The sequence below is a fragment of the Paenibacillus nanchangensis genome, assembly GCF_046543445.1.
GTDB lineage: Bacteria > Bacillota > Bacilli > Paenibacillales > Paenibacillaceae > Paenibacillus_AQ > Paenibacillus_AQ nanchangensis.
In genome coordinates this window covers 1-115343 of sequence record NZ_JBHOFD010000017.1, presented here as the reverse complement: position 1 = coordinate 115343, position 115343 = coordinate 1, and the positions used below count along the sequence as shown (strand labels likewise).

Here is a 115343-nt window from a genome sequence, read left to right as displayed (position 1 = left end):
GCCGCTCTGCACGATATTTTGCACGCCGCCGCCGGACTGCATCACAAACAATTCTCCGCCGAAGCCTTGTTCAAGCAGCCGCCGTTCAAGCCGCTCCAGATAATGCTTCATGGCAGGAGCCGTATAAGCATTAACTACCGTCGTGCTGACCCGTTCAAATTCGCGGATTTGCGGCAGCACTTCAACCGACAGCGTGACAAAAATGTCTGGTGCGGCGTCCTGGAAAATCTCCTTGACCCGCTGCTCATGCGCCGGATGCAGGAAGCTGAACAAGAAGCAGACCGCAACCGCCTCTACTCCCTCCGCTTGGAAAAACGCGGCGGCCTCCCGTACGGCTTGTTCATCCAGCTCCTGAATGACTTCCCCTTGCGCACTGACCCGCTCCGGCACGCCGACCCGCAGACGCCGCGGTACAATCGGATGGGGCGCAGGAAGACGCGGGGAAAATACGCTCTCTTTATACGACCGGCGGAATTCGATCTCATCGCGGAATCCGTCCGTCGTGATCAAGCCGACTTTTGCCCCCGAATATTCCAAAATCGTGTTGGTCGCCACGGTCGTCCCATGCACAAGCAGCGTGCAGCTGTTCAGCAGCTCTTGCGCAGTTAAGCCCAGCAGGCCGGCAATCTTGGCAATTCCTTCGATGACGCCGTCCGACGGATCGGGAGTGGATGGTGTTTTGGTGGCGGTGATGCGCCCCTCGTTATCAAGCGCGGTCACATCGGTAAACGTTCCGCCAACGTCAATGCCCAGTTTCCAGGTTGGTGCATCTATGTTGTTCATTATTTGCTACCTCCTACAGTCTGCAGTTTCGTTCACAACGGGGCTACCGGATCAGTAGCCGGTCGCATCCTCGGTGTTTTTGCCCAATTCGTAAGGGACCTTGAGTGTGCGAAGCGTCAAAGTGATAACAGGGTAAAGGACAAGGCCAAGAATCGTCGAGTTAATCGGACTGATCCCCCATGTGATATGGGAGGCGATCAGTCCTGCCGCAATTACGGACAACAGAGCTGCTATGTTAATCGCTGCGTATTCCGTTCCGGGTCCGAAGGCATATTTGCCGCGGCGGACAAACCAGTGGTCGGCGATCATTACCCCGGCGATTGGCGGTACATAAACACCCAGGAAGTTAAGAAACGGCACAAAATGATCCTGATAACCCGTCAAGGCGATAACGATCCCAAGGATCCCCATGATAATAACAAGAATATATTTCGGCAAACGCACGACATTGCGCAGACCCAGAGCGCCGGTGTACAGGTTATTGTCGTTATTGGACCACTGGGCAAACACAAGAATCAGGAAGGCGATAAAGCCCATGCCGAGCTTCGCCATTACGGCCGGAATGTTTGGCGTGGAGCCAAGCTCCGGCAGCTGTGCCGCAAACGTCATGGCCGCTCCGGCAATGACCGAAAAGATTCCGCCGATAAAATAACCCGCCGCCGCGCCAAATCCGCCGGAGAACGGGGTTTTGCCGTAACGGGTAACATCCGGAAATACGACCGCGCCGAGCGCTGCATTCCCCACTACAAGCGTAATGCCAGCAAACAAACTCATCACATCACCTGTTGGCTGTGCGGCAAACAAATTTGCAAGCCCGCCGGTCTGGTCGGCTGCGACCCAGATTCCCCACACCGACAGCAGAATAACCATAGGTACTGCGATAAAACTGAGATATGTAATGCCTTTGTATCCGATCAGGGCTGTCAGCATCATCAAGGCGCCGCCCCAGATAATCGCCACGTTCGGCTCTGCAAACCAGCGTCCGGGGAACATCTGCTCAATGGTGGAACCAAAAAACGCGACCTGCCAGCCAAACCAGCCGATGCCCATCGTCAGCGACAGCAGGATGCCGAACAGGCTTGAACCCAGGCGGCCAAACGCCTGTCTGGCCAGGACGGTCGTTGAGACGCCGTATTTTGCCCCCATCCATCCTTGAAAAAAGCCGTAGATAGCCAGAATCAGCATGCCGAGCAGCCCGGCGGTGATGGCTCTGCCAAAAGTCATGCCGGCCGCCAAGGAGCCGCCGACAAAAATGGTCGACAGCGAGATAATCCAGCCGCAGCTGGTAAACGCGACGTTCAGCAATCCCTTGCGTTCATTTGCAGGGACCGCTTGGATCGCGTAATCGTCCAGCGGTTTGGCCGGTTTGGCCTGATTGGATACAGTGGATGACATGTAATTTCCCCCATTCGATGATTGTCTGATGATGTCTTAAGATTTGTATTCGTATACGATCTCCGCACCGCGTTTAATTGTGTTTCCGATCGTACAGATTCGGGAAGCCTCCGTTAGCAGCTTTTCTTTATACGGCTCCTCCAGATAATACGGGAGGTCTGCCAGAACCCGGAATTTCTCCACCCGGGGCGCACCTGCCCGCGCCTTATAAGGTTCGACTTCCACCCGCAGCGCTTCCCCGCGGATATCGTCCTTCTCCAGCAGCCGCACCAGCGAAACGGCGATGCACATCCCGAGTGCTTCACAGAGCACATCCATCGGTGACAGCACCCCGCCTTCGGGAGGCGGGTAGGTATAATCGCTGGCTGACGTATATGAACTGCCGTCCCATGTTACCGTGATCAAATTCATCCCTTCTTTCACTTCCGGCTTGCCGGTGATGATCGTAGTTTCTGCCACTTACATGCGGCAAGCTTAGATGCCTAATAATCCGAAGAATTCGAACCGCGCCGTTTGCGCCGATATCTCGTCCAGCGTGATGGTGGACATTGGCGATTCGGGGTCCTGCGGCCCAAACAGCCACCGGGCGATCATTCCTTCAATCAGGCTCATCAGCATCGCCGCCCGCAGCTTCGGATCAATCGTATTGGGGAGCATCCCGAGCTCCATCGCCCGTTCGATGTTCCGCCGAAATGCTAGCTCCATCTCAAGCCGCGTTTCGCTTGCCGCCTGGCGAATCGCTTCATCCGACGTGCCGCTGCCCAGCAGAAGCTCCATCAGGTAGCGGTTTTCACTTGCATACTGGAACAGGTTCTTCAGCAGCAGTTCGGACGCCTGAACCATGTCGACCACGGTGCCGGAATGTACGCGGTAGCCCTGCGAGATCACCTTGGTGATTTCCTCCCGGCCGTTCGCGATAATTTCCAGCACAATCGCTTCTTTACTTTTGAAATACCAATAAAATGTGCCCTGCGCTACTCCGGCCTGACGCACGATGTCCGAAATTTTTGTTTTATGGTAGCCATTCTTAGCAAACAGCTCCACAGCTATCCCGAGCAGCTCCTGCCGTCTTTCCCATCCACTGCCTGAATTCGGTTCCTCCTGCAATAACCTCACTCCTGATTGACTCGTCAGTCGATTTTTTTATTAATCCTATCTGATAAGTGGTATATTAGTCAATAATGAAAATTGAGCTTTTTTGTTTGGCACTTTTGGACGAGGAAATCCGGTTCCAGTTTGTTCCTGAATATGGATGTTAACGCGCAAAAAAACCGCGCTTTGGCGCGGTTAAGACCTTGATCTGTTATGTAATTTCACACTTCACTTTGCTGAGCAGAAATATTCCATCTCTGCGAAACCGTCTCTTCCAGTAACCGGACCGTGTGATCTACAAATTCATCCGTTTCGTCTGAAGTAAGGTAAATAAACGTATGGTTATCTAAATTATGTTCTTGATGATAGAAATTCGTAATATTCCGGATCTGCGTCAGAGTTTGGCCAGGAGGAAAATGACTCATGTATTCCGGAAAGTCCTGAATATGTTGAAAATCCATCCAAAAGATACTGTCCTTATGTTTCTGGAGATACAGAAAATCCAAACCATACCAGTCCCGTTTAACAAGCCGCACAAATTCCGGTTTATTGATGATTTCCTGGTAAACGCTCTCCTTTTTCTTTTCTTTGAGCAGCTTGCTCCACTCCTGATCGGTAACCAGGTGGAAGTAATAGCCTAAGTAGTAGGACGTTTGGGGAGCAGAGAGTTCAAGGGAATCCTGCAGATACTCCCGATAAAAAGTCTCGGCGCCAATCTCCTTCCCTTTCATCCAATGTGTGATTTCCTTAGGGGGTGACGGGACTCCATCCTCACCGATGAGCCCGCAGTCCGGGCCAATATTGCCGACCAAAAAATCAATCCTTGAAACTGGCAGCTGCCGCTTAAGCAGCGCTTCCGCAATCCGAAAATGGGTAACCCAAGTAGCCATGGTTAACACTCCTCAACTAAAGCCATATTTGGGATGAACTTTTGGCTGATGACGGTTTCTTGGGTGACATCCATTCCTGCCAAATTGGACAGGAACGAATTTTAACAAAAGCCATATTTTTTACTATTACACAAAGCACATCCAAAAACCTTTTTTCCTGGCCAATAAAAGCGTGGTATGATCTCTCAAGTATGTTGCTTCTGGTATAATAAATAGTCGTGCAGTTTTTCATTCATATAGGGAAAAATACTAGCATGGATTTCAAGATAAGGAGACTCGCCCATGAACCCGAATAAAAATCCAGCGCCATCTAACCTTGTCATCAGAAGTGCAGCCGAGGAAGACGCCGATACGCTGCGCGATCTCTTTCGCCGCGCCTCGCTGGCCGCTGAGGGCGGCCGGGAGCTGCTCGCCCTTCATCCTGAATGGCTTGTGTGGGACGAAACAATGCTGCCGTTCGCCCGTGTCGCTGTTGTTGACGGGCAAATTGTTGGTTTTGCTTCAGCCCTCCCCGCCCGCGGCTTCCTCGAACTCGAGGATCTGTTCACGGATCCCGGCTGGATGCGCCAAGGCGTTGCAAGCGCCTTGATCGAAGACATTAGGCGGCGCGGTGTGCCTGTAGAGGTGACCGCCAACCCGCATGCGTTAGGGTTTTATGAATCCGTTGGATTCGTCCATATCGGCATCGCCGATACTCAGGGGGGAGCGGCCCCGAGGATGCGGCTCGATGTAAAATGACAGCTATCCGCCATCCAATGTTTCTTTTTTATCAAAACATCAACAACAACGCAAAAAAGCTCTCCTGAGCAGCAGAAGGTCTCCGTTCCCACCTCCTGCTGACCGGGGAGCTCCCGAGTCATTGCATCAACAAGAATAAGGAATTATGATTTGTATCAGGTTGGTTTGCTTCAGGGAGGTAGTAAAATGTCAAAAACGATATTAGTTGTAGACGATGATGAAGAAATCGTAAAACTTATCACCAAGAGTTTAAGGTACGAGCAATTTACAGTAATCTCGGCATGTTCCGGGAAAGAAGCCTTATCTGCTGTGGAAGATAACCCCATTGATTTCGTAGTTCTGGATATCGTGATGCCTGATATGAATGGGCTTGATGTCTGCAGAAGTATCCGGACCTCTTATAATGTTCCCATTCTGTTTTTAAGTGCGCGTGATCAGGACATCGATAAAATCGTCGGTCTCGAAATAGGGGCTGACGATTATATGACCAAACCTTTCAGTATTCAGGAGCTGTCCTCCAGGATCAAGGCCCATTTCCGAAAATTGGACAGGCTGCATAAAGAGTGGGACGAACTTAGCCCCAATAACGAAAAGACGGATGCTCCGCTCATTTTGAATGATAAAACGTTTGAGGCCTTCCTGCACAGCCGGAAACTCGACTTATCCACAAAAGAATTTCAAATTTTGTCTATTCTAATGCGTCATCCCAATCAGGTATTGAGTCGTGAGCAGATCTATGAAAAGGTCTGGGGAGACGAATACGGAGAGATCAATACGGTAACAGTCCATATCAAAAATATCCGCAAGAAGCTGGGTCCTGAACATCACTTTATTAAAACCATTTGGGGCATAGGCTATAAATACACAGAAAGAGAGCAATAGGATGAAACTGAAAATAAAGCTTCCCCTGTTATTCCTGCTGATGCTTCTAATTCTTATGTTCTCTATTGGTTTCTATTTAAAGTTTGTCTTTGCAGTATATTCCCCAATACGCACCACTTTACTGGACTCCCGATATATAGCATTGCTGCTGCCCATCTTTGCCATCGCTGGCTGTATATTTTTTATTCTGATTATTTATATTCATTTTTACATAGAGAGGCCCATCCGGCGTCTGAATACCCGGCTGGGGGAAGTTAATGTGGTTCATCCCCTGCCCCCGTTGGCTTTGAAGCGTAAGGACGAGATCGGAGAGCTATATAAGCACTTCAATAAAATGGAGCATAGGCTTCAGCTCGCCCACAGAGAACAAACCGATATGATTGCAGCCATCGCCCACGATTTGAAGACACCCCTGACCTCGATTAACGGCTTCACTGAACTGCTGGCTACACACAAGGACTTACCCGAAACTGAAAAGCAGGAATATTATGAATTGATTCAGAGGAAGTCGGCGTATATGGTTGAACTCCTCAATGATTTCTCCAGCTTCACCAAAGAAAAACTGGAGCTGGAATCCATGATAGCTAAGCCTGTAAAGGCGACAAAATTATTTGAAGAAATTGCTTTGGAATATGAGTACGAGCTGGCGGGACTTGATATTGAACTGACCTGCCGCCATTCTTTCACGGACAGTATATGGCTGACGGTCAATGAACCGATGCTCCGCCGGGTGTTCGGCAACCTCTTCAGCAATGCGCTAAGATATGGAGGGAAGCCTAAGCTTAAGGTGTATATGACCGGTTACCTGCGGGAGCATTATGCCTATTTCCAGATTGAGGACAATGGGATTGGCGTGCCGGATCAGGATATTTCTTCGCTGTTCCTCAAATTTTTTACGGTGGATCAATCGCGGCAGATCCAAAAGGGCGGACTGGGACTAGGGCTGGCAAGCTGCAAATCTATTATTGAACATCACGGGGGAGAAATTGCTGCCTACCCTTCCGAATATGGCGGTTTGGGAATTAGATTCAGCCTTCCCCTGGCGGTACACCGCTGATTATATATTTGCACTTCTTCTACAACAACAAAGCTCCAGGCTGCGTCCGGATATGAACCCGGATTACAGCCTTTTTTTGTTTTTTAGCAGTTTATAGTTTTTTATATTCTCTTTATATATATTTATTTTTCTTTTAAAGAAGCTTCATCTTTGGATGTGAAAATAAGTTGCAGCAGAAAACTACAATCACTGGAACTTAACAAGGAGGAAGCCGAAATGACAATTGAGTTCAGCCGGTGGCCTGATAACTACATGATGTCCTACCAGGTTACCAAAGCTTTGGGTATGGCAAGCCTTGGTGCTACGGACGCCACGGAAATCTATGAGGCCTGCAAAAAAATCGACCCCGATGACAAGGCTACGTGGCACAGGGAATGGCTTATCACCGCTCAGGCATTGGAAAAACACGGCAAGGAGGCAGAAACGGCCGGAAACTGGTATACCGCACGGAACTGCTACATTCGTGCCTGCAATTACTACAGAATCGCAGAGTATGCAGTGATGGATGACGACGAGGAGAAAATCCGTATCTTTAAAAAGGTGAATGAACTTTTCGAAGCTGCCGGAACATACTTCGAGGTCCGTCCGGAGAAGATTGAGGTCGATTACGAGGATGTCAAGCTGAATGGATACTTCTTCTCCCCTTCCTGGATAGAAGGCCCAAAGCCGACCGTATTTGCACTTAACGGTGGTGACGAGTGGTCCATTGAGAACTATTTCTGGCTGGGCCCTGCCTTCATTTCGTGCGGATATAATTTTTTGGTCTATGACCAGCCCGGCACCGGCCTCTCGATGTACGAAAAAGGAAAAGGGAGACGGGCGGACAGCGAGGCCTTTCATTCCCGGGCCATCGACTTCCTTCTAACCCGTCCGGAAGTCGATCCGGATAAGATTATCGTGCACGGGGAGAGCTTTGCGGCTTACGACTCCCTGCGGTTCGCTTCGTTCGATCACCGGATTGCTGCCGTCATCTCCGACGGCGGTACGCATGCCTTCGACTGGAAAGCCATGCTTTCATGGATGCCGCCAAGTCTGGCCGCACACGGCATGAGAATTCTCGGAGCAGAAAGCCTGGAGGATTTTGCGGAAAATCCGCGTTTTGCCTATGACCTTGAGGGTGTGCTTCACCAGATCGAATGTCCGCTGCTTGTCATGCATGGAGCGGAAGAGATATTGGTTCAGCCCAATCCGCTTACACAAGCTTTGAAGAATTACGAGCAGGCCGGTTCGCCTAACAAGACATTTTATGCAATAGAGGATAGACGTCTTGGCGGGTTAGAACACTGTCAGGTAGATAACATCAACGTGCTGCATGAGGTAGCACTGAATTGGCTCTGCTCCATTGGGCTTGGACCGGCCGCGCCCCGCCAATTTTAGATTGTCATAACATCATCAAGCAGCATTTATTGAAACATTTCCGATGGAGCTTATTCAGGAATGTTGTCCTTAGAATCCTGTATAGGCTCTCTCTTTATGAAGGAGTTAAAGGTTATGCGAATTTCATCAAAGCAACAAATCGGCAGCACGCCTGCTATACAAATTGACGGAGTGCATAAACGGTTTGGCGACTATACCGTATTAAATAATCTGTCGCTGGAGGTGAACAGAGGGGAGATTTTTGGATTCCTGGGACTGAATGGCGCCGGGAAAACAACGACCATCAAAATGCTCCTGGCGATGATGAGGCCAACCTCCGGTAAGCTCTATATGTTAGGTGAAAAGGTGGATGCCGGAAATTATAAACTATGGAGCAAGGTTGGATATTTGGAGGAAGCTACTTTTTATCCAGATCTGACGGTTACGGAGAATCTTGACATCGCAAGACGCATGCAAGGGGTACCGGACAAAGACGCCGTACATCAGGTGATCTATAAGCTGGGACTGGAGCCGCACAAAAAGAAAAAAGCAAAACATCTCTCATTAGGGAACAAACAGCGCCTGGGACTTGCGAAAGCGATGATTCACAATCCGGAAATTCTAATATTGGATGAGCCGATCAATGGCCTTGATCCCGCAGGCGTGGCGGAGATACGGAATATGTTATATAATCTGGCGCACAATTTCGGCATAACTGTCTTTATATCCAGCCATCTGTTAGAGGAGCTCTCGAAGGTGTCCACACGAATTGGGATTATTCACAGCGGCCAGCTGGTTCAAGAAGTCGCAATGGACAAGCTGGAACAATCCTTACAGAAAAGCTTAGTGGTGAATGGGCGGAACAAGCCTGCCTTGAAGAAGGTGCTTGAAGAGCATGGTTATGCCTTTGAGGATATCCCGGACGGCTCTATTAAACTAACCAATGAACATGCGGCAGATCATCCTGAACGGCTGGCCGAACTGCTCGTTCAAAGCAATCAGCCGCCAACGTCGCTTCGAGTGGTTACAGAGGATCTGGAAGGATATTTTCTCCGCACCATCGGGGTCAACAGGGGGATTAAATAATGAATATTTTATCTGTTTTACATTGTGAGATCCGCAAGATTATCCGCTCCAATGTGTTCTGGATCATGTTTCTTGTTTTAGGCTTCGGGCCCGTCATGATGGGCGTCGGAAATGTATTATCCAGTGACGCCGGCGGTGTCCACTGGGAACAGTATTTAACCGGATTGCTGGATACCCTTGCCCCGCTGGGACTTATCGGGTACACCTTTGTTGCGGCATGGGTATTCGGACGGGAGTTTTCGGATAGAACCATCAAAGATTTACTGGCCAAGCCTATTTCCAGAGCGAAAATTGTGTTGTCCAAATTCCTTGTCATTTTAGCATGGTGCCTGTTACTTTCCACCTATATGTTTGCCGTAGGTTTTGCCGCAGGAGCCATCCTGGGCGTAGAAGGCGGGTCTGCTGCTTTCATTTGGAGCTTGTTCTTTAAGTTCCTAATCACCTCGCTACTGTACATTTTTGTGACAGCACCAAGCATTCTTTTGGCTAATGTGACCAAGGGCTACCTGGCACCATTGGGGCTCATCCTGATCATCGTCATTCTTTCCAATGTGTTAGCCTCTTTTGGATTTGCACCCTATTTCCCATGGACGATCCCGTCGGTATTTCAAAGCACCGGGTCGCTACAGTTAAGCAGTATAATCATTCTTGCCTATACGGGGATCATCGGAATAGCCGGAACCTTTGCCTGGTGGAGATATGCGGAACAGCCGTAAACAGGGAAAGCAGGATGGGGGATTGGCTGCTCTTTTGACCTTTTGCAGTTTTGAAAATGAAATGATAAAAAACCGCCCCGTAAAGGGTCGGTTTTCTTATGCTTGCATGAATGCTTCTAATGGCTCCAAAGTCGAGAACGTCTTCTTTCCATCCTTCTTCCGTTGCTCATCATAGAGTTGGGTCAATTCTTCGAATGAATCAGCTTGAATCTTCGTATAACCTGATTTGGTGTATCGGATGATGTATGTCTTTTGCCCTTCCTCTTCGGACCACGCATAAACGACGTCATATTGGTCCCTCAGATTCTTCAAATGAAGTGACTGGCGCAACACTGCATAATGTTCTTTAATGGCTTCATCGCATTCCTCCATAATCTTCTCGTATGCGCAGCCAACTCGCATTTGAATCTCCAATGCCCGTTCCTCGCCGTATCTCGCGAGAAATTCCTTCAACGAAATCAGCGCATATAGCGTTATTTGTTCCTTGTCATCCGGATCCCTGTATTCATAACAGCCTACAACCAAATTACGGTCGGTCATTTCCTCCTTACTGAATTGCATCTTGAACAAATCCTCGAGTGACTTCTGTTTCATAACGGTTTCCAACATCTGTTCTTTATCAATCCTGATGCCCGTTGTCACCCACGGAAACGGTAGTTCGCCGTTACTTTCACGCGATATGCTGCCTCTAATATTCAAAATCGGCAAACCCGTAGCAATGGCGTACGGCCTGTTATATCCTTTTCCCGCGAATACTTCCTGTTCTTCTCGCATGGGTCCTGCCTCTCCTTTTTGTACCAAAGATCTATTCGCGCCAAGTGCCACCCGTTGTCTGCGAAGTGAAAGAATTTCTGGGACAGATTGTATCATATGACAACCATAAGTTCATCAGTAGGAGAAGAGAACCGGGCAAAAAAAGCCCGCTTTCTCCTTAACTTAGGAAGCAAACGGGCCTGTTAAGACTATTCAGATATCAATTATTGTTCTTTGGCATCCGTTACAAAAATTTCGCCTTCATCAAAAAACACCTGCATATTCAGCGACTCGCTGACAAACCGGACGGGCACCAGTGTGACATTGTTCCGGACGATGGCGGGGGAATCCAGCAGAACGGGTTTGCCGTTCAGCTTCCCCTCCTTTTTGTCGATCACCAGCTCGATTTTACCGCCGTCTTTTGTAATCGTCACGCGCTGCGCCTTTTGGTTCCACTCCACCTTTGCACCAAAGGCTTCGCTGATGAACCGGAGCGGAACCATCGTCCGGCTGTTCAGTGAAAACGGAGCAGCTTCCAGCTTAAACTGCTTATCATCCACCGCGGCGTCTTTCGAGTTCAGTTTGAGTGAAATCGTCCGGAATGGAAAAATCGTATCATCTGTGTAAATGGAGTTTTTGTTGCCAAATTCAATCGGTTTAGATTTCACCGTACCGAACTGCGTTTCCACTTCAATGACGTAATGCTGCCCGTTTTTGATGGAACCGTTGTTGCTTGCGTACAGATCCAGTCCAACCGTTCCCCGAAAAGAGCCTACTGGCGCCGTTTCGTCCTTGTTAAATTCCGGGTTGATCACTTTGCCGCCTTGAACCAAACCCAGCAGCCAGCCTACCCCAGCGCGGTTCGTGCGCCAAATTCCGGCCGACACTTCTTTACCGTCCTTATCGGTCGGGCGGAGAATAACGGCCAGCACACGGGTCTTTTGTGCAAATGCGAGCTTCAGCTTAAAATGTCCGTCTTGGCTTCCGTCTTCACCAAATGCGGCGCTCCCGATTTGGTCCTCATCCAGACCGGCCGACTTGAATTCGCGGATCAGCACCGGCGCATACGAAGTATCGGCATCTTTAAAGGGCGAGATTTCGGTCTTGATCGTCCCTGTGCCCGTTACAATCTCCAGATAATAATATTCGCCGTCTTTCATACTATTATTGTCGGAAGCATACAGGTCGAACTGATTTACGCCTTTAAATGTTCCAAGCGATTCCTTAAACGTCGTGTTTAACGTCTTGCCGTCATGTTCCACAGCGAGCAGGTATTTGCCGATGTCGTTTGGCTCTTTCCATGATGTCCAGATTCCGTGGCCCGTATCGGCACCTTGCGCATCCGCCGTTTTCATCACAATATGCTTAATTTCCGTTCCGGCTCCCGCGTCAATCAGCAGGCTTAGATGGCCGTCACGTGTACCGTCGGGTTCTCCCGTCTTTTCTAGCGAGATCCGGTCCATTTCTTTGTTTACATATTTAAATTCTTTTACTTGAAGCGAATCTGCGGGGTTTCCGGCGGCCGAAACGGCTCCGCCAATCAGCATACTGCCCGATACGAGGGCGCCAATTAAAGTCTTGTGAATGATATTGCGGTGCGTGTTCACTTTAATTCCTCCATTATTGTTTGACTGCATTTTGTCAGCCGATTAAATTGTTATTGTTGTAAGCTACAGAAATATCCCAGTTTTAACGTCTGTCTACAACCACACGGATCCCGTTTTTCGGCCGCAGTGTCATTAAAGGTTCCATTTCAATGGGCGGATGGCCGTCCGTTAAACGGAGCCGGTAGCGCTGACCGATCATGCACAAAGCAATCACCATCTCCAGCATGGCAAAATGGTTGCCGATGCAGCCTCGTGGTCCCCCGCCAAACGGAATATAGGCGAACTGGGGGATGCGTTTTAGCAAATCATTTTCAAACCGTTCGGGAATAAACGCTTCCGGTCGGGGAAAATACTCCGGGTTGTGGTGGATCGCGTAGGGGCTGAAGAGGACGGATTGTCCTTTTTTGACATGAATGGGTCCAAGTTCGACATCGCAGAGCGCTGATCGTCCGGTGAAAAAACTGGGAGACCTGAGCCGCATCGCTTCCCACAGCACATTTTGGGTGTAGGACAACTCCATGTAGTTTGAAGCGGAGGGTCTGGCGCCCTGCAGTACCCTGTCCCATTCCTCGTACAATTTATACTGCACTTCCGGCTGCTGGAGGATAAAAGAAAACGCCCAGGCCAGCGCGTTCGCTGACGTCTCGTGTCCGGCGATAAACATAATCATCAGCTCGTCACGCAGCTCCTGATCTGTCATGCCTTTGCCTTCGTCATCTTTAGCGGCAAGCAGCACGGACAAAAGATCACCTTCACCTTGTTCGGGAAACATCTTTCGTTGTTTGATGATGTCGTAGACTCCGCTGTCAAGCTCGCGAAGCGCAGTCTTGTAAGCCCGGTTTTTGGGAGTAGCGACGAACAATGGCATCGATACGAGCTGGCGCATACGTTCGGCACACATTCTGTTGATCAGCTCATAAGGTCTGCGTATAACCTGGGCGTGTTCCCTGCCATCCAAACTAAACAAGGTTTTTGCAATAATCGCAAAGGTAATGTCCGATAGGTCATTGGTCAGATCGCGTTCTTCGCCCGGCTTCCAGCTATCCAGCTCGGCGGAGACGATATCCGCCATCTGTTCGGCATACTGCTGTATATGGGCTCTTGTAAAATGAGGCTGAAGCAGCCGCCTTACCCGCTTATGCTTTTCACCTGTGCTGGTCGCCACGCCGTCGCCGACAAATAATCTAGCTTCTTGAAAAGCCTTTAATTTAATGAAATGCTCCTGTTTGGTAATAAGCAGCTCCTTTAACAGCGCGGGGTCATACAGGACATACATCTGCTGAGGCCCCAACCGGATTTTGGCTACCGCGCCGTAGGTCTTGTGCAGCTCCTTCAAAAATGTAAGCGGGTCCTCCCTGTACGCCTTCAAATTCCCGCCGAGCAAGGAGCCTTTAGGACCTTTCCGGTCCTGCAGCCCGATTTTTGTGCTCATGAACACTCTCCTCTGTTGTATGCAATCTTATCGCCTTATGCAGGCTTGGTATCTTGGCTCAAAAAAATAAATGCGGATCAAACTCCCCCTTCAGCCATTCGCTGCCTTCAGTATACAAACACTTCTGCACTTGAATGATTCCGCTCCGTTTGGCCAGGCGGTTCATTTGGTTCTGCATGAGCTTCGAATTGCACAGCACGATGACTTGTGCGCAGTGGGGCAAAAACCAGCGTTGAAGGTCCTCCCATTTTTCCGTAATCTCCGGCTGGAATACAATCGGCTGATCCCGGATCATCATTTTGCGGTTATCGATCAGCAGCTTCACTTTCCCGAGAACCAGCTGCCGGCAGGCAGTCTTCAGATCCGCGGTTATCTGTTTGACTTCATCCAGGCTGAGCGCCCCGGTGACCTGCCATGCAATCAGATTGTCTTTCACATCCAGCGAATAATGGAACCGGTCTTGAAGCGGCCGCCGCAGTTCGCTTTTCAAATACGCGGTATGCAAAGAAAAACGTTCATGGTCAAAAAAGTAGCTGATATCGATGTCCAGGGTATTGCACAAAATCTCGATGTTTTTCAGCGAAATATTGCGAGTCCCCCGTTCCACTCCGCCGATATAGGTGCGGTCCAGTCCGGAACGGGCAGCCAGCATATCCTGCGACATGTTGGACCGCAGCCTCAGTTCCTTCAGCCGCAAACCGAAGTCCTCTAAAATGTTCATTGGGCAACATCCTTCAACGCTTGATCTCCTTATTCATATGTTAATCTTTGAGGCAGGCTGGAGTCGACGGACTATAAGTATCATTTTTACGCTTTGCCGTCAAGCGGATAAAAAAACCGCACGATCTGGGGAGATCCTGCGGTCCGGTTTATTGCGGCGATTCGATTATTGATTTGTCTCGTTAGATCGATTCGTTCGTTTACTGCTGCGGGATTGCTTTGTAGGACTGTATTTCATCCAGCATTTCAAACAAACGGTGATATTGGGACAGCATCGCGGGTTCCTCAACCTTTTGGCCTGACCGGTAAAAGAGGATGCTTCCGCTTCCGCTGCCCCCGCCCGATTGGCTGTTAGACTCCAGCAGGCGCTTTAAATGTCTGGCCGTCCCCCTGCTGCCCGAGATCATGTCCACCCCTTCAGGGAACAACTGGCGCAGTGTCCGCTCAAAATAAGGAAAATGCGTGCAGCCTAACACTACCGTCCCGTACTGCCGGAGGTCCAAATGGGACAAGGCCTGCTTCAAATAAGGAACCACCTGGTCCCCGCCAAATTCAAACCGTTCCGCCAGCTGCACCAGCCCCGGAAGGGCCAAGCTGTCTACCCGGTCGTCGCGGTCGAGGCGGGTCACCAGATCATGGTATTTCTTTTCGCTCAGGGTGAGCTTGGTGGCAAGCACCAAAATCTTTTTTTGCAGCCCGCCGGGGTTTTCAACAGCTGGTTTGACCGCAGGCTCAATGCCGAGAATCGGAAAAGAGTACTGCTCGCGCAGCTCTTCAATGACGATGCTGGTGGCGGTGTTGCAGGCAACCACAAGCGCTTTTACCTGTTGTTCGGCGATAAACCGGACGGCATCGAGTATATATTTACGTACCTCTTCCTTGCTCTTGTCTCCATAGGGAACATGGGAAGTATCGGCATAAAACAAATAATCTTCATTAGGCAGCACCTTCAACGCTTGATGCAGCACAGTCAGCCCGCCTATTCCCGAATCGAAAAAACCTATTCTCATGACTTCCACTCTTCTCGTTAAATATGTAGGTCTCCATTATAACACGGGAAAAACCAAGTTGAAGAGCGGCACCCGCCCATTCCAGTGAGGCTGCAGGAAGGATTGCTCCGTTTGACAAATTGATTTGATTTATTCCGTAGGACGCAAGTTTAACTATCCTCCACCGGATAGGCTTCAGCTTTGGACAGATTGACCATACCGGCCGGAAAATGCTGTTTAAAGTATTTTTCTACTTTCATGTGGATGTTTTTATCATACCATTTGGATAAATCCTGGTCGGCAAATAACCGCGGCATGCCCAGCCGCTCCGATCTTCTCCCCTTTGCTCCGTCGCCGATTTGAAGAGTATCGATCCAGATCCGGTCGGTAATCCCTTTCAGCACATTGGCGAAGTCAGGCGAAAACGGCAACACCGGGGAAATGGCGGCTTGGGTAAAGATCCCGGCAGTGTGAAGCTCACGCATTGCCTTCAGCCGCAGCGAAATGCCCGGGGCAAGGGGGGCAAAAACCCGGCGGACTTCATCACGGTCGGTTTCAACCGTCATAGAGACAAGTAATTTACATTTTTTATTGAGTTCCAGCAAAAGATCAAGGTCCCTGGTAACCAACGGACTTCGCGTCTGAATCTGCAGCAAATCGGGCGGGTGCCCGATCATCGTCTCAAGAAGCTGGCGGGTGATCTCCGCTTTACGTTCAATAGGCTGGTAAGGGTCGGTTGCCGAAGACATGAACAGATGCACCGGCTTGTTTTTTTTGCGCAGCTTGACGATTTCGTTCCGGTAGTTCCCGGCGGCGTTTGTTTTGACGTCCACCCATTCCCCCCATGGAATCTCTTTAAATTTCTGAATCGGCATTTCCCGCACATAACAGTACCTGCAGGCAAATGCGCACCCGCTGTACGGATTAAGCGAATGAGTGAAGCCGATATCCAGATAACCTTTGGCTTCGCTTAAAATGGTTTTCGAGACGATGTCCCGGATTTCGGCCTGCATTCGGACAACCTCCTTCCGTAAAAAATTTGGATTGCTATGAGTTGGAGTATTATTGTATTCCACACGTCTTGCAGAGTCAACATGTTAGAGCGGCGCGTTTTCGAGCATTATTGTGCCGGATCATGAAAAAGCCCGTACCGGGATACCTCCGATACGGGCTTTCTAACAATATTTTGATGGACCCTTACTCCTTACTTGGAGTATTTGTCGACGTACTGGTCAACCATACGATTTGCTGTTTCGATATACTGTTGCCCTTCCATAATCTTTTTGTTGCCGGCGCTGAATTTAGCATCATTGATCTTTTTGGTGCTTACCGCGTCCTTGATCAGCTTAATGCCCTCCAGCTGCATTTGAGAACCGTATTTAATTTTCGCGTGGATCTGCTTCAATTCATCGTTAGGCGGCGTGATTTTGTTCATCCCGTTTACTAATTTGGTGTAATTGGGGATCACGTAGTTTTGGAAGGTCAGAAAAGCTTTTTTTCGGTTGGAAGAATTGACATAACGGTTTTGGTTAAACAGTTCGGACGCATTTTCTTCGTACGTTACAAGCAGTTCAACCTTTTTCATATAGGCTTCGAGGTCTTCCATCTTACGCAGGCTTTCCGGCGACAGGACATTCTCTTTGTAAGTATCTTCATTGTCCATTCCGCTTTCGTCCTCAGACGCAACAACCTCTACTTCAACCTTATACGGCTCATACCCGCCGCCGATGTTAACGGTCAGCACGGCTGTGCCCGGCTTTTCGCCGTGAATAATTGCAAAGGTAGGGCTCAGGGATTCCACGCGGGCCACACTGGGATTAGACGAAACCGGAGTAAAATTCATGCTGCCGACTCCCTCGACAGACCAGTCGTCAATGACAACCGAAAACTCCTCCGAATCCCCCACTCCAATCACAGACGGCTCCTCGATCGTTACGATGTCAAGGATAGACTTTCCTGCTGCGCTGACCTGTCCTACGCCAGTAAGAAGCGATACAAACAATGCCGATAAAAACAGGTACAGCAAACTTTTCTTTTTCATACACCAGACCCTCCAGAGTTCATTTATGTATTAATCCATTACCTAATTAAAGGCAGGTTACATTATCTTACCATCCGGATTCCGGCTCAACCAGTATCTTTCCTCCTACATAACCTGCATCTGCTATGCGACTACATTTTCAGAATACATGAATCAGCTACTCCATAACTGACCTTCTTTGGCAAGCTGTCTTAGGTACTCCGTAGTTCGCAGGAATGCAGTTAACCTCTGTTATTACCCTTTCTGGCAGCAACAGGACGGATGTTCCAGTTTTTGTCTCCCTGCTGCAAGGGGCCAATGACTCTCTTTGACAGCGTATAAATGCCGGAATCCGCGGCGTGCAAGAATCCGGGCTGCTTTTTTGCGCTGCAGTCCGCTTCTTCCGAGCAGGATGACCTCATCTTCGGGCTTCAAATCCTTGCGCCACACGACAGGCAGCCTGCCTATGGAGATGTTAATCGACCCGGGTACAGGGGCTTGCCAATATTCGCTGGCATCCCTGACGTCGACTACTTTCTTTCCCTTCCAACGCGATTCATTGGGATCCCAATCCTTGGCATCAATATAAGTAAGTGCGGAAACCGGCCACAGCTGGATCAGCGTCCAGACGGCCAGACAGCCGAATACGAGATACATAATCATCATGATGGTTTTCCTTTCTGTGTGAATTTTTTACAAGCACTGCCGCAGCGGTAATAACGCTGACAGTGCTCCCTGCCGCCAAAAAAATAGTCAGCAGAGGCCTTAAACCCGCTGCTGACTATAAAAGTTATCCAGAGGAAATTAATACATCCAAACACGGAACCTTATCCGCTTTTACCCGGTGGCTTATTGCTGGGCCAGTTGTTCGATCTTGCCGCTCAATACCGACTTCTGATTAACTCCAACCATCGTGTCGGCCAGCTGTCCGTCTTTGAACAGCAGCAGGGTCGGAATACTGCGGATACCGAACTGGGCGGCAAGCTCCGGCTCCTCATCCACGTTTACTTTGGCAATGGTCGCCCGGCCTTTCAGCTCATCCGCCAGTTCTTCCACGATCGGCAGCTGGATTTTGCAAGGACCGCACCATGGCGCCCAAAAGTCAACCAGGGTTACCCCGGATTCTACGTTATTTTGAAAATTTTGCTTCGTCAGTGCTACTGCTCCCATTGTAATCCCTCCATTGATTGAACTATTCAATTGATTAATTGAATTATACACAATCCTTTTCTTAGCGTCAAGTCCGCACACAGCATGGCAGCAAAAAAGCGCAACAGTTCACGTTGCGCTTGAACCGATATAACCTGCTCCCGCTTCACGCTTTATTGCTTGTTTTCCACCGCTGTGCGTCTTCTTCAATCCGGTAAGCTTTAAATCCGTGATCCAATAACATCTGAACCGCCTGGGACGTAGAAGAACAAAAAGGTCCGCGGCAGTATACGGCAACCTCCGTCCCGGCCGGCAGCTGATCCAGAAAACGCTCCATCTCCTCCAGCGGTACAGATTCGGCCCCTTCGATATGCCCGTAGTCGTACTCTTTTTGCGAGCGTACATCAATGACCACAATAGAACCCTCCTGCATCCGTTTCAGAACCTCTGCTTTGCCGATCGTTTCCGCTTCTTTATAACATTCGGTCAGGTCCTGCTGAATACGGGCGATGTCCGACAGCTGCCGTTCGCAGACACTCCATAGGGACATTAAAAAGTCGGCGACAGCGGAATTGGCGAGCGAATAGATGGCATACGTGCCTTCTTTCGTAAATTTTACCAGGTTGGCATCCAGCAGGACCTGCAAATGCCTGGATACGTTCGCGACAGTCATGCCAGTAGAGTTGGCTATATTCTCAACGGAGCTCGGCGAATTGGAGAGCAGAAACAAAATCTCCAGCCTTCTTTCGCTGGATAAGCATTTTCCTACGCGGGCGTATTGGAGAAACAGCTTGTCTTTCACATCAATCAGCTTGGTATCGCCCATGGTTGTTGGCCCCCGCTTTCCTATTCAATAACTTAATTGAATTATAAAACGTTGAAGCCTTAAACTTCAAGTGTTCACCGCTCAGTTCTTTCCTCCTCCAATGTATAATGGAATCTATTTCAAGTCAGCCCATTAAACGGTATACTACCTTGAAAACGTTATCAAAAAAATGGAGGTGAGTTTTGTCGTGAACACCCGGATGATTGCCTGGATGAACAATTTACGGCTGAAAACAAAGTTTTTTGTATCGTTTGGCTGCGTCGCTCTAATACCCGTGCTTATTGTCGGTGTATTCCTCACAAGCGAGCTGCGCAGAATGGCGATGGACAATGCGCTGAAACAAGTTTCGGCCAATGTCGACCGGGTCAAAAAACGGACCGGCGAAATGCTGAACGTCCCGCTGGACATCTCCTACAGGCTGTCGAACGACAGCCGTTTGGAGGAAGCGGCCAACCGGCGTTATGAATCCGTCTCCGATGTAGTAAATGCGTATAGGGAATATCCCGACTTCCGGGATTTTGTCCTGCTCTACAAGGAAATTTCGAGTATCCGCCTATATGTCGACAACCCGACAATCCTGGATAACTGGGAGTTTCTGCGGCCGGATGAATCCGTCACAAAAGAAGCTTGGTACAAGACCGCGATGGCCCAGAAACGCCTGGTCTCTTGGAATTACATCCGGGACAACCGCAGCGGTCTGTATAATTTAAGCTTGATCCGCAAAGTGGAGTTCGAGAAGCAGCGGACCTCCGGCATTCTTGTTGTCAATGTGAACACGAAACAACTAAATGACATTTTGGACCAGGAATCCTTCGAAACCCTCATTGTTGACGAAAGCGGCCACATCGTCGCTTCCAACCGAAACGAAACGCTGGGCAAAACGCTGGGGGACATCAATCTCCAATCCGCCGATGCCGCCGCGGGCCACGGGCCCTATAATATCACCGTTGACGGGAAGCCTTTTAAAATGCTGGTGGACGATTGGCATCCCGGAGGGAGCCTGAACCGGCTGCGCATTATTTCCCTTTTTTCCGTAGCAAGCATTGTGGAAGAACCAAACCGGATTATTGCGCTGGCTTCCTCCGTTATCGCCGCCGCTTTAATTATGGCTTTTTTGCTGATCTATTTTTTCCTGAAGCTGCTGACCGGCCGGATTCTGCGGCTGAGCAAACATATTTCCAAAGTCGCAACCGGTAACCTGGGGGCAACCATCGAAATGGACGGGAGCGATGAAATCGGCCAGCTTGCCAGACAATTTAACCATATGGTCCGGAATATCAATAACCTGATGAACGAGGTGCAGGAATCCAACCGCCTGAGGACCTCGATTGAGCTGAAACAAAATGAAATCAAATTCAAAATGATGGCCAGCCAAATTAACCCGCATTTCCTGTTTAACGCCCTTGAGTCGATCCGGATGAAAGCCCACACCAGAGGCCAAAGCGATATCGCCCAGGTGGTTCGTCTGCTTGGAAAAATGATGCGTAAAAATCTCGAGGCCGGCAGCGGCAGGATCAGCCTGCAAAGTGAAATGGAGACGGTAAACAGTTATTTATCGATCCAAAAGTTCCGTTATGACGACAGGCTTGCTTATGAGCTTCAGGTGGATCCTGAGGCCCATCCCATCCTCATCCCGCCGCTGATCATCCAGCCGTTGGTGGAAAACGGAGTTATTCACGGATTGGAAAATCAGATCGAAGGCGGCATGGTCCGGGTAGAGGTCCGCCTGGAGGAAACCCGGCTTAAGGTCATCGTATCCGATAATGGAGCCGGGATTACAGAGTCACGCATGCAGGAAATCCGGCGGCTGCTGGAGCAAAAGGAAGACGGTGAGTCCACCAATATCGGACTCCGCAACATTCATGTGCGCCTCCAGCTTACGTATGGGCCGGAATACGGGCTCAGCCTGGCAAGCCGCCCCGGATTTGGAACCCAAATCAGTTTTTCAATCCCCTTAAGGAGTGATAGACATGTATCGTGTGCTGATTGTGGACGATGAGCTTGCCATCCGCGAAGGTCTCGCTTCGCTGCTGGATTGGGAAAGTTTAGGTTATGAAGTGGTAGACACCGCGGCTAACGCGATAGAAGCCGAACATAAATTCCGGCTGTATGCTCCCGACTTAATGATCGTTGATATCCGAATGCCTGGCAAAAGCGGCCTGGAGCTGATCCAGACGCTGAGGGAACTTGATCCGGAGCTGCAGATCATCATCCTCAGCGGTTACGCCGACTTTGGTTATGCCCGGCAGGCGCTTACCTTTGGCGTCGGGAGTTACCTGCTTAAGCCGGTAGATGAGGATGAGCTGCAGCTCTATTTAACCAACTTGACAGAAGAACTGAACGCGCGCAGCAGTCAACGCAAAAACCAGGCAGCCGTCAAAGGCTGGAGCCGTGAAATGCTGATTCAATCGCTGCTGATGGAGAGCTCTTCGCAGGCAGCGCCCCATTCGGAGATCTCCATCGCTGAGGCGGAGCTGTCCTGGGACGCTTATCAGATTGTGCTCATCCGGCTGCTGAATCAAGACCAGGCAGAAAGCGGGCCGTCAACGGCTGTGAAGACGAAACTTTCAGCCCAATTCGATGAACAGGGCTGGGGCATTGTTTTTTCGCTGGATTCTTATTTGGGTGTCCTGCTGCGGCCGTCTTATCAAAAGGAATGGGTCCGGAAAGTCATGGCGGAAACAATCAAGACCGCCGCTTCCGGCCATGGAATGGACTGCCTCATCACTGCGGGCGACATGGTCGACACGCTGGAGGACATTGCCGCTTCCTATCAGTCGGCGCTTACCCGGATGAAAGAGCATTTTTTCTATGACGAGCAGGGGATGATTAGTCCCGACTCCCTGAAGCTGAAACGAGGAAACCCGGTAAATTCGGAAGAAGTGGAACGACGGCTGGAAGCCGCAGCAGAACGGCTATATTTTGTGATGGATACCGGAGGAAGCGGGCTTATAGCCTCTCTAGTTCAGGAATGCGGGGAGCTGATGACCGCCGCCGGTTATTCCGAACTGGCCGTGAAATCGCGTTACGCCAGAATGGTTACTTTTTTGCTCAATAAGCTTTCGTTGCAGCACAAGGAATTAGACTGGCAGCCAAGCCAAATGGAAGCTGAAATTCAGCTCATTTACAGCCACTCTTCCCTGTCCCATCTTCAGCGCTATCTTACCAGTCTCTTGGAGCAATACGCCAAAGCTATGGCGCACGATGAGATGGAGATTCTGATCAAACGGATGACCGATCTGATTCACCGGCAGTACAAAGAAAATTTGAAGCTCGAAACGCTGGCCGAGGTGTTTACTTACAGCAGCGCTTACCTGGGCAAGCTGTTCAAGAACAGCACAGGGTATTCCTTTAACAGCTATCTGGACAAGGTCCGGATGGAGAAAGCTAAAGCCCTGCTGGACCAAGGCAAAAAAATTCATCAGGCCGCGGCGGAAGCGGGCTTTAGCGATGTCGATTATTTTCGCGAAAAGTTTAAAAAGGCGGAAGGCCTCTCTCCGTCCGAATATCGCAGACAAAAAACCTCCAGGCGGTGAGATTTTCAGAAAGCGCTTGCGAAAATGACGGATTTTCCCCGGTTTTTTATAGCAAATGTTCCGGTGTTTCGCTGAATTCCCGTCGCTTATGATAGTTCCATAGCAAAGGAGGGACATTGATGAAAACGGTTACTCCCAAAGCCCAGCCGGAAATCAGGAAAAAGGCCTCCCGTTTCTGGCCTACCTTCCTGCAGCAGAAATACCTCTACTTCATGGCCATTCCTTTTGTACTTTGGGCATTCGTGTTTAACTATTTGCCATTATGGGGATGGACCATGGCCTTTCAGAAATACAAGCCGGGCAAATCGTTTTTTGAGCAGGAATGGGTGGGTTTACGGTATTTTAGGGAGCTGTTTCAGGATGAGCAGTTTTTTAACGCCTTGCGGAACACGCTTGCCATGAGCTTTATGGGGCTGCTGGCCGGATTTGTGATCCCGATTACCTTCGCCATTCTCTTAAACGAGCTGAGGATGCAGGCGTTAAAGCGGTTTGTGCAGACCGTCTCTTACCTGCCCCATTTTGTGTCCTGGGTCGTTGCCGCCGGGATTATTACCAAAATGCTCTCCACCGATAATGGTGCGGTCAATGATCTGCTCTTGAGTCTGCATGTAATCGACGAGCCGATTCAATTTATGGCCAAAGGTAATTTATTCTGGGGAATTGTTACGGCATCGGATGTCTGGAAAGAGACCGGCTGGAACACCATTATCTACCTTGCAGCCATAGCGGGGATTGGCCCGGAGCTGTATGAAGCGGCCCGGGTCGACGGAGCCAGCAGGCTGCAGCAGGCTTGGAATATCACACTTCCGGGTATCCGTTCCACCATTGTAATTTTGCTTATTATGTCGATTGGGCATTTGATCAGCATCGGGTTCGAAAAGCAGTTTCTCCTTGGCAACAACCTGGTGCGCGACTACTCGCAAACCTTGGATCTATATGCTCTGAATTATGGACTGGGCATGGGACGGTTTTCGTTTGGCACAGCGATTAATATTTTTAACTCCGTGGTAAGTGTGATCCTGCTGTTCGCCGCAAATGGACTCTTCAAAAAAATCACAAAGGAAAGCATCATTTAGGAGGCCTCATATGCCAAATAAAAAATTGGCCGCCGTGTCCTGGCCGGACCGCCTCTTTGATCTCGTCGTCTATACCGCGGTTACGGTCGTTACGATCGCAACGCTGTATCCTTTTCTGAATGTGCTGGCGATTTCATTTAACGACTCCACGGACAGCATCAAAGGCGGGATTACCATCTATCCCCGCGCCTTCACCCTGAAAAATTACGAAACGATTTTTGCTTACCCCGGGCTGATGACGGGACTAAAAATTTCGGTCCTGCGCACGGTTGTCGGTACGCTTCTCGGTTTAGTCAGCGCCTCCATGCTTGCTTTTACGCTGAGCCGGGTAGATTTTCAGGCCCGCAGGTTCGTCTCTACGTTCCTTGCGCTCACCATGTACGTTTCCGGAGGACTAATTCCCGGCTACATTTTGATTAAAAACCTGGATATGATCGGCACCTTCGGCGTATACGTCCTCCCTACCCTTGTCAGTGCATTTAATGTTTTTGTTATTCGTTCCTTTATTGACGGCCTGCCCTACGCTTTGCAGGAATCCGCTAAATTGGACGGAGCAAACGACTTTACGATTTACTGGCGTGTGATTCTTCCGCTAACCAAACCTGCGCTTGCAACGATTGCACTGTTCCTGGCCGTCGGACAATGGAATTCCTGGATTGACACCTACTTATACAACGGCTCCAAAGAACATCTGACCACCCTGCAGTTTGAACTCATGAAAGTGATTCAGAGCACCACCACTAATGCGGATAATTTCCGCGGCCGCAATATGACCGAGGTAATGGCGCAGATTTCCCCCGAATCGGTGAAAATGGCGATTACTATTGTTGTTACCGTTCCGATTCTGGTTGTGTATCCGTTTCTGCAGCGCTACTTCGTCAAGGGCATGACCTTAGGTTCGGTCAAAAGCTGATCCGTTTCCGGTATCAAGCAGGCTTAGCCTGTCTGGACACTAATATTTTGCTTCTATAAAAAGGGAGGGTATTTCATGATTCGGAAGTCACGAAACATGCGGGTGGCGCTGATGGTCTTCACTTTACTCCTCAGCATGCTTGCGGGCTGCAGCGGCTCAAACAACACCAAAAATTCGGCTGAAGGCGAAGGCAGCGCCAAAGCGACAAACAGCGGCAGCAAAACAGAGGCCACCGCCGAAGCAACCGCCGGAGCCGAAGATTTAAGCCCGCTGACATTAACCTTTTTTGCGGAAGACCCCAATCCCAACTGGAATAACATGCAGGACGACGTCAGCAAGGTGATTACGGAAAAAACGGGCGTCACACTGGATGCGGAATTTGCCGTCGGCGACCCGCAGCAAAAAATCGCCTTGATTGCGGCGGGCGGTGAATACCCGGATATCATCTCCGCCAAAGCGGATCTCGGAAAACTGGTCGACGCCGGAGCGGTGATCGATCTGACAGAGCTAATCGACAAACATGCGCCAAACATCAAACGGGTGCTTGGCGACAATCTGGCAAGAGCAAAATACACCAATGAAGACCAATCCATTTATGCGATTCCGACGTGGGCAGCGGTGAATGAAAAGAAATTTGTTGCCGGCGGCGGGTTTGAGCTGCAGCACCGTGTCGTGAAGGAAGCCGGGTATCCGGAGATCCGGACAGTAAAAGACTACGAAAACGTGATTAAAGCCTACCTGGAGAAGCACCCCACCGATGAAAATGGCAACAAAAATATCGGGGTCAGCTTGAACGCGGATGACTGGCATATGTATATTTCCGTCACAAACCCGGCCGTTGCCACTACTGGCGGTTCGGATGACGGAGAATATTATATCGACCAGGAGACACATGAGGCGATTTATCACTTCCGCCGTCCGGAGGAAAAGGAATATTTCCGCTGGCTGAACCATATGAACGACATTGGGCTGCTTGATAAAGAGAGTTTTGTGCAGAAATACGATCAATACAAAGCCAAAGTTGCCACAGGACGGGTTCTGGGCCTGATCGACCAGGACTGGGACTATAATGATGCCCAGCAGGCGCTGAAAAAAGCCGGGAAGTTCGACCAAACGTACGGCCACTATCCGGTAACACTCACGGAGGAGTACAAGGAAACCAGCTTCTGGCCAACCGGCTTTATGGGCGGTTACGGCATCTCGATCTCCAGCACCAACCCGGATCCGGTCCGTACCATCAAATTTTTGGATTTCCTCGCTTCCGACGAAGGCCAGATTCTCAACAACTGGGGCATCGAAGGCAAACATTATGTCGTGGAGAACGGCAAACGTGTTGTCCCCGAGGAAGTGCAGGAACGGATCAAAAACGACAATACCGCATTTACCAAAGAGTCGGGCATCGGTTTTTACTGGAATATGATGGTCCACTATGGCGATGGAGCGAAAGACCCGACCGGCAACTACTACACAAAAAACTTCCCGGAACAGCTGGTGCTGGGGTACAGTGATGTTGAAAAAGAAACTTTAGCCGCCTATAAAGCCACAACCTGGAAAGACCTGTTCCCGAAAGAGGAGGAATTCCCCGAAAAAGCGTATGGAGCCGCCTGGAATATTTCGATTCCCGGCGAAGATGAGGTTACGATTTTGAGCAATAAAATGCGGGATATTACATGGAAACGGATCCCGGAAGCCATCCTGGCCAAGCCGGAGGATTTCGATAAGATCTGGGACGATTACATGGCCGAGTTGGAAAAAGCCGGCGTGGAGAAAATGGAAAAAGGCTTCACCAAATATGTCCAGGATCGGGTTGCCCTCTGGAGCAGCAAATAAGTACCGCTGCTTCGCCATCGCCTTCGACTTATCCGCGTAACAATGGCCGGAAAAGCCGTAACTAAATTCAGACAGCCGTGCGGGTTTCCGCGCGGCTGTCTAGGTTTGGATATAAAATAAGGCTGCCTGTCCCCAGGCAGCCGTTGTTTATTTTTTGAGTGTAACGATGAACTTCTCCAGCGCGCTTGTGTCGGTAATGCTCTGGTTGCACTCCAGGCCATCCATGCACACATATTGGCCAATGGAGCCGAAATGATCTCCCGACCCGCCGGCTGCCTTGGTCTTCACCGTCAGAAAAGCAAGCTCATGCTGCCGGTTGCAGAAGAGGCAATAGCCTTTCTTGTGAGTTGGCGTGTATTTGCCTTCAATCCCGATTAACTGGCCTTCCACCGGATACACGATGAACAGCCGGTTCATGGCGATGTCCACCCAGCTCAGATAGGTTACGAACCGGAAATCTATTGAGCCCAGATCAGGCACTTTGAGCTTCTTGTTCTTCGGGAACAGCTTCTGAATCTGCTTCAGCGTTATTGGCGGATAAGGCTCCAGATAAGCCTCCAGCTCGCTGAGATAGTTCTGAAATTCAAAGGCGTTCTCAAGCGACGAAATGCGCTCCAGCAGCAGCTGCTGGTCAGGCGTCAAAAATGCAAAAGCTTCAATAATAGTGGCGGCCGCACGGTATCTTACCGTCTTCAGCACGCTCCGGTCAGCCACGGTCCGCAGTGTGTTCTGCAGGAAATCCGCTTGTTTCTTAATGATATTATACTGGTGGTTTCTAATAAATGGTGTCTTCATGGAACTTCAGCCCCTTATATTTAATGGATAAAAATAAGGTGCAAAGCCCGTTATTAGAAACGATGAAGTTAAGCTTGGGCGAACGGATTCTTCCTATCGCACCTCACGCAAAGTATCGCCCCAATCAGGCTTTGCATGAGGACTTCCTAGCGAATGAGCAATATTGCATTGCCATCGGTATAACCCCCAATCCATTGTACATATAGGCAGTATATCAATAAAATAAGTGACTGACAATTTATACCGGGGCTGCTTCAGGTTATAGATTCATAGTTTACCGCTCTCCTCCAAAGCTTCTCTTGCATGTTTGGGGAGCTTCTTCACTACCATTTCGTAGGAATGGTCTATCATATCGGTCAAATCATCTTCCGGAACGGAACCGTCCAGCTGGACGGTATTCCAGTGTTGTTTGTTCATGTGATAACCCGGCCGGATGTTTTTGTTCTGCTCACGCAGGTTGGCGGCGATCAGCGGATCGCATTTGAGATTGACGAAAGAATGTTCTTTATTCTGGATAAAGATAAGCGCAAAGATCTTCCCTGCTACTTTGACTACAGGGATATCACGGTCAAACGGATAGTCCAATGCCGCCCCTTTTTTGCCGAGACAGTAATGGATCACCTTATCCACTAGCAACTGCATCACGCTCCGACCTCTCCTTCTCTCAGGAATTAAAAAACGGTTATGTATTCGTAATATACTCTTTCGTAAAACGAAATACTCTTATGGTAAGGAAACCGAAAGAATACAAACTGGCGTTCCTGTTTATTATAGCAGAAAGCGGCAGACAAAAAGCAGCTCGGATGATTATCCGTAGCTGCTTTGATTCATATACAGCTCTAAGATGTCATCAAGATGGCTGCAAAAAGCCTGAATGAATTCCTGCGGCGCCACAATCCGGACATTTACGCCGAAGCTGGCAATATGCTGAACAGCTTGTTCTTTTGTATAATAAAATGCCCTAACCTGCAGCTTGCCGTCTGCTTGTGCTGTAATTTGGCTGTTGGTAAACTCTTCCCAAACTCTAGTCTGAACGGCAGGTTGAAAACACAGCAGAACTTCGATACCCGCAGGCTTAGGCTTGTTCTTGTCGATGTCTTCGACAGTTAGATTACGGCGCTCGAATGTCTGCCGCAGTACGTTGATGCCTTGCATTCGGTTAACCCGAAACACACGCAAGGCCGACCGGTACCGGCAATAGCCCCACAGATACCACACGCCCCGTTTAAGGAATAATCCCATCGGCTCCACCGTTCGTTCCGTCTCAGCGCCCCGTTCATTTTTATAATGAAACGTAACCAAAGCCAGGGAGCGGACCGCTTGGTCCAAGACGCATACTTCTTCCTTAACATCCAAGTTCGAGGCAAACTGCAGATTGAGACTATTATCGGCAGATGGCGAAGCATGATTGGGAATCAGCGCCCCAATCCGCTCAAGCAGCTCGGCCAGCTGGACGCTGCCGGTTGCAGACGAGATGCTTTTTACCGCGGAATAGAGCGACAGTAACTGGTCAATTGTCAGCGCCTGCTTCTCGATACTGTACCCGGGCATGATTTCATACCCGCCTTCGGGCCCGGAATAAGAAGCTACAGGGATACCGGCCAGATTTAGGGTTTCAACATCCCGGTATACGGTCCGGAGTGAAACTTCAAACCGCTCTGCAAGCTCGTTGGCGCTTAACCTCCGGTTGCTTCCAAGCAGGGCCATCGTCATCGACAGCAAACGGTCCAGCTTCATTGGTTATTCCTCCCGCTATAGATCCTACATTATGGATTGCTTAACGTACTTGCCGGTTAATGATCTACGATCCACCATAAGCTGAAGCGGTAATCCCGTAAATATCACCTCGCCTCCACGTCTGCCGCCCTCCGGCCCCAGGTCGATGATCCAATCAGCCTGCCGAATGACCTCGATATTATGTTCAATGACGATGACTGTGCTACCGTTATCCACCAGCCGATTTAAAATGGCCAGCAGATGATCGACATCCGCCATGTGCAGGCCCGTTGTAGGCTCGTCCATTACATAAACCCTTCCTTTTTTGTGCAGCTCGCCTGCGAGCTTCACCCGTTGGCATTCCCCGCCCGACAATGTGCTTAATGGTTGACCAAGCGTCAAGTAATGAAGACCAACTTCATTTAAAGCCTGCAGCTGCTTGCTAAAGGGCTCATGCTCAAAAAAAGGCAGCGCCTCACGAATCGTCATATCGAGAACTTCGCAGATCGATTTCCCCTGCCACGTATAGGACAATACCTCCTCTTGGAAACGTCTGCCGCCGCAGGTAGGACAGGTCGTCTTGACTCCATCCATAAACGCCAGATCCGTATATAGGAAACCGATACCCTGGCAATCCTGGCATGCTCCACGAGAGTTGGAGCTAAACAGGGAGGCGCTCTGCCGGTTCGCTTTGGCAAACCGGTTGCGTATATCGTTCATAATTCCTGTATAGGTTGCGATCGTAGACCGGATGGACGTATGCACGGCGGATTGGTCGATTACAATAGCTTCGGGTGTCCGGCGTAAAAATTCTGCATGGATAAGCGAGCTTTTTCCCGAACCGGCGACCCCGGTGATAACCGTCAGCACCCTTTTCGGGATGTGGACGGAGATGTTTTTCAGATTATTAGCTGTGGCGTTTTCGATTACATAAAAACCGTCCGGTTTGCGGACCACTTCTTTTATCAGCCCCTGGCGGTTCAGATGCAGTCCTGTCAAGGTTTCCGCCTCCCGCAATCCATGTACCGTCCCCGCATACACAATTTCGCCTCCGGCCGTTCCCGCATGAGGTCCAACATCCACAATATGGTCGGCAATCCGGATGACATCCGGATCATGTTCAACCACAAGCACGGTATTGCCTTTATCGCATAACTTCCGCAGCAGCCGGTTTAAACGCTCGACATCACGCGGGTGCAGTCCAATACTTGGTTCGTCAAAAATATAGATCATGTCCGTCAAGCTGCTGCCCAGCTGCCTGATCATCTTGATGCGCTGCGATTCACCGCCAGACAAGGTTGAAGTCTCCCGGTTGAGATGAAGATAGTCAAGTCCCATATCCATCAAATGCCCCAACCGCTCGGACAGGCTGCTGATGACCGGAGCCGCTATCGGATTTTGGATGCTTGTAATGAATGTTTGCAGTTCGCCGATCTCCATACCGCAGCATTCCGCAATGGTTGTGCCATTGATTTTGCAGCTTAAAGCTTTTGGATTTAGGCGGGAACCCCCGCAATCAGGACAAGCGACCTGGGTGGTGAATCCCTCCACCTTTCTTTTGGTCCCCTCCGACAATTCATCTCCGTCTCTTTGAATATACAGCCGATTGAACCTATGGACAATCCCTTCGTAATCGGACTCGATCGGCCCGAACTTTGAAAGAAGCTTGGTTTTGCTTCCCTTTCCGTACAGCAGCAGTTCCCACTCCTCATTGGAATAATCCGCAAGCTTCTTATCGTTGTCAAACAAACCGGATAAGGTATAGTTCTTTAAGTACCACGAACCAACGGAAAATACGGGAAACTGAACCGCGCCTTCATTTAAGGATTTTGACTTGTCAAACATCTTGGCAAGATCAAGTGCTATTTGTTTGCCAAGCCCATGACAGCCGGGGCACATCCCTTCCGGGTCGTTAAACGAAAAAACATGAGAGTATCCGACAAACGGCGTACCGGCACGGGAGTATAACAGACGCAGCAGCGAATAGATATCCGTGATTGTCCCCACCGTTGACCGGGTATTGCCGCCAAGCTTCCGCTGATCGATTACAATGGCCGGGGACAGGTTTTCAATTCTGTCCATCTCCGGTTTCTTATATTTCGGCAGCCGGTTGCGGATAAAAGCGGTGTAGGTTTCATTAAGAAGCCGCTGTGACTCAGCTCCGATGGTATCAAATACAATAGAGGATTTTCCCGAACCCGAAACGCCTGTGAAAACCGTGATTTTCCGCTTCGGAATTCGAAGGGTAACATTTTTTAAGTTATTTTCTCTGGCCCCTGCTATGATGATTTCTTCCTGTTTCTGTATCATTATCGTTCCCCTCCCTTTAGCTGCCCCCATTATAAAACAGGGTCCTTGCCAGCTATATGGCAGGAATTATTAGCGAGTTGAAAAAATCAACGAATCCATGGCAGGCGAAGTGTAAGATTGGTGTAAGGAAAGAGTAAGCTGCCCGTAAGTACGGTCCGCTATAATAAACTCCGGGAGTAGTTGAGTATGGTTTAGGAAAGGCCAACTAAATAATGAAAGAGGTTAAGCGAATGGAACAAATGGAAATCATCCCGGTTGAACCCGTCAAAAAAAAGAGATCCCGGATCAGGCGATGGCTGCAGCGAATCCCGCCGCTTACTCAGGGCTGGAAAGGTGCCTGCCTTCTATTAAGCTTCGTAGCACTCTGTATCAGTTTCGTACAAGGGTACTACATGCTCGGGTCTCGGGGAATTTTTGACTATTCCGTCGGCACCCTCCTTTTTTTGGCAGCTATACTGGCCATTACCGGAATCGTTACCCTGCTGCTGCACTTGGCTAAAAAAATGCCGTCTCGTTACCTATGGGCGGCACTGTTTTCCTTTTGTCTGCTGTTCATAAGCTTTATCACTACCGCCCCGTTGTTATTATTAACCCTATTGTCTATCATGGCCGCTGTTTCTGCACTCGGTGCAATCCTGTACCGGTGGTTCAATGGCGCCTACAAAGGAAAGACTCGGGCAAAAAAGATCATCACTGGTTTGGGTGCAGCACTGACTTTCGCATTTCTATGCCTGACTGGTTATTGGCTCTTGAGCGACGGCGAAGCCAAACTTGTTAAGCCATATACGCTTCAAGCTGTTAAATCAGCAGAACGATATCAGAACACGATGCCAAATCCGGCTGAACCTGGCTCGTTTAAAGTAAAAACCTGGACTTATGGAAGTGAAAACAGCTACCGCAAGGAGTTTAATGCGGAAGGATCACTGGTTACGAAACAAGTAGACGGATCGGCATTTGTGGACAATTGGTCCGCGCTTCGGACTAAAACGTTTGGTTTTGGTCCGGAAGCGATGCCGCTGAACGGGTCGGTCTGGTTTCCTGAAGGGGAAGGGCCTTTTCCGCTGGTCGTAACGGTCCACGGCAATCATCTTGCAACCGATTATTCGGACACTGGGTATGGTTATTTAGGCACACTGCTGGCGAGCCGGGGTTACATATTTGTTTCGGTTGATGAAAATTTTCTAAACACGTCGCCCTTTGACGACTTGCTTTTGGTAAAAGTGCTGGAAGGAGAAAACCGGGCTAGAGGCTGGCTTTTGCTGGAGCATTTAAAGACATGGAAAGACTGGAACGCTCAAAAAAGCAGCCCCTTATACGGCAAAGTAGATATGAACCGGATTGCGTTAATCGGTCATTCCCGCGGCGGAGAAGCAGCTGCTGTCGCTTCGGCTTACAACAAGCTGCCGGCCTATCCGGATGACGGGAACATCAAATTCAACTATAACTTTAATATCCGATCCGTCATATCCATCGCCGGCACCGACGGGCAATACCAGCCTGCCGGACAGCCTGTAACAATGCAAGACATCAACTTCCTTGCTCTGCAAGGGGCGCACGACATGGATGTCAGTTCGTTTGACGGCGCAAATCAATACAGCCGGGTTACCTTTACAGAGGACACGGATCTTTTCAAAACTTCGGTTTATCTGTATGGGGCGAATCACGGCCAGTTTAATACCAAATGGGGAGATACCGACAGTATCGGGCTGGGTAGTAAGTGGTTTAACACCGCCCAGCTTATCTCACAGGACGAGCAACTGCTGGCGGCCAAGGTGCTCATCTCTGCTTTTCTGGATTCAACGCTGAAAGGCGAATCCGGATATCGGGCTGTGTTTCAAGATCTAGGCTATGCCCGGGAATGGCTCCCCAACACGATGTATATCAGCAATTATTGGGATGCGGGCACGAAGGTTATCAGCACTTTTGATGAAGACATCGATCTCGGAACAACAACATTGGCTGGTGGGCGTCTCGACGGAGTGGGATTAAAGGAATGGACAGAGGAGAAAGTGAAAATGAAGTTTAGCGCAGCTCCCTTCAGCGCCGTCCGGCTCGGATGGGATCGTTCGGAGTCCTCCTCTCTTCCCGCCTACAAGGTCATTCTTCCAGACCAGGGCTTGGAAGCAAACGCACAGAGCTCCGTTGTCTTTGCAATGGCGAATGGAAAGGAAAACAAGGGTTCCTCCAGCCAAGACGGCCTTGCCGACTTAACTGTAAAAGTCACAGATTCGCAAGGAAATACCGCATCGTTACCGCTAAGCAGCGAAGCTGGGTTACTGCCGATGTTCGAAGGGAACATCGTTAAACGTCCCTTCTCCTCCTCGGTTCCGGTGAAAGAACCGGTCTTCCAGAACTACAGCTTTAAGCTAGCCGACCTGCAAAAAACAAATCCAAAATTTAACCCGAAACAGCTCGCAGAAATCAGCTTTGTGTTTGACCGTACAGACCGCGGAACCGTGTGGATTCGGGACATTGGGATCCGTATCAGAGAAACGTCCCTTTAATTTATTAGGATGTTAACCGTGAACGAAACGTTTGTCTTATAGACTCGGCAGCAAAGTTTCACCCTACTTGCCGCCGCAAATAGAAAACGCCAGAGTGTACTGGCGTTTTCTTGCATCTTTGATTTAGAACACTCTAGTAATGCCTCAGCGCATCCGGAGTTCCTGTTAATTCGGCCCAGCGGGCGGCAAGAAACTTGGCGTAGTTTATGGGGCTGATCCCATACGTTCCCAGCGAATGGCCGTCATTAATTTCGACAAGCTTCATCTGCCCGCTAGGGTCGACGCCAAAATCCATGCTGTAGGCAGCTGGAGCATCCGTAAAATCATGAACTGCTTTTTTTACAATAGTAAGGTCCAGCTTGGAATCCCAGGCACCTTTGTACTGCCGAATGTCCAGGATTTGTCCATACCTGATAAAACAGCGCCACTCCGTTACAAAATCAACAATTTCCGAACACCAGATGGCCGGGTTCTCCTCCCCTTCAATCAAACCGATAAAATCCTTAAACTCCCGGATCACTTTCCCCGCAAACTGCTTGGTTCTGTCTTTTGGTTTGATGAATACATTCCACTGGTCTTTATCATGGAGCAGCTCCTGAACAGTAGTCGCCCATACTTTCCTGCCTAAGTAAACCTGAAGGGAGTCTGGATAATCGATTTCCCCCTGGGTCCTTTTGATGCCCAGTATCTCCAGCCGTTTTCTTACATTGCCGATTCCGCCAACCACCACATCTTCCGGATTGTGATCGCTGATGCCGCTTGCTTCTCTGTATTTCAGGGTCTCCCACCCTAATGCAGCAAACCCCTCCTTGGCGACAAAAGCATTTACATTATAGAAGTCCCCGTTTTGATCTGTCTGAATATAGGCTCGCATGCGGACTTCATCCTTCCAAATGTGAGATGGTTTTCTCAAAAATGCTGATTTCATAGGCGGGTTTCATTCCCGCTTTTTCGTATAGACGGTACGCACCCGACGGATTGGCGGCATCTACGCCCAAGGCGACAAGCATCTGGCCTGCATGATAGGAGGCATGGAACATCTGCTGCAGCAGCGCCAGGGCCAATCCCCGCCCTCGGAACTCACGGCGGACCCCTATCTGCTCAATGTAGAGCAGGTCCTCCCGCATGCGGCCCAGCGCAAGGCCGGCGACAGTCCCGTTGTCATCCGTAGCAATTAACCACCATTGTTCGTTAAAGGTAGGAAGCTCTGTTTTCTCCACCCATTTTTCAAATGCAGGGGCGGCAAAATCCCAATGATCCGCAAACGATTCCACGTACGCATCATAAACGGCACGTTCGTCCCGGCCTTTCTTGAACGGTTGGACCGTGATTCCCGCCGGAGGCTGAAGGGCCGGCGGTTCAGCATCAAGCCGCAGCTCCAGCCGCTTGAAATAACGCACCGGGGCAAATCCGCGCTGCTCAAACAGCCGGACAGCGCCTTCGCACAACGTGGGAATCATCCCCTGAAGCCGCTTGGTGACGCCCGATTGATCGCGGAGCTCAGCCGCGCGTGTTTCGATGGCTGCAAGCAGCGCTGCGCCCACTCCCCGTCCCCGTTCAGCGGGCAGCACACAGCCATAGCTGAACAGCTTTTCTTCGCTGTCTTCTTCGAGAAACGCGTAGCCAATCAGCGTTTGGTCTTCCTTTTCAACGACCCATACATTTTTCTCCAAATCAAAGGATGACCACATGTCCAGAATATCGTCCAGCACAACATCGGGTGCGCCAAGGTCTTCCGTGTCGCATGCAGCCACAAGGCTGCAAACGGCCTCCGCATCCGTCATTGAAGGACGCCTCAGATGAAAGGTTGCTTTTGTCATATGTATTTTCACTCCTGTTAATTTAATTTTCAAATCGAAAAATCCGTTTCAGCCCATCATTGCTTGTGTCCGCTGTATGTTCTGTAAATTGTCCATGGGTATAGCCGTTGATCGTCTTTCTCCAAAACCTCTGCGCCCGGGCATTCTTATCCCCCGGATTTGTTTGCAGCTCCCATACCCCCAGGTGCAAGTCGAACACTTGCAATGCTGCAGCTTCAGCCCCCCCTTTTCCCCGAAAGGAACGAAGCACAAAAAACTCATTCATGTAAAAATTACAACCAGGCGGAGCATAAGGCGGGGAAGCGACCAACGCAAACCCGGCCGGGATTTCACCGGCTCTGATCAGGTAAGGATACAAGCTGTCAGGCCGGGACCACCATATGTCAAAAACTCTGTTCTGATCCGCCAATGTTAAAGTGTCGTCGTCCTCAAATATTCCGTATTGGTTGGGTTCCCATCCCCATATTTCGGAGAGATCGTGTAAGTAAAGAGGATATAAGTTGTTGATAATGAATTTGGACTCCGAGTCCGTTACTTGTACTGTTACCTGCATCCCCGCATCCCTCTCCTACATAAACTCCCTTACATTACCTTCCGTTACCTTTTCATAACCCGGGCAGCTTTCCCTGTCTGTAACTCTCCAGCAGTTGGGCTGCAAAGGGGATCGGGGTCTGATTTGGGTTTGAGTCCGAGTTCGGGGTCGGATTGAGATTTGGATTTGGATTCGGATCCAGATTCGTATTCGGCTTCAAGTCCCCTTCCTGCAACAGAAATGCGCCTATCAACCCAAAATCATCACTGACATAAGCGGCCAATTCATGCTCCCCCGTGAAACGGAACGTCTGTTTAAACGCCTGCTCCCGGCATCCCCGCAGTGTTTCCTCCTCCATAATGGCAGGATCATGCACAGTCTCCCGGTAAGCCTGCATCCAGGCGTCTGAAAATGCCGGCTCATCCCGCGCATCCAGATACCCTTCCACATCCAGATTCTCAAACAACTGCGGTGTGAGCAAGGTGCCTGAAATCAACTCGGCCAGCAAGCTGTCCGCATCCGTTCTCTTCATCTCTATCAACTCCATCGGCCTATTTAACTGGAAGTTTCTTATACGTTAATGTTCCTATAATAAGCAGAATAGTTAGTTTTGTCTAATCTCACCTGGATGATAGACTTGCCTATCTCCGCTTGCCACACAAGCCGCTTATAACTTGCCCGGGACGAAATCAGACAGCTTTGACGCCGGCATGCCCTGTGGCGGAAACAACTCCAGTGTTGTCCGGATAAACAATTTAACCGCAGAGGAGGCTTCGTCAATCGACGGTACAGCCAAGCGAATATCACGGTAGGCTTCCGGCTCCAGCTCGCGTTTAACTAGCCGGGACGGGAGCGATTTCAGTGCCAGCTCGGACAAAATCGGAAATCCCAGCCCTTCTTCCGCCATCCGCAGTGCCATATTGACGCTCTGGACGATATATTTTGATTGCAGGCAGGCTCCCGCCCGTTCGATCAGATCGTTGATCGGCGGTTCGTATCCGGCTTTGCACGTAATAAACGGCTCCATTGCCAACCGTTTCACAGGGATAACGGATAAGCCGCTGAGCGGGTGATCCTCCCGCAGCACCGCATACATTTTCTCCCGGTAAAGCGGAATTGTATCCCACTCCCCGTCCGGCGGAATCAGGATCGCAGCGTCAATGACCCTGTTTTCCAGCCAGCTTTTCAGTTCGCTGATGTTCCCTTCGCGAAGCTCAAATTGAATTCCCGGATGTTTTTTGGCGATAGCGGCGACAATGTTGGGCAGAAAATGAGCGGCAGCCACGGGAAACGCCCCGACACGAATGGTGCCGACCTGCAGCCCTTTTTCGTCGGCGATAACTTGATCCACCTTGTCAAACGTGCCAAGAATCTCACGGAACAGCACAAGAATACGTTTGCCAGTTTCAGTCAACTGCACGCCGCTGCGGCGGTCCCGCAGAAGCAGTGACACCGCAAGCTCCGCTTCGAGCGATGAGATTGCGCGGCTGACCGCCGGCTGCGTCATATTTAGTTCCAACCCTGCTTTGGTGAAGCTGCCCGTTTCTGCGATTTTGACGAACAGCTTAATCTGTGTGTTAGTCATAACCGTTGAGTTATGCCCCCTATAATTAACATTCATTTTCATTATGTTGTGAAATAGTGTATCATTCGGAATGACCTATAAACAAGGAGAGACTTCACTATGTTGGATGCTGCTTTATCCCGCAAACAAACTTTATTTTATTTAATGTTTTTGATATTGATGTGGGGAATCAACTGGCCGTTATCCAAATACGCGCTGGAATTTACGCCTCCGCTGCTGTTCGCCGGCCTGCGGACGCTGATTGGCGGGCTGCTGCTAGTTGTTGTCGCACTACCTCGCTTGAATAAACTCCGGCTGCGGGAGACATGGCCGTATTATTTGATTTCGGCTTTTTTGAGCATCGTGTTCTACTATGGCTTCCAGACTGTCGGACTGCAGTACATGCCCGCAGGGTTATTTTCGGCGATTGTGTTTCTGCAGCCGGTACTGCTCGGATTGTTTGCCTGGATGTGGCTTGGTGAGAAGATGTACCCCAGAAAAATACTTGGCCTGCTGCTGGGGTTCTCCGGGGTGGCCGTGATGAGCATTGGAGGGTTGGAAGGGGGCATCTCCATGCTCGGCATTCTGCTCGCTTTAGCCTCGGCGCTTAGCTGGGCGCTTGGAACGGTATACATCAAACGGCAGGCTCCAAAAGTTGACTCTTTGTGGATGACCGCGATGCAGATTCTGATCGGCGGCTGTGTCATGACGGGGTATGGCTCGGCGGTCGAGAACTGGTCGGAAGTTCAATGGAACCTTACTTTTCTATTAGATACGCTGTTCATTTCCATATTTGTCATTGCGCTCGGATGGCTGGTCTACTTTAAGCTGATTAGCTCCGGCGAAGCATCGAAGGTTGGCTCCTTCACCTTCCTGATCCCGGTGGTTTCCATTGTCTGCAGCGTTTTGTTTTTAAACGAGCGGCTGACGCTAAACCTGCTTGCCGGAATGGCGCTAATTGTCGCCAGCATTTTGCTCGTTAATGCGCGGACCAGGCAGACTTCATCTTGAGTCTTATCGCCAAATTTATTGTTGTGTTAATGTGAAAAGCGGCTGTCTCATAAGTCGCAATGTGACGGGTGACAGCCCTTGCCTCGTAATTACGCCTTGGCTCATTTCATGTGATCCAGACTTATTTAGTGTAATTTGTGGTTTCACCCAAAAAAATAGCCGGACCGTAAGAGGAGCCTCCCACTCCCCATCTACGGTGCGGCTTTATTTATTAGCAATTCATGTAACTTGAAAGCTTTCTTTTTTACGTAAATTTACTTCTGGGACAGCTTCTTCTTTTTACACATTCACTTTATAGTTTAATTGCAGTTCGTCAGCGGGCAATCCTCTGATTCCCCAGTGATGCGCCGGGGTTTCAAAAATCGTAATTTCAAGGTCATTTGGCGTAATCCCCACAGATTCGTTGACTCGCTGGAATAACAAATGGATTAGTTGTTTTTTAGCCCCCAGCGACCTTCCCTCAAAGATACTGATCTCAATGATGGTATAAGCATCAGAACGGCCCTTTGCATAAATAAAATCTTCTTTCTCCATAGGGAAAAACCGGTGAAACCTTTTGTCCGGAGGGTATTTGAATGCTTCAACTACACAAGAGTGGATGACCTCCGATAGTTTTTCCTTACAGGGATTCAACTTCTCCTTAACCCCATAAATCTTAATTTGTGCCATTTGCTCAGCTCACCTTTCTATACTCAACTCTACTCCGCTCATAGATAATCATAAACTTTTTCCAGCAGCTTTGTCACCTTATTCGCGTGTGTTTAAGTTGGGGGCTGCCGTACCGGGCAATTTTATGGATGGTTTGAGGGCCTCTGCCCCTGACTGAAGCCTTGCTCGTCCAATTTTGCCTCCGGCAACTTAACTTTTGCCTATTGCTTCGCGGCCGCAATTGGTCTTCACTATGACATCACTGCTGTATACGGATCCCGCAAATTCCAAACCGTTTGGCTCCTTTTTACCCGGCAGCAGTCCCTCGGTGATGATATTGCCCGTATGATCCAGGTAGCCCTGGACGTCGAAGCTGTTATGGTACAAGCAGATTTCATCCACACTGCCATCGATCGTCAGACGCAGGGCGGACGCCTCCACGAGGGCTACCTCTGCCCCGTTCAAGCGCACAGGTATACGATCAATCTTCACTTCGGGTTTCGCGCTTCCGTATGGTATGGCAAGTGTCTCAACAACTTTTTTACCGTATGCCTCGAACGACCGCTTCACCACCGGGTTGTCATAATACACGCCTTGTTTAAAGATTAATCCCTGCTCCAAAGTAAGCCGGTCTTCCGGCAGCCCGGCCGGAGGATGAACAAGCAGCAGGTTGGCATCCTCCAGTTGTGTTGTAACTTCCCGTCTGTAGGGGTCGTAAGCTGCACAGCCTGTAGGCAGGTGGAAATACTGCTCATACCGGTGAAGACCCTGTGCCTCAAAGAGATCCACGATCAGCCAGTAGCGGTTTTTGACAAACAGCACTTTCCGGGAGTGAATAACCGGATCTTCGTAGCGGGTATACCCGAAATGGCTGGCGAAGGTATAATCATAACTCTCCTGCGCCGCAAAATCCCAGATCCGGCAGGCCGCGGTATTCGGCGTATTCCAGTGCAGGCTGCGTACATGTTGATCCTGCCCGTCGACAACCACGGTATTGTGAGCCCGGGTGGATACCGCATATTTCCGCTCCTTGTTCCACTCGAACAAACCCATGCCGGTATCCGCCAATAGCTCGCGTCCCCCGGCATAAAGTACCAAACTAAGCGCATCCGCATGGGCATGTCCGCCAACACCGGCACCGGCTCGCATCGCCATATACATGTCCCCCGCTCTCCAGCCCTGGCGGAAGGTGATATATCCGCCGGCCGGAAAGCAGGCTGCCGTCTCTGCCGGTACGGAAGCTTGGATTTGCTCATATTTCTCCGCCGCTTCCGGTCCAAGTCTCCAAAGCAGTGAAAAAGGCAGCTTGTTATGCCCCAGCGCTTTGAAATCGCTCCGCTGATACAGGTAAGCGCCAAGGCTCATGATATTTCGCAGCTCACTTGCCGTCTGTATGTCGGTATCGCCGAATCTGGCCAGCTGACCGTCCGGAGTGAGCAGATGCAGCGTAACGGTGAACATTTTTTCCAGAATCTCTGCGTATCCCCCTTCTTCGATGCCTAGTTTATGGAACAGCGCCACCAGTTCATATACATCGCGCATAACGATTAAATGGTAATTCGGGCTGCCTTCAAACTGTACGCCGTCCGGATAGACGTTCTGCCGGATGTAGGCCGGCATTTCACGCATGCCGTATTCCAGCCACACCGCCGATTCCTTCAGCTCCGGCAGCAGCAGTGCAGTCTGGATCAACCCGCGCAGCTGCATACAGACGTGATTGCCGTGACTGGCATGATATCTGCGGACATATTGTCCGTGCTGGTGGAAGGATTTGATCAATTTCAGCTTAACCTCCGGCCTAAAGGAAGCGGAGTTAAAAAACGCAATAAAGGCTTCGGGCAGCGTAAAAAGCCGGACCCCGGCGGAGAGCGGGTCCCAGGTCGAATGCTCCGCCCTGAAAGTCCCGTCCACCGGCATCGGGTTGTCGCCGATGAAATGGTCCATCATGTCATTAAAGCATTTGGCATACTTCTCATCGCCGGTCAAAATATAGGCTCTGGCCAGCCGCTTAACGTAAACAAAACGGGTCAAATGCAGCTGGTACTGTGAGCTGTCGTACAGCCAGCTGTTCCAGTCATAGTTGCCACCCGGGAAGACCACCCTCCTGCCTTTGAATACCGGAATATCGCCTGCAGCAATCCGGTCTGCTTCGGCAATGTCCTCTCCCGCCTCTTCATCCTCGCTGTAGTGGTTAATCGCATAAGATCTGAGCTCCGGAACTTCCTTCACATTGAAATAATATCTTCTCGCACTCCCGGATGCGATTACCTCCAGGTAAGCATCTCTGGCAGCGGCAATCCGGCCGGCCTTCAGTTCAGCGGCTACCCCCGCCAGTTCCGGGCGGCTAAGATCAAGCGCGGTGCCCAGAAATTCCGCATCGGACATTTGAGGCTGCGTATAGTTCGGATTGTGGCGTAAATCTTTATAACCCAGCGTCATACATCTCACCTTTTCCATGTTTGCGGTCATTTCCCGCTATTATTCTTTAATCGAACCGAGCATGGCTCCCTTGGCAAAATACTTCTGAAGGAACGGATACACAATCACAATGGGCAGCATGGCCAGCAGGATCGCCGCGTTCTGAACATTCGGCCCCAGATTGGCGGCCAGCTGCGCATCCACTGCGGCTTCAGCCGAAATGTTGGATGCGCTAATCGCAACCATCTGCCGCAGCAGCGGCTGAATCGGCCAGCGTGACGTATCGTTCAGGTAGATGACGGCGGAGAAAAACTCATTCCAGAACTGGACCATAAAAAACAGCGTGAAGGTCGCAATGATCGGCTTGGATAGCGGCAGCACAACCGAATACAGAATCCGGAATTCGCCCGCCCCGTCGATCCGCGCCGCTTCATCCAGACTTTCGGGCAGGCTCTGGAAGAAGGAGCGGATCACCAGGATGTTAAACGCACTGGAAGCCGCAGGCAGCACGACCGCCCAATAGGAGTCGATCAGGCCGAGATTTTTGACCACAAGATAACTGGGAATCATACCGCCGTGAAAGATCATCGTAAAAAAAATAAACAGCAGCATAACACGGCGTCCAGGCAGGAATTTTTTGGACAAGGCATAAGCCAGGGTAATCGATACAAACAGACTGAGGCAGGTGCCCAACGCTGTAATCAATACCGAGTTTTGGACCGATGTCATGAAGGTATCCGCCTTCAGCAGGTAAGCGTAGGCGTCAAACGTCCAATGCTTGGGCCAGATAAAGAAATTGCCTGCAAGCGAATCACCCGGCGGACTGAACGATACGGCGATAATATAAAGAAAAGGCAAAATTACAAGCAAGCTGATAAGGCAAATGACCAGCACAATGATGCTGTCAAACCATGTTATCCGAAGTTTCATCATCTCTCCACTCCTGCTTCAGGTTCTAGGTCTAGAATATGCCATCTTCCCCCAGCAGTCTGGCTGCATAATTGGCTGCGAGTACGAGGATCAGACTGGCCACGGATTTGAACATGCCTACAGTAATCGCGAAGCTGTAATTGAATTGCTCCAGACCGATATGGTAGACAAACAGGTCAAATACATTGGAAACATCCAGGTTAAGGCTGTTGGTCATCAGGAAGATCTGCATAAAGTTGGAGTCCATCGAAGAACCGAGACGGAGCAGCAGCAAAATGACAATGGTGCTTTTGATCCCGGGAAGCGTGATATGCCAGATGTTTTGCAGCCGGTTTGCGCCATCCACCTTGGCTGCTTCATACTGCTCTGGATTAATACCCGCCAGCGCTGCCAGAAAAATAATTGTCCCCCAGCCGGCATCCTTCCAGATGGACTGGAAAATAATGAGCGGACGGAACCATTCATTGCTGACGAGAAAGTTTGCGCTGCCGCCAAACCACTGCTCCAGATAGTGATTGATCACTCCCGAGGGGCCAAAAAAGGAAATGGTGATCCCGTAAATAACTACCCACGACAGAAAATGGGGCAGATAAACAATTGTCTGCGAAATCCGCTTGAACAGCTTAAGCCGAAGTTCATTGAGCATCAGGGATAAGACAATCGTGAACGGAAAATAAATGACCAGGTTCAGCAGGCTGATCAGCAGCGTATTTTTCAGCAAAATATAGAAATCGGAGGTTCCGAAAAACTGTCTGAAATTATCCAGCCCTACCCAGGGGCTGTTCATGATGCCTTTAAACGGACTGTATTCCTTAAACGCCAGTATAAGTCCCGACATCGGAATGTAATGGAAAATAACAAAATAAAGAATTCCCGGCGCTGCCAGTAAATAAAATGGCCACAGCTGCTGGAATCGTTTCGGCCGCAAGCTTCTCTGCACAGTTAGCCCTCCTTATCCATAAGGCGAAAGAAGAAAATCTTCTTCCGCCTCTGTTTGTATTGTTTAAACGGTATATTGCTCGATGGCCTACAAGATGGCTTGCCGCTTATTGATGTTCCGCATTATATTGATCCAGCAGGTCTTTGGTAATCTGCGCGCCGGTACCCTTTGTCCAGGCCTCGATTTCCTTCTGTACATCCTCCCACGTGCCTTCACCGAGGACGAACTTGGTCATTACCGCGCTCATTTTCTTATAGCTGTCCGGATTTTTGCTTGCTGTCGCCGAATTATAGCTCAGGAATGGATTTTCAACGCCGATCTTGCTGATCGTATCCAATGAAGCCCTCTGGACCTCCAGAATTTCCGGTACTTTGGAGTTAGCGTACACATACGGGTCTACCCGGTTCTCTAGCACGAATAAGCTGGGCATATCCTGATCGTACTGCTGCTTTTGTTCTTCCGTCTGCACGGCAATGCCGTCCTTAAATTCGCTGGAATGGATGCCGGTTACACCAGCCTTGGAGAAGGCCACATTTTCTTCGGAAGCGCTGAAATCAAGGAAATCAACGATTTTCTGGACTTTTTCTTCAGGGACAGAGCTTGGAATCGCCCACAAGCCGTAGTATCCGCCAAGAATCGCCACCCCTTTTTTCCCGTCCGGACCTTCCAGGCTGTCGATAATCGCAACCTCTGCATTCGGGTCGGTCTGCTTCAGCTTCTCCACACTGCTCTCCACTAGGTCGCTGACATTCCCGACAAAAGCTCCAGCCGTTCCGGCCTGGAATTTGCTCCGCGATTGGCCTTGATTCTTGAGCACCGGCGCATCCTTGTCGATCAGGCCTTTGCTCCAGGCCTCTCTGAGCCATTCCAGGAATCCTTTATATTCCGGCGTCTGGAAATCTCGAATCGCATTGCCCCCGTCCACCTTCCAGACATTTGGAACGCCAAAGGCAAACTGGATTGGCAGTACACCCGAAAACGGTCCGGGGCTGTTAACGCCGTCCACGGCGAAGATGGTGAAGGGAATGGTTTTGCCGCCGCCCGCCGGGTCGTTTTGTTTGAAGACTTCAAGGGCGTGAGTTAACTCATCCACCGTCTTCGGCACTTCCAGATTATATTTGTCCAGCCAGTCCTTACGGATCAGAATACTTGCTTCACCGCCGCCGTACAGTCCGCGCGGCCGGGGAATTCCGTAGACCTTGCCATCAACCTTGATGCCGTTCCAGACTTTCTCGTCAATCTGGCTGATATTCTGTGTTTTCTCCAGGTAGGGGGTCAAGTCATGAAAAGCCCCCATCTTAACGAGGTTGCTAAACCGGTCATCCTTCCCTCCGTCCATCAGCAGCAGATCATAGGAATTGCCCGCCGAGACAGCTACGGAAAGCTTGTCGGTATAAGCTTCGGAGGGTACAAAGGTTACATCCAGATCAACATTGCCGCGTTTCTCCAGGTCCTCCAGCGCTTTGTTGTTCTCCGTTGACGGCGGGTTGCCAAAGAGGATTGTCATCGCTTTGATACTGGTCGGCAGGCCGCCGGTTTCCGTCCCTGTCTTCCCCGCTGGCGAGGAGGCTGTGCTGCTCTCTGCCGGATTGTTGCTGCCGCCGCCACAGCCTGCCAGCAACGATACGGACAGTGCCGCCATGACCATCAGTGGTACAAGCTTTCTTCTGTGTTTCATCGTCATCCCCCGTTCACTTATGTTGGTTGCGTTTACATCGCTGTTACACTTTGGATTATAAAAGGCGGAGGTTCCGCTGAACATGTCTGATTCGCTCCAATGTGTCACCATTTTTAAGATTTGCCGGAATCGGTGTTTCTCATAAAAGGACAACGTACTATAATCAATACAGGACCCGCCAGCCTGTACGGCCTTCTGCAGTCCAAATTCCAGTTACGGAAGTGATACAGCATGAACTCACCCTTCTTCAGCTTCCTGCGGAGGAGCTTTTACTTCAAAATGATCCTGGTGATGCTCGCCGTCTCCGTCATTCCGTTGATTGTCTTGTCGTACATTTCTGTAAGCGTATCCAGCAGCACGGTGGAGAAACAGGTGAACCGGCTGAACGCCCAGCTGGTTAACCAGGTGGTAGACCGGATCGAATTAACTATGGAACGCCTGCGGGAATTAAGCGAGCAATATTCGCGTGTTTCTTCCATCCAGGAGGCGCTGGTCTCGCCGTCGGCCCAATATTTTGAAGAGGTCGTCCGCAAAAGAGATCTCATTTCGGTTCTCAGCAACGCATCAGCCATTATCGGGAACGTGGAGGGACTTCAGGTCTATTCGGCCGTTACGGGAGAAGTCCTCTCTTCTTCGGAAGCGCCTGCCATGCTGGAGGATTCCCCTTACCGGCCGCTAATCGAGCAGTACCTGAACGCCGGCGAAGCCAGTCTTTTCTTGGATAAACACTCGCTGCCGGAACTAGAAATCCTGGAGGCTTCCTCTTATTATATTTCGCGTGTACCGTTTTTCCTCTATGAAGACTTGAAGGGCGTGCTGCTGATCTCAATGAACAATGACCAATACCAGCGGCAGATTGAGAATATTCAGCTTGGCAGCAAAGGCTCCATTTCGTTATTGACCGAAGACGGGATGACCATCGCCACGACCAGCAAACTGGCAAAACCTCAGGATTCCAGGCGGGTAAAGGACATTTTGCAGCACTGGAGAGAGCTGAACCGCCCGGACCAGTTTGCGATGGGTGCTTCTATGATTTCCGTTAAACAGACCTCCACCTATGACAAGTGGATTGTCGTCTCGGAAATTCCCTCACAGGAACTGACCGCCAGCGCGGATATTATCCGCAGAACTGTCGCGTATTTCCTGGTGATTTTGCTCGTTCTCGGCGCCTTGTCCATCGTCGGCTTCGGTTACCGGCTGTACCGGCCGCTGCAGGCGGTTAAGCGGCAGGTTGATGCAATTAAAAAAGGACATTTTGATGCCCGGGTCACCCGGTTTGCGAACAATGAAATCGGTGATCTCGGCCGGATGCTCAACACGATGGCCATGCGAATCCAGGATCTGCTCTCCGATCTGCAGGATTCGGAGGATCTGAAGCGCAAGCTGGAAATCCGGGCCCTGCAATCGCAGATCAATCCGCATTTTATGTACAACACGTTAAACACCATCCGCATGTTCGCCATGATGAAGGATTATGAAAAAATCAACACGGTCATGGGACGCCTGGTCGCACTGCTGCGTTATTCCATGGAAAATTTCGAGCAGACGGTGCAGCTCCGCCAGGAGCTGGATTATCTCACGGACTATGCCGGGCTGCTGAATCTGCGGTACAAATGCCAAATTCATCTTCAGTCCGAGATTGAAGAGCCGCTGCGAAGCATGCAGATTCCCAAGCTCAGCCTCCAGCCGCTGATCGAAAATTCCGTGTTCCACGGGATCTTACCGCGTAAACTGGCGGAGGGGCATATTAGAGTTACAGTATACTCCGATCCTGTACACCCGCAAATTATAATCGAGATCAGCGACGATGGTGTCGGCCTGGAGCAGGCCGAACTGAGGGAGCTGCAGCTGCAGCTTCTGCGCGAAGAGATTGGCGAGAACATCGGACTGCAAAATGTATGGATGCGGATGAGACTGCTCTTCGGTACAGGCGCACAGATCGAGCTTCGAAGTCCGCCCGGTGAAGGTTTGACCATCCGAATGCTGCTGCCGAAGGAGACCGTTATGATGAAGGAGGAACCTCATGACTCAATATAATGTACTGCTAGTGGAAGACGAGATTCCGGCGCGAACCGTCTTCCGCCAATTCATCAATGAACGGAGTGATTTGTTCCATTTGGTCGGCGAAGCGGAAGACGGGCTGGATGGACTAAAGCTTTTTCTGGAGCATAAACCGGAGCTGGTTGTTACGGACATTACCATGCCGGGGATGAACGGGCTGGAAATGCTGCGGGAGATAGAGAAAAGCGGGGAACGTCCGCCGCAGATTGTGATCCTGACCTGTCATCAGGACTTTCATTATGCGCAGCAGGCGATACATTTGAAGGCTGCTTCCTATCTGATTAAGGATGACTGTCTCTCCGACCCTGGGCTGCTCGCCCGGACACTGGAGGAATTGGCTTCCAAAACGGATCCACGGGATGATTCCCGGGAAAAGCAGCTCCAGCTTGAGCAGCAGGTCCGGCTCAGTGAAATCGAGATTGAACAGAGCTTGTTCCTCGATATGCTGCGCAGCCCTGCAGCCGAGGCCAAGTGGCTGCACAGCTTGCAGGAGTCCCAGCTGCCGCTGCGGGACAGCCGGTTCACATCGCTGCTCCTTGAACTGGACCGCAGCTCCCTGCGCTTCCCTATCGACCAGCTGGAAGAACTGAAGCTGTGGCAGTTCGCCGGGGTCAACGTGCTGAAGGAACTGCTCAGCGGCATCGGCCCCCATAAAGTCGTCGCGCTCGACAAAGGGCGGTTTTTGGCCGTTTATACCGGGATTGCACCGGAACGGCCCGGGTTCCTGGAGCATGTGCGGGAGTCCTTTGCCGCCAATCTCAAAATAAAAGCCATTGCCCTGCAGTGCCGGTTTGAACATGGGCTGCAGGCTTGCCCGGATGCATTAAGGCAGCTAGCTTCTGCGCCGTATCCGTTTTTTTACCGAGAGGGCGAAAGCCTCGGCATAACGGAATGGGAGGCTGGCATCCGCTTCAAGCCTATTCCGGAACCACTCAGCCAGTTTTGGTACAAGGTGCTGAAGAAGGCGCTTCTGGAGCCGCATCTGAATTCGGCGGCACTCGAGCAGGAACGCAGCTCGCTGCTCCGCCAGTCTTTGGAGCAGTCCTGGGACCCGGAACGGATCAAGTCCCTTTACCTGCGGGTTTTTCTGGATATGAGCCACGCGGTCATCGGCACCGAAGGCGGATCGGAGCTGGTTGCCAGCTTGCGGAAACAGCTTGAACTGGACCAGACCTTTAATGCCGTGCACGAGACGGTCTGTTCCTCCTTCCACAAGCTCCAGCTGCTGCAGGAGGGCGGCAAGCGGATCGACGCCTCAATCTCGCGGATTATCCAGGTTATGCGCGAGGATCTCAGCTACCCGTACAAGCTGGAGGAGTTGGCCGCTTCCATCAATTACAGCGTTCCTTATTTCAGCGCCATGTTCAAAAAAACAGTGGGCGAAAGCTTTGTCCAATACCTCACCCGTCTGCGGATCGAAAAGGCCCAGCTGCTGCTGCTGACGACCGATTACAAAACCCTTGAAATTGCGGAGGCCATCGGATTCGAGAATTACCGCTCCTTCAACCGGATCTTCAAAAAGGAGACCGGTGTCTCTCCTTCCGGCTACCGCCGCAGCGCGGCGGGGGGACCGGGATGAACCAAGGCCGGATGCCGGATGTTAACCGGCTAACATTGAGCAGGGACTAAATCCGGCGCAGAAGTACTTACAGGGAGCTGAACTTCTTCTCAGCTAACTAACAGGCTGGCCTGTTTGCAGGCCGGCCTTTCAGATTGATGTGATTTCGGGGAGGCTGATCCCCCTTACCGCTGCCTTACTTCTTTTTCTCGGCTTAACCGTATTCAGGTTTTTATCAAACGGCATCCCCTGCTTGCCGATGAACACCTCCACTCCGCCTGCCGACTGCAGCGTACGTGGATATTCTTTAATTAGGATGGAGCGGTTGTCCAACGTGAATACTTTGTCCACATACTGATCAATATCTTTCCCGTTATAACCGTTATCCATGATTTGGAACAGCGCCTGGACCTTCGAGGGTAAAAAGAACTTAAATAATTCACGCGCCACGTAAGGGATTTTTTCGGATTCCGGATTCTCCGCGCTGCCTCTCCAGTGCGTGAAAAAGATGCTGGCCTGGACGGCTGGTTTGTAGCCGCTAGCAGATTATCTCAGAGCACGATACGGAGGTCTTTCCGGACCCACAGGCCGTTATTTCTGAAATTCTTGGGTTTTGGTATGCCTGACGGACTCCAGTTCCGTTATTCGTACCGAAAACACACAAACTATGGCTTCTCCGCCTAAATAGGTGCTTCTGAGTCCGCAACTTTGCCAAAATACGGAATAATCAGCAAATAAGGCCTCCTCAGTCCGGAAACTTGTACCCATACTTTCTCTGGCGGCTACAAAAGGCGGTTATCCGGTTGAACCCGGCTTTGAGCAAGAGGATGATGGTTACAACCGTAGTCCGAGTCCATCCGCATGAGGCCGGCGCAAAAAGGGGGCAAAGTAAGCAAGCGATCGGACGTTCCCGGAGCGGATTAACGGCCAAGATTCATGCCGTGGTCAACGCACTGGGGAACCCGCTACACTCTGAATTCACACCTGGACAGTCACACGCTTCCGTGATGGGTACAGGATGCTATCCTTTAAGCTGCCTGTCTACGCGTTAATCCTTATTGATGCGAGAAATTGAATCAGCGCGATATAAAACGGCATAACCAGCGCAAGCCCGATAAGCACTAAGCCGACGCCGGGCAGCGGCATTTCCTGGGGATCGGTAATCGGCGCCAAATGGGCAAATAGTCTAATGAACACCAAGTAGTAAGGCAGCCACAAAATAGAGGCAAAATAAATGATTTTTCCGGCTCCCTTCAGCCGTTTCGATAAAAAGAAACCCAAAAGTGTTGAACCCAAAAACAGCAGCAGGCTGAAAATACCGGCCCATCCATTCACATTCGGCCAGCCCGTTATCCGCTCGATCCGGTAAATATTCACCATCAGTTCGCTTTGAAGGAAAAAGAACACTGCATAACATACACTTAGCCCATTGACACGCCATATGCCTGCCATCCTTCATCCCTCCTTCCTGATTTCTCCAGGTGTAGTCATTCTCCAAAATACCATACCTCCATAAAAACACAAGAAACCGCAGACAGACACAACGTGCAAAGTGTCTCGCCTACGGGTTAGGAGGGTTAAAAAGTTCTGTTTCACTTAGAAATGTTCTGCTTTCCTTAGAAAATTGTTAAAGGACACTCGTTAATCGATCGCTGTCAGCAAATCGTTTAGGTTCTCAGCCATCGACGGGTGAGTAAAAATAGTATCCCGGAGCACTGTATACGGCTGCCCCGACTTCATAAACACCGATACGATGTTCACCACCTCGCTTGACTCGGCAGCAAACATGGTGAATCCAAGCAGCTCTTCAGTTTCAGCGTCCACTACCGCTTTCATCAGCCCTTCCGTCTGCTTCAGCTGCCGGGCCCGGGGGGATGCGGCGGCCGGGAGCTTGGCTGTTTTCACTTTGTGTCCCTGGCTTACTGCTTCGTCTTCCGTCAGACCGACATGAGCCAGCGGCGGATCAATGAAGACGGAGTAGGGAACCTGCTTGCGGTCAGCCGTCGTCCGGAGATCCGCCCCGTATAAATGGTCCCGGAGAATCCGGTAATCGTCCAGCGAAATATAAGTGAACTGCGGACCGCCGTTAACGTCGCCGATCGCCCAAATATGCGGTACGGTGGTTCGCAGTTTTTCGTCCACCTGGATGAACCCTCTTGGGTTCGTACGGACGCCCGCTGCTTCCAGATTCAGGCCAGACGTATTGGCCGACCTGCCGTTAGCAACCAGCACGGCGTCCGCCAGCAATTCTTCTGCAGCATCTCCGCCAGCTGACGAGACAAGATGCAGCCGGGCGGTTTCCTCTTCGTCCTCGATGCGGGTAACCTGGGTCCCCAACAAAATCCGGATTCCTTTTTGTTCGAGCACCTTTCGGACTTCAGCGGCGATCTCCGCGTCTTCCCGGGGGAGGAACCGGTCTCCCTTCTCAATCAACGTGACCCGGGAGCCGAAGCCCGCATAAATGGAGGCAAATTCGAGTCCAATGTACCCTCCGCCGATGATGGCAAGCTGCTCGGGCAAGCGGGTCAGCCCCAGCATTCCTTCACTCGTATAGACCCTTGCGCTGCGAATGCCGGGGATATCCGGGATAACGGGTGCCGCACCCGTATTGATGAAAATTTTGTCCGCATAGACCACAAAATCATTCTGCTGTGTAGTCACCCGTACCTCATGCGGCGATACAAACGAAGCGGTTCCTGTCCACACCTCGGCCCCTGGAGCGTTGTTCACGTTGTCATAGTTTTTGGCACGCAGCAAGGATACGAGTTCATCCTTTTCCTTTATGGCCTGCAGGTATTTTGCCTGTTTCGTTTCAGCGGTTGCTTCTTCCGTCCAATGCAGCAAATGTGCCTGCTGGGCCAGCGCTTTTGTTGGAATGCAGCCGACATTTATGCAGGTCCCTCCGTACATCAACGGCGACTGCTCCACCACCGCCACTTTAAGTCCTTGTTTCGCCAGAAAAGGAGCCAGCGTTTTGCCGCCTTTGCCGAAACCGATGATCAACGCATCAATTTTTACATGGTTCGTATTCATTTTGCATCCGTCCCTTATATGGAATGGGAGCCCGCAGGGTCAACCTCCAACTGGGTCATTCTCCAACTGGATCAATCTCCAACTGGGTCATTCTCCACTGGGTCATTCTCCAACTGGGTCGATCTTCCTGCCAATTCAATCGCCCTGCTGGATTTCAGTGGGAGCCCCCATCGTTTTCTTGTAGATGTTGCCCCAATCCCTCATGGCGGAAATGATCGGCGTCAGCGTCTGCCCAAATTCCGTAAGTGAATATTCGACTTTCGGCGGAACCTGATTGTACACCTCACGGTGGACTACGCCGTCTTCCTCCAACTCCCTCAGCTGCAGGGTAAGCATCCGCTGTGTGATGGTTGGGCAAATTCTACGAAATTCATTAAATCGTTTGGGGCCCTCCATCAGGTGATACAGCAGTACCCCTTTCCACTTTCCGCCGATCACGTCCAAAGTGAACTCTACCGGGCAGCCTTCGTCGTTTGGGCAAAATCCGTATCCGCTTTTCCGGTCACGCATATCTCCTCAGCTCCTTCATCCGTACATCCCGCTCATAAATCTCCAGAATGATATAGTCCCACTATAAAATAAAATCACCGAAGATGCCAAAAATGCAGACTTTCCAGCAGCGCAGGACTTGCCCAAACGTACTCCTGTCAGAATCCTTCCAGCACCACTTTGCCGACGGTCCGGCCAGTCTCCAGCATCGCGTGCGCTTTGCGCAGATTCTCAGCGTTGATTGGCGTAAGCGTTGCGCTGGCTGTCGTCCGCAGCACGCCTTCATCCACAAGCCGCGCCACTTCATTCAGAAGCTTGTGCTGCTCAATCATATCCGGAGTCTGGTACGTCGAACGGGTAAACATCAGCTCCCAGACAAAAGTTACGCTTTTGTTCTTCAGCAACGTCAGGTTCAATAGTTCATCCGTTTCGACGATCGAGCAAATCTTTCCCTGCGGCGCAATCGCCTCAGCCATATTACTCCAATGCTTTTCGGTGCTGTTCAAGCAGAGGATATAATCGACCTGCTCCAAACCGGCTTCCCGCAGCTGCGGCACAAACGCCTCAAAGTGGTTAATAACGTAATCCGCGCCCAGCTCCTTCACCCAACCGGCCGATTCCGGGCGGGATGCCGTACCGATGACGGTTAAGCCGGAGGTTTTTGCAAGCTGAATGGCAATGGACCCTACACCGCCTGCGGCTCCGATGATCAGCAGAGTTTTTCCCGCATTATCCGCTTGGTGACGCGAAACACCCAGCCGGTCATACAGACTTTCCCATGCCGTAATTGCCGTCAGCGGCAGAGCCGCCGCCTCTGCAAACGGAAGCGTGGATGGCTTAACGCCCACAATCCGTTCGTCCACCAGGTGAAATTCGCTATTTCCGCCAGGCCGCGTGATGCTTCCCGCATAAAAAACTTCGTCTCCTGGACGGAACAGCGTGCTGTCCGGGCCAACTTCTTCCACCACACCGGACACGTCCCACCCCAGTACTTTTGGCGCGCTTTCTTCCCGATTTTTTGGAGAACGGACTTTGTAATCCACGGGGTTGACGGAGATGGCTTTTACCCGGACGAGCAGATCCCGTCCCGCCGGCTTCGGTTTTTCCAGCTCCAGGTCCAACAGACTTTCCGGATGATCCACCGGTAAATACTTGTACAATCCTACTGCTTTCATTGTTTCATTTGGCATGTTTATTCGCTCCTTTGACTCGATTGTTTGCAGATGTGCTTTCGTTGATAATCGCAGTATAAGCCGTACATGCAAAATAAAAAAGTACGCACATTAGTGTAATATAGTATCAAAAAGTATACTATTGAAACCTGAACACCCGCTGCTGTGCCTTCTCCACCCGCTTCCCTTTTCCCTTGGACGAAACCAGGGGTGAGCAATATTATTTTATCCGGCAGATGAAAATGATTAATTAGGCTTATCCTGCGTTGATTCGGCGGCCTCGGCTTTAGTAAGCTCCTAAAAGCAAAAAAATCCGCCAATCTGGCGGATTTTTAGTGCAATGCATAAAATCGAGGGCTTGGGCAAACGCAGGAATGCCTAAACACAACATCACCCATTAGGGTTGTATTTGCTTATCTTGGGCTGTATTCTGATCCCTTTATTTCTTTGTAGATATGTAGAGCATCATATAAAAATCCCTAGGCTTCCACCCCTTCAGCCTTAAATCCATGCAGCAGCCACAGCGCAAGATCAAAGCAGTTCCCTGTGATCCGATACTGCGCATGGTGCTCTTTCATCAGCGTGATGTCTCTTTGCTTTTTCGCTGGATTCTGGTGAAAGTACCAAGCCTTCGTCAAGGTCTCCATCGGGAATCGGTCAAATTGTCTCCAGACCTTCAAAATATCTCCGGTAGCGTGCATGCCTTTCGCCCCTCCCTTCCACTTCTCTCCCTAGTTTTTCGACGTTTTGATTCCGGTTCCTTGCCGCGGCAGATCCTTCCCTTGAAAGATGAAGATTGTAAGCTGAAGGGTATGGCTTTTTAAAATAGATTTTGCATAAACAGCGAAACCGTGTGCCGATCCTTGGCGTATAGAAGGGCAGCCGTCTCACCACAAGGGAGAGTCTTCAGGAATTTGTTGACGTGTGTATATAGGCAGCCCCCTTCGGTGAAGCAATCACTCGATCGATAGCGGAGGTTGATATTTAATGAGCTCGACACGGTTGAACAGCAAGTCGGGGAGCCTGCCGGGGACAATGAAGGCGCTGGTCTATGACCGTTACGGCACGCCGGATGTCTTGCGCGTGGAGGAAGTGAAGCTTCCAAAGCCAAAAAGTCATGAAGTCCTGATCGCGGTCGAGGCCGCTTCCGTCAACTCCTGGGATTGGGATCTTATGCGCGGCAAGCCGTTTATGAACCGGATCGGCGCTTTTCGTACCCCGCGCTACCGCACGCTAGGTGCGGACATTGCGGGCCGGATTGTGGCCGCAGGCGAATCGGTCACACTATTTCAACCCGGTGACAAGGTATATGGGGATGTATCGGGATGCGGCTGGGGCGGATTCGCGGAATATTGCTGCGCGGATGCGGAGGCATTGGCTGTCATCCCGGCCGGGTTAACAATGGATCAGGCGGCGGCCCTGCCCCAAGCCGCTGTTCTCGCTTTGCAGGGCTTGCGCGATCAAGGAAAGCTGGCTCCAGGCGAGCATGTACTTTTTAATGGAGCGGGCGGCGGTGTGGGAACGTTTGGCATACAATACGCGAAGGCTCTCGGGGCTGAAGTTACCGGCGTGGATAAAGCGGAGAAACTGTCGGTGCTGCGCTCGCTGGGTGCAGATCATGTCGTGGATTACGAATCAGAGGACTTCACCGCGGGCGGCAGCCGTTACGACTTGATTCTCGACGTTGTCGGCGTGCGGTCTTTCTTAGCCATCAAACGCATCCTTAAACCTGACGGCCGGTATGTAATGGTCGGTGGAGCAACATCCCGGCTTCTGCAAACCCTGGCGTTGGCCCCCCTGACCGCCTGGCTGGAGAAGAAAAAAGCTAGTCTGCTCATCCATAAGCCAAAGGCGGAGGATCTTTTGACCTGGAATGCGCTGGTTGATGCGGGCCAGGTGCGGCCTATAATCGACCGGCAGTATACGTTAAGCGAAGCGGCCGAGGCGTTCCGGTATTTTGGTGAAGGGCGTGCGGTGGGCAAGGTTGTGATTCGCATAGACGCGAATCAGTTTTAGTTCGCTTGTTGATCCGCATACCAGCGAACAAATCTTTATACTAATTCGCTCATGTAATCAGTGTATAACTCTATCGGGCCACAAAATTTGCAAGAGGTGTTTACCATGCTTTTTATTACGAAAAAAACAACCGGCAGACTAACAGAAGCTCACATCGAACCTGACATGTGTGCTTGTTACGCCACGCCTCAGGGCTTTTCAGCAGTTACCAGCCGGGCGATATTGCTGATCAATGATAACAAATTGATTGTTCTATTTCTCAATCTCTTTTCCACCAAAGTTGTCCAGAAAATTGAATTTCGCATGGCTGATCTGCAGGAGCAAACCTACAATTCATCCATAGATCCGCTTACTGCGGTATGGTCATTTAACCACCAGAGCCAGCGCTGGAAATTCAGGATCCTTAAAAAAATCCTTACCCTGGGTTCCATGCAAGGTGAGTTTCTAAGTTACTTACAGCGAAACATCTTATAGGGCGTTATTCTGTGTAGACTGAAAAATGGTTCAGCCTCTATGGCTGAACATTCCGATCTTTTACTTTTAAGCCCGGCTCGGCTTCTTCGGGAGAAATTGAGTCCCCTTTTCATGGAAGCGGGTTACGTCTGTCTCTTCAGGAAAGCGGCTATCATACAGCGAAGCAACAGCACATGAAACATCAGTCCAGTAAACCCTGCTGCGAGTGCCGCCAGAGTCTCGCGCTGTTCAGCCAACAGGAGCATCTTGGCCGGCCAGTACGTTGGAAGCCAGCATCCAAGAATTTGCCAACTCCCCGGAACCCAATTGGCGACTGCGGGTCCCGCAATAAACAATCCGCCGATTTTGGACAAGGCAAGCCCCTCGACTTTATTTGCGGCATAAGCTGCCAGAAACAAGCCAAACAAAGGTGCTTCCAGTGCAATGGACGGGATGGCCAACACGCTCGCCCATTGCAGATTCAGCAGCTGCGAACCTGCGAGGAACACGGTGGACAACAGCAGGCTGAGTGCGGTAGGGAGCAATAATCTGTACAGGAGATAACCCGAGCGTCTTAATGGAGTCACCGCATAATACGCTATGATCGCTTCATCCCGTTCGTCAAGCATCATCAGCCCTGTGAGCATTCCCGCAAGCATCGGAATAACGACAACAAGCAGAGTACCGGTAAATTCGCGGTAAGGTTCGAGGGAAACGGAATAATAAGTATCCGTCAAGTTTGAGGCCGCCGGGAATCCGTACCGTGCCAAAATGCACAGCAGGAGCGGTCCAAGTACGGAGACAACAAGCACCGGATCTTTTCCTATCAGTCTTACATCCTTGGCGAACAGCGGTTTATAGATATTCATCGTGCTGCGCCTCCCTCTCCGGCTTTACTCAAAATATTGCGCATATAAGAGCCGTGCGCCCACAGATAAGCAGCGAAATTCCATATCAGGAGCAAAGCAGTGAAATAGATGAACTCCCAGCGGGATGCCTGGTTAGCCGAATATTGCAGCAGGCGGAGTGTCCCTTCGGTCGGCAGTATCAAAAAGAGGCGGCTGTTCCACAGATCAAACAAGCTGAGCAAGGGAAGCAAGAACGGTAAAGTATACGCCTGTACCTTCAAGATGAATCCGTTGACGCTCTGCTGCCGGGCTGCTGTGCCAATTGACAGAAGCGTCATAAACGAGGACGTTAACCCAATTCCGGCGGAATACGCTGCCGGCGAGCCCGGAAGACTTCCCGCAGACAAGTGAATCACCCACCCCGCAGCCAGGGACAATGCGGATAGGGATACCGTTTTGGAGAGCAAATAGGTTCGAAGGCGTATAGGTGTAACAAAAAGCGCGTCGTGCACGCCTTGATCCCGCTCCAGCAGCACCATGCCGCCTGCGAGGATAAGTCCAAGTGCAGCCGGATCGCTGAATGCCAGCAAAACCGCCGTTATCTCCCGGTATGTATCCGGTATAAATTGTAGCAGGACCCAGTAACATGTGCAGACGATGATATAGACATAGTAGAAACCGTGACGCCACTGAAAACGCAAATCGAACAAGAGCAGGGATAAGTTTTTCATGCCAGCTGTTTCCCTGTAACTTCGATAAAAATCTGCTCGAGCGTCGCTTCCTGGGTATGAATGGTCTCCGGCGTATGTTTTCGCAGGAGCTGAAGAAACGATGGGTTTTCCCCGATACCTTTAAGCGGAAATACGGCATCTGTCAGTACACCGCTGCTGAGGTATTCCACCCTAACGCTGGCCCTTCCTTGCCGCAGCTTCAACGATCTGGGTGAATCGATCAGCTTGATTTCCCCATCCGCAATAAAAGCAACCCGGTCGCACAATTCTTCGGCCGCATGCATGTTGTGGGTAGTCAGCAAAATGGTTTTCCCTGCCGCCTGCTCTTCCCTAATCAGTTCCTTCATTCGTTTTGCGTTGACCGGATCAAGTCCCGATGTAGGTTCATCAAGGAATAAAACTTCGGGACGATGCAGCAGCGCCCTGCAAAAATTGAGCCGCATCTTCATCCCCTTGGAGAGCTCTGAAACTTTTTTTCGCGCCGACTCCATCAAGTCCACCTGACACAGCAGATCCATGGGGTCACGTGTACCTCCTTGATAAAGTGACCGGAACAACTCCAGATTCTCCAGAACGGTAAACTTGTTATAGAAATTCGGGAATTCAAAAGCTACACCGATCCGTTCGTAATAATCGGAACCGGTGTCCCGGATCTCGCGTCCCATAACCTTAGCACTCCCCTGGTAACCTTTGAGCAAGCCGATCAGCAGCTTTTGCGTAGTACTTTTTCCTGCGCCCGACGGCCCGAGGAACCCGAAGATTTCTCCTTGCGTTATGTGAAAGTCCAAACCTCGAAGCGTAGGCATTTTTTGTCCTGGATAGGTGTACTGAAGTCCCTGGACTTCAATCATGTACATCTCCTCCTTTGGCTTGTTCGGATACCGACAGCATCCCCGCGGACAATACATCAACGAGCAGTTCCAATGTAGCGGAGTATTGGGATTCTCCGATTTCTTGTTTATGAAGCGCCAGAAGGGCCAGAGCCCGGATCATGCCAACAATGGTTTCTGGCGGGGTATCCGGCATAATGCCCGCGTTCCGCCAGGCCGTAATAACCGGAAGCAGGGCATCCCGGTCCTCCAACTCGTTTCGCTCGAGCAATTCCGGAGGTAATTTGCGAAATAGGAGTTCCATCTCGCCGCGTTCCATCATTTGGCGCAGTAGCGGGCTGTCATCCATCAGGCGCAGCGCATCCATCAGAAAGCTTCGGATGCTGTCTCTACTGTGATTTTGATCCGGAGGATGAGACTCCAGAACGCGGGTACGGATCCGCTGTTCCTCCTGCAGAAGCAATTCATAATATAATTCCTCTTTGGAGCCAAAGAACATATAGAACGAGCCTTGTGCAATGCCGGCCGCTTTCGTCAACGTTTCCACGCTGGTTTTTCGCAGTCCGGAAAATTCAAACTGGCGTTTTGCTTCCGCTAGCAGTTTAAGGCGGATCCAATCACGTTCCTGGTCGGAGAATTTTTTAGGCATAATAACCCCTTCCTTGTGTTTATATGAACGATTTTATTTTATATTCACAGAATAGGTGTTTTTTTAAAACTAGTCAAGTTTATTCATAAAGTGCAACAGGATAACCTCCCCTAATTCCTCTTGTTAGGGTGTGTACGCAAACTGTAAATTAAGGAAATACTCTGCGAATTCATGAGTCTGAGTGAGGAAACTGAATCATTTCGAGGGAGCTGAATCATGTCTTCACCCCTAGTCAGATTCAGTACAATAACATTGCGCAATCTGTTCATCCGTATGAATGGGAAGAATGCCAAGTCGGTACGGGTGTGGTGAGGTCACTTGTTTATTGTCAGATCGATCTCCATTATACATAACACTTTGGAACGAATCCTCTCCTGTGGCACACCCGCAGCGGATTACCACAGAACGCGATACGGAGGTCTTTGCGGAGGTCTTTGCGAAGGTCTTTGCAAGGGCTTTGCCGAGGTCTTTGCGGACCAAGGGGCCGTTATTTCTGAATTTCTTGGGCTTTGGTATGCCTTGGCGGACTCCAGTTCCGTTATTCGTGCCGAAAACATACAAACTATGGATTCTCTGCGTAAATAAGTGAATCTGAGTCCGTCTATTAGCCAAAACACGGAATAATCAGCAAATAAGGCCCTCTGTGTCCGCACACTTGCCCCCCCCTACTTTCTCTGGCGGCTACAAAAGGCGGGAATCTGGGATGAAATCCTGAAGCATGTTACCGTTGAGCCGGACTTTGAGCAGATGAGGATGGATACAACCATAGTCCGAGTCCTTCAGCAAGGGGCTGGCGCAAAAGGGGGCTAAGCAAGCGGTACAGACGTTCCCGGGGCGGATTAACAACCAAGATTCATGCCGTGGTCGATAAAGGCCTTCATAGATGTCGAGAATATCTTCCATGTGTCCATACAGCATGCTGCGTCCAGCCCAGTCCACGGACTAAGGCAAATAGGTTCATTTCTCCCTTCTTTCCCGGTCAGTTGAAAAAACATCTTTAGTGAATAGCAATCTGGCGTGGCGGGGAATTCGTCTCATTTTTTCGATTCGTTATGATTCTTCTCCAGCGCTGTTTGCACCACCCGCTCCACTTTGACGAGATGAAGCTCCATTCGTGTACCCGCTTGTTCCGCCTGCTGCTGTTCAATCGCATCGTATATCCCTTGATGCTCCAGCAGCAGATTGGCTGCGCTGGCCTGCTCCTGAAAGAACCACAGCTCTCTGGAGCTGCGGATCGACTCCATCAGACGTTCGGATAACGACTCCATCATCCGGAACAGCAGCGAGTTGCCTGAAGCTGCCGCTATCACCAGGTGAAACGCCACATCCGCCCGGTCGCTTCTCCCCGTATCCTGCTCCTGCAGCCCTTTCTCCATTTCAAGCAGGGCTTCGCGCAGCCGGCTCAAATCGCCCGGCGTACGGTGCTGTGCGGCCAGCGTAGCCATGCCGGTCTCCAGCACTCTGCGTACTTCCAGGAGTTCTGCCAGCGATTTGGCCTCTTGAAACAGCATATCCGCAACAGTTTTGGAATCGCTGGGAAGCTCCGTCTTTACAAACGTTCCTCCCCCTTGCCGTACGTCGATCCAGCCCATCGCTTTCAAGGCGCTTACCGCTTCACGGATGGTCGATCTTCCCACCCCGTAAGCCGCGGCTAATTCCACAACGGAAGGAAGTTTTTGGCCGGGCTTCAGCTGCCCCTCCCGGATCTGTCCGAGCAGGTGATCCGCAACCATTTCATGGCCTTTACGGGCCTCAATTCTTATGTTTTGCAAGGTTTACCCCGCCTTTTTTAAAATTTTATCTATTCAATAGTTGTATCATGACCTATAATAAAGCAAAAGTCATCTGATGACCTGATGAATACAAGGAGGAATAGTCACATGCTGGATCCCGCTCTTTCCGCGGAGTTAACCGGAATTGTTGGTCCCCCCTATTTCCGAGAGGATGACGAAGCCCGGATTACCCATTCCTATGACGGTACGCCTCTGCTGCAGTCCATTCCGGACGCCGTTATCTACCCTGAAAGCACTGAGCAAGTTTCCGCCATCATGAAAGCGTTATCCAAATATAAAGTTCCTCTGATTACCCGCGGATCCGGCACCAATCTGTGCGGAGGAACGGTTCCCGTTCACGGGGGCGTAGTGCTGGTGATGCACCGGATGAACCGGCTGCTCGAACTGGATCCGGAGAATTTGACGGCGACCGTGCAGCCCGGCATGATCACTGCGGATTTTATCCGCCTTGTTGAAGCGAGCGGGCTGTTTTATCCCCCTGATCCCAGCAGCTTGCGTATATCCACAATAGGCGGCAACATTGCCGAATGCTCCGGCGGTCTGCGGGGGTTGAAATATGGTACAACCAAAGACTATGTTATCGGTCTGGAAGCGGTGCTGGCAAGCGGAGAGATCATACGGACTGGCGGCAAATTAATGAAGGATGTCGCCGGATATGATCTGACCAAACTTCTGGTCGGTTCCGAAGGCACGCTTGCCGTTATTACCGAGGCAACTTTGAAGCTTATTCCTCCGCCAAAAAGCAAGCAGACCCTACTGGCTATGTTTCGGGATCTGTACGGCGCTGCCCGGACCGTATCGGCCATCATCGAGTCGAAGATCATTCCTGCAACACTCGAACTGATGGACAATCCAACGATCCGCGTCGTAAATGATTACGCCAAGCTGGGTCTGCCGCTTGAGATGGAGGCTATTCTGCTAATTGAACAGGATGGCGATCCGGAATCTGTATCGCGGGATATGGAACGCATCCGTCACATCTGTGAAGCCGAGCAAGGTGAAGTTCAAACAGCTGGCACGGCGGAGGAAGCAGAACGGCTGCTTACAGCCAGAAGATCCGCGTTTACAGCGCTTGCCCGGTTACGGCCGACCACAATTTTGGAGGATGCGACAGTTCCCAGGAGCAAGATCGCCGATATGGTCCGGCGCATTAACACGATAGCGGCTAAGTATAACGTGACCATTGCCACCTTTGGCCACGCAGGGGACGGCAACCTTCATCCCACAGCGGCGACCGATGCCCGGGACGCGGAGGAAATCCATCGGGTAGAGCTGGCTTTTGAAGAAATTTTTGCCGCGGCGCTAGAGCTTGGCGGAACGATAACCGGCGAACATGGCGTAGGCGTAGTGAAGGCGCCTTATCTGGAATGGAAGATTGGAACGGCAGGTGTCGAGCTCATGCGGGGGATCAAGCAGGCGTTCGATCCCGATCACATGCTGAATCCGGGAAAACTGTTTGCCAAAGAAGCTCGAAAACGGGTGGTGATCACACATGAATAGTCCAGTCCAATCAAACAGCAACTATGAACTCAAACCTCTTAGCCCTCTTGCCCGCACGCTCCAAGAAAAACTGGATAACGACCAGTTGACCAACTGTATGCGCTGCGGCTTCTGTCTCCCCGCCTGCCCTACCTTCCGGGAGACTGGGGTGGAGTCCGAATCGCCGCGCGGGCGCATAGCCTTAATGAAAGCGGTTGCCGATGGACTGATGGAGCCGGATGAAAGGTTTCGTGAGCAGATGGACCACTGCCTGGGCTGCCGGGCCTGCGAACCCGCCTGTCCTGCCGATGTGAAATACGGGCAGTTGATCGAGCAGACACGGGATGCCATTGAGGACCATTCGACCCGCGGGATTCCCGCTAAAATGATGCGTAAGCTCTTCCTCAAGCATCTTTTTCCACATCGCAGCCGTCTGCGCAAAGTCGGCCGAACGCTCAGGTATTACCAGTCTTCCCGGCTGCGGCATTCGGCCGGCGTATCGGGCATCATGCGTCTGCTTCCCGCATCTTTAAGGGAAATGGAGCAAATTTTACCCGAAGCCTCGCCGGATGGTGTCGTTGAACGACTCGGGAACCGTTACTCCGCCAAAGGCGCTCCCCTGGCGCGTGTCGCTTTGTTTAGAGGCTGTATGATGGATCTCCTGTTTGCGGACACCAACGTCAACACAGTTAAGCTGCTGTCAGAGGCAGGATTTGACGTGGTAATTCCCTCTGAACAGGTATGCTGTGGAGCGCTGCACGCGCACAGCGGCGAGCTCGATGCTGCCCGCGAGCTGGCAAAAACAAACATCAGCATTTTTGAGGAAACCGGCGCCGAATACATCGTCTCCAACGCCGGCGGCTGCGGCGCTTTGCTCTCGGAGATTGGTCATCTGCTGCAAGAGGATCCCGTCTGGGCGGACCGGGCTGCCGCGTTCGCAAGCCGGATCGTTGATGTGGGACAGCTGATTGTTGAGCGAGGCCGCATCCCCAGCTTCAAAGAACCCGCCGGCTCTACCGCTAGTCCTGTCACTGTAACTTATCAGGACTCCTGCCACTTGCTGAATGTCATGCGCGGCGGCTCTGCGCCTAGGCAGCTGATCAAGCAGGTGGACAACATACATTACCAGCAGCTGCACGAGGCCGGCCGCTGCTGCGGTTCGGCGGGCATCTACAATTTGACGCAGCCGCAGATGGCGGGGCAGATCCTCGAACACAAGATGGAACATGTAAACGCCACGGGGGCACATTATCTTTTAACCAGCAATCCGGGATGTCTGCTGCAAATGAAACTGGGGGTCCACAAACATGGGCAAAATTCATCCACCGAAGTGATGCATCTGGTCGATTTTTTGTTCGAGCGGATGGATACAGCGGACAATCGTTCTTTAGATTCGAGCGAGCAGAAGTAGGTGACTTAGTGGTTGGCTCTGTTTAAATAATCTCTTAAAACGGGCTTGAGCCCTTGCTTTCAGTCTGACCCGCTGCGATCGAGGGGCCGTCCAAAGTCACTCCTGACTTATGGGATGGCCCTTGTTTTCTTTCCTTTGATGCGGTATTCCTGGGAAGCCAGGCCGGTTTTCTTGCGGAACAGCCGTTTCCTGTCACAAACTTCCCTTGTTCATCGTCTTGTGCGTAAATCGATGGAAAGGGATGGTCAGCATGAGTTACGGATTAGAAGCGGAGCTTCATACCCGGCAGTGGGATGCCGTTATTATCGGAGGAGGCATTGCCGGCTTAACCGCCGCCATCTATCTTGCCAGAGCAAACCGCTCTGTACTGCTGCTCGAAAAAAGCGAATCGCCCGGCGGACGAGCCGATTCGACCCGGCTGGCGGACGCCTGGGTCAATCTTGGAGCTCATGCGCTGAACAAAAGCGTCCTCCCTATCCTGCGTGAGGTTGGCGTAAAGATTTCCGGCTCGGCGCCAGGTTTGCCCGATACCTTTCTTTTTCAAGAACCGGACGGCTCGCTGCAAGGCGTGTCTTTATCCAGGCTTCTGCTTGGTTCCTTTTTAACCTGGAGTGAAAAAAGACAGCTGATCCGCTTCCTCGTTTCCCTCCGGCGGGTAGTTCCTGCCCGGCTTCATGAGCAGAGCCTCGAGGACTATCTAGTATCCATGCTCCCCGCCAGCACTCGGGTCCGGAGTATCGTGCTCGCCCTTGTACGGCTTGGAACCTACTGCGATGCACCGGATAAATTAAGTGCCGGGGCAGTCATGGAACAGTTGAAACTCAGCCAGGTACTTTACATCGACGGTGGATGGAAAACGATTGTTCGCCAGTTGACCAAACATGCGGAACAGGCGGGCGTTACTATTGTTACAAAAGCTCCAGTGCAGTGTATTGCGGGCAGTTATCCCGATTTTGCAGTCACCATCAAAGGAGAACGGCAGATTTCGGCTCGGTGTGTCCTCTCTACCGCCGGGCCTTCAGCCATGTTAAACTGGCTTGATCCGGCCCTGCCCGCCCGGGAAGCAGAGATTTATAAACGGCTGCTTCCCGTACACGCTGCTTGTATGGATCTGGTCCTAACTGCCCCGCCTTCACCCGAAACCAAATTTGTGTTAGGCTGCAACACGCCATGGTATTATTCCAACCATTCCAGTGCAGCCATATTGTCGGAGCAGACGGAGCATGCGGTTGTGCATGTGATGAAATATTTGCCGATTATAAGCAGGACGGATGCAAAAGAAGATCAATTGGAGCTGGAGCGGTTTCTTGACGGTATTCAGCCCGGATGGCGGGAATCGGTGGTGGAGCGGCGTTTTCTGCCTAGAATGCTGGTCTCTCATGCTGCAGTTACAGCAGAAAACGGAGGGTTGGCCGGAAGACCCGGTACCGAAGTGCCGGGCAGGCCAGGTCTATATATAGCGGGAGATTGGGTGGGGCCGGAAGGCATGCTGGTTCACGCTTCGCTGGCCAGCGCCCGGGCAGCAGCACAGTTGATGATTGAGAGATTGAAGTAGCCATGCGAAAGGACGAGATTTATGGAATTGACCCAGGTTTATCTGGAATATAAACCTCTGCTGTTCTCTATAGCGTATCAAATGACCGGTTCGGTAACGGCGGCCGAAGATTTGGTGCATGATACATTTGTTACGGTTCAGCAGCAAGGACTGCATGAAGAGAAAGACACCATTCGCAGCTTAAAGGCGTATCTATGCAAAATGATCACCAACCGGTGTATTGATTATTTAAGATCCGCGCGTAAACAGCGGGAAGTTTATACAGGCCCATGGCTGCCTGAGCCGTTAATTGAAGACGGGTCTTCCGCTGTTTCGAGTTTCAGCCGGGATCCGCTGCAAACCATTGAGCTCCAGGATACGGTTTCTTATGCTTTGCTTGTTTTGCTGGAACGTTTAACCCCGGTCGAAAGGGCTGTTTTCATCCTGCGGGAGGCGTTTGCGTTTGATTACAAAGAAATCGCCGTTTTTATCAACCGGACGGAAACGGGCTGCCGCAAAATCTTTAGCCGGCTTAAAAGTAAAATCCAAACCGAGCTTACTGCAGGCGACACTTTTACTACAAGAATCGGCACTGAGAAGCTTGTGTTTGAATTTTTGCAAGCTGCGGGCAGCGGCGACATGGAAGCCCTGCTGGCTCTGCTAGCGGAAGACATCGTTCTTTACAGCGATGGAGGCGGTAAAGCTGTGGCGGCAGTTAAGCCCATTGTCTCCAATCTCAAAGTGCTGGCGTTTATACAGGGCCTACTCAAAAAAGGTACGGGTACCGTAACCCCTGTCAAAATGAACGGTCAAACCGGTTTTATCATCACCGGATCAAATGAGCCTTTTCCGACCGTTGTCAATTTTGACATCGCAGAGAACCGGGTCCGGCAGATTTTTATGCTGCGGAATCCCGGCAAGCTTAAGCATCTGATTTCTGAATAGGTGGATGCCCGACAGAACGCCAGAAAAAGCGGTTAAGAAGAGATCATTCCAACGTCCCTACCAAGTTTCCTCCTCATGTTTATCTGTTGGAGCCAATTGGCAGCTGGGCCGTTCGTTAAGCGCTAGGGCGGCCAGCCAACTGCAGAAGCTCTGAAAACAGCGCTTTGGATGTTCCCTGGGCTTTTGCCGCAATTTTGGTCAGCTTGTCCGTTCCGCCCCAGATCAGATCAATGAGGTGTTCGACCTGGTAATCCTGAAGTCCACGCGACTGTTCGGCCAGACAGGCCAGATTCCGTTCTTCCTCCACTTCGGCTTTGATCTTTAGTTTCATGGAATCCGAACCATGCAGCATGCATTGGACGAGGGTGGGCAGCGTTTCTTCGTTTACGCCATAATGCTGGATGAACGCGGCCGTAAATTGATTTTGGACGGATTGGTGCTCTTCATCCACCTTTTTCATGTAATCCTCTACCAATGAAAAATAACGGCGGTCTGTAAGTCCCAAACCAAACACGGCGTAGCTGCCGGGCATGCAGTTTTTTTCGCCTTCGGTATCCAAATACCATTCATACGTTTCCATTGCCGCCCGGGCATACTCCTCCAGCAGCGGATGCAGATTCGGATACGCCAAGGCATTTGCAAAAAAACGATGGGTGCCCGACTTGTCCAATCCCTTCACAGGAAGCCACTGTTTGGCGCTGGATTTCAGCTTGATCTGATAGCTTTTGGGGAAGCCCAGCTTCATCAGCCTGGTAACAAAACGCAGCGCGCCGGCGTAGGCTTCCTCGCTCTCCCGCTTGAGGGTTATGCCGACTTCAGCGAACACATCGTTAGCCCGGCATTCAGCAAAATCATCCCGGGAATAAACCGCCTCCTTCGGCAGTGTACCGCTGCCTTCCCGGATCATCAGCCGGGCCTGCCCGCTTCCCAGCTCCGCGGCGCAATTCAGCAGGGTAACTCCCAATCCTCTGCTGTAAGACGGCTCATATTTCAGAATCAGCGCAGCCGTATAGTTGATCAGCTCGAGCATACCCTCTTCGGATTCGTCTGGATGAAAATCGCTTTTTTTACGGTAAACCGGTTCCCACTCCTTCCCCTCCCGCTCGAAATAACGGGGCAGCCAGCGATTTTCCGCAAAACGCCGCAAGGGGCGAATCAAATGGCCGCGATGTTCCCCAAGATGGGATGTTCCTTTGTTCAGCTGCTGTATTTTGTCAAAAACCATACAAATGCGGCCGGCGTCCAGCTCCGGGTCCAACCTTTCATTAAGCAGATGGCGCGCCAGAAAAAACGTATCCAGCGGTTCCGTCGGATTCTGTCCCTCCAAAAGCTTCTCCGTAATGTAAGCGTCAATCCGATCCAGCAGCAGCTTCTTTTTTGCCTCGTCCACATGCTCTAGAATTCGTTCGGTCACTTCGCCGTCCGGTGTTTGAAATACGCCGTCAAATGTAAAATAATAGTCCGTTACCGCAGGATGCTGCGTGTTCAAAATATGGCGCATATGAGCAGCAAGCTCAGGTACTAGCTCGCGGATGCCCGCATCGGTCAACATTTCCACCCCATGCCTCATTTTGCTGGCCGGCTGATCGAATTCGGGAATTTCGTCCGTGACAGTCACTCTGCCATTTATGTACTCTAACCGGACATGGTTATGAACCCCTACTTGGAGCGGTGAACGCTTGACGATTTCTTCCGCATTTTCTCCAATGTACTCCATCCATTTATCGATTTCTGCTTTCATTTCATCCCATAAGGGAACCAGCGTCTGATCCATAGTTAATCCTCCTTTACTCCTCTTATTACATTCGTCTAGCAATCCGGATGTTACTATCTTAGACTGTTACAGGAATGAGAGCAATTAGACGGGAGACTCAGTTACAGGTAGAAATCCAGTAGGAAAGTTAGCAGATTGAAAGCTACTTCCCGCTTAGTCAGACTTTGCTAAACAAAAAAAGAGCGGCCAGGCCGCAAAAACTACGCCTGTCCGCATAAAATACTCCCCCGCACTAAGCTCATGGTGTCTCCCATGCCTCCTCCGTCCAGTCGGCTATCATGCCCATAGCGGCTTTGCTGCCCGATGCCGCCGCGTAAATCAGCTGGGAAGGCATAACATACGCCGAATCACCAGCGGCATAGACGCCTGGGGCTGTGGTTCTGCCCATCATATCAATTGCAATTCCGCCGCCATCCTGCAACTCGTAGCCCAAGCTTTCAGCGAACCGGGCATTGGTAACAAACTCGGGAGCAATGAATCCTCCAGCCCGCGCAATCTGGCTGCCATCCGCAAAATGCACCGATTCCAGCATCCCTTCCTGTCCCGCAAATGCTATAACAGGCGTATCAATGACCCGGATGCTGGAGTTTTCAAGCCGCTTGATCTGCTGCCCGGTGAGTACGCCCGAGCCATTGGTGCAGACGACGATATCCTGTGTCCAGTTGGTCAACAATTTGGCGGTATGATATACCTGCGGCCGTGACGACACAACGGCCAGCGGTTTATCGCGCAGCTCCCAGCCATCGCAGAACGGGCAGTTGAATAAGCTGCGTCCATAAAATTCTTGCAGGCCTTTGATCTCTGGAAAAACTTCTTTGAGCCCGGCAGCCAGAAGCAGCTTGCGGCTCTCCAACTGTTCGCCCGATGCCGTCCGAACGATAAACCCCAGTTCGGATCTGCTGATTTCTTTTGCTTCGGCATTCCAGTGACGGACTGTTGGATACTTCAGCACCTCCTCGTAAGCAATCCGCCGGAACTCCGCTGGTTTTACCCCGTCTCGTGTAATAAAGCCGTGCGAGGCATGCGTCACCCGGTTTCTGGCTTGTCCGTTGTCCAATAGAACTACGCTTTTTCTTGCTCTGCCGAGTACCAAAGCCGCGTTTAAGCCGGCCGGGCCGCCTCCAATTATTGCGCAATCATAAATCATAGATTACATCCCCTTACATATAGAGTTATTTCAGACTCTTTATATCCGTAATTCAAGCAAAAAAAAGCAGTTCTTATCGGATGCCCCTCATTTCCTGTAAAAGTACAGGCTCCTTCTAGTTTTGTGATTCGCTTGGATATTATAGACTTAACGAATCCATAATATCTCCGATTTAAAACGGCGTCAAGTTTGCAGACGGCCTGACAACAGATCATTTGGGAAGCAGCACGCCCGCCGAAACGGGCCGCCGCTTCCGCTGCTTTTTAACAAACCACAATAATAATATATATTTATTGCTCTGTTATACGAATTATAAAATTAAATTTCATCATGGAGATTATCGTAGTATTCTTTCTTAAAACTCACCAGTTAACTCATTACATTCGGCAAAATGTACTTTTTAATGAACGCCCAGCGGTCAAGGGGATCGGGAACAATACTTGAAGCAATCGCGATCACCACATTGTGCTTAGGGAGACAGCAAATGACGTTTCCCCCGTCTCCCATTGCGGAATAAGCCGCGATATCTTCCTCTTCCATCAGCCACCACAAATACCCATACCGATTTGGATTTGTCGCAGTCGACGCATCAATCCAGCTTTTGGAGAGTACTTGTCTCCCGCCCGCCTGGCCATAATCAAGATATAGCCGGCCAAACGCGGCCATATCACGCGGAGTTAACGTAAGCCCCCAACCGCCTGTTGAGTTACCGCCCGGATCTTTTACCCATCCAGTTACTTTGCCGCCAAACAACTCGTCATAGCCGAAGGATTCCATTTCCCGGTCCGGAATGACCCTCATTCCAGCCGGTTTAAACAAGCGTTCATTGGCAAATTCGCAAGCACAGACGCCTGTACTGCGGGTTAAGATGGCGGACAGTAAATGTGCTCCCCCAGAACTGTATTTAAACTCGCCGACGTTTCCTCCCCTGCCCATTCTACTCAGCATATAAGCCGGCCAATCCGGCTGCTGACATAATTCGTCCAGCGGCTCACGCCAGTCAGGATACGGATAAGGCACCGTCATGGTAAGCAGCCGGCGGATTGTAATGTCCTTCAGCCTGGCGATATCTTCCTTCGTAACAAGTTCGGGAAAAAAATCAGTCACCTGCTGATCCGCATCTTTGATATACCCGGCCTCGATGGCGATGCCGATTAGAGCCGAGATGACGCTTTTGGTCACGGAAGCTACATGATGCGGATCGGACGGACCATATCCGTTAAAGTATTGTTCATAAACAACAGCTCCCTGTTTCTGTACAACAATACCGTTTATGTTGCGGTAATCGGCGGCCACAGCGGCCAGGAGTCCTGGAAACTGCGCTGCCTGATCCTCCTCCGTACCCTTTTCCCCTGCCTGACCGGTTTTCGCCGTCTGCTCGCCTGCAGATCCCTTTTTCCCTACGTGCTTGCCCGCATGCTTTTTATCCGCCGTCTGCCATTCCGTTATTGAAGGTTTATTTTTCGTTTCCATCCTCGACGCAATTTCTTCCTCGTTCAAATTTGAACTCATCTTCTCATCCTCTTTCCGATAGGGTGTTGTTACTTTACTGTCTAAGCCGCTTAGGCGCTCCTGCCTCCTTCTGCCGCACGGGAAAATAAACCTCCGTTTCGTTATTCTCCGGAGCCCCGGCCTGGTTCGGGTCGGTCAAGTAGACTTCATAGGGGGCACCCGCCGCCTCCCAGCCTTCCACTTCCATCCACTCCCGCATCCTGGCATAAACCGAAGTCAAATCGGAATAAGCGCCTTTTAACACGGACTTGGCGCACCAGCCGCCCGCAAGCTCCCTTGTCCTTGGCATCGGCCATACTGCCGCATCCTCTTTTATCTCCGGAACCGGCAATACCGCCGAACGCTCTCTTGACCCTGACACCAGCCTTGCAATCGGAAGCGCAAATTCCGTATCGTTTCCCTCAGGACGATATTCCGGACTGTGATAGAGGGTCATCGGGCTTCCAGCCAATTCCAACCGTCCTGCTGCTGCCTGTTCATACAAACGGAGAAAATACAGGGCATACCCTTTCGCCAGTTCGTCCGCCGATAGTATCTGACGAATAGAGATGATTTGTACCGGCTGGGTCTCCACCAAACTCACCTCAATCCGGTCCAAATACGACATGACCGGTTTGTTTTGCTCCAAAACCGCTAGATCGCCGCTGATTTGCCGCAGAGTCTGCTCGTACAAACGCATTTTTTCCTGGATCTCCAGCTTCTTAAGGTGCAGGGAAGCATACATTTCATCGGGTTCTGATTCTGCTTCCGGCCCAACCAGCAGCGCTTTAATCTCATCCAGTGAACAATGATAAGATTTCAAGCGGTTAATCAAGAGCATTTGCTTCAGCTGGCGGATGGAGTAATACCGGTAACCGTTGTCCGGATTAATCTCCTCCGGGTGGATGAGCCCGATCTCGGCATAATACCGCAGCGTTTTTGTGGATACTCCACAAATTTTTGAGAATTCGCCAATAGTCAGCAACAGGCCGTCCCCCATTCATTCAGTTCGTCTTGCAGCATGATCCGTGTTCACCATTCATTATCCCGCCCTCTTATATGTACACCTTCCAGTAAGGGCAATGTCAATGCAAAAAACCGAAAGAACAAGGAAGCGGTTTTTTCCGCTGATTGCTTGTTCCTTCGGTTAAGCGCGTCCTGTTCCTTCAGTTTGAGTCTCATTCCTACAGTTATGTGCTATTCTCTTCCCTTAAAGCATCACTCAGCTTGCTCGGCTGCGGAACGCGAAGCCTCAGGATAATCCTTCAATTCATTTAAAGCACGGATAGCCAGCCGGCTGTAATATTCCGCGGCAGGTGCCAATGCGGACTCGTCCGGCGAATATTCGGGATGGTGCAGCGCAAAAGAGGACTGCGAGCCGATAAAAACAAACGCTCCAGGAAGATTCTGCAGATAATAGGAAAAATCTTCTCCTCCCATTCTAGCGCCCAGCGAGGTGGTCCGGTAACCCGCCTCTTTAGCAGTGTCGCTAGCCACGCCGGCCCAATATTCATCGTTAATTGTTGCTGGCGGCCCGGGGTACCATTTCAGTTCGGCGGTTACGCCCGCAGCCAGACCGACGCCAGCCAAAATTTGGCGGATGTAATCGGGAACCGCCTGCTGGACGCCGAGGTCCAAGGTGCGCACGGTTCCCTCCAGCTCTACTGTGTCCGGCAGCACGTTCCACGTATTGCCGCCTGTGATCCGGGTTACGCTGACGACCACCGATTCCAGCGCGCTAACCCGCCGGCTGCTGATCGTTTGCAGAGCGAGCACGATTTGGGATGCCGCCACGATGGCATCCGTCCCCAGCTCCGGCGTTGCGGCGTGTGCGCCGGTTCCGGTGATCACGATTTCAAACCGGTCGACGCCTGCCGTTACGGGGCCTCCGCCGGTATCCAGCTCGCCCACTTCCAGCTCAGGCGCATTGTGGAGGCCAAAAATTACGGATACGCCGTCAAGACCACCCGCCGTGATGATGTCTTTTGCGCCGTGTCCGGTTTCCTCAGCCGGCTGAAAAATAATCCGAACCTTGCCTGAGAGCTCCGCTTCTTTCTCTTTCAATAAATAAGCCGCGCCTAAAGCCGCCGCGGTATGAAAATCATGACCGCACGCATGCATTTTACCCGGAACCTTCGATGCAAAAGGCACGCCGGACCGTTCGTCGATCGGCAAAGCGTCGATATCCGCGCGCAGCGCCACGACAGGTCCTTCGCCAGTACCAATTTGAGCGACAACACCAGTTTTTAATCCCGGTAAATCAAGCACCTCAATGTCCGCTTCCGTCAGCCACTGCTTCAGCTTGCGTGTTGTCTCGTATTCTTCATTAGACAATTCGGGTTCTTCATGAAGATTGCGGCGGACCTGGATCAGCCGGTCTTTTAACTGTGTCATGACGCTTCCCCTCCTGGATTGGTTTTTTCTAACCCTATTTCCATCTTAATGCAGATAGCGCTTTAATTCCTCGGTATACCGCTGAATACAGTCCAGGATCAGCTGCTGCTGCTCAGGAGTGTAGGTATCAAACTCACGGTCAATATCCGAGCTGCGAAGCTCGTGAAAAGCATAATGCCCGTCAAATGCCTGCTGCCCGAGCTCCGTTAGCCGGAAATATACTTCTTTTTTGTTGTCCTCCAGCTGGTATCTTGACACAAGTCCCTTGTCGGCCAGTCTGGTGATTGTTTTTGACGCCGTACCTTTCGTTATGCTCAAAATATTTGATATATCTGTCAGCTTACAGTCCGGATTCCGTCCGATCGCTTCGATCATATGGATTTCCGAATAGTGAAGGACCATACCGGGAACATATTCTTTTGGTTTTTTATTGACCAGTCTAAATACTTCGAACATTCTTGCAAACGCGAAGTCCAGTTGAAGATGGAACCGATCCAAATCAAACGCCCCTTTAGATTGTTTTCATACGAAACATTATCAATTAATCTTATCGGACTCCCTCCGCTTTCGTCAATGAACGCGGAGGGCAGACAAGACAAAGGACGCTGATGAACGGCAGCTTATTTCAAAAGGTATCGCCCAGCATCGGACGAATCGTAAGCTCTTCCACAACCGCCTGCGGACTTAAAGACAAGAGGGTCCGAACCAGCAGACCGATGTCTTCCGCTTCAAGCAGCCGGCCCGGCGGCGTTGCCCCGCCGGGCGTCCGCCGCTCGGTAAAGGTTCCGCCGGGATGAATCAGAGTCACGCCCACCCCATGCGGCTTCATTTCTTCCCGCAGGCCCAAAGTATAGTTGCGCAGCGCAGCTTTGGAGATTCCATATAAGGACGTGTCCGGTCTGAGCGCAGCGGTTGAACCGATGATGATGATCCGCGGATACCGGCCATCCTTGATCCGTGGAGCCAGCTTTTGCACCCAGCGATAGTTCGCGACCACATTGTCATGGAGCATCCGCTCCAGATAAACGGCATCCGGCTCCAGCACCGAACGGGATTCATCATAAAAGGAAGCTGCGTTTAAGATTAGCACATCCGGATTAAATCCCTCGCGGTCCACAAACCCGAGAAGTTCATCTTCGGCGCCGGTTTGAGTTTGATCTACCGGAAGAATAAGCGGCTGACCGCCGAGTTTGGCGCGGGCCTCCTCCAGTCCGGTGTTGGTTCTGCCTACAAGGAGCAGATCATGCCCGGCTTGATGCAGCTCGTTGGCGATGGCGTACCCGATCCCCCGGCTGCCGCCTGTTATAATAATGTTCATTTTCATAAGCTCCTTCGAACGAAACTTATCTTTTAAATGAAGTATTCCGTATCCGCGCTTCCCGACGGGTTGTTGATCTCCATGTAGATTTTTTCCACAATATTAAGCAGTTCGATATCGCCGCGGCTGCGCGGCCGGGCAAACGGCACGTCAAATACCTTCTGAATGCGGCCCGGACGCGGGCTTAACAATACCACCCTGGAGGCCAGATATACCGCCTCTGCTACATCATGCGTGATGAACATAATCGTCTTTTTCTGCTGTTCCCAAATACGGATGATCTCATCCTGCAGTGTCAGCCGGGTCAAGTGATCGACAGCACTGAACGGCTCGTCCATCAGTATGACGCTTGGGTCAGCAACCAGGGTCCGGGCGAGACCGGCCCGTTGGCGCATTCCTCCCGACAGCTGATGGGGATATTTGTCTTCAAATCCGCGCAGGCCAACCAGCTCCATCGTCTGGACCGCGCGTTCACGCCGTTCCTCTTTTCCAACTCCCGCCAGCTCCAGACCAAATTCTATGTTGCGCCGGATACTTCTCCAAGGAAACAAGGCGGCATCTTGAAAAACAACACCGATCTCACGGCTTGTTCCCGATTGAACATTCCGGTCCAGCGCAATTTCGCCACTGCTCGGCGGGAGGAGGCCTGCTGTAATTTCAAGCAGAGTGCTTTTGCCGCAGCCGCTTGGTCCCAGCACGCACAGGAATTCACCGTCCTGGACCGTTAAATTGATGTTATACAAAGCATAGGTTTTTTCTTCGGCCGCACTATCGTATTCTTTGGACACATTCCGGATTTCAATGGCCGGCATAAGCAGCCCTCCTCTCCTCGTTCGCCCGTTATTGGCCCGTTTTGTATTTGCCTAACTTCAGCTCTTTGGCGACCGCTTCGGCAAAACGGTTCTCCACCGTTCCGTCCACTGAAATCTTCTCCCGCTGCATGCCGTATTCGGTCAGCAGATCCTCGGTCACCTGCAGGCGGTTGACGTCTACAATCGGATCGTTTTCCCACAGCTCAATTTCGGATTCAATCGCCTTGCGGGCGGTTGCTTCATCCAGATTCAGGTATTCGGCAGCCCACGGAATAAACTCGTCAAGATGCGTTTTGGCGTATTCATTGGCATAAAAATACACTTCCAGCACCCGGTGCACCACATCAGGCTGTTCGTCGATCAGCTTCTCGCTTGCCACCAGTACGCCTGTCTGATATTCAGGCATGAACTCCCAGGTTTTGGCCAAAATATTGCCTTTGCCCTCCTGCTCCGTCAACGTGGCGAACGGCTGATGGATGATCGTCGCATCCACTTCTCCGGATTCGAAGGTCGCATAGGCGGATTGATAAAATCCGTTTGGCACCAGCTTCACGTCTTTTTTGGGGTCCACGCCGTTTTGGGAGAGGACGTCCATCAGCGTAAGCGCCATCCCGCCAATCGGCTGGGCGGAACCGACGTTTTTGCCTTTCAGGTCGGCAAACGACTTAATTTCGGGTTTGGCGATAATCCAATACGCGCCCCGGCTGCGCCACATGTTGCTGACCACTTTGATTTTGACTCCATTGACGATGGCCGGAATATAGGTCCCCGGATCGCCGTCGGCAATATCGACTTCACCTGCGCCAAAAGCGGCTACCGGGTTCGCCGTGTCGACGAAGTTCAAATGAATACCCGCATCTTCATACCAGCCTTTGTCGACGGCAAACTGGTTGGCGATCCCGGTCATGCCCTTTGCAAAACCCGCGGTAATGGTCACTTCCGGCTGCTCTCTGCCCTCCCAAGGCGGGATGCCTTTTTGGATGTCCGCTTTGGCGCCGGCTTCGGCCAGAGAGCTGGCTGCGGCTGCTCCTGCGGTTGCGGCGGCTGCCGTGGCTGCGGGTTTCTGTTCGTTTTGGCTGCCGGTTTCCTGCCCGTTTGTACCCGAACCGCAGGCCGCAAGCGACACTACCGATAACAGGGAAATCAACACTCGTGCGGTTTTATTCATTAACATCAGTTTTCACACCCCTAATTCCTCTAGTTTGTGTATGGATCCTCTTGTTTTACCTGCCAATCCGTTCGGGCTTCCAGCGGCGGCAGACGAGCCGTTCAATAACGTTAACCAAGCCGACAAACAAAACGGACAGCACCGTGACGATAATGATGACCAGGTACAATCTTGGCGTGTTCAGGACCGCTTGCGATTCATTCAGCAGATAGCCAAGTCCGTTTTTGGCCGCCGCCATCTCGGCAAAAACCACACCAGTAATCGCGGTGGCGGCCGTAATCCGCAGGCCGTTAAATATAGAAGGGAGCGCTGACGGAAGCAGCACCTTAAACACCGTTTGCGCCCGGCTGGCCTTAAATACGCTGGCTACTTTCAAATGCTCGATCCGGGTCTGTTTCGCTCCGGTGACCGTGTTATACAAAATGTTGAAGAAACAGAACAATATCACGAGGACCACCTTGCTCTTGAAGCCGATCCCGAACCATACGATGAGGAGCGGCATAATCGCGGTTTTCGGAATGGCCATCAGCGCCGCCATTAAAGGGTCAAGCAGCTTTTCCAGCAAGGGAAAAGAGACGAACAATACACCAAGGCCGATCCCCGCCGCCGCAGAGATCAGATAGCCTACAGCAACCTCCTGCAGCGAAATGGACAGATGCGGCCAAAGGGTATTATCTTTTACGACATAAAGGAACTCATCAACGATTTGCGTAGGTGAGGCCAAAAATACGCGATTGACCCATTCATTGGAAACAGCAATCTCCACACCGGCCAGCAGCAGGATAATGAAACCGAGGTGCACCGCCGTGATCCATCGTGTTTTCGGTTTGGGTTTGGTTTTTGCGGCCGCAGACATGCTTTGCTCTCCTTTCCGCTTGGATCTGTTGTTTACCCCAGATGATAAGAAGCGGCATGCAGCTGTACCACCTGCCTAAATTCGCGGTTTTTTCCGGAATTCAGCCCTAGCGCAAACGGCCGTTCTCCTCTATCCTGCAGCGCATGCCAGGCGGGTCCGCCTTCATCGGGTTCAATAAAAGCAAGGGATACCTCTCCGGCTTGAAGAATCTGTTTTTTTCCTTTCCAGTAATCGTCGTACACAGCCGCTTCGGCCGGAAGAGCCAGCCAGTCCGTCCAGTCCCGCACCGTCTGCTCCAGATCCCGGACCGCAAACGCCACATACTGCAGGGAAACCGGTCCTAAAGAATGTTCTTGTATCGTTCCGCTCAGCACCAGGTCTTCTCTTCTCGCTTCGTCTGACTCTTCCCACTGGATAAAAAACGGCAGCGGCAGCCCTTCCTCCGGCGTTCCGGCAAACAGCAGCTTCCACTGCAGCAGCTTCCCGTCCGGCCGTTTGCGGGAGCAGTCAACCGGGCCGATGACTTCCAGACCTTTAGCTGCCAGCCGCGCCGCCAATGCTTCAATTTGGCCAGTTCGCAGGGCGATGCGGCTAAGTCCTTCTCTGTAGCCGTCTTTATATAAGGTTTCAATCAGTCCGTATTTTTCCGTGTCCCTGTGGGGCGGCAGAAGCTGCCGGTCAAAAATGCCGATCCACTCAATGTAGCTTAAATCGAAGTAAGTCAGCGCATTATAAGTCCCGATCTGTTCATGCCGGCCGCCCTGCACCGCATGGATGCCCCGCTCCGCAAGTTCCGCAGGAATTTGCCCGGGATGATCCACAAAATGTACCGCATGATCGAATTTCAGTTCCACTGTCATCATCTGCAGCTCCCTTCTGTTTAAGGCTGGATAATAATCTTCCCGAAAATTTCGCGTTCCTCAATGAGACGGTGGGCTTCCCGGATTTCTTCCAGCGGAAGAACACGGTCAATAACCGGTTTCAGCTTGTTGCGGCTGACCAAATCCAGCAGAATGTGCAAATCCTTTGGCCCCCAACCGTTGGAACCGATGATCGAGATTTCACGGACCCAGACATAACGCAGATCGGTCACTGCTTCATAACCGGTTGTGGCCCCGCAGGTGACGATCCGCCCTCCTTGACGCGTGGCTTTTATGCTTTGCGGCCAGGTGGCTTTGCCTGTATAGTCAACCACGATATCCGCGCCCTGCTTATTCGTAAGCGTCCAAACTTCTTTGGAAAAATCGGTTTTGTTATAGTTGATCACATGGTCCGCTCCAAGTTCTTTCAGCTTCTCGGCCTTATCGTCCGATCCGGCGGCGGCGATAATCCGTGCGCCGGCGAGCTTGGAGATCAGCACGGCGGCATTTCCCACCCCGCCGCTGGCGCCCAGAATCAGGATTGTTTCATTCGCCTGCAGCTTCCCCTGTGTAATGAGCATTCTCCAAGCCGTGCCATAGGCGATCGGCAGGGCAGCCGCTTCTTCGAACGAAATATCATCAGGCAGCGGAATGGCGTTACGCGCGGGCACTTTGACGTATTCGGCCAGTCCGCCGGTCGTGTCTTCGCCCAGTGCGCCTTTGCCCGGAATGTGCGGATCGAGCAGTACCCGGTCGCCCGGCTTCACGTTGTCGACGCCTGGCCCAACTTCTTCGACAATCCCGGAGACATCGCCGCCGGAAATATGCGGCAGGTCCAGATGCCTGCCGGGAATCCCTCTCCGGACAAAAATATCCAGGTGGTTAAGCGACACGGCCTTCACCTTCACCAAAATCTCCCCGCTGCCGGTTTCCGGCTTCGGGTACTCTCCTACGACAACTTGTTCGCGGTCTCCATGCTGGAGGATAAGTGCTGCTTTCATTTCATTGTTCGCTCCTCTTTATGTAGAATTTCGGCCAGCAGCCGTTTTAGTGCGGTGCGGTCAACCTTGCCGGGACCCGTCAAAGGAAAGGACGCCAGATTAAAAATTTCCCGGGGATGTGCGTAAGCCGGGCCGCGTTCGATAAAAAAACGCTTGATTTCCTCGTGCCCGACCTCTCCGCGGGTGATGATAAAAGCGACTGGCACCTCTCCTTTGAGTGGATGGGCCGCCGGAAGAACGCAGGCATCTTCAATGCCGGGATGCTGCAGCAAAATATTTTCAACTTCCTTCGGGTAGACGTTTTCGCCGCCGACATTAATCATGTCGTCTTTACGTCCCACAATGAACACGAAACCTTCGTCGTCCTGCCACGCCATATCGCCGGTCTTCAGCCAGCCATCCGGCGTAATCCGTTCGCGCGTCACCTCCGGCAAATTCCAATACCCATCGGCGACTCCGGGATTATTGACCCACAGCTCTCCAACCTCGCCGTTTGGCACCGGCCGGCGGCCGGCGTCCACTATCCGGATATTTCCTCCCGGAAGCGGAATGCCCGCGGATCCGGCTTTGTGCAGCCCTTTTCGCGATTCCAGCACCACGGGTCCGCCCTCCGTCAGTCCGTAGCCTTCGTACACCTCAACTCCCATCCGCAGCCGGATTTCCTCCAGCAGTTCAACGGGGGTATCGGAAGACCCGCAGATGGCATACTGCAGCGAACTTAAATCGTAAGCGGCCGAAGATTCCTTTAAATGACCTGTCAGCATCCGGTACAGCGCGGGAACACCCGATATATAAGTGCAGCGGTGCGTTTCAATTGCCTGTAAAATAGCCGCCGGGTCCGGCGCAGGCAAAATGACGGCGGACGAACCGGAATAAAACACCGCCTTCATCGACAGCATGGCGTTTTTGTGGTACAAGGGCAGTGAAATAACAATGCGGTCCTTGGGAGCAAGCTCCCGGGTCTCGGCGATCGCTGACACATTCCACCGCTGTCCCCGGTGGGTAAGCCGGCAGCCCTTCGGGTTACCGGTTGAACCCGAGGTATACGGCAGCAGGCACAGGTCATCCGGTTGTGCGGGATACAGCTCAAGCTCCGGGCTCTGAATGGCCAGCAGTTCATCATATACGAGTTCGGAGCCGTCCGCTGCCGCTCTCTCGTCTTCATCTGCCAGACAAACGATACTTGCGGTGACGCCTGCGTTTTGCTTGACTGCCTTTGCTTTTTCGGCCAAAGACACATGATAGACCAGCATCCGGCTGCCGCTGTCCCGATAGACATAAGTCAATGCCTCATGTCCCAGCTTGGAATTCATCGGAACCGGAACCGCACCAGCCGACATTAGACCAAAACAGATTTCAAGAAAGCGGTAGTCGTTGACAAACAGGACGGCAACCCGGTCGCCCGGCTGAATCCCCTGACTGGCAAAAAGATTGCCTGATTGATTCACACGGCGGACCAACTGTTCATAAGTGATTGTCCGTTTTCCCGCGATCATGGCGGTACTTGAAGGCGAACGGGCGGCTGATTGACGAATGATATCCGCAAAATTGTGGTTGCTCATCGCTGCCTCACCTTCATTCTTGTGCGGTATGGACCGCCGCTTGATCGTCTTGTCTTGTGCTGAACAGGCCGCGCCCGATGGCGATTGGCTTGCCCGACAAGTCTGTTACCGAAATGTCCGCTGTGCTGACCGTGCGGCCTAATTTCACAACAGTGGCTGTAGCAAGCAGGTCACCTGCCCTCCCGGGACGCAAAAAATCAATTTTCAAATCAATGGTTGGCACAGGACGGTTCACAAACCGGAACACCTCAAAATATCCGGCAATGTCGATCAAAGTGGATAAAATCCCCCCGTGTATGTATCCATCCGCCGAGGTATAAAACAGCTCATTGTAAGGCAGCCGGATCGTGAGAGACCGGTCGTTTACTTCTTCAAGCTGAATACCTAGAAACTGGTGATACTGTGAGCCGAGCAGAACCGGCTCGATAGCTTCGCGTGTTAAACTGGCTGTCATCTTGGATGCTTGCCTCCTTTTTTGTTTCCATACGAAACATTTTAATCATACTAAACCGATAGGGATTTAGTTGTCAATACGTTTATGTCTGTTTTTTTCTTTTTATTCTGACTTGACTTCTAGTTTTACTATGCTTTATAGTTCTTTCTAACTTTTGCTAAATGGGAGATTAAAACGTGGAGACATTTGAAGAGCACATCATACGTATTTCGCTGCCGCTGCCGTTTCGCCTGAACCACGTTAACAGTTATGTCATCCGGGAACAGTCCGGCTGGAGCGTGATCGACCCGGGATTAAACGTCCCGGAAACCGAACGCCAATGGGAAAATACGCTGCGGGAGCTGGCACTGGACAAATCTGCTTTACAGAGAATTATCGTCACCCATTTCCACCCCGACCATTACGGCTATGCGGGTACAATGCAGCAGTGGTCGAAGGTGCCGGTATACGCCAGTCCTCTTACCTTCGGCATGGCTGAACGATACTACAGCCTGAATCAGATGGAGCGTTACCGCAGATTCTACAGCCGGGCAGGACTGCCGGCTGAGTTGGCGGAAGGCGCCCTGCTGCTGGATCTCGCGGTGCTGAAGCAGATAGCTCCAGTTCAAGGGGAGCGGATTTTTTTGCGGGAATCAGAGAAAGTTGCACTAGGGGGACAAGTCTATACTGTTGTTACAGGAAACGGTCATGCTGAGGGCAGTATTGGACTGTGGGATAAACATCAAAACGTATTTATCGGCGGGGACTTGCTGCTTGAGAAAATCACACCAAACATCAGTTACGATTACGAATCCGAGGCTAATCCCTTGCAGGATTACCTGGATACGCTAGACTCTCTGCGCTATTTGGATATTGTAACGGTTTTGCCTGGCCACGGTACCCGCTTTAAGCTCCATGAAGGATATTATGATCAGTTAACTGCCCATCATCACGAACGTCTGGCGAGCGTCCATGCTATGGTTTCGGGCACGGGAACAAAAGGGGCAACACTGTATGAGGTATGCCTCCATCTGTTTCCAAAAGTGAACGATGCGGAAGGCCTGCGGTTCGCTCTATCGGAGACGGCAGCCCATTTGCGCGTTCTGGAAACACAAAAACTCCTGATGGTTCAGGAGCTCAATGGAGTGCTGTTTTTTTCGGCACAAGTCTCATAGTCGGGTCAAACGTGCGGGTTGTGGTTGGCTTCACACCGCGCGGGAACGGCGGCGGATATCCTCACGCACCAGTTCCGCTGCTTTATTTTCCGGGATATGCTTGATCATCATCAGCTCGCTTTCCAGCAGACTGATCGTCTGGGCCAACACATTTTTGTCGTCCATATTGAGCTTGGGCCCTTCAGGACCGGTGCAGCTCAGATCCCGGATAATCTGATACATATCGGCGATCGTTCCGGAGGAAAGTCTAGCATGCAGCACGTTCTTCCGGTCTGTATTATTGGCCGGCAGCTTGGTACTCTCTGAAAAAAATTGTTCGCGCGCATCTTCCAGCTGCTCTCCGGAGGAAATCCGGCGGAACCCCATTTCTTCGGCTTTCTCGGCCGGAACATACACCGTTACCGTGCTGGTATTAAGACCGACCTTGTAATAATCATGCGGCGAGCCGGTAAACGACATTTTTTCGATACCCTCCACCACGCCTGCTCCCTGAAACGGATAAAACACTTCAGCTCCCGATGGTATCATAATGACCTCAATGACCTCCTCTTTCTGTAATGGAACGGCTATAATTCAATTATACCATATACATGTCAAGACATGTTTCCGGCGGAACTGTGACTAAATTGTGAATCATTCTGCCTGTCATTACTTTTCACTGCTTCCTTAACAACAATAATATATTCAATATCATTATTAATTTATTGTAAAACAATAAATACTGTGCTAAAGTCATATTAAAATTAACTGAAGTGAGGGGCTTAGGATGGAAAGAGGAACAACTCTCTTTTTAAAGGCGGCATTGGTTTTAATCGGCGTGCCGGTGCTTGCATTATGTATTTTTGCGGTGCCTAAGATCGCGGAATTTGCGGCTGAGCTGTATCCCGATTATGCTTTTCTGAAGATTCTTGTATTGATGGATTTGTATGCGACGGCGCTGCCCTTCTATTTTGCGCTGTACCAATCGTTTAAACTGTTAAGTTACATCGATGAGAATCAGGCGTTTTCGGACCGTTCCGTATTGGCCTTGAAACGGATTAAATACTGCGCCTTCCTGTTTGGCGGTTTGTATGCCGTAGGAATGCCGCTGTTTTATCTCATGGCCGAAAAAGACGATGCTCCCGGGATCATCGTGATTGGAATGGTGCTGATTTTTGCTGCCCTGATCATTGCCTTTTTTGCTGCGGTACTCCAGAAACTTCTCAAAGAAGCAATCGATATCAAATCGGAAAATGACTTGACGGTCTGAGGTGACGACTATGGCGATTATCATCAATATTGATGTCATGCTGGCAAAACGAAAAATGAGCGTGACCGAGCTGTCGGAACGGGTCGGGATCACGATGGCCAACCTGTCCATTCTGAAAAATGGCAAAGCAAAAGCAATCCGGCTCTCCACTTTGGAGGCCATTTGCAAAGCCTTGGAATGCCAGCCCGGAGATCTGCTAGAATATAAAAGTGAAGATTGACTTCCTTCCGGATGAAATTGTTACAGCGCGCAACCGGGAACAGGTCACAAGTCAGAAGATTCGAAAGGATAACATATGATCAAAGGATTGTTTGAAACGCATATTAATGTCAGTAATTACGAAGCATCGGCAGCGTTTTACGAGAAACTGCTGAACATCATCCCGCTGCATGAGGATCGGGTCCGCAAGTCCAAGTTCTATTGGGTCGGACAGCCCGGAGAAGCGATGCTCGGGATTCGGGAGAATTATCCGACACCGCTTGTACAGCGTCAGCATTTCGCTTTTCGGGTGGATCTGGAGGACCTGGCGCAAGCGAGAACATACTTAGCGGGGCTTGGCATCGAAGCGTCAAACTTCTTCGGAGATATCCCGGATAGCCCGGATGATCTGGTTGTTTTTCCGTTTATGCCTGCGGTGTCCATCTATTTTGACGATCCGGACGGGCATTCCGTCGAGCTGATTGCGATGCTGAACGATTCAGCAAGGCCTGAGCTGGAGCTCATGAATTGGCGGCAGTGGAACGAACTGCATGGCAGATGACTGCTGAATCCTTTATTTTCGAGAAAAAAATCCGGTTACCCTATTCTCGGGCGACCGGATTTTCCATTTTTTCAACTGGAATGCTGCATATACTGCTTACCCTTTTGTTGCACCTGATGCGATCCCTTTGACAAAATACTTCTGCAGAAAAATAAAGGCGATTAGCACCGGCACAACCGACATGGCCGTTCCGGCAAATATCATATCCCAACGGGATGAAAATTCCCCGATATACCGGTAGATTTCCACCACCATCGTTTTCGGTTCACCGGAAGGCAGCACGAGCATCGGCATCAGAAAATCGTTCCAAATCCCCAGTCCATTCAGGACCACCATACTTGCTGTCACCGGTCCCAGAAGCGGAAATACAATCCGCCAAAAAATTCCGTACCGGGAACAGCCATCGATCTCGGCAGCTTCTTCAATCTCTTTCGGGATGCCTTTTACGAAGCTGGTATACAGCAGACAGCCGAAGCCGACCGCGCCTGCAATATACACCATAATCGGACCCGCCAGACTGCCGTACAGACCGAGCATCCGCAGTTCCTTAAACAGCGGAATCATGTAGGCCTGGAACGGAATCATCATTCCGGCAAGGAAATAGAGGAAAATAAAATTCGTCCATTTGGCGTTCCGGCGCTCAATGGCATATCCGGCCATAGGGATCACCAGTACCTGCATCGCGATTGAAACAACAGTCAAGATGAGACTGTTCAGGATGGCCCGCGGGTATTCGGTTTCCGTTAATAAGTATTTAAAGCTCTCCAGATAAAGCCCTTTTGGAAAAGCCAGCGCATCCCGCATAATCTCCGCATTGCTTTTAAATGCCGACATCAGATTAAAAAAGATCGGGAAAAAGAACACGATGCCCACGATCAACGTGAACAGAAACAGGAGCACTTCCCCAAGACGTTTTCGGCTCTGCATCGTCATTAGAACTGCACCTCCCGTTTCCGGAGGAATTTAACCTGGATCACTGTAATGATGAGAATGATCACAAACAATACCATGGCCAGCGCGGTGCCGAAGCCCTGCCGCAGTTCACCGAAGCCCACTTTGTAAATGATATAAGTAAGCGTCTCCGTTTCAAAACCGGGGCCGCCGTCGGTCATGACGGCAATCTGGTCAAAAATCTTCAGTGCGCTGATCATCGACAGCACCATACAAACCGTCAGGGAACCCGCGAGCAGCGGGAAGGTGATATGGCGGAACTGCTGCCACCCGTTGGCACCGTCGATGCTTGCCGCTTCGGACAGCTCCGACGGAATTCCCTGCAGCCCGGCCAGGTAGATGATCATGTAATAACCGGCACCCTTCCATACCGTCGACAGAACGATGGATAGCATGGCATATCGCGGATCACCAAGCCAGTCCACAATCCACCCTTCCAGGCCAATAGAGGCGAGCAGCTGGTTAAATACCCCAAAGTTGTAGTTCAGCATCATCGCCCATACAAACCCCATTACAATTCCGCTGAGCAGCGTCGGGAAATAAAAGATGCTGCGGAATAAATTCCGGAACCAGCGGACTTTGTCCACCATCATGGCGAGCGCAATCGCCACGATATTTTCCAGAACGACCAGGCTGACGGTCATGACCAGTGTATTTTTCAGCGCATTATGGACTCTGGGACTGTTCCATATTTCGACAAAATTCGCAAAACCGATATAACGAATATCATCGCTGATGCCGTCCCAGGAGGTGAAGCTAAAATAAATACTCCCAATGGTCGGTACGATGACGAACAGTGTGTACAGTATGAACGAAGGCAAGATGAACAACAGCGCGTAGGTCTGCCATTTCTTTTTTTTCCTGGCGGCCAGCGGCGCCGCGATCGACTTGTCTGTATTCAACATTGAAGTAGCCATGCCGGTTGCTCTCCTTCCTCTTGCGAGTCTTCAGGAGCGGGCTTGTTCAATTGAAGCATTAGCCTGCTCCTGACGTTTCTTCAGTGTATCTCGTTTACATTGCGTTAGCTTTTACCTGATTATCGTACTCACTGTCTACCTGCTTCATATATTCCGTCACATCGCCGTCCTTCACCACCAGATCCTGGAGCTGTTTGTAGAACCAGTTCCGGAACTGCGGCGGGATCAGGTTTTCGCCCCACCAGTTGTTGATCGCAAGCGACTTGGTCACGTTCGGATCGGCGATCAGATCAAGCACTTCCTGCATTTGTTCGCTGGTTTCGTAAGTGACTTGTTCTTTCGTTGACGGAATCGCATTGGTGGAAGCCAGGTATTTGGAATACTGTTCGGGTTCAAAAAAGAATCGGATGAACTGTTTGATTGCTTCGGTTTTATCCGGGTCTTTGGCAGCTTCCGCAGACAAGGTCCACCCTGCCGGAGAAGGAAGCCCAATGACATTCACTTTGCCTTCCCGGTCCGGGATGGCGTAGAATCCGAATTCAAAGCTTGGGTCCGCTTCGGCAATCTGGGTGAACATCCAGGTGCCGGAGAACAGCTGGGCTGCTTTGCCAGAAACCAGAATGGAGGCCGTCTGGTTGTCTGCTGTGCTGAGCCAGCCTTTATCGACGTAATTTTTAAACAACTCCTTATAGTCAGTCATCGCCTGAACAACATTGGGATCGGTGAAGCTGACCTGTTTGGCTGTACGTTTCGAGTTCCAGTCCGGGTCTTTGGAATACACCTGGTCAATCAGGAATTTGTTCACCCAAAAGCCCATATGGAAAATATCTTTGCCGCCGACGACCAGCGGAGTAATTCCGCTTGATTTCAGTTTCTCTTGGATGGCGATAAATTCATCATAAGTTTTTGGCAGCTCGGTGATTCCGGCTTCTTCGTAAGCCTTTTTGCTGTAGATGATGCCCTGCGGCGCATTGACCTGCATCGGTGCGTTCCAGATTTTACCCTCTACCTTTGGCGGGTCATTAAACAGTTCTGCCAGATCGGACGGAAGCTCTACAATTTTGCCGGCATCCGCGAACACTTCTGTATCGCGTATTTCTACAAGATCCGGGAACTCCCCGACGGCATCTTTGGTCTTCAGCCAGTCCAGGTAAGCCGAGGAAGTATTTTCACTGAGGTCCTTTACCTTAATGTGAGGATTTTTTTCCATAAAAGCTGTGATGGTGTCGGAAATGGCCTTTTTGGTGGCCGGATCTCCCGGGGCGTACCCGATGGTAAAACTTATCTCCTTTTGCGGAGCCTGCGAACTGTTTCCGTCCGCATTAGCCCCAGGGGAAGCGGAGCTGCTGCCCGCCGTGTTATTGTTGCCGCCGCACGCGCTCAGCATGGTAGCTGCCGCAAGCGTAAGCACAGATAATTTGATCATCGTTTTTTTGAACATCCGTTAGTAACCTCCCTGTATGTCTGCATGCTCTGGAAACGAACCGCAAGTGCGCACCATGCGGGACGAAAGCGTTTCCTTGTAATCTAAGGATAACACCGGCGCTTTATGGCTTGAATGAAGTTTTTTAAGCATGGTGTGCTGCGAATTTAAGAGAAGCCTGAGAAGCCAGTCCCTTACTCTGATGCGGATTGCAAAAAAAGAAACGGACAAAGACGACGCTTTGCCCGCTCCCATCTAATATCCGCTTGCATCCTGCGTGTCCTGCCGCCCGCTGCTGTCCGCCTCCGCTTCGGGAGCCGGTTGTTCCCCGTCTGGGACAGGAAACAGCAGCAGTACAGAAGTCCCGATGTGTTCCCTGCTGCTGATCGACAAGCCGTAATCCGGACCAAACAACGTCCGGATTCGTTCATTGACATTCTTTAGCCCGATGCTTTTGCCGGGAACCTGCTCAGCATGCAGCTTCTCATTGACCTGACTTAAACGGGTGCGGTCCATCCCCGTTCCGTCGTCATATACGGTGACGTGGAGCTGCCCGTTTTTGTTCTCCATGGTCACGCCAACAGTTCCCCTGCCCTTGGGGCGCAGGCCATGCTGAATGGCATTTTCCACAATCGGCTGCAGCGACAGCTTCACAATCGGCCAATCCAGATTTACGCCCGGACCGATGTCCAGGTGCAGGTCAAACCGGTTTTCGTAACGTACGGAAATAATTCGGAAGTAATGCTGCAGATGCTCCAGTTCGCTGCGGATGCTGACCTTGTCTTCGCCGTAATCAATCACGTATTTCAGCTGGTTGGACAAGGACAAAATCATATCCGCCACTTCGCTTTCCCCTTTGTCCACGGCGTTCATCCGGATAACCTCAAGCGTATTGTAGAGATAATGCGGACGAATTTGGCTTTTTAGCGCGTTCAGCTCCGTCTGCTTCTGCTTGATCTGCGCTACATAAGCCTCGTCGATATAGGCCTGCAGACGTTCCACCATCCGGTTGAAGCCGTAGGCAAGCCGCCCTAGTTCATCGTTGCTGCTCACATCAAGCTTGGTCTCCAGATTTCCCGATTCCACAACCGACATTTGACGGATGACATCGCGGATCGGCCGGGCAAGCCTGCGGGAGAACCAGACTCCCATTACAATCAGGACAAACGCACAGATGATAATTGCAAGGTAAACCGTCATACGCGCCGAAAAAAGCCGTTCAAACAAGCTGTCCCGGTGTATTCTCGCAATCAGTTCGCCGTTTAGAAACGGAATGGGTTCCCGGATAACAATCCGCTCAGGGTCTTCCGACGCGAGCAGACTCACATCGTGCACAGCAGGCTGTTCCTGGTTGCTGAAGTAAACGCTTCCGTCTTTATCCAGCAAATACAGCTCGTCTTTGTCCCCCAAACTCAGCTCCTGTATCATTTGCCGGAATACTTCAACGTCCACGTCAAGAAACAAAGTGCCGACAACCTTCGGCTCCCGGGTCACCCGGCCCGACGTATCGATCAGACTGCGGCCAATCGTAAAAACCTTCCGGCTCGAGCCATAGTAATACTCATCGTCATGCGTCGGAAAAATCGCCACTTTGGACGGCTGGGGCGCCATGGCGGCCAGCCAGTCACGGTACGGCAGACGTTCCTCGTCAAGCGCCTTGTTGCCTTTTTCCTGGTAATACAATTTGCCGTCGGATTTGCGGACAAAATGGACACTGGTAATATGCGAATCGCTGAACAGCAGCGTCTTCAGGTAGGACTCGATCGGCGTTGTGTTGATGGTTTCCAGAACGTTGACATTGTACGTCTGATTTTGCCGGGAGCTCTCGACCCAGCCGTCATATCTGCCGGTATACATCAGCTTGGACGTTTCGTTATACTGGTCAAACGCCACATTGAGGTTATAGCTCATATAGAGAACCATCTGCTGCATATTCCTGGTGGTGTAGCGTTCCACATATTCCGAAAAGGTATTGACCGAAAAAAAACTGAGCGCAAACAGCGGAATGAGTCCCACGAGGATAAACGAAGCGGAAAACTTCATAAATATGCTTTTGAACTGGATTCCCCGGAACAACCGCCATCATCTCCTTTCGGCATCCAAGCAAGGACGGCTAGCCGTCCTGTAACGTCCGGCCGGACTGCCTGTACTCCTGCGGCAGCTTCCCGTACTGTTTTTTGAACATGTCGCTGAAATGGCGGGCATTGTTGTAACCCACACGTTCGGCGATCTCATAGACCATCAGACCGGTTCCCGCCAGCAGCCGCAGCGCATGCCGCATACGGACTTCGGTGATGTAGGTTTTAAAATTTTGTCCGGTATGCTTTTTGAAAAAACTGCTGAAATAATACGGATTCATATAGACCATTGCGGCCATAGACTCCAGGGTCAGGTTATCCGCATAGTGTTCTTCCACGTAAGCTTTTACCTGAGCGAGCGGCGCCGCTTCCCTGTGGTCCATTCTCGCTGCAAGCTCCGCCAGCAATCCGTCCACCGCCTCACGGAATACCTCAACTGCCGCCCGGTAAGTTGGCGTTTGGCTTAACGCGGTCAGCAGGCTGCGGGTATGCCCCTGAGCGCTTGCAGGCTCAACACCATAGTCGATAATCGCCTGCTGCAGCCGGACTACAGTGTTATATAGCATGGATACTGCCGCCTCTTTGCTGGTTCCCGCAGACTGCCGGACCAAATTCAACAGAGCGCCGGAAGCCTCCTCCAGCCTGGCTTTATCCAATGCCCGCAGCGCTTCGGCCAATTCGTTTGGGTCAGGGGTCATGCCGCAGGACGCTTGCCCGCCGGCTGCTATACCGGAATCTTCGCTGTAGAACTGGAATACCCCATTGAGCCCTTCAAAATACTTTCGCTCCAGCGCCGACACCGCGCTGCGATACGATTCGTCCGCTTCCTTAATCGAACCGGCCGACGCGCCGATGCCGATGGAGACCTGCAGTTTCAGAAACGTATTGATCCTGGCATGCAGGTCCTGCATCAGCTTTCCAGGTTCCTCCCGGTCCTGGTGCGGCAGCAAAATGCCGATCCGTTCTCCTTTTCGGAACACAAACCCGTATCCGTACTGCTCTACTGTCTCCTTGATGATGTTCGTCAGCGCGAACTCCACCAGTTTGCGTTCGCGTTCCTCCCAGCGTGAAGACGGGTCGGCATACTCGTCGTTCTCCACCGCGCAGGCGGTTACAAAGGGAGTAACCGGCAATTGGCCCAGCGCAGCCAGGTCGGCGGCCGTACTCCGGTTACCGTCCGTCAGCCGTTCAAGCAGTTCTTCAATAGTCAAACTGCGGTTTTTTTGTTCGTAATGCTGGAGCATTTCTTTATTGCGTTCTTCTTGGGATTCCTCCCGGATGACCGATACGGCACGTTCCACCACCCGCTCCAGCTGCTGGGTATCGACCGGTTTGATCAAGTAATCGAGCGCTCCATACTGCAGCGCCTGCCTGGCGTAAGCAAATTCCTGGTATGCGCTGATGAATACAACTTTGATCGGCAGGCGTTCATCGTGGATGTGACGGATGATATCGATTCCGCTTGCTCCCGGCATGCTGATATCACTGAGAATCAGATCCGGCTGCCTGGCGGCGATTAATTCGCCCAGCTCCCTGCCGTCCGCCGCCTCTCCCACGATTTCAAGCCCAAACGATTCCCACGAGATTAATTTCTTCAGTCCCCTTATAATCATCGGTTCGTCGTCGGCAAGCAGCACTCGAAGCAATCGGGTCATCGGGATCCCTCCTGTTAGTCTATCTTGTGTTCATCATACCAAATTTGCTGAGATTGCACGAAGCCTCCCGGGATTTGGCAGGGACTGTACTTCTCCCCTACTCCTCCCCTTCCGTAAGCGGACGGTATTCAAAGTAATCAAAAAAAGCTTCCTTTTTCTGCCGGTCCATATCCTGCGCGCAGATGCCGACATATGCACCCGTGAATCCAAGTTTCCCGCCATATTCATCGGACAGCGTGCCGAAATCAAGCGGTGCGGCTACAGCCGTCCATCGCTTTCCATTAGGAGAAGCATAAAAACGCATGTCCTGCTCTAGAACGATAACCTTCAGATAATAACGCTCCCAATCGGTAACCGAAAGCTGCATTGTGGTAATTTCGTCATATTGTCCCGCACGGGAGAAAACGACGCCAAGACACACTCCCCGGATTTCATCCCAAGTTACCCTCAAATAGTAATAGTCCGCATCGTCGTAGTAACAGACTAGCCCGGCCATCTCGTAAATGCTGGAAGGCTTGAATTCCAGGCAGGTCTCCGCTATAAACCGGAAATGCTGGATTGGTCTTGCGGCCATGCTCTGATCGTGCAGGGAAGCAAGCGATTCACGGCCCCGCAGCCGAAGGAAGCCCGGACGTATGGTCAAGCTGGCCCAGGAGGGGTCAAACGGTACGCGCAGACTTTGATACTGCAACCCGATTTCTTCCCGGTCAAAATCATCCCGGGCATACGCCGGGCCAGGAAACGGATGCAGCGGGAGGGCCGGGGCCTCAACCTTGACCGCCGGCAGTTTTCCGCCTTGCGCGAGACGGAGCCAGCCGTCCCCGGTCCATTCGCATTTTTGCAGCGCGGTCTCTCTGCCCAGCGGATTCATTATGCCTGCTTCCGGAAGCGGCCGCGTGCACAAGTGGGCCATGTACCATTCACCAGTCTGCGTCTCCACAAGTGAACCATGCCCCGCCTGCTGCAGCGGATACGCCGGTTCGTGCCTTGTGGTCATGAGCGGGTAATTTGGGTCCGTTTCATATGGGCCGGTCAGGTTCCGGCTGCGCGCCAGCGTGACGCTGTGATGGGCTCCCGTTCCTCCTTCCGCCACCAGGAGATAATACCAGCCTTCCCGTTTGAACAGCTGGGGGCCTTCGGTTACACCTGCCGGCGTCCCCTTATAGATTTCGTATACGGATCCCGTCAGTTCTTGGGATAAGGGGGCATATTCCTGCATGATTATGCCCGAGAAGCTGCTGTGCTGCTTACGGAAGTCCCAGCGCATATTAAGCAGCCATTTGCGCCCGTCGTCATCATGGAACAAAAACGGATCAAAACCGCTGCCGTTCAGCCGCACCGGCTCGCTCCAGGGTCCATCAATGCTTTTGGCAGTGATCAGGTAGTTATGCAGGTCCTTGTATACTCTGTGACGCGACTTTACGTCGGTATATAAGAGATAAAACAGGCCGTCGCAGTAGGAGAGCGCAGGCGCCCAGATGGAGCCCGACGGAACATTGCCGCGCAAATCCGCCTGTGCAGCGGAAGTCAGCGCCCGGGATGCCAGCCTCCAATGAACCAGATCTTTGGAATGGTGAATCGCCACGCCCGGAAACCATTCAAACGTCGATGTTGCTATGTAATAATCACTGCCTACCCGGATAAACGACGGGTCTGGGTGAAAGCCCGGCAAAATCGGGTTGATGATCTTCGTCATATTTAAACAGCCTCCGTTTAGTATCAAGATGCCCTCCCCCAACATTAACATGGCTAAAGGGGCGCTTGTATGGCGCTTTCTTTAGGGATTTGTACGTTTTTTTGAGGTTTTTTCATATGAGGAGCATCTTCCTGCCCCCGGGAGAACTTACAGGCCAAACTTGGAGGGGGATTTACAGGAGGAACGTACAGATGGAGCTTACAGGTGGGACTTACAGGCAGAACTTACAGATCATACAGGCAAACCATAAAGGCGGCCACCCTTGTACGGTTGATGGCAAGGCAAGCGGGTAATTCTTTAGTAAGTAATCACTTCGTTTATAAGGAGGACATTGCATTGGATAAAACAAAGGGATATGCAGAGGTACAACTGACGTCGCGGGAGGAAAGAGAACGGGTTGGACGCGCCATCAATGCGGGATTCGCCCGGGTGGAGAATGCGGAAACACTGGAAGGATCAACCGAGGTGCCAACCACTCCGGTAGCGAAACCGCTGACGGAGGAGGAAATCCGCAGAAGAGTTGGCAGCGGAAATTTTGAGGCCGCCCAGGACGATAAACAAACAGGCTCCATCAACAGCTGATTTCTTCCAGCCGGATGAGCCCGTTTAACCACCGATATAGGACATTCTGATTTTGTTCCGGCTTGCGGCGGTCTGCTCCGTCCGTTCATCCGAATAGCGGTCCGACCGCCGCTGCCATACCTGCCGGATCGATTGCAGCAGCGTCTCATCGTCTTGACCGGACCGAAGCTGCTCTTTCAGATCAAACCCTGATCCGGCAAACAAACAGGTGTACAGCTTGCCTTCTGAAGACAATCGGATCCGGGTACACGAGGAGCAAAAAGATTCAGAAACCGAAGGAATCAATCCAATTTGCGCCCCATTATCCTTGTATCTATAAATTTGTGCGACCTCGCCGTAGTAAGTCCGCCCGACCGGCTCCAGATCGAACTGCTCCCGCAAGCGTTCCAGAATTTCTTCTTTGGTGACCACCTTCCGGAAGCTCCAGCCGTTATCGTTGCCCACATCCATAAACTCGATAAAACGAAGGGGAATCCCGCGCTGCTTAAAGCAAGCGGCCATGGGCAAAATTTCGCCGTCGTTTATTCCTTTTTGTACAACCATGTTAACTTTGACTTCAAGCCCCGCACGCACTGCTTCGTCAATCTGGTTCAAAATCGTATCCGGACGGATGCCGCGTCCGTTAAGCCGGCCAAACAGCTCCGCGTCCAGCGCGTCCAGGCTCACATTGACCCGCCGGAGTCCGGCCTGCACCAGGGCTTCGGCGTATTTGCCGAGCAGCAGGCCGTTTGTCGTCAGTCCAATTTCACGGATGCCCGCCACTTGGGTCAAACCGGCAACCAGCTTTGGCAGGTCCCGCCGCAGCAGCGGCTCGCCCCCGGTCAGCCGGATTTTACGAATGCCCAGACTGGCGAACAGACCCGCAAGCCGGAGGATTTCCTCGTAGGACAACAGTTCGGTTTTGGGCAGGAACGGGTAATCGTCTCCAAACAGCTCCGGCGGCATGCAGTACGAGCAGCGGAAATTGCAGCGGTCCGTAACGGAAATCCGCAAATCCTGCATGGGCCGGCCTAGACGGTCTGTAAGGGGAACGGTTGTCATGGGAACTCCTCCTTTTTGACTTGATCTACAGCTCTAGCAAATCGCCTCCGCGCCATCTCCACGTACTTGTTAATCCATAGTTCAGTCTACGCAGCTGCTTAGTTGCCCGTTTTACGTTTCCCGGTGATATCGCTAAAGGTACCGACGTAGCGGATATCCTCGCCCGTTTCGTCTTTTACGGCGCTGATATGGAGCCATTGGAGATAGTCTTCGCCGTTTTTGCGTTTATTCCAGATCTCTCCCTGCCACATGCCTTTCCCTTTCAGTTCGCTCCACATCTCGCGGTAATACTCTGCGGACTGGCGGCCGGATTTCAGCACATTAGGCCGCTGGCCCAACACCTCATCTTCAGTAAATCCGGTCAGCGTGGTAAATGCGGGATTCACCGCCGTGATCCTTCCCGCCACATCGGTGACAAGGATCCCTTGGCCGGTGGAATTAAACACCTCCGACGCCATCTCCAAGCGGTTCTGGTAATACAGCCAGACAACCAGAACAAGACTGGCGAGCGCCACCTGGGAAAGCAGCATAAAGCCGATCGAATACTGTCCGGTAATCGAATAAATCGCCGACAGCATGATGGGTGGAAAAAAGCCGCCGAGCCCGCCCATCATAGACACAATCCCGTTGACGATTCCCGCCTGTTTGTTGAAATAAGACGGAACAAGTTTGAAAATAACGCCGTTGCCGACGCCCGCGCTGATGCCGATCGCCAAACTTCCCACGGTATAAAGTCCGATGGAAGGCGAGAAGGCCAGCAAAATCGCGGCCGCCGTGTACACCGTAAACGTGCCGATCAGCAGAAACAGCGGCTGAAACCGGTCCGCCAGCCAGCCTCCGACCGGACGGAAAAAGGTGGCTACGGCGATAAAGCCGGCGGTGCGCATGCCCGCGTCCACTTTTTCCAGGCCAAAATTCGCAACTAGGAAATTGGGCAGATACACGGTAAATGCGACAAACGATCCAAAGGTAATAAAATAAAACAAGGAGAAAAACCAAAGCTTTTCATTTTTGTACACGCCTTTGATCTGATCGATAATCGGCGTCCGGACCTTAGTCTCCTTCCGGTCCCCAAACAGGAAGTTTAACACGATAAACACAAGCAGCAGTCCAAGATACATGGTGACCGTTTTGCTCCAGCCGAATTGGGTTGCCAAAATCGGCGCGGAGAAGGTCGTGATGGCCGTGCCCAGGTTGCCGACGCCGTAAATGCCGTTAACGAAGCCATGCCGTTCTTTTGGATAATATTTCGGCAGGCTCGTTACGCCGACGGAGAATACCGCTCCGCCTACACCAAGGAATAACCCCCCGATAATCAGATCGGTCATCGTGGAAGCCCTGCTCAGGTAAAACACCGGGAACAGCAGAATAATGAAGCTGGCGAGAAAAACAAGCCTGGCGCCAACCACATTCGCATAATACCCGAGCGGAATGCGGAGCACGGAGCCAAGCACCACAGGAATGGCCGTAACGAGGGCCAGCCGGTCCGGCGGGATGCTGATGTCCTCCTTGATAAACGGCATCAGGGAGGAGATGAGAACCCATACCATAAAGCCTGCGGTCAGATTCAGGGTTTGCAGCGGCAGCTGCAGCTTTTTAATCATACTTGTCACCTTTTTTCAGCGTTTTATAGGGTACGGAACCACCATTTCGAAAGTCTAGCCCTATTGTATCCTCCGCCCTGTCCGGCCGGGTATAGGGGAGTCCCCTCTCCCTGACAGGGTAAACCCTGAAAATGCGGCGGATTTCCCGCTTTGGCCCTTGAATTCCCTAACCGCAAGAAACCGCCTCCCGGATTAAAGGAAGCGGCTTATAGGGAAATGGCTGATATGACAGGTATTTTATCAATTATAAAGTCCGTACCGGACGTTTGACGTTTGCGGTTAAAAATCCAGCAATTTCTTCTTCAGCGCATATTCAACAAGCTCCGGCCGGCTTTTCAGACCCAGCTTCTCCATAATTTTGGCTTTGTGCGCTTCGACGGTTTTGACTGAAATAAAAAGTTTCTCCGCCACTTCCTTGTTGCCATAACCCTTGGCAATCAGCGGCAAAATCTCCAGCTCGCGTTTGGACAGCAGCTCGAACGGATCGTCCGCGGCGGCGTTTTTGTCCTTTTTGATGAACTCCCGGACCAGTGAGGTGGCCATCTTGGGATGGATATAGGTCCCTCCCGCATAAATGGTGCGGATGGCGAGCAGCAGCTCCTCGTCCGGCGCGTTCTTCAGCACATAACCGGATGCGCCGTTTTTGAGCACATGGAATAAATATTCTTCATCGTCATGCATGGTCAGGATCAAAATTTTGGTGTCAGGGTAATCCTCTTTGATTTTGCCCGTGGCAATCAGTCCGCTTTCGCCCGGCGGCATGCTGAGGTCCATGATCAGAATGTCCGGGCGGTTTCTTGCCACAAGCGAATAAGCTTCCAATCCGTCGGCAGCCGTACCGATAACCTCCATGTCCTCCTGAAAATTCAGAATCATGGAAAATCCGCTGCGCACGATCGCATGATCGTCGGCAATCACAATCTTCATGCCCTTGTTCACTCCTCGTCCCTTTCCGCGCTGACCGGGATCTGCAGCACGATGGTCGTTCCGCGGCCGGCTCCCGAGGTGACATGGAACGTCCCCCCGGCCAGCTCCGCGCGCTCCTGCATACCGAATAAGCCCAGCCCGGTGCCGATTGGCGCATCACCAGGAACAAAGCCGACGCCTTGATCCTGCACGGTCAGCCGCAGCATGCCGCCGGCATCCACCAGACTGACCTTAACTGTATCCACCTGCGCGTATTTCAGCGCGTTCAGTACCGCTTCCTGGCAGACCCGGTACATGACCGTCTCGATTTCGCTGCCGTAGCGCCGCTTGGAGACGGAAGATTCGAACTCCACAACTAACCCGTAGTTCAGCTCAACCCGCTTGAAGTGGGAGCGGAACGCCGCTTCCAGGCCAAAATCGTCCAGTGCGGCGGGACGCAGCTCCACCGACAAATTGCGGATATCGTCCAGAAGACGGGTCATGGAGGCTTCGGTTTGTCTCATTTTTTTGATCAGACTGTCGTCTGTCGTCATATATTTCAGCACCCGGAGATCAACCACCGCGCTCATCAGCTCCTGCGCCACGCTGTCGTGCAGCTCCCGGGAAATCCGTTTGCGTTCATTCTCCTGGGCTTCTATCACATGCTTCATCATCTTGTTCTGATACAGCTTCTCCTGTGTCCGGAACTGGGGGGTCAAGTCCCGCAGCATCAGCACACGGATTTCCTCCTCGTCATCCACGGTGTGAAACGTCCCGGCATAAGGAACAATCCCCTTGCCCTTGGTCTCCAAGTAGACCTGGAACGATCCCCGTTCGAAGGAATCCGGCTGTTCAAAATAACAGTCCAGGCAGGTGCGCAGCTCCGTCTCATTGGTATAGCCGCGGCAGGTGCCGCACATCGCATGGTCCCGTCCTTCATACAGCTGGAATAAAACATCACGCCCGACAATCTCCTCGGCCGCCGGGTTAACAGCCAGTGCATAACCGTCACGGTCAAAGAAAAATATCGCTTCCCTGCTGTTACGGAACAGCTTGATCAGCAGCGTTCCAAGCTGCTCCTTATCGGCTATCGAAGGCCTCAACGGGTCGTCATCTCCTTTCCGTTCAGTCCGCAGATTCCCCTGCCCGCTTCGGCCTCCAGCTGGCGCACCATCTCCGGCGTCACCTGGGCTTCACCGCGGAAACCGCCAAGCAGCACGCCGGCCACCCGGCCGTCGTTCCACAGCGGGACTGCCGCCAGGCTTTCCAGCCGTTCCGATTGGACAATGGGATAATTAAACAGATTCCCGCTGCCCACATACTGGGTGATGGAAGGAATATATACCGGCTTCCCGGTTTTGAATACGATGCCGGCGATCCCCTTGCCGGACTGCAGTACGATCCGCTTAAAGCGGTCGTTGAGGTTGCCCGAGGCATGCTTCCACCGGATGACATAATGATGTTCCGCGGTTTCAGCTAAGGCCAGCGCCATAAAATCATACCCGCAGCGCGCGCGGATCGACTCCAGCTCCCGTTGGTGGTCCTTCGTATTGTCCATTGCAATTCTCCTAACCAAAACCAGGAAAGAAGGCCTAAGGCCTGCTTCCCTATTTCGATTTGTTTCTTCTATACAGGATATAACTTCTGCCTACATAATTCAACGGAACGCTCCAGACATGAACCAGCCGGGTAAACGGCCAAAACGCGAAGATGGCAAACCCGGTCAACGCATGCAGCTTGAACGACAGCGGGACGTCATGCATCAGCGAAGGATCGGGACGGAACATAAACAGTCCTCTGAACCAAATCGAGATGGACTCTCTGTAATCGAATTCCGGCTGCACGGCGTTCGTCACTAAGGTAGCGTACATCCCCATGATTACGATGAAAAGCAGCAGCACATTGACGGCGAGGTCTGAACCGGTGCTCAGCCGCCGCACGTTTTTGAGCGTAAAGCGCCGGGCGGTCAAAATCAGCATGCCAACCAGTGTCATGGCGCCAAAGATCCCCCCGATATACACAGCGCCGATATGATACAAATGATCGCTGACGCCGAGGGCGTGCATCCAGGTCTTTGGAATCCCGAGGCCCGAGATGTGCCCCAATATAACTGGAATGATGCCTAGATGGAACAGCAGGCTGCCGATCATCAGCTGTTTTTTTTCAATGAATTCGCTGGATTTGGCGGTCCAGTTAAATTTGTCTTTACGGTACCTGTAGATGTGGCCGACAATAAATACCGCGATGCATACGTAAGGGAATATCACCCACAAAAACTGATCAAGCATATTCATAGGCCGGAAGCCTCCCGTTCCAGACAGGCTTTAAACGTCTCACGCAGCCCTCTGATTAAATGCGCATAAGGATTGCCCAGCGCTTCCAGCGAGCGCAGGAGATGATACGTTCCATCCTCCAGCACCGCCATCAGCAGGCGAAAATTCTCGGGTGCGTTCGGATCGTCCCGCCATTCGGCCGCGTACAGAAACTCGCACATCAGCGGAAGAAAGTCAGGCAGCTCGCCCTCCGGCATTTCCAGCCCGAACATTTCGTACAGCACCTTGAGACGGACAAGCATTTGCCCGCGCTCCTTGGCGTCCTCAAATTTGAAGTAGGTCATGTATAAGGTGCAATTTTTCTGAAAATCAAACGTTTCCGTATACAGCTCCCGGATGTCGTCCAGGCTGCGGGTGTGCATTTCATCCCAATACGTGCGGAGATGCGCGGCCGCGGGGTGGTCTGCAGGGAACGACTCCTCCAGAAAATCCGGATGAAAGTCCAGTTTATCCGGGTACGTTAAATGCTGGGCGGCAAAACCAAACGCCGGTTTATAATCATACAGTTTGATGACGTCAATCACGCCAGATCCCCCCGTAGAAATTCTCGTCAAACTCATCTTTGGCGGTCTTCTCCTGCTGCATGGCGGTTCCCGGCGTATTTGCGGCACCGCAGCCGCTGCAGCCGGACGACATGCCCGCCCCCATGCTGCCCATCGCATCTCCATAACCCGCCGAGCCTTGCGCGCTGTACGGATTCATATAGCCTTCCTTGTGGGAGGTCGGAATGACAAACCGGTCTTCGTATTTGGCGATCGCCAGCAGCCGGTACATTTCCTCCGTCTGCTGGGCGGTCAACCCCACCCGCTCGAGACGGGCGTTATCGAACGGTTGGCCCGTGTTCTGCGCACGTTTGAACGAGCGCATCATTGCCATCCGCTGCAGCGCTTCTTTGACTGTCTGCGTATCGCCCGCCGTCAGCATATTGGCGAGGTATTCGATCGGCGTCCGCATCTCCTCAATCGCCGGGAAGATTAAATCGGGATTGCTAATCGAATCTTTGCCTTCAAAATAGTTCATGATTGGGCTGAGCGGCGGCACATACCATACCATCGGCAGCGTCCGGTATTCCGGATGCAGCGGGAACGCCAGCTTGTGCTCAATCGCCAGCTTGTAGACCGGCGAATTCTGCGCCGCTTCGATCCAGTCGTCGGTGATTCCGTCCTGCTTCGCCTGGCGGATGACTTCCGGATCGTTTGGATTCAGGAACAGGTCGCATTGCGCTTTGTACAGATCTTTTTCGTCCGGCACGGAAGCTGCTTCATGCACGCGGTCCGCGTCGTACAGCAGGACGCCCAGGTAGCGGATCCGGCCCGTGCAGGTCTCGGAGCAGACGGTCGGCAACCCGGCTTCAATCCGGGGAAAACAAAACGTGCATTTTTCCGCTTTGTTCGTCTGCCAGTTGAAATAGACTTTTTTGTAAGGGCAGCCTGTCATGCAGTACCGCCAGCCGCGGCAGGCCTCCTGGTCCACCAGGACGATGCCGTCTTCGTCCCGTTTGTACATCGCTCCTGACGGGCAGGACGCGACGCAGCTCGGGTTCAGGCAGTGCTCGCACAATCGCGGCAGATAAACCATAAACGACTGCTCGAAGTTAAATTTGATTTCTTCTTCGATTTTCTGGATGTTGGGGTCCTGCGGACCGGTGACATGCGCACCGGCCAGATCGTCTTCCCAGTTCGGGCCCCAGTCCAGGTCCATTTTTTCACCGGTAACGGCGGAATGGGCGCGGGCGACAGGGGAATGTTTTTGCTCCCCCGCTTGGGTTAAGTGCTCGTAATTGTACGTCCAAGGCTCGTAATAATCCTTCATTTCAGGCATATCGGGATTGTAAAAAATTTTGCCGAGCGCCACCTTCGACAGCTTGTTGCCCGACTTCAGCTCCAGCTTGCCTTTGCGCAGCTGCCAGCCGCCTTTGTAGGTCTCCTGGTCTTCCCAGCGTTTCGGATAACCGATGCCGGGTTTTGTCTCAACGTTGTTGAACCACATGTATTCGGCACCTTTACGGTTTGTCCAGGTGGTCTTGCAGGTAACGCTGCACGTGTGGCAGCCGATACATTTGTCCAGGTTCATCACCATGGCGATTTGCGCTTTAATCTTCAAGCCAGTTAACCTCCTTCATTTTGCGGACGGCGACATAAACGTCTCTCTGGTTGCCGATCGGACCGTAGTAGTTGAAGCCGTAACTGAGCTGCGCGTAACCGCCGACCATTTGGGTCGGCTTCATGTGAATGCGGGTCGGCGCATTATGGCTTCCGCCGCGCGTATCCGTAATTTCGGAGCCCGGTACTTGAATATGTTTGTCCTGAGCATGGTACATGAACATCGTGCCCCGCGGCATCCGGTGGCTGACGACCGCTCTGGCGGTCACGACGCCGTTGCGGTTGTAGACCTCCACCCAATCGTTGTCGGCCAGCTGGTGCTGCGCGGCGTCCTCGTTGTTGATCCAGACGGTAGGACCGCCGCGGAACAGCGTCAGCATATGCTGGTTGTCCTGGTAGGTCGAGTGGATATTCCATTTGCCATGCGGCGTTAAATAACGCAGAACTAGCGTGTCCTGTCCGCCTTTGACCTCGCGGTCGCGCGGACCAAACACCATCGGCGGCAGCGTCGGTTTGTAGACCGGCAGCGATTCGCCGTACTGCAGGAACAGCTCATGATCCAGGTAAAAATGCTGTCTGCCCGTCAGCGTCCGGAACGGAACAAGGCGTTCGATATTGGTCGTAAACGGCGAATACCGCCGGCCCTGTTTGTTCGAGCCGCTGAATACCGGCGTTGGAATCACTTCCCTCGGCTGGGCGGTGATGCTCTGGAAGGTAATCCGTTCGGCCGCCCGGTCGGCGGAAATATCCTTCAGCGTGACGCCGTGATCCAGCTCCGCCTGTGCGTAGGCTTTTTGCGAAACTCTTCCGTTCGTCGCCGAGGACAGATGCAGAATCGTATCCGCCGCCTGCCGGGCCGTCTGCAGCTTCGGCAGACCGTCCTTAATCGTTTCGTCGTAATACACGCCGTTCAGCCGTTTCAGCTCTTCGTATTCTTCCGCCACCGAAAAGCTGACGCCGTGCGCGCCGGTCTTGCCGATCGCAAGGTTTGGACCGAGTGAAATATATTTGTCGTGAATTTTCGTATAATCGCGCTCGACAATACTGAAATTCGGCATCGTTTTGCCTGGAACCGCCTCGACTTCCCCTTTTGCCCAGTCCTTCACTTTGCCCATCGGCTGGGAAATCTCGCCAACCGAATCATGGGCAAGCGGCGCGGTTACAAGATCCTTGTAGACCCCGGGAAGATGGGTTTTCGCCATATCGGAGAACACTTCCGCCAGCCGCCGGTAAATGTCCCAGTCGGATTTCGATTCCCAGAGCGGATTCACCGCCGGATTAAACGGATGCACAAACGGGTGCATATCCGTTGAGGACAAGTCGGTTTTTTCGTACCAGGTCGCCGCCGGCAGCACGATGTCCGCATACAGCGGCGTGGCCGTCATCCGGAAATCGAGCGTAACCATCAGGTCGAGTTTGCCTTCGGCATCCTCGCGCCAGACCATTTCTTCCGGCTTCACTTCTTCGTTAGGCCGTGCCAGGAGTCCGTCGGAAGCGCCGAGCAGATGCTTCATGAAATACTCCTGCCCTTTGGCGGAGCTGGAGATCAGGTTGGAACGCCAGATGAACAAGGTCCGCGGAAAGTTCTCCGCTGCGCCCGGGTCTTCGGCGGCAAATTTCACCTTGCGGGAGCGGACTTCATCCGCCGCATGTTTGATAATTTCTTCGTTAGTCTTTTTCCCTTGTCTGGCCGCTTCTTCGGCGAACAGCAGACTGTTTTTGTTGAACTGCGGATAGGAAGGCAGCCAGCCAAGCCGGGCCGCAAGCACGTTGTAATCGGCGGGATGCTGATATTTGACGTCGCCCGCGGTTGGCGATTTCAGGCTGTCCGTTCCGCTTTCTTCATAACGCCACTGCTCGGTCGCAAAATAGAAAAACGACGTGGCGTTTTGCAGCCGGGCCGGACCCTGCCAGTCTTTGGCAAAAGCGATGGTCGACCAGCCTTCAATCGGACGGCATTTTTCCTGGCCGACATAATGCGCCCAGCCGCCGCCGTTAACGCCTTGAGAAGCGGTCAGGATCACCAGGTTCAAAATGGACCGGTAAATGGTGTCGCTGTTGAACCAGTGGTTGATCCCCGCGCCCATAATAATCATCGACCGTCCGCCCGTGTCCAGCGCGTTCTGCGCAAACTCGCGGGCGATCTGTACCACGACGGACGCTTTGACGCCGGTAACGGCTTCCTGCCAGGCCGGTGTGTAGAACGATCCGGCATCGTCGTAACCTTTGGCATGATGTGTGCTTGCAGTGCGGGCGATGCCGTATTGGCTCATCATCAGGTCATACACCGTGGCGGCATATCGTTCGGTTCCATCGGCCAGACGCACCTTGGTTACCGGAATGGAGCGAGTAAAGGTGCCGTTCCCCGCATTATCGAAAAATGGGAATACAATTTCGTTCCAGCCTTCGTTCAGCCCTTCGACCGAAAGTGCAGGTTTGACAGGTGTTCCATCCTCCCGCTCCAAAATCAGATTCCACTTCTTGCCCTGCTCCCAGCGCTGGCCCAGCGTGCCGTTCGGCACCACCAGCTCATCCGCCCCTTCATCGTAAATTACCGGCTTCCAATCCGCGTTCGGGGTGTTGTCGCCGAGATCGCTGGCTCGCAGGAATCTTCCCGCTTTCCAGGAGGCTTCGTGCGGATCAAGCAAAATTAGGAACGGCATATCCGTGTACTGCTTGGCGTAATCCAGGAACATCGGCTCCTGCCGGTCCTGATAAAATTCCTTAAGGATGACATGAGTCATCGCCTGAGCCACCGCGGCATCCGTTCCGGGGTGCGGAGCCAGCCAGTTATCGGCGAATTTGACGTTTTCGGCATGGTCCGGCGCAACGGACACGACCTTCGTGCCTTTGTACCGCACTTCCGTCATGAAGTGGGCGTCTGGTGTCCGGGTAAGCGGCACATTGGAGCCCCACATGATCAAATAACCGGCGTTATACCAGTCCGAAGATTCGGGAACGTCCGTCTGCTCGCCCCAGATTTGCGGCGAAGCGGGCGGCAGATCCGCGTACCAATCGTAAAAGCTCAGCATTTCCCCGCCCAGCAGGGAAATGAACCGCGCGCCGGATGCGTAGCTGATCATCGACATGGCGGGGATCGGAGTAAACCCGGCGATCCGGTCGGGCCCGTATTTGCGGATCGTATAGATCAGCTGTGCCGAAATCAGCCTCAGGGCGTCGTCCCAGCCGACCCGGACATGGCCGCCTTTTCCCCGGGCGGATTTATACGACTTGGCCTTTTCGGGATTCTCCACGATGCTGGCCCAGGCGTCAACGGGATTCGTTTCCGATGCAAGCGCGTCCAGCCACAGACGCCACAGCTTGCCGCGCATGTACGGATATTTGATCCTCAGCGGGCTGTATTCATACCAGGAGAAGGTCGCTCCGCGCGGGCAGCCTCTTGGCTCAAACTCCGGCATATCTGCGCCGCAGGACGGATAGTCGATCTGCTGGTTCTCCCAGGTGATGATGCCGTTTTTCACGAACACCTTCCAGCTGCACGAGCCGGTACAGTTGACTCCATGCGTCGTCCGGACAACTTTGTCGTGGGACCAGCGCTGACGGTACACGTTCTCCCATTCCCGGTTCTTTTCCTCAAGAATCGACCAGCTGCCCGAGTAGCTCTCGATCGGCTTGAAGAAACGGAGACTGCGTTTTTTTTTCATCTGCGGTGAACACTCCTTTAAAGGGTTGGTGTAACCCGGATCAATTCGCATAAACGCATAAAGCTTGCGGTTATCGCACGTTACCTTCATTATGAAGCGCCCCCCGCCCGGGTCCCATTAGGGAATGTCCTATAGCGCCAGGGGAAATCCCTTGTTCCGTCTGGATGCAGTGGTTCGTCCCGCAAAAAGTGATCCCAGTCACCCTAATCCTTCCGGTTTCTGGAGTATGCTGTCTACTAAAAAAATCGGAGGTGCTGCCTGTGACGGGCGCTGAACTGCTCATTCAATTACTTAACTATCATCAAGTCGACACGATATTCGGATATCCCGGAGGGGCCGTCCTGCCGATTTACGACGCGCTGTACGATTGTTCTTCCATCAAGCATGTATTGGTCCGGCATGAACAAGCAGCCGTTCACGCGGCGGACGGTTATGCGCGGGTGTCGGGAAAAGCCGGTGTTGCCCTGGTGACAAGCGGCCCCGGCGCCACTAACGCAGTAACCGGCATCGCAAACGCCTATATGGACTCCGTACCGCTCGTGGTGTTGACCGGCCAAGTGGCAACTTCGCTGATCGGGCTGGACAGCTTCCAGGAAGTCGACATTTTCAGCATGACGATGTCGATTACCAAACATAATTTCATCGTGTTTCATCTGGACGATCTCCCCCAAATTGTGTGCCAGGCCTTTGAAATTGCGGTAAGCGGCCGTCCGGGACCGGTGCTGATCGATCTGCCCAAAGATGTGATGGCCGCAATAAGCGGGCGTCCGTATGAGCTGGCAGACTTTCAAATGGCGGCATTACACGCCAAAAAAGGATTGGAACCGGCGCACATACCCGAAGAGCTGCTGGAACAGGCCGCGGTGAAACTGAGCGGAAGCCGGCGTCCCGTCATCATCGCTGGCGGCGGATGTATGGCCGGGGATGGACCGGAGCTGCTGCGCGAATTCGCAGAACAAACCGGCATTCCCGTCGTTTCAACCCTGATGGGGCTTGGCGCTTTCCCTGCCGGGCATCCGCAGTACCTGGGCATGCTCGGGATGCACGGCACAATCGCCGCCAACCGTTCCGTTCAGCAGGCGGATCTGCTGCTCTGCCTGGGCGTCCGTTTCAGCGACCGGGTTTCGGGCAACCGGCAGGCCTTCTCCTCCCGCTCTTACAAAATTCAGGTGGACATCGATTCCGCCGAGCTGAATAAAAATATCGGGATCGACCTGCCGCTGCACGGCCGTGTAGAAGACCTGCTCCGCGCGCTGCTCTCCCCCACTTTACGCTCCCGCACTTCACTCTCCCGCCCGGTGCTTTTCCGCCCGGAAAATGAAAATTGGGCGGACTGGACCGCGCAGGCTGGCAGCCTGTCCAAGCGGGCGCCTTTTTTGCGCAGCGGCGGCAGGCTGCTGCCTCAGGAGGTGCTGCAACTGATCCACAGCTGTGCGGATGAAGATGCAGTAATCGCGACGGATGTTGGACAGCACCAGATCTGGACGGCTAATCATTATCCTTTTACCGTCCCCCGTTCTTTCGTGACTTCGGGCGGACTCGGGACGATGGGATTTGGGCTTCCGGCCGCTATAGGCGCCGCTATCGCTCAGCCGGATCGGCAGGTGGTCTGTATCAGCGGCGACGGCAGCATTCAGATGAACATTCAGGAACTGATGACCGCGGTTGAGCAGCGGCTGAATCTGAAGATTGTGATTCTTACGAATGGCTATTTGGGGATGGTCAGACAGTGGCAGCAGCTGTTCTGCGGCGGCCGTTATACGTCTGTGAAGCTGGCGTCGCCCATGTTCCCGGAGCTGGCGCGGACATTTGGCGCCAAAGGGTACCATGCCGCGGATTTCGGGGAAGCGGAGTCGGTTGTGCGCGAGGCTTGGAAAGAGGAAGGCGTTGTGGTCATGGAGTTTGATATCACGGAGGAACTGAACGTGTATCCTATGATCCCGCCCGGAGCTGCGCCGGCTTCGGTGATTGAGGGCTGAAGCTTCGGGATGCCGCGGGAAGGACATCCGCTGCAGGCAAAAACCGGGTGCAGCTGGCGCTTAGGCAAGCTGCAGTAGCCAAGAGCCGAGGGCAGCTGCTGCTTAGGCAATCTGAGCAGCCCATTGCCAGTGCCACCGCATAGACAATCTGCAGTAGCCAACTGCCACCGGACATCCGCAGCTTAGGCAATCAGAAATGCCGTCAGCAACGAAGGGGCCCGAAGAGAGGCCCCTTTTGTTGTGAGAAACTTGTCCTTTGGATTGCAGCTTCCAAGGCGGACATGCATTCAGGAGAACCGGTACCGCCCCTGCCTCTAGGCAGAGAGCGGAATAATTCGTTTTATTTCTCCCTACGCCACACATAATCGAGCAGCACGACGCCGTGATTATGCACGGGATCTTTTGCCCCGTAAACCAGCGTCACCCGTTCTTCGGCAGCCTGCTTGCGGATACGCTGTACAAGCTCCGCTTTCTTCTCACTCTCCGCAAGCTCGTGGAGATACCGCTTGCGGAATTCGCCGAACCGCTCCGGCTTGTGGCCAAACCAGCGCCTCAGTTCGGGATCCGGCGCAATTTCCTTCATCCACTCCTGGATGGCAGCCTGCTCTTTAGTCAGGCCTCTTGGCCACAGCCGGTCGATTAAGATACGGCAGCCATCTTCGTCATTCGGCGGATCGTACACCCGTTTTAGCCGCAGCTGCAGCGCGGACTTTGTCATGGCACTCCCTCCCTATTTTTACACTCAGATATAAATTACCCGCTAAAAAACAAGCAGCAGCGTCATCATCACCAGCATTGCCGAAAACCCGATCTCCGCGATGCCGCTCTGCTTCGCTTTGATGCCCCGTTTTGGCAGCAGGGCTGCGCGCACGAACAAAATGCCAAACGGCAGCATCAGCATCGGCTCGATACATCCCATGGCGGCAACAGCCGCCAAATGGTAAACCAGGGAAGCGGCGTAGAAACGCGGATTGTTTTTTTCACGGATCACCGTCTTCACATAAAACACTGTCCCGGCAAAATATACGGCGGAAATCGCAAACAATTCATGCGCATGCCACCAATTTTCCCCGCTGCCCAAATACATGACAGGATAAACAAATGAGCTGAATAACAGGACCGCTACCATATCGTTCAGGAGGGCCCGTTCGTTTTTCGCCTTGGCATAATAAGCGGGGATTAGAAAAAACGGTATCAGTGCGGCTCCATACAGGAGCAGTGCCGGACGATACCAGACGAGGGCGCACACCACAGGCAGCAGGCAGGCGCCATAGACAAGGACAGGCTGCTTGTATCTGGCCGTTTTTCCAGTCTTGATCCACTGCAGCAGCGGAAAGCTGAATAAATAAATCAGCAGCCAGCCGATAAACAGGAGCAGCTGCATCCAGCCAAAGCTTCCGGCGGACAAGCCGAATAGAAAAGGCACAATCAGCATGGCCCAGGCGCCGTGCTGGTTCGGTATGTAACTGTTCATCCTCATGGTCCTTTCATTGTCGAATAATAGAATGCCAAACAAACGCTGTGAATCCTTTAACTCAACTTTCGCAGCTGGAAAAATGGCTTAGCCCCTTGAGTGAGTAAGTAAAATTCAATAGATTTACTTGTATTGATATAAAACACCTCACTTTTTTGGTGTCATGGTAGTGCCACCAACCATGTCAACAAAAAAGGTGCGTAAATCTAGGTTACAGCAACATTCCCTGTCTGAACACAGTATCGGTTATCCAAACTTTGGATGCCTTTTGAAGCAACTCAACCTTGTCCTCCCCTATGACTTTTTTACGGACTCAGGGGACCCTATTTGCTGATTATTCAGCGTTTTGGCAAAGAGACGGACTCAGATTCACTTATTTACGCGGAGGATCCATCGTTTGGATGTTTTTGGTACGAATAACGGATTTGGAGTCCGCAAGGCATACCTAAAGCCCAAGAATTTCAGAAATAACGTCCTCTGGGTCCGGAAAGACCTCGGTATCGCGTTCGGCGGTAATCCGCTGCGGGTCTGTTACAGGAGGGATTCGTACCAGTTCGTTCAACGACAACAGCGGCAGTCGAAGACATTGTTTATCAAGTCTTGGTTCACGCTGCTCTTATTAACTCAACTTTCGCAGCCTGAGACCGGCAGCGCAACCTGAGATCGGCAGATACGGCTTGAGATCACTGGGCAAACCGGAGATCCAGTGCAGGTGTTGACTTTGGATCAGGGTGGAGAAGAACTCCCCAACCTGAGTCGCACAATATCGTTCAGATGTTCTATGAGTTGCGCCAAGGCAACTATCCAGTCCAGGGTGCTAACTTCATCGCACCGTAAGTTCCGCCGAGCGTGCGTTCGCCGCGGGCGAAGCGGTCTTTTTCTATTTTTTCAAGACGGTTACTTTATTGCGGTTAAATCCGCGCCAGGACTCGAGCTTAGCTGATTTTCGCTCTGCGAAAGTTGAGACTTTAACTTCAGCCGCAGATTCAAGCATTAGGGTAAATCCCGATTCATGAAGCCGGACAGGTTGTTTAACAGGGGGATTCCCCCCTCTCATTGTAAGGCTGCGCCGAAAAGGGACCAATCAGGGAGTTCCCTACTTTAGGCCCCGAGTACACCTACCCTCCACAACAGCGTGCAGCAGTGTGTTATACTGGGACACACCAATCTCGGAAAGGGTGAATGTCCATGGGAGGACCGGCATTGCGGCAGCTTAATGCCCATCACGCTATACATGAAGGCGGGCTGACAGGCGCAAAAGATAAAACAGAGGAATTTGAACGGTTGTTCGCCTTGGGAGAGACCGAAGCGGCGGTGCTTGCCGCAGAGCATCTGCTGGACTATTGGGAAACCCGGATTTTAAGTCATGCCGACGCGGAGGAAGAAGGCTTTTTTCAGGAGATGGAAGCCAAAAGCCCGGAGCTGGCCCAATCCGTCGTACAGTTAACCCGCGATCATGACCTGCTGCGGATCATGGTGAAGGACCTGCGGACGATGCTGGCGGAAGAAGGTCTTACGGAGGAACTGATCCATCATTTTCATGCCCTGGTGGTGGTGAACGCCATCCACAGCCGCGAAGAAGAACGGCTTCTGTTCAATTGAGCAGGGCCGTTCTTTTTTTGTGATCACATATTCCCTGTTAAGTCGATCTGAGCGCTTCCGCGTTTACTATCCGAATCCCGCGTTGACCGGTCTGCTCGATCCAGCCTTTTTCCTGAAACTCCGCCAGCTTGCGGCTTACGGTCTCCGGCGTCGTGCCGAGATAAGAGGCTAAGTCCTTTTTCGGAATTGGCAGGGTAACCGTCTCCTCTCCTCCTTCTCCCGCAAGCTCCAGCAGATAAGCGGCCAGCCTCCTCTCCGTTCCTTCACTCGTCAGACTGCCGATGTGCTTCTCCAGCCGTTCCAGCCGGTCCCCGAAGGCCTCCAGCAGTTTCAGGGCAATGGCCGGGTACTTCAATAGAAACACCTGCAAATCCTTACGGCTCATGATACACAGCTCGGTCTGTTCCATCGCTTCCGCATAGTGGTCGGCCGTAGAGGCCGCAAACAAAGCGTGCTCCCCCATAAAATCACCTGGCTCCAAAATGCGGAGCAGCTGCTCCTTGCCGGATTCAGTGATCCGGTAAATCCGCACCTTGCCTGTATGCACAATGTACAGCCGGTCCAGCGTGTCGCCGGCCTGATAAACCGGCTGATTCCGCGCATATACCGCCTGCCGTGTGGTGCCTGCGATCTCCTGCATTTGTTCAGATTCCAAGTGATTGAATATCGGCACCAGCGAAACGCAGAGCTGCTGTGTTTTACTTGCGCCAGGCTGGCCGGTCTGGCAATGTCCGCATTCCATTCAGGCATTTCCCCTTTCCGCTCTCTTGGGTCTGATAACACGCAGGACGGCCGGATACTTACGGGTTGCACCGATCCGGGTCAGCCGGACCGCGTTCAAAATGACAAGCAGCACGCTGAGCTCGTGGACAAGCATACCTGCGGCCAAAAAAATCCGCTGCAGCAGCACACCCGCCAGCAGCGCGCCCACTGTCCCCAAGGCAATCACCGTATTTTGCCGCATGTTGCGGACGGTAGCCGCGGATACATGGCGGGCATGGACAAGCGGGTCCAACCGGCCGGACATCAGGACAATATCGGCGGTTTCCATCGCTGCATCCGTCCCGCCTGCGCCAATCGCCAGCCCGACATCCGCCGCCGCAATCGCCGGGGCGTCATTGATTCCATCGCCGATCATCGCCACCCGGCAGCCCGCTTCTTTCCATTCCTGGATTTTCGCTGCCTTTTGTTCCGGGAGCAAATCGCCATACACACCGTCCAATCCTAATTGCTCACCGACCAGCCCGGCCGCACGGGCATTATCGCCGGTCAGCATGTACAGCTTCTTCAACCCTTGCTCACGCAGCCGGGACAGCACCCTAGCGGCTTCCGGCCGTATCCTGTCTGCTACGGACAACATCCCTTCAAGACGTCCGTTCACCGCGGCAAACACGACGGTATGTCCTAGCCGTTCCTGCTCGCTCGCATACTCCTCCGCTTCTGGCAGCAGCGCAATCCCTGCCTCCGCCAGCAGTCTGCGGCTGCCCGCCTCAATCCGCTCGCCGCCAGCTTCATACCGGATTCCCTGGCCTTTGACCACTTCAAGCTCAGCCTCTGCTGGCGCTGGACCGGCCAGCAGTCCCCGCGCTGCCGCCTCTTTTACGATGGTGCGGCCAAGCAGGTGTTCTGAGCCGCTTTCCGCTGCGGCGGTTTTTTGCAGCAGCGTCTCTCCATCCATTCCATAACTCTTGATGTCCACAAGGGCGGGCTGACCCATCGTCAGCGTACCAGTTTTGTCGAACACAAACACATCCGCTTTGGCCAGCCGCTCCATGCCCTCTCCCCCTTTTACCAGCACCCCGTGTTTGGCCGCACTGCCAATGCCCGCCACCATCGACACGGGAGCTGAAATGACCAAAGCGCCGGGACAAGCGATGACGAGGAAAGTTAAGGTGAACTCCACATTCCTTGTCAGCGCATAGACCAGCAAGGACAAGCCCACAACCAGCGGTGTATAGACCGCTGCGAAACGGTTCAGGAACCGCTCGGTTTTCGTCTTTTTTTCCTGCGCTTCTTCCACCAGCTCGATAATCCGGGCAAAAGCAGTGTCCTCACCAACCCGCTCCGCCTCCATCTCAATATAACCATGATCCACGATGGTGCCGCTGTAAACTCTACTGCCTGGAGCTTTGTGCACCGGGACAGGTTCCCCCGTAATATTCGCTTCATGGATATAAGCCGTCCCCGCAACAATCACACCGTCCGCAGCGATCCGCTCTCCTGAATGAATGCATACCCGGTCGCCTGCTTCGATCTCTTCCGCGGGAATGACCTGTTTAACGCCGTTTTTTATCACAGTTGCTTCTTTGGGCGTTTGATCAAGCAGTGAGCGAAGGGTGCCGCGCGTCTTCTCCAGCGTCCGGGATTCCAGATACGACCCGACAATAAACAGGAACGATACGACAGCTGCCTCGCTGTACTCCCCGATGAACAGTGCGCCAGTGACGGCAATTGTCACCAGCAGCTCGATGCTGAAGGTGCGGAAGCGAAGCGCCTTAAACGCGGTAAACGCAATCGGAATTCCTGCTGAGAGGGCGGTAATCAGGAACAAAAAAGGCGGGACACGAAGATTACCGGCCATTTGCAGGATGTATGAGACGGCGATCAACGAACCGGTGAACAGGGATAAAGCTGCTTTTTTCCTCGATGACATCATGCATCGTCTCCTTTCCTCATTATAGCGGATGCTTCGCGGTTGTCTTCGACAATACCGGATATCCAAGCTGCAAAATGATCTGTTCCAACTCCCCGGCAGAGGTTATCTGTTCGTCAAAAACAGCTTTGACCTTGCTGGAATGAAACCGGACAACCGTTTCCTTTACACCTGGCTGCTTCAATAATATTTGTTCGATTTTCTGGACACAGGACGGGCAGGATAAGGTTTCAAGTCTAAAACTAACGGTGGTCATGCGGACCGCCTCCTTGGTTGGTGTGATTTGTAATCCCATTGTAGCCCTGGGCGGCATCGGCTTCCTTGACGGTGATCAAGTTTCCCGTATTGCCAGCTTATTTTTTCTTTCCTATTCCGGAATTTCAGATTTTCTCGGTTAAAGATATGACTTTGGTCACAAATTAAGGCAAATGTGCGTGAAATCACACTGCCGCCCCGCCGGCTCCATTATTCTGTGTACTGAAAGCCATTCGTAATGAGATCAAGGGAGGAAATCACATGTTATCCCAACAGACACGCGACATTGTAAAATCGACAGCTCCCGTCCTTGCCGAACACGGTACTACAATCACTTCGGTATTTTACAAAACGATGTTCGAGGCGCATCCCGAACTGCTTAACGTATTTAATCACGCGAATCAGGCAAAAGGACGCCAGCAGACGGCGCTTGCCAACACGGTGTATGCCGCGGCGGTTCACATTGACAATCTGGAAGCGATTTTGCCCGCGGTGGTGCAGATCGCACACAAGCATGTAAGCTTGGGGATCAAGCCGGAGCATTATCCGATCGTCGGCGAATATTTGCTGAAAGCGATCAAGGAAGTGCTGGGCGACGCGGCTACCGATGAGATTTTAAATGCATGGAAGGAAGCTTACGGCGTGATCGCCGACGCTTTTATCGGGGTGGAAGCAAATATGTACAAAGAAGCCCGCGAGCAGGAGCACGGCTGGAATTTCTTCAAACCGTTTGTGGTGGACCGGAAGGTGGAGGAAAGCGGCAGCATTACTTCGTTTTATCTGAAACCGGCGGACGGCGGAGAAGTTCCCGCATACAAACCCGGCCAATATATCTCTGTACGTGTATCGATTCCCGGCGAAAAATACACCATGATCCGGCAGTACAGTCTGTCTCAAACACCGAAATCGGAAGGCTTCCGCATCTCCGTAAAAAGAGAATCGGATAACGACCCAAACGGACGCGTCTCCGTCTACCTGCATGAGCAGATTAAGGAAGGCGATACGCTTGAAATTAGCCCGCCGGCCGGTGAATTCGTGCTGGATACCTCCAAGACGACGCCTATCACCTTCTTGTCCGGCGGCGTCGGCATCACGCCGATGATGAGCATGTTCGAGACGCTTGCGGCCCAGACACCAGACCGGAAAGCCGTTTTCCTGCACGCGGCCCGCAACGAAGCGCTTGGTGCGTTCCGCCGGGAAATCGAGGAGCTGTCCAGCGGCATGAAGCATGCGGTATCCAAGTTTTATTATGCCGACCAGCCTGGCGGCACGATTACCCGCGAAGAGCTGGAGAAATACGTGGACCTTTCGGGCGAAGCTTATGTCTGCGGCCCGGTTCCATTTATGGAAGCGATGATCCGGCATCTCAAATCGCTGGGCATGCGTGACTCGCAGATCCACCATGAATTTTTTGGCCCGGCTATGAAGCTGGAGGATTAATCAACACTAGAGTCTGTACGCAAACTCATTTCAGCCATAACCTCATCGAAATCAACGCCAAAAAACCTTGAACATGCTCGCTGTCTTGTCATAGCGGGCAGCCAAGCGCCGATTGGTACAGGTTTCCGGACTCAGGGGACCCTATATTTCGATTATCCCATGTTTTGGCAAAGTGGCGGACTCATATTCACTTATCTACGCAAAGAAGCCATAGTTTGTATGTTTTTGGTACGAATAACGGATCTGGAGTCCGCAAGGCAACCCAAAACCCCA

The 115343-nt window shown here is 51.9% G+C and carries 104 protein-coding genes and 2 pseudogenes (1 of these 106 running past the window's edge); 31 read left to right on the top strand and 75 right to left on the bottom strand.

Going from position 1 to position 115343, the window contains the following annotated elements:
- From ACE6ED_RS15380 to ACE6ED_RS15360, 5 genes are all read right to left on the bottom strand, one after another.
- A protein-coding gene (locus ACE6ED_RS15380; RefSeq protein ID WP_410828071.1) for a hydantoinase/oxoprolinase family protein crosses the window boundary here: on the bottom strand, window positions 1–783 show its 5' end (the start). 1314 nt of this gene lie to the left of the window's left edge; 783 of the gene's 2097 nt are visible here — the first part of the coding sequence; the start codon lies at window positions 781–783; the stop codon falls past the left edge of the window.
- A gap of 51 nt (window positions 784–834) precedes the next feature.
- Window positions 835–2178, bottom strand: a complete 1344-nt coding sequence (locus ACE6ED_RS15375) for a cytosine permease (protein WP_410828070.1) — start codon at window positions 2176–2178, stop codon at window positions 835–837.
- Window positions 2179–2214: 36 nt separating this feature from the next.
- The gene (locus tag ACE6ED_RS15370; RefSeq protein ID WP_410828069.1) at window positions 2215–2637 is read right to left on the bottom strand and encodes an OsmC family protein; all 423 of its coding nucleotides are present in this window, start codon (window positions 2635–2637) and stop codon (window positions 2215–2217) included.
- 15 nt (window positions 2638–2652) lie between these two features.
- On the bottom strand, window positions 2653–3285 hold the full coding sequence (locus tag ACE6ED_RS15365; protein WP_410828068.1) for a TetR/AcrR family transcriptional regulator: 633 nt from the start codon (window positions 3283–3285) through the stop codon (window positions 2653–2655).
- 206 nt (window positions 3286–3491) lie between these two features.
- A complete protein-coding gene (locus ACE6ED_RS15360; protein WP_410828067.1) occupies window positions 3492–4160 on the bottom strand; it encodes a hypothetical protein in 669 nt (222 codons plus the stop codon).
- Between the two features lie 282 nt (window positions 4161–4442).
- Between ACE6ED_RS15360 and ACE6ED_RS15355 the strand changes: the two genes are divergently transcribed.
- The 6 genes from ACE6ED_RS15355 to ACE6ED_RS15330 all read left to right on the top strand — a co-directional run bounded on the left by ACE6ED_RS15355 (window position 4443) and on the right by ACE6ED_RS15330 (window position 9995).
- Window positions 4443–4898, top strand: coding sequence for a GNAT family N-acetyltransferase (locus ACE6ED_RS15355; RefSeq protein ID WP_410828066.1), 456 nt, complete (start codon window positions 4443–4445; stop codon window positions 4896–4898).
- Between the two features lie 186 nt (window positions 4899–5084).
- Complete coding sequence (locus tag ACE6ED_RS15350) at window positions 5085–5780, top strand: response regulator transcription factor (RefSeq protein ID WP_410828065.1); 696 nt, start codon at window positions 5085–5087, stop codon at window positions 5778–5780.
- Window position 5781: 1 nt separating this feature from the next.
- Window positions 5782–6837, top strand: a complete 1056-nt coding sequence (locus ACE6ED_RS15345; protein ID WP_410828064.1) for a HAMP domain-containing sensor histidine kinase — start codon at window positions 5782–5784, stop codon at window positions 6835–6837.
- A 216-nt stretch (window positions 6838–7053) separates the two neighbouring features.
- A complete protein-coding gene (locus tag ACE6ED_RS15340; RefSeq protein WP_410828063.1) occupies window positions 7054–8214 on the top strand; it encodes an alpha/beta hydrolase in 1161 nt (386 codons plus the stop codon).
- Between the two features lie 114 nt (window positions 8215–8328).
- The gene (locus ACE6ED_RS15335; protein WP_410828062.1) at window positions 8329–9279 is read left to right on the top strand and encodes an ABC transporter ATP-binding protein; all 951 of its coding nucleotides are present in this window, start codon (window positions 8329–8331) and stop codon (window positions 9277–9279) included.
- Window positions 9279–9995: an ABC transporter permease gene (locus ACE6ED_RS15330; RefSeq protein WP_410828061.1), complete on the top strand. Its 717-nt coding sequence runs from the start codon at window positions 9279–9281 to the stop codon at window positions 9993–9995. Before ACE6ED_RS15335 ends, ACE6ED_RS15330 begins: the two co-directional genes overlap by 1 nt.
- A gap of 96 nt (window positions 9996–10091) precedes the next feature.
- Here ACE6ED_RS15330 and ACE6ED_RS15325 read toward each other — a convergent pair whose 3' ends face one another.
- The 10 genes from ACE6ED_RS15325 to ACE6ED_RS15280 form a co-directional block, all read right to left on the bottom strand.
- Complete coding sequence (locus ACE6ED_RS15325; protein WP_410828060.1) at window positions 10092–10769, bottom strand: hypothetical protein; 678 nt, start codon at window positions 10767–10769, stop codon at window positions 10092–10094.
- A gap of 203 nt (window positions 10770–10972) precedes the next feature.
- On the bottom strand, window positions 10973–12355 hold the full coding sequence (locus tag ACE6ED_RS15320) for a copper amine oxidase N-terminal domain-containing protein (RefSeq protein WP_410828059.1): 1383 nt from the start codon (window positions 12353–12355) through the stop codon (window positions 10973–10975).
- 82 nt (window positions 12356–12437) lie between these two features.
- The gene (locus ACE6ED_RS15315) at window positions 12438–13787 is read right to left on the bottom strand and encodes a cytochrome P450 (protein WP_410828058.1); all 1350 of its coding nucleotides are present in this window, start codon (window positions 13785–13787) and stop codon (window positions 12438–12440) included.
- A 58-nt stretch (window positions 13788–13845) separates the two neighbouring features.
- Window positions 13846–14508, bottom strand: a complete 663-nt coding sequence (locus ACE6ED_RS15310) for a helix-turn-helix domain-containing protein (protein WP_410828057.1) — start codon at window positions 14506–14508, stop codon at window positions 13846–13848.
- A 199-nt stretch (window positions 14509–14707) separates the two neighbouring features.
- Window positions 14708–15517: a glutamate racemase gene (murI, locus tag ACE6ED_RS15305; RefSeq protein WP_410828056.1), complete on the bottom strand. Its 810-nt coding sequence runs from the start codon at window positions 15515–15517 to the stop codon at window positions 14708–14710.
- Window positions 15518–15666: 149 nt separating this feature from the next.
- Window positions 15667–16509 carry an SPL family radical SAM protein gene (locus tag ACE6ED_RS15300; RefSeq protein WP_410828055.1) on the bottom strand — a complete coding sequence of 281 codons (843 nt, stop codon included), beginning with the start codon at window positions 16507–16509 and terminating at the stop codon, window positions 15667–15669.
- 191 nt (window positions 16510–16700) lie between these two features.
- On the bottom strand, window positions 16701–17537 hold the full coding sequence (locus ACE6ED_RS15295; protein WP_410828054.1) for a type II and III secretion system protein family protein: 837 nt from the start codon (window positions 17535–17537) through the stop codon (window positions 16701–16703).
- Window positions 17538–17771: 234 nt separating this feature from the next.
- Window positions 17772–18182, bottom strand: a complete 411-nt coding sequence (locus ACE6ED_RS15290) for a rhodanese-like domain-containing protein (protein ID WP_410828053.1) — start codon at window positions 18180–18182, stop codon at window positions 17772–17774.
- A gap of 183 nt (window positions 18183–18365) precedes the next feature.
- Window positions 18366–18686 carry a thioredoxin gene (gene trxA, locus ACE6ED_RS15285; RefSeq protein ID WP_410828052.1) on the bottom strand — a complete coding sequence of 107 codons (321 nt, stop codon included), beginning with the start codon at window positions 18684–18686 and terminating at the stop codon, window positions 18366–18368.
- Window positions 18687–18831: 145 nt separating this feature from the next.
- A complete protein-coding gene (locus ACE6ED_RS15280) occupies window positions 18832–19491 on the bottom strand; it encodes an ArsR/SmtB family transcription factor (protein ID WP_410828051.1) in 660 nt (219 codons plus the stop codon).
- A 187-nt stretch (window positions 19492–19678) separates the two neighbouring features.
- Here ACE6ED_RS15280 and ACE6ED_RS15275 point away from each other — a divergent pair, with 187 nt between their 5' ends.
- From ACE6ED_RS15275 to ACE6ED_RS15255, 5 genes are all read left to right on the top strand, one after another.
- Entirely contained in the window at window positions 19679–21490 is a 1812-nt protein-coding gene (locus tag ACE6ED_RS15275; protein ID WP_410828050.1) for a sensor histidine kinase, read from the top strand.
- Window positions 21462–23027 (top strand): response regulator, encoded by a 1566-nt coding sequence (locus ACE6ED_RS15270; protein ID WP_410828049.1) that lies wholly within the window; start codon window positions 21462–21464, stop codon window positions 23025–23027. Before ACE6ED_RS15275 ends, ACE6ED_RS15270 begins: the two co-directional genes overlap by 29 nt.
- A 119-nt stretch (window positions 23028–23146) precedes the next feature.
- Complete coding sequence (locus ACE6ED_RS15265; RefSeq protein ID WP_410828048.1) at window positions 23147–24103, top strand: ABC transporter permease; 957 nt, start codon at window positions 23147–23149, stop codon at window positions 24101–24103.
- A gap of 10 nt (window positions 24104–24113) precedes the next feature.
- The gene (locus ACE6ED_RS15260; RefSeq protein ID WP_410828047.1) at window positions 24114–25016 is read left to right on the top strand and encodes a carbohydrate ABC transporter permease; all 903 of its coding nucleotides are present in this window, start codon (window positions 24114–24116) and stop codon (window positions 25014–25016) included.
- A 75-nt stretch (window positions 25017–25091) separates the two neighbouring features.
- Entirely contained in the window at window positions 25092–26846 is a 1755-nt protein-coding gene (locus tag ACE6ED_RS15255; RefSeq protein ID WP_410828046.1) for an ABC transporter substrate-binding protein, read from the top strand.
- Between the two features lie 147 nt (window positions 26847–26993).
- Here the strand turns inward: ACE6ED_RS15255 and ACE6ED_RS15250 are convergent, their stop codons facing one another.
- The 4 genes from ACE6ED_RS15250 to ACE6ED_RS15235 form a co-directional block, all read right to left on the bottom strand.
- Window positions 26994–27641 (bottom strand): FusB/FusC family EF-G-binding protein, encoded by a 648-nt coding sequence (locus ACE6ED_RS15250; protein ID WP_410828045.1) that lies wholly within the window; start codon window positions 27639–27641, stop codon window positions 26994–26996.
- 267 nt (window positions 27642–27908) lie between these two features.
- Complete coding sequence (locus ACE6ED_RS15245; protein ID WP_410828097.1) at window positions 27909–28283, bottom strand: MmcQ/YjbR family DNA-binding protein; 375 nt, start codon at window positions 28281–28283, stop codon at window positions 27909–27911.
- 165 nt (window positions 28284–28448) lie between these two features.
- The gene (locus ACE6ED_RS15240) at window positions 28449–29378 is read right to left on the bottom strand and encodes a helix-turn-helix transcriptional regulator (RefSeq protein ID WP_410828044.1); all 930 of its coding nucleotides are present in this window, start codon (window positions 29376–29378) and stop codon (window positions 28449–28451) included.
- A 24-nt stretch (window positions 29379–29402) separates the two neighbouring features.
- Window positions 29403–31667 carry an ATP-binding cassette domain-containing protein gene (locus ACE6ED_RS15235; protein ID WP_410828043.1) on the bottom strand — a complete coding sequence of 755 codons (2265 nt, stop codon included), beginning with the start codon at window positions 31665–31667 and terminating at the stop codon, window positions 29403–29405.
- Window positions 31668–31897: 230 nt separating this feature from the next.
- Here ACE6ED_RS15235 and ACE6ED_RS15230 point away from each other — a divergent pair, with 230 nt between their 5' ends.
- The gene (locus ACE6ED_RS15230; protein WP_410828042.1) at window positions 31898–34171 is read left to right on the top strand and encodes an alpha/beta hydrolase family protein; all 2274 of its coding nucleotides are present in this window, start codon (window positions 31898–31900) and stop codon (window positions 34169–34171) included.
- Between the two features lie 133 nt (window positions 34172–34304).
- Here the strand turns inward: ACE6ED_RS15230 and ACE6ED_RS15225 are convergent, their stop codons facing one another.
- The 5 genes from ACE6ED_RS15225 to ACE6ED_RS15205 all read right to left on the bottom strand — a co-directional run bounded on the left by ACE6ED_RS15225 (window position 34305) and on the right by ACE6ED_RS15205 (window position 38108).
- Window positions 34305–35045 (bottom strand): ATP-grasp domain-containing protein, encoded by a 741-nt coding sequence (locus ACE6ED_RS15225; RefSeq protein WP_410828041.1) that lies wholly within the window; start codon window positions 35043–35045, stop codon window positions 34305–34307.
- Window positions 35046–35052: 7 nt separating this feature from the next.
- The gene (locus tag ACE6ED_RS15220; RefSeq protein WP_410828040.1) at window positions 35053–35991 is read right to left on the bottom strand and encodes a GNAT family N-acetyltransferase; all 939 of its coding nucleotides are present in this window, start codon (window positions 35989–35991) and stop codon (window positions 35053–35055) included.
- A gap of 22 nt (window positions 35992–36013) precedes the next feature.
- The gene (locus tag ACE6ED_RS15215) at window positions 36014–36544 is read right to left on the bottom strand and encodes a GNAT family N-acetyltransferase (protein WP_410828039.1); all 531 of its coding nucleotides are present in this window, start codon (window positions 36542–36544) and stop codon (window positions 36014–36016) included.
- Between the two features lie 52 nt (window positions 36545–36596).
- A complete protein-coding gene (locus ACE6ED_RS15210; RefSeq protein WP_410828037.1) occupies window positions 36597–37055 on the bottom strand; it encodes a hypothetical protein in 459 nt (152 codons plus the stop codon).
- 135 nt (window positions 37056–37190) lie between these two features.
- Window positions 37191–38108: a LysR family transcriptional regulator gene (locus ACE6ED_RS15205; protein ID WP_410828036.1), complete on the bottom strand. Its 918-nt coding sequence runs from the start codon at window positions 38106–38108 to the stop codon at window positions 37191–37193.
- Between the two features lie 99 nt (window positions 38109–38207).
- Here ACE6ED_RS15205 and ACE6ED_RS15200 point away from each other — a divergent pair, with 99 nt between their 5' ends.
- On the top strand, window positions 38208–39098 hold the full coding sequence (locus ACE6ED_RS15200) for a DMT family transporter (protein WP_410828035.1): 891 nt from the start codon (window positions 38208–38210) through the stop codon (window positions 39096–39098).
- Window positions 39099–39377: 279 nt separating this feature from the next.
- Here the strand turns inward: ACE6ED_RS15200 and ACE6ED_RS15195 are convergent, their stop codons facing one another.
- The 5 genes from ACE6ED_RS15195 to ACE6ED_RS15175 form a co-directional block, all read right to left on the bottom strand.
- Complete coding sequence (locus ACE6ED_RS15195; protein ID WP_410828034.1) at window positions 39378–39767, bottom strand: tautomerase family protein; 390 nt, start codon at window positions 39765–39767, stop codon at window positions 39378–39380.
- Window positions 39768–39956: 189 nt separating this feature from the next.
- Window positions 39957–42203, bottom strand: coding sequence for an alginate lyase family protein (locus ACE6ED_RS15190; RefSeq protein WP_410828033.1), 2247 nt, complete (start codon window positions 42201–42203; stop codon window positions 39957–39959).
- 21 nt (window positions 42204–42224) lie between these two features.
- A complete protein-coding gene (locus tag ACE6ED_RS15185) occupies window positions 42225–43097 on the bottom strand; it encodes a carbohydrate ABC transporter permease (protein ID WP_410828032.1) in 873 nt (290 codons plus the stop codon).
- Window positions 43098–43125: 28 nt separating this feature from the next.
- Entirely contained in the window at window positions 43126–44034 is a 909-nt protein-coding gene (locus tag ACE6ED_RS15180; protein ID WP_410828031.1) for an ABC transporter permease, read from the bottom strand.
- A gap of 106 nt (window positions 44035–44140) precedes the next feature.
- Entirely contained in the window at window positions 44141–45712 is a 1572-nt protein-coding gene (locus ACE6ED_RS15175) for an extracellular solute-binding protein (protein ID WP_410828030.1), read from the bottom strand.
- Window positions 45713–45991: 279 nt separating this feature from the next.
- Between ACE6ED_RS15175 and ACE6ED_RS15170 the strand changes: the two genes are divergently transcribed.
- Both ACE6ED_RS15170 and ACE6ED_RS15165 read left to right on the top strand, forming a co-directional pair.
- Window positions 45992–47749 carry a cache domain-containing sensor histidine kinase gene (locus ACE6ED_RS15170; RefSeq protein ID WP_410828029.1) on the top strand — a complete coding sequence of 586 codons (1758 nt, stop codon included), beginning with the start codon at window positions 45992–45994 and terminating at the stop codon, window positions 47747–47749.
- Entirely contained in the window at window positions 47736–49352 is a 1617-nt protein-coding gene (locus ACE6ED_RS15165) for a helix-turn-helix domain-containing protein (protein ID WP_410828028.1), read from the top strand. Before ACE6ED_RS15170 ends, ACE6ED_RS15165 begins: the two co-directional genes overlap by 14 nt.
- 129 nt (window positions 49353–49481) lie before the next feature.
- Here the strand turns inward: ACE6ED_RS15165 and ACE6ED_RS15160 are convergent, their stop codons facing one another.
- On the bottom strand, window positions 49482–49721 hold the full coding sequence (locus ACE6ED_RS15160) for a hypothetical protein (RefSeq protein ID WP_410828027.1): 240 nt from the start codon (window positions 49719–49721) through the stop codon (window positions 49482–49484).
- A 437-nt stretch (window positions 49722–50158) separates the two neighbouring features.
- Here ACE6ED_RS15160 and ACE6ED_RS15155 point away from each other — a divergent pair.
- A pseudogene (locus ACE6ED_RS15155) lies at window positions 50159–50326 on the top strand (IS5/IS1182 family transposase); the annotation flags it as partial.
- Between the two features lie 46 nt (window positions 50327–50372).
- On the opposite strand, the gene ACE6ED_RS15150 reads toward ACE6ED_RS15155, so the two are convergent.
- The 5 genes from ACE6ED_RS15150 to ACE6ED_RS15130 all read right to left on the bottom strand — a co-directional run bounded on the left by ACE6ED_RS15150 (window position 50373) and on the right by ACE6ED_RS15130 (window position 54726).
- Window positions 50373–50783 (bottom strand): hypothetical protein, encoded by a 411-nt coding sequence (locus ACE6ED_RS15150; protein ID WP_410828026.1) that lies wholly within the window; start codon window positions 50781–50783, stop codon window positions 50373–50375.
- Between the two features lie 189 nt (window positions 50784–50972).
- On the bottom strand, window positions 50973–52364 hold the full coding sequence (locus ACE6ED_RS15145; protein WP_410828025.1) for an FAD-dependent oxidoreductase: 1392 nt from the start codon (window positions 52362–52364) through the stop codon (window positions 50973–50975).
- A 135-nt stretch (window positions 52365–52499) separates the two neighbouring features.
- Entirely contained in the window at window positions 52500–52874 is a 375-nt protein-coding gene (locus ACE6ED_RS15140) for a winged helix-turn-helix transcriptional regulator (RefSeq protein ID WP_410828024.1), read from the bottom strand.
- A 137-nt stretch (window positions 52875–53011) separates the two neighbouring features.
- Window positions 53012–54043, bottom strand: a complete 1032-nt coding sequence (locus ACE6ED_RS15135; protein ID WP_410828023.1) for a zinc-binding alcohol dehydrogenase family protein — start codon at window positions 54041–54043, stop codon at window positions 53012–53014.
- A gap of 461 nt (window positions 54044–54504) precedes the next feature.
- Window positions 54505–54726, bottom strand: coding sequence for a hypothetical protein (locus ACE6ED_RS15130; protein WP_410828022.1), 222 nt, complete (start codon window positions 54724–54726; stop codon window positions 54505–54507).
- A gap of 286 nt (window positions 54727–55012) precedes the next feature.
- Here ACE6ED_RS15130 and ACE6ED_RS15125 point away from each other — a divergent pair, with 286 nt between their 5' ends.
- Together ACE6ED_RS15125 and ACE6ED_RS15120 are read left to right on the top strand one after the other, a co-directional pair.
- Complete coding sequence (locus ACE6ED_RS15125) at window positions 55013–56041, top strand: NAD(P)-dependent alcohol dehydrogenase (RefSeq protein ID WP_410828021.1); 1029 nt, start codon at window positions 55013–55015, stop codon at window positions 56039–56041.
- Window positions 56042–56146: 105 nt separating this feature from the next.
- Window positions 56147–56515 (top strand): hypothetical protein, encoded by a 369-nt coding sequence (locus ACE6ED_RS15120; protein WP_410828020.1) that lies wholly within the window; start codon window positions 56147–56149, stop codon window positions 56513–56515.
- A 122-nt stretch (window positions 56516–56637) separates the two neighbouring features.
- Here ACE6ED_RS15120 and ACE6ED_RS15115 read toward each other — a convergent pair whose 3' ends face one another.
- From ACE6ED_RS15115 to ACE6ED_RS15100, 4 genes are read right to left on the bottom strand one after another with little or no spacing between them, the layout of a single operon-like run.
- Window positions 56638–57363 (bottom strand): hypothetical protein, encoded by a 726-nt coding sequence (locus tag ACE6ED_RS15115; RefSeq protein ID WP_410828019.1) that lies wholly within the window; start codon window positions 57361–57363, stop codon window positions 56638–56640.
- On the bottom strand, window positions 57360–58073 hold the full coding sequence (locus ACE6ED_RS15110; protein ID WP_410828018.1) for a fluoroquinolone export ABC transporter permease subunit: 714 nt from the start codon (window positions 58071–58073) through the stop codon (window positions 57360–57362). The genes ACE6ED_RS15115 and ACE6ED_RS15110 overlap by 4 nt, the downstream gene beginning before the upstream one ends.
- Window positions 58070–58924, bottom strand: a complete 855-nt coding sequence (locus ACE6ED_RS15105) for an ABC transporter ATP-binding protein (RefSeq protein ID WP_410828017.1) — start codon at window positions 58922–58924, stop codon at window positions 58070–58072. The genes ACE6ED_RS15110 and ACE6ED_RS15105 overlap by 4 nt, the downstream gene beginning before the upstream one ends.
- Entirely contained in the window at window positions 58917–59552 is a 636-nt protein-coding gene (locus ACE6ED_RS15100) for a TetR/AcrR family transcriptional regulator (protein ID WP_410828016.1), read from the bottom strand. The genes ACE6ED_RS15105 and ACE6ED_RS15100 overlap by 8 nt, the downstream gene beginning before the upstream one ends.
- A 761-nt stretch (window positions 59553–60313) precedes the next feature.
- On the opposite strand from ACE6ED_RS15100, the pseudogene ACE6ED_RS15095 reads away from it, so the two are divergent.
- A pseudogene (locus tag ACE6ED_RS15095) lies at window positions 60314–60421 on the top strand (IS5/IS1182 family transposase); the annotation flags it as partial.
- A 165-nt stretch (window positions 60422–60586) separates the two neighbouring features.
- Here the strand turns inward: ACE6ED_RS15095 and ACE6ED_RS15090 are convergent.
- A complete protein-coding gene (locus ACE6ED_RS15090; RefSeq protein WP_410828015.1) occupies window positions 60587–61324 on the bottom strand; it encodes a FadR/GntR family transcriptional regulator in 738 nt (245 codons plus the stop codon).
- A 108-nt stretch (window positions 61325–61432) separates the two neighbouring features.
- Between ACE6ED_RS15090 and ACE6ED_RS15085 the strand changes: the two genes are divergently transcribed.
- From ACE6ED_RS15085 to sigJ, 4 genes are all read left to right on the top strand, one after another.
- Complete coding sequence (locus ACE6ED_RS15085) at window positions 61433–62845, top strand: FAD-binding oxidoreductase (protein WP_410828014.1); 1413 nt, start codon at window positions 61433–61435, stop codon at window positions 62843–62845.
- A complete protein-coding gene (locus ACE6ED_RS15080; protein WP_410828013.1) occupies window positions 62838–64235 on the top strand; it encodes a heterodisulfide reductase-related iron-sulfur binding cluster in 1398 nt (465 codons plus the stop codon). Before ACE6ED_RS15085 ends, ACE6ED_RS15080 begins: the two co-directional genes overlap by 8 nt.
- Window positions 64236–64485: 250 nt before the next feature.
- A complete protein-coding gene (locus ACE6ED_RS15075) occupies window positions 64486–65790 on the top strand; it encodes a phytoene desaturase family protein (RefSeq protein WP_410828012.1) in 1305 nt (434 codons plus the stop codon).
- 21 nt (window positions 65791–65811) lie between these two features.
- The gene (gene sigJ, locus ACE6ED_RS15070; protein ID WP_410828011.1) at window positions 65812–66714 is read left to right on the top strand and encodes an RNA polymerase sigma factor SigJ; all 903 of its coding nucleotides are present in this window, start codon (window positions 65812–65814) and stop codon (window positions 66712–66714) included.
- A gap of 115 nt (window positions 66715–66829) precedes the next feature.
- On the opposite strand, the gene ACE6ED_RS15065 is transcribed toward sigJ, so the two are convergent.
- The 14 genes from ACE6ED_RS15065 to ACE6ED_RS15000 all read right to left on the bottom strand — a co-directional run bounded on the left by ACE6ED_RS15065 (window position 66830) and on the right by ACE6ED_RS15000 (window position 81551).
- Window positions 66830–68488, bottom strand: coding sequence for a DUF6138 family protein (locus ACE6ED_RS15065; RefSeq protein WP_410828010.1), 1659 nt, complete (start codon window positions 68486–68488; stop codon window positions 66830–66832).
- A 238-nt stretch (window positions 68489–68726) separates the two neighbouring features.
- Window positions 68727–69635 carry an NAD(P)/FAD-dependent oxidoreductase gene (locus ACE6ED_RS15060; protein WP_410828009.1) on the bottom strand — a complete coding sequence of 303 codons (909 nt, stop codon included), beginning with the start codon at window positions 69633–69635 and terminating at the stop codon, window positions 68727–68729.
- Window positions 69636–70004: 369 nt separating this feature from the next.
- Entirely contained in the window at window positions 70005–71147 is a 1143-nt protein-coding gene (locus ACE6ED_RS15055; RefSeq protein ID WP_410828008.1) for a serine hydrolase domain-containing protein, read from the bottom strand.
- Between the two features lie 34 nt (window positions 71148–71181).
- Window positions 71182–72111, bottom strand: coding sequence for a MerR family transcriptional regulator (locus ACE6ED_RS15050; protein WP_410828007.1), 930 nt, complete (start codon window positions 72109–72111; stop codon window positions 71182–71184).
- Window positions 72112–72344: 233 nt separating this feature from the next.
- Window positions 72345–73520 carry an amidohydrolase gene (locus ACE6ED_RS15045; protein WP_410828006.1) on the bottom strand — a complete coding sequence of 392 codons (1176 nt, stop codon included), beginning with the start codon at window positions 73518–73520 and terminating at the stop codon, window positions 72345–72347.
- Between the two features lie 45 nt (window positions 73521–73565).
- Window positions 73566–74018 (bottom strand): MarR family transcriptional regulator, encoded by a 453-nt coding sequence (locus ACE6ED_RS15040; RefSeq protein WP_410828005.1) that lies wholly within the window; start codon window positions 74016–74018, stop codon window positions 73566–73568.
- 127 nt (window positions 74019–74145) lie between these two features.
- Window positions 74146–74838: an SDR family oxidoreductase gene (locus ACE6ED_RS15035; RefSeq protein ID WP_410828004.1), complete on the bottom strand. Its 693-nt coding sequence runs from the start codon at window positions 74836–74838 to the stop codon at window positions 74146–74148.
- Between the two features lie 32 nt (window positions 74839–74870).
- Complete coding sequence (locus ACE6ED_RS15030; protein WP_410828003.1) at window positions 74871–75650, bottom strand: ABC transporter ATP-binding protein; 780 nt, start codon at window positions 75648–75650, stop codon at window positions 74871–74873.
- A 28-nt stretch (window positions 75651–75678) separates the two neighbouring features.
- Window positions 75679–76824, bottom strand: coding sequence for an ABC transporter substrate-binding protein (locus ACE6ED_RS15025; RefSeq protein WP_410828002.1), 1146 nt, complete (start codon window positions 76822–76824; stop codon window positions 75679–75681).
- Window positions 76825–76873: 49 nt separating this feature from the next.
- Complete coding sequence (locus ACE6ED_RS15020) at window positions 76874–77674, bottom strand: ABC transporter permease (RefSeq protein WP_410828001.1); 801 nt, start codon at window positions 77672–77674, stop codon at window positions 76874–76876.
- A gap of 32 nt (window positions 77675–77706) precedes the next feature.
- Entirely contained in the window at window positions 77707–78537 is an 831-nt protein-coding gene (locus ACE6ED_RS15015; protein WP_410828000.1) for a VOC family protein, read from the bottom strand.
- 17 nt (window positions 78538–78554) lie between these two features.
- Window positions 78555–79535: a zinc-binding dehydrogenase gene (locus tag ACE6ED_RS15010; protein ID WP_410827999.1), complete on the bottom strand. Its 981-nt coding sequence runs from the start codon at window positions 79533–79535 to the stop codon at window positions 78555–78557.
- Complete coding sequence (locus ACE6ED_RS15005) at window positions 79532–81097, bottom strand: class I adenylate-forming enzyme family protein (protein WP_410827998.1); 1566 nt, start codon at window positions 81095–81097, stop codon at window positions 79532–79534. The genes ACE6ED_RS15010 and ACE6ED_RS15005 overlap by 4 nt, the downstream gene beginning before the upstream one ends.
- Window positions 81098–81110: 13 nt before the next feature.
- A complete protein-coding gene (locus tag ACE6ED_RS15000) occupies window positions 81111–81551 on the bottom strand; it encodes a PaaI family thioesterase (RefSeq protein ID WP_410827997.1) in 441 nt (146 codons plus the stop codon).
- A 176-nt stretch (window positions 81552–81727) separates the two neighbouring features.
- On the opposite strand from ACE6ED_RS15000, the gene ACE6ED_RS14995 reads away from it, so the two are divergent.
- Window positions 81728–82705, top strand: coding sequence for an MBL fold metallo-hydrolase (locus ACE6ED_RS14995; RefSeq protein WP_410827996.1), 978 nt, complete (start codon window positions 81728–81730; stop codon window positions 82703–82705).
- A gap of 30 nt (window positions 82706–82735) precedes the next feature.
- Here the strand turns inward: ACE6ED_RS14995 and ACE6ED_RS14990 are convergent, their stop codons facing one another.
- On the bottom strand, window positions 82736–83233 hold the full coding sequence (locus ACE6ED_RS14990) for a CarD family transcriptional regulator (protein ID WP_410827995.1): 498 nt from the start codon (window positions 83231–83233) through the stop codon (window positions 82736–82738).
- Window positions 83234–83471: 238 nt separating this feature from the next.
- On the opposite strand from ACE6ED_RS14990, the gene ACE6ED_RS14985 reads away from it, so the two are divergent.
- The 3 genes from ACE6ED_RS14985 to ACE6ED_RS14975 all read left to right on the top strand — a co-directional run bounded on the left by ACE6ED_RS14985 (window position 83472) and on the right by ACE6ED_RS14975 (window position 84714).
- Window positions 83472–83954, top strand: a complete 483-nt coding sequence (locus ACE6ED_RS14985) for a DUF2975 domain-containing protein (RefSeq protein WP_410827994.1) — start codon at window positions 83472–83474, stop codon at window positions 83952–83954.
- A gap of 10 nt (window positions 83955–83964) precedes the next feature.
- A complete protein-coding gene (locus tag ACE6ED_RS14980) occupies window positions 83965–84174 on the top strand; it encodes a helix-turn-helix domain-containing protein (RefSeq protein WP_410827993.1) in 210 nt (69 codons plus the stop codon).
- A 75-nt stretch (window positions 84175–84249) separates the two neighbouring features.
- Window positions 84250–84714: a VOC family protein gene (locus tag ACE6ED_RS14975; protein ID WP_410827992.1), complete on the top strand. Its 465-nt coding sequence runs from the start codon at window positions 84250–84252 to the stop codon at window positions 84712–84714.
- Between the two features lie 96 nt (window positions 84715–84810).
- Here ACE6ED_RS14975 and ACE6ED_RS14970 read toward each other — a convergent pair whose 3' ends face one another.
- From ACE6ED_RS14970 to ACE6ED_RS14945, 6 genes are all read right to left on the bottom strand, one after another.
- Entirely contained in the window at window positions 84811–85647 is an 837-nt protein-coding gene (locus ACE6ED_RS14970) for a carbohydrate ABC transporter permease (RefSeq protein ID WP_410827991.1), read from the bottom strand.
- Window positions 85647–86582: a carbohydrate ABC transporter permease gene (locus ACE6ED_RS14965; protein ID WP_410827990.1), complete on the bottom strand. Its 936-nt coding sequence runs from the start codon at window positions 86580–86582 to the stop codon at window positions 85647–85649. The genes ACE6ED_RS14970 and ACE6ED_RS14965 overlap by 1 nt, the downstream gene beginning before the upstream one ends.
- A gap of 94 nt (window positions 86583–86676) precedes the next feature.
- Window positions 86677–88023 carry an ABC transporter substrate-binding protein gene (locus ACE6ED_RS14960; protein ID WP_410827989.1) on the bottom strand — a complete coding sequence of 449 codons (1347 nt, stop codon included), beginning with the start codon at window positions 88021–88023 and terminating at the stop codon, window positions 86677–86679.
- Window positions 88024–88260: 237 nt separating this feature from the next.
- Window positions 88261–90081: a cache domain-containing sensor histidine kinase gene (locus ACE6ED_RS14955; RefSeq protein ID WP_410827988.1), complete on the bottom strand. Its 1821-nt coding sequence runs from the start codon at window positions 90079–90081 to the stop codon at window positions 88261–88263.
- Between the two features lie 37 nt (window positions 90082–90118).
- The gene (locus ACE6ED_RS14950) at window positions 90119–91738 is read right to left on the bottom strand and encodes a response regulator (protein ID WP_410827987.1); all 1620 of its coding nucleotides are present in this window, start codon (window positions 91736–91738) and stop codon (window positions 90119–90121) included.
- 97 nt (window positions 91739–91835) lie between these two features.
- Complete coding sequence (locus ACE6ED_RS14945; protein WP_410827986.1) at window positions 91836–93434, bottom strand: glycoside hydrolase family 43 protein; 1599 nt, start codon at window positions 93432–93434, stop codon at window positions 91836–91838.
- Window positions 93435–93770: 336 nt separating this feature from the next.
- Between ACE6ED_RS14945 and ACE6ED_RS14940 the strand changes: the two genes are divergently transcribed.
- Window positions 93771–94016, top strand: coding sequence for a hypothetical protein (locus ACE6ED_RS14940; protein ID WP_410827985.1), 246 nt, complete (start codon window positions 93771–93773; stop codon window positions 94014–94016).
- Window positions 94017–94040: 24 nt separating this feature from the next.
- Here ACE6ED_RS14940 and moaA read toward each other — a convergent pair whose 3' ends face one another.
- From moaA to ACE6ED_RS14895, 9 genes are all read right to left on the bottom strand, one after another.
- Window positions 94041–95057 (bottom strand): GTP 3',8-cyclase MoaA, encoded by a 1017-nt coding sequence (moaA, locus tag ACE6ED_RS14935; protein ID WP_410827984.1) that lies wholly within the window; start codon window positions 95055–95057, stop codon window positions 94041–94043.
- Window positions 95058–95155: 98 nt separating this feature from the next.
- Entirely contained in the window at window positions 95156–96661 is a 1506-nt protein-coding gene (locus tag ACE6ED_RS14930) for a nitrate/nitrite transporter (protein WP_410827983.1), read from the bottom strand.
- Window positions 96662–96940: 279 nt separating this feature from the next.
- Window positions 96941–97588: a response regulator gene (locus tag ACE6ED_RS14925; RefSeq protein WP_410827982.1), complete on the bottom strand. Its 648-nt coding sequence runs from the start codon at window positions 97586–97588 to the stop codon at window positions 96941–96943.
- Window positions 97589–97596: 8 nt separating this feature from the next.
- The gene (locus ACE6ED_RS14920) at window positions 97597–98670 is read right to left on the bottom strand and encodes a PAS domain-containing sensor histidine kinase (RefSeq protein WP_410827981.1); all 1074 of its coding nucleotides are present in this window, start codon (window positions 98668–98670) and stop codon (window positions 97597–97599) included.
- Window positions 98667–99125: a GAF domain-containing protein gene (locus ACE6ED_RS14915; protein ID WP_410827980.1), complete on the bottom strand. Its 459-nt coding sequence runs from the start codon at window positions 99123–99125 to the stop codon at window positions 98667–98669. The genes ACE6ED_RS14920 and ACE6ED_RS14915 overlap by 4 nt, the downstream gene beginning before the upstream one ends.
- A 49-nt stretch (window positions 99126–99174) precedes the next feature.
- The gene (narI, locus tag ACE6ED_RS14910; protein WP_410827979.1) at window positions 99175–99861 is read right to left on the bottom strand and encodes a respiratory nitrate reductase subunit gamma; all 687 of its coding nucleotides are present in this window, start codon (window positions 99859–99861) and stop codon (window positions 99175–99177) included.
- Window positions 99858–100424, bottom strand: a complete 567-nt coding sequence (gene narJ / locus ACE6ED_RS14905) for a nitrate reductase molybdenum cofactor assembly chaperone (protein WP_410827978.1) — start codon at window positions 100422–100424, stop codon at window positions 99858–99860. Before narJ ends, narI begins: the two co-directional genes overlap by 4 nt.
- Window positions 100417–102003: a nitrate reductase subunit beta gene (gene narH, locus ACE6ED_RS14900; RefSeq protein WP_410827977.1), complete on the bottom strand. Its 1587-nt coding sequence runs from the start codon at window positions 102001–102003 to the stop codon at window positions 100417–100419. The genes narJ and narH overlap by 8 nt, the downstream gene beginning before the upstream one ends.
- Complete coding sequence (locus ACE6ED_RS14895; protein WP_410827976.1) at window positions 101993–105667, bottom strand: nitrate reductase subunit alpha; 3675 nt, start codon at window positions 105665–105667, stop codon at window positions 101993–101995. The genes narH and ACE6ED_RS14895 overlap by 11 nt, the downstream gene beginning before the upstream one ends.
- A gap of 260 nt (window positions 105668–105927) precedes the next feature.
- Here ACE6ED_RS14895 and ilvB point away from each other — a divergent pair, with 260 nt between their 5' ends.
- Window positions 105928–107646, top strand: a complete 1719-nt coding sequence (gene ilvB / locus ACE6ED_RS14890; RefSeq protein WP_410827975.1) for a biosynthetic-type acetolactate synthase large subunit — start codon at window positions 105928–105930, stop codon at window positions 107644–107646.
- A 340-nt stretch (window positions 107647–107986) separates the two neighbouring features.
- On the opposite strand, the gene ACE6ED_RS14885 is transcribed toward ilvB, so the two are convergent.
- Both ACE6ED_RS14885 and ACE6ED_RS14880 read right to left on the bottom strand, forming a co-directional pair.
- A complete protein-coding gene (locus tag ACE6ED_RS14885; RefSeq protein ID WP_410827974.1) occupies window positions 107987–108364 on the bottom strand; it encodes a DUF488 domain-containing protein in 378 nt (125 codons plus the stop codon).
- Window positions 108365–108406: 42 nt separating this feature from the next.
- Complete coding sequence (locus ACE6ED_RS14880; RefSeq protein ID WP_410827973.1) at window positions 108407–109120, bottom strand: YwiC-like family protein; 714 nt, start codon at window positions 109118–109120, stop codon at window positions 108407–108409.
- Between the two features lie 1203 nt (window positions 109121–110323).
- Here ACE6ED_RS14880 and ACE6ED_RS14875 point away from each other — a divergent pair.
- Window positions 110324–110722, top strand: coding sequence for a hemerythrin domain-containing protein (locus tag ACE6ED_RS14875; protein WP_410827972.1), 399 nt, complete (start codon window positions 110324–110326; stop codon window positions 110720–110722).
- Window positions 110723–110759: 37 nt separating this feature from the next.
- Here the strand turns inward: ACE6ED_RS14875 and ACE6ED_RS14870 are convergent, their stop codons facing one another.
- The 3 genes from ACE6ED_RS14870 to ACE6ED_RS14860 are packed head-to-tail and all read right to left on the bottom strand — an operon-like array spanning window position 110760 to window position 113631.
- Complete coding sequence (locus tag ACE6ED_RS14870; protein ID WP_410827971.1) at window positions 110760–111464, bottom strand: Crp/Fnr family transcriptional regulator; 705 nt, start codon at window positions 111462–111464, stop codon at window positions 110760–110762.
- On the bottom strand, window positions 111465–113378 hold the full coding sequence (locus tag ACE6ED_RS14865) for a heavy metal translocating P-type ATPase (RefSeq protein ID WP_410827970.1): 1914 nt from the start codon (window positions 113376–113378) through the stop codon (window positions 111465–111467).
- A 19-nt stretch (window positions 113379–113397) separates the two neighbouring features.
- Window positions 113398–113631 carry a heavy-metal-associated domain-containing protein gene (locus ACE6ED_RS14860; RefSeq protein ID WP_410827969.1) on the bottom strand — a complete coding sequence of 78 codons (234 nt, stop codon included), beginning with the start codon at window positions 113629–113631 and terminating at the stop codon, window positions 113398–113400.
- A 260-nt stretch (window positions 113632–113891) separates the two neighbouring features.
- On the opposite strand from ACE6ED_RS14860, the gene hmpA reads away from it, so the two are divergent.
- Entirely contained in the window at window positions 113892–115070 is a 1179-nt protein-coding gene (gene hmpA, locus ACE6ED_RS14855) for an NO-inducible flavohemoprotein (protein ID WP_410827968.1), read from the top strand.
- Window positions 115071–115343: the final 273 nt, after the last annotated feature.

Excerpts from the sequence above, each read along its gene's own strand:
- ACE6ED_RS15000 (WP_410827997.1), bottom strand. The coding sequence starts at position 81,551 with ATGACAGCCAGTTTAACACGCGAAGCTATCGAGCCGGTTCTGCTCGGC.
- ACE6ED_RS15015 (WP_410828000.1), bottom strand. The coding sequence starts at position 78,537 with ATGATGACAGTGGAACTGAAATTCGATCATGCGGTACATTTTGTGGAT.
- ACE6ED_RS15060 (WP_410828009.1), bottom strand. The coding sequence starts at position 69,635 with ATGATTTATGATTGCGCAATAATTGGAGGCGGCCCGGCCGGCTTAAAC.
- trxA (WP_410828052.1), bottom strand. The coding sequence starts at position 18,686 with ATGGGAGCAGTAGCACTGACGAAGCAAAATTTTCAAAATAACGTAGAA.
- ACE6ED_RS15065 (WP_410828010.1), bottom strand. The coding sequence starts at position 68,488 with ATGGATCAGACGCTGGTTCCCTTATGGGATGAAATGAAAGCAGAAATC.
- ACE6ED_RS14985 (WP_410827994.1), top strand. The coding sequence starts at position 83,472 with ATGGAAAGAGGAACAACTCTCTTTTTAAAGGCGGCATTGGTTTTAATC.
- ACE6ED_RS15215 (WP_410828039.1), bottom strand. The coding sequence starts at position 36,544 with ATGCAGGTAACAGTACAAGTAACGGACTCGGAGTCCAAATTCATTATC.
- ACE6ED_RS15355 (WP_410828066.1), top strand. The coding sequence starts at position 4,443 with ATGAACCCGAATAAAAATCCAGCGCCATCTAACCTTGTCATCAGAAGT.
- ACE6ED_RS14950 (WP_410827987.1), bottom strand. The coding sequence starts at position 91,738 with ATGACCCGATTGCTTCGAGTGCTGCTTGCCGACGACGAACCGATGATT.
- ACE6ED_RS15150 (WP_410828026.1), bottom strand. The coding sequence starts at position 50,783 with ATGGCAGGCATATGGCGTGTCAATGGGCTAAGTGTATGTTATGCAGTG.
- ACE6ED_RS15195 (WP_410828034.1), bottom strand. The coding sequence starts at position 39,767 with ATGGCACAAATTAAGATTTATGGGGTTAAGGAGAAGTTGAATCCCTGT.
- ACE6ED_RS15185 (WP_410828032.1), bottom strand. The coding sequence starts at position 43,097 with ATGATGAAACTTCGGATAACATGGTTTGACAGCATCATTGTGCTGGTC.
- ACE6ED_RS15035 (WP_410828004.1), bottom strand. The coding sequence starts at position 74,838 with ATGAACATTATTATAACAGGCGGCAGCCGGGGGATCGGGTACGCCATC.
- ACE6ED_RS14895 (WP_410827976.1), bottom strand. The coding sequence starts at position 105,667 with ATGAAAAAAAAACGCAGTCTCCGTTTCTTCAAGCCGATCGAGAGCTAC.
- sigJ (WP_410828011.1), top strand. The coding sequence starts at position 65,812 with ATGGAATTGACCCAGGTTTATCTGGAATATAAACCTCTGCTGTTCTCT.
- ACE6ED_RS15330 (WP_410828061.1), top strand. The coding sequence starts at position 9,279 with ATGAATATTTTATCTGTTTTACATTGTGAGATCCGCAAGATTATCCGC.
- ACE6ED_RS15345 (WP_410828064.1), top strand. The coding sequence starts at position 5,782 with ATGAAACTGAAAATAAAGCTTCCCCTGTTATTCCTGCTGATGCTTCTA.
- ACE6ED_RS15030 (WP_410828003.1), bottom strand. The coding sequence starts at position 75,650 with ATGCCGGCCATTGAAATCCGGAATGTGTCCAAAGAATACGATAGTGCG.
- ACE6ED_RS15135 (WP_410828023.1), bottom strand. The coding sequence starts at position 54,043 with ATGCCAAATGAAACAATGAAAGCAGTAGGATTGTACAAGTATTTACCG.
- ACE6ED_RS15200 (WP_410828035.1), top strand. The coding sequence starts at position 38,208 with ATGTTGGATGCTGCTTTATCCCGCAAACAAACTTTATTTTATTTAATG.
- ACE6ED_RS15255 (WP_410828046.1), top strand. The coding sequence starts at position 25,092 with ATGATTCGGAAGTCACGAAACATGCGGGTGGCGCTGATGGTCTTCACT.
- ACE6ED_RS15325 (WP_410828060.1), bottom strand. The coding sequence starts at position 10,769 with ATGCGAGAAGAACAGGAAGTATTCGCGGGAAAAGGATATAACAGGCCG.
- ACE6ED_RS15055 (WP_410828008.1), bottom strand. The coding sequence starts at position 71,147 with ATGAGTTCAAATTTGAACGAGGAAGAAATTGCGTCGAGGATGGAAACG.
- ACE6ED_RS14965 (WP_410827990.1), bottom strand. The coding sequence starts at position 86,582 with ATGGCTACTTCAATGTTGAATACAGACAAGTCGATCGCGGCGCCGCTG.
- hmpA (WP_410827968.1), top strand. The coding sequence starts at position 113,892 with ATGTTATCCCAACAGACACGCGACATTGTAAAATCGACAGCTCCCGTC.
- ACE6ED_RS15225 (WP_410828041.1), bottom strand. The coding sequence starts at position 35,045 with ATGCGAGCCTATATTCAGACAGATCAAAACGGGGACTTCTATAATGTA.
- ACE6ED_RS14930 (WP_410827983.1), bottom strand. The coding sequence starts at position 96,661 with ATGATTAAAAAGCTGCAGCTGCCGCTGCAAACCCTGAATCTGACCGCA.
- ACE6ED_RS15140 (WP_410828024.1), bottom strand. The coding sequence starts at position 52,874 with ATGCGTGACCGGAAAAGCGGATACGGATTTTGCCCAAACGACGAAGGC.
- ACE6ED_RS14970 (WP_410827991.1), bottom strand. The coding sequence starts at position 85,647 with ATGACGATGCAGAGCCGAAAACGTCTTGGGGAAGTGCTCCTGTTTCTG.
- ACE6ED_RS15045 (WP_410828006.1), bottom strand. The coding sequence starts at position 73,520 with ATGACACAGTTAAAAGACCGGCTGATCCAGGTCCGCCGCAATCTTCAT.
- ACE6ED_RS15025 (WP_410828002.1), bottom strand. The coding sequence starts at position 76,824 with ATGTTAATGAATAAAACCGCACGAGTGTTGATTTCCCTGTTATCGGTA.
- ACE6ED_RS14885 (WP_410827974.1), bottom strand. The coding sequence starts at position 108,364 with ATGACAAAGTCCGCGCTGCAGCTGCGGCTAAAACGGGTGTACGATCCG.
- ACE6ED_RS15270 (WP_410828049.1), top strand. The coding sequence starts at position 21,462 with ATGTATCGTGTGCTGATTGTGGACGATGAGCTTGCCATCCGCGAAGGT.
- ACE6ED_RS14880 (WP_410827973.1), bottom strand. The coding sequence starts at position 109,120 with ATGAACAGTTACATACCGAACCAGCACGGCGCCTGGGCCATGCTGATT.
- ACE6ED_RS15310 (WP_410828057.1), bottom strand. The coding sequence starts at position 14,508 with ATGAACATTTTAGAGGACTTCGGTTTGCGGCTGAAGGAACTGAGGCTG.
- ACE6ED_RS15315 (WP_410828058.1), bottom strand. The coding sequence starts at position 13,787 with ATGAGCACAAAAATCGGGCTGCAGGACCGGAAAGGTCCTAAAGGCTCC.
- ACE6ED_RS14860 (WP_410827969.1), bottom strand. The coding sequence starts at position 113,631 with ATGACCACCGTTAGTTTTAGACTTGAAACCTTATCCTGCCCGTCCTGT.
- ACE6ED_RS15020 (WP_410828001.1), bottom strand. The coding sequence starts at position 77,674 with ATGTCTGCGGCCGCAAAAACCAAACCCAAACCGAAAACACGATGGATC.
- ACE6ED_RS14925 (WP_410827982.1), bottom strand. The coding sequence starts at position 97,588 with ATGAAGATTGTGATTGCCGACGATCATGCGATCGTGCGCAGCGGATTT.
- ACE6ED_RS15210 (WP_410828037.1), bottom strand. The coding sequence starts at position 37,055 with ATGAAGAGAACGGATGCGGACAGCTTGCTGGCCGAGTTGATTTCAGGC.
- ACE6ED_RS15300 (WP_410828055.1), bottom strand. The coding sequence starts at position 16,509 with ATGCAGGCCGAAATCCGGGACATCGTCTCGAAAACCATTTTAAGCGAA.
- ACE6ED_RS15075 (WP_410828012.1), top strand. The coding sequence starts at position 64,486 with ATGAGTTACGGATTAGAAGCGGAGCTTCATACCCGGCAGTGGGATGCC.
- ACE6ED_RS15110 (WP_410828018.1), bottom strand. The coding sequence starts at position 58,073 with ATGAAAAACTTATCCCTGCTCTTGTTCGATTTGCGTTTTCAGTGGCGT.
- ACE6ED_RS15290 (WP_410828053.1), bottom strand. The coding sequence starts at position 18,182 with ATGATGATTATGTATCTCGTATTCGGCTGTCTGGCCGTCTGGACGCTG.
- ACE6ED_RS15120 (WP_410828020.1), top strand. The coding sequence starts at position 56,147 with ATGCTTTTTATTACGAAAAAAACAACCGGCAGACTAACAGAAGCTCAC.
- ACE6ED_RS15160 (WP_410828027.1), bottom strand. The coding sequence starts at position 49,721 with ATGGATAACGGTTATAACGGGAAAGATATTGATCAGTATGTGGACAAA.
- ACE6ED_RS14975 (WP_410827992.1), top strand. The coding sequence starts at position 84,250 with ATGATCAAAGGATTGTTTGAAACGCATATTAATGTCAGTAATTACGAA.
- ACE6ED_RS15080 (WP_410828013.1), top strand. The coding sequence starts at position 62,838 with ATGAATAGTCCAGTCCAATCAAACAGCAACTATGAACTCAAACCTCTT.
- ACE6ED_RS15165 (WP_410828028.1), top strand. The coding sequence starts at position 47,736 with ATGACTCAATATAATGTACTGCTAGTGGAAGACGAGATTCCGGCGCGA.
- ACE6ED_RS15010 (WP_410827999.1), bottom strand. The coding sequence starts at position 79,535 with ATGAAAGCAGCACTTATCCTCCAGCATGGAGACCGCGAACAAGTTGTC.
- ACE6ED_RS14980 (WP_410827993.1), top strand. The coding sequence starts at position 83,965 with ATGGCGATTATCATCAATATTGATGTCATGCTGGCAAAACGAAAAATG.
- ACE6ED_RS15175 (WP_410828030.1), bottom strand. The coding sequence starts at position 45,712 with ATGAAACACAGAAGAAAGCTTGTACCACTGATGGTCATGGCGGCACTG.
- ACE6ED_RS15375 (WP_410828070.1), bottom strand. The coding sequence starts at position 2,178 with ATGTCATCCACTGTATCCAATCAGGCCAAACCGGCCAAACCGCTGGAC.
- ACE6ED_RS15230 (WP_410828042.1), top strand. The coding sequence starts at position 31,898 with ATGGAACAAATGGAAATCATCCCGGTTGAACCCGTCAAAAAAAAGAGA.
- ACE6ED_RS15265 (WP_410828048.1), top strand. The coding sequence starts at position 23,147 with ATGAAAACGGTTACTCCCAAAGCCCAGCCGGAAATCAGGAAAAAGGCC.
- ACE6ED_RS14915 (WP_410827980.1), bottom strand. The coding sequence starts at position 99,125 with ATGGACAATACGAAGGACCACCAACGGGAGCTGGAGTCGATCCGCGCG.
- ACE6ED_RS15100 (WP_410828016.1), bottom strand. The coding sequence starts at position 59,552 with ATGCCTAAAAAATTCTCCGACCAGGAACGTGATTGGATCCGCCTTAAA.
- ACE6ED_RS15245 (WP_410828097.1), bottom strand. The coding sequence starts at position 28,283 with ATGCAGTTGCTAGTGGATAAGGTGATCCATTACTGTCTCGGCAAAAAA.
- narI (WP_410827979.1), bottom strand. The coding sequence starts at position 99,861 with ATGAATATGCTTGATCAGTTTTTGTGGGTGATATTCCCTTACGTATGC.
- ACE6ED_RS15125 (WP_410828021.1), top strand. The coding sequence starts at position 55,013 with ATGAGCTCGACACGGTTGAACAGCAAGTCGGGGAGCCTGCCGGGGACA.
- ACE6ED_RS15240 (WP_410828044.1), bottom strand. The coding sequence starts at position 29,378 with ATGAAGCTGGACCGTTTGCTGTCGATGACGATGGCCCTGCTTGGAAGC.
- ACE6ED_RS15280 (WP_410828051.1), bottom strand. The coding sequence starts at position 19,491 with ATGGGCGATACCAAGCTGATTGATGTGAAAGACAAGCTGTTTCTCCAA.
- ACE6ED_RS15205 (WP_410828036.1), bottom strand. The coding sequence starts at position 38,108 with ATGACTAACACACAGATTAAGCTGTTCGTCAAAATCGCAGAAACGGGC.
- murI (WP_410828056.1), bottom strand. The coding sequence starts at position 15,517 with ATGAGAATAGGTTTTTTCGATTCGGGAATAGGCGGGCTGACTGTGCTG.
- ACE6ED_RS14960 (WP_410827989.1), bottom strand. The coding sequence starts at position 88,023 with ATGTTCAAAAAAACGATGATCAAATTATCTGTGCTTACGCTTGCGGCA.
- ACE6ED_RS15220 (WP_410828040.1), bottom strand. The coding sequence starts at position 35,991 with ATGACAAAAGCAACCTTTCATCTGAGGCGTCCTTCAATGACGGATGCG.
- ACE6ED_RS15350 (WP_410828065.1), top strand. The coding sequence starts at position 5,085 with ATGTCAAAAACGATATTAGTTGTAGACGATGATGAAGAAATCGTAAAA.
- ACE6ED_RS15085 (WP_410828014.1), top strand. The coding sequence starts at position 61,433 with ATGCTGGATCCCGCTCTTTCCGCGGAGTTAACCGGAATTGTTGGTCCC.
- ACE6ED_RS15260 (WP_410828047.1), top strand. The coding sequence starts at position 24,114 with ATGCCAAATAAAAAATTGGCCGCCGTGTCCTGGCCGGACCGCCTCTTT.
- ACE6ED_RS15145 (WP_410828025.1), bottom strand. The coding sequence starts at position 52,364 with ATGAATACGAACCATGTAAAAATTGATGCGTTGATCATCGGTTTCGGC.
- moaA (WP_410827984.1), bottom strand. The coding sequence starts at position 95,057 with ATGACAACCGTTCCCCTTACAGACCGTCTAGGCCGGCCCATGCAGGAT.
- ACE6ED_RS15295 (WP_410828054.1), bottom strand. The coding sequence starts at position 17,537 with ATGAAAAAGAAAAGTTTGCTGTACCTGTTTTTATCGGCATTGTTTGTA.
- ACE6ED_RS14945 (WP_410827986.1), bottom strand. The coding sequence starts at position 93,434 with ATGACGAAGATCATCAACCCGATTTTGCCGGGCTTTCACCCAGACCCG.
- ACE6ED_RS15235 (WP_410828043.1), bottom strand. The coding sequence starts at position 31,667 with ATGATACAGAAACAGGAAGAAATCATCATAGCAGGGGCCAGAGAAAAT.
- ACE6ED_RS15340 (WP_410828063.1), top strand. The coding sequence starts at position 7,054 with ATGACAATTGAGTTCAGCCGGTGGCCTGATAACTACATGATGTCCTAC.
- ACE6ED_RS15250 (WP_410828045.1), bottom strand. The coding sequence starts at position 27,641 with ATGAAGACACCATTTATTAGAAACCACCAGTATAATATCATTAAGAAA.
- ACE6ED_RS15105 (WP_410828017.1), bottom strand. The coding sequence starts at position 58,924 with ATGATTGAAGTCCAGGGACTTCAGTACACCTATCCAGGACAAAAAATG.
- ACE6ED_RS15190 (WP_410828033.1), bottom strand. The coding sequence starts at position 42,203 with ATGGAAAAGGTGAGATGTATGACGCTGGGTTATAAAGATTTACGCCAC.
- ACE6ED_RS15115 (WP_410828019.1), bottom strand. The coding sequence starts at position 57,363 with ATGAATATCTATAAACCGCTGTTCGCCAAGGATGTAAGACTGATAGGA.
- ACE6ED_RS14865 (WP_410827970.1), bottom strand. The coding sequence starts at position 113,378 with ATGATGTCATCGAGGAAAAAAGCAGCTTTATCCCTGTTCACCGGTTCG.
- ACE6ED_RS15335 (WP_410828062.1), top strand. The coding sequence starts at position 8,329 with ATGCGAATTTCATCAAAGCAACAAATCGGCAGCACGCCTGCTATACAA.
- ACE6ED_RS15130 (WP_410828022.1), bottom strand. The coding sequence starts at position 54,726 with ATGCACGCTACCGGAGATATTTTGAAGGTCTGGAGACAATTTGACCGA.
- ACE6ED_RS15170 (WP_410828029.1), top strand. The coding sequence starts at position 45,992 with ATGATCCTGGTGATGCTCGCCGTCTCCGTCATTCCGTTGATTGTCTTG.
- ACE6ED_RS14990 (WP_410827995.1), bottom strand. The coding sequence starts at position 83,233 with ATGATACCATCGGGAGCTGAAGTGTTTTATCCGTTTCAGGGAGCAGGC.
- ACE6ED_RS15005 (WP_410827998.1), bottom strand. The coding sequence starts at position 81,097 with ATGAGCAACCACAATTTTGCGGATATCATTCGTCAATCAGCCGCCCGT.
- ACE6ED_RS15360 (WP_410828067.1), bottom strand. The coding sequence starts at position 4,160 with ATGGCTACTTGGGTTACCCATTTTCGGATTGCGGAAGCGCTGCTTAAG.
- ACE6ED_RS14870 (WP_410827971.1), bottom strand. The coding sequence starts at position 111,464 with ATGGAATGCGGACATTGCCAGACCGGCCAGCCTGGCGCAAGTAAAACA.